The following is a 115,343-nucleotide window of genomic DNA, read 5'->3' on the forward strand; positions in this document are numbered from 1 at the left end:
TACCTAAGTTTAGCAGTAAATAAAAAATATCCCTCAAGGCTGAAGAAATAGTGTGAAAGAGTATCTGCTGTTCATAGACATAGAATCCTCGGGCCTGCCCAAGCAATGGGACGTGCCCTATTCCCAGGAAGGCAACTGGCCGTACACGGTGCAGGTGGCCTGGGTTGTCTATTCCAAAGACCAGCAGGAGGTAAAGCGAGAGAACCATTTCATCAGGCCCCTGGATTTTGAGATAAGCGCCGAGTCCTTGGAAATCCATTCGCTCACGCATGAGTTCCTGCACGACAACGGCAAAACCCGGAAAGAGGTGCTGCTACTGTTGCAGGAAGATCTGCAGCGGTATCAACCCTTGGTGGTGGGCCATTTCATGGAGTTTGATTACCATGTGCTCAACGCCGATTATTACCGCGCCGGCCTGCCCAGCCCGTTTGACGGCCTGGACACCTTCTGCACCATGCTGGCGTCTTCAGAGCTGATGCGGCTACCGCGTAAACGCTACCTGAGGCTAGGGGAGTTGTACGGCTATCTTTTTCATAAAACCCTGGAAGACCAGCATGACGCTGTAGTAGACGCAGATGCCACCGCCGCCTGCTTTTTTGAGCTGCGCAAACGGCAGATCATCACCGAGGCCACCATTGCCCAGCAGCGGCTGCATACGTACTCCACCCAACCGGCGGCGCCTGCCCGTTCTACTTTCAAATTACCGGGTTGGCTATTGGGGGCGCTGGGCCTTTTGTTACTTGTCTTACTTCTTTTTTACTGGCTATGAACGAGCGTCTCAAATTTCTGAAGAGCGTAAAGCCTTTCCACCTGCTGGGCGATGACGTATTGTTGGGTGTGCTAGACCTGCTGGAGGAAGTAACCTATCCCAAAGACACGCTCATTTATCATCAGGAAGCCACCAAGCTGAGGGGCGTAGACCTGATTGTGACCGGCGAATATGAGTCGTTTTTCTATGACAGCGCGCAAAACAAGCGGGTGCTGGAGTACCACGGGGCAGGCTATTGCTACGGCGGCATCTCCATGCTGCTCAACCGCAAGAAATCGCTGCGCACGGTCATCGCCAAGAAAGGCACGGTGGTGTACCATTTGCCCAAGAAGGATTTCAGGGCGCTGGCCAAGTCCAGTGAAGGGTTTCTGCACCATTTCACGCAGGAGTTTGGGATACGAATGCTCAATGAGGAGTTCGCGCATTTTGTGAAACGCCCCACCTCCTTTGACGAAAACTACATTGCCACCGACCAGTTCTATTCCCGGCGCATTGAAAGCATAGAGTACCGGGATATTGTGACCTGCGCCAGCACCGCGCCCATTTACCAGGCGGCCCGCATCATGGCGCAGCACAAGACCAGCTGCCTTTTTGTGAAGAACGAGGTTGGGCAGATTGCGGGCTATATCACAGACATCACGCTCCGCGATAACGTGGTGGCCGCCCAGGAAGACGTGCGCGGACAGGCCCGCGAAATCATGGACAACCCCATTGTCTCCATCAGGAAAGACGCCTATATCTATGAGGCCATCCTTTTGATGTTCCGGACCAAGACCCGCTACCTGCTCATTGAGGAAAACGGACAGTACGTGGGCATGATCAGCCGGAGTAAACTCTTGAGTGACCAGGCCCAGTCGCCGTTCGTGTTCATCCAGTCGGTGAAATTGGCGCGGTCTGTCAATGAATTGAAGGCCCGGTGGGAGCGGGTACCTGAAATTGTGATGCAATTGCTCTTGCGCGGCGCCAAATCTGAGATCATCAACCAGGTGATCACCACCGTGGCCGATACCATTGCCCAGAAGGTGATAGAAGAGGTGATTGCCATCATTGGTCCGCCGCCGGCCAAGTTCGTGTTCATGGTGCTGGGCAGCGAGGGCCGCAAGGAGCAGACCCTCAAAACCGACCAGGACAACGCCATTATCTATGAAGACAAAGCCAACGAGCAGCGCGAACTGGTGCGGGCCTATTTTCTGAAACTGTCTGACATGGTGTCTGAACGGTTAGATACCATTGGCTTCAGTTACTGCACCGGCGGCTACATGGCCAAGAACCCCAAATGGACGCACTCGCTCTCGCACTGGAAACGCAACTATGAAGGCTGGATGCAGGAACTGGTTCCCGAGACGGCCATCCAATTCTCCACCTTCTTTGACTGCCGCTACCTCTACGGCGACTTCGCCATCATGCAGGAGTTGGTGGGTTTTCTGGACCAGAAGCTGCAGGAACCCATGCCGCGGCTATTCTACTACATGGCCAAAAACGCCCTGCAGTACGAGCCGCCCCTTACCTTTTTCAACAACATCAAAACATTCACGGTGGGCACCCAAAAGGTCTTCGACCTTAAGAAAGCCATGACCCCCATTGTAGATATGGTGCGGGTGTACGCCCTGCAGAACCGCATCTTCAAAACCAACACCGGCGAACGCATCCAGGCCTTGAGAGACGCCGGGGTCTTCACCGAGGTGCAGAGCCAGGAACTCCTGCAGTCTTACTACTACCTCATGGGCCTTCGGCTACGCAAACAGGCCAGCCAGATCATGAACGACAAGGCTCAGCCGGATAATTACCTGGACCTTAACAGCCTCACCAAGATTGAACAGGTCACGCTTAAGGAAATTTTCAGAACCATCAATGATTTCCAGCTAGGCATTAAGGTACAGTTCACCAATAACCTGTTCGGGTAAACAAATGTGCTAAGGCTGTTTCGGGCCTGTTTTTCTAAAAACAAGCGTGAAACGGGGTTTAGCTTTTTCGATTAGAGAGGGGCCAAGTTTAGGTTGATTGACAAAGGTATTTTCTTGTATGGATCGGATTTACTTCCGTGACTTTCTATCGTTAGTCACGGAAGTAAATCCGATCCATAGTCCTCTCCTGTGTAAACACTCCTCTGCGCCCCCTCAAGGGGAGAGTCTGCGTTGAGTAGGAGGTATTGAGCTTTGGGGCTGTTTTTCAGAAAACAGCCCCAAAACGGATTTTAAGATTTCTCCTGGTTCAAGTTTTCAACTTGGACCTATAAAGGCCGGAAGTTTGCAACTTCCGTGCGGCGCCAGCCGCAACCCAGGCTTTCCGTTACTTTCCCTTCCCAGAGAACAATTGCTCCAGCATAGGGTCTGTGTAATCCTCAATAAACCCGATGATATTAGACAAGCCCGAGAATTCCTCTTTGCTGTGCATGGTGGTGATGACCAGGCAGTCCATGCCGGCGTTTTGGGCGGCTTCCACGCCTTTGGGCACGTCTTCAAACACCAGACATTTCTCTGGGGTAACGCCCAAGCCTTCGGCGGCTTTCAGAAAGGTCTCGGGGTGCGGTTTGCTTTTGGTCACCTCATCTGCAGACACCAGGGCATTGAAATAGGACCTTATATCCAGGTTATCTACCACAAAGTCAATGTTGAACATGATGGCCGCCGAGGCGATGGCCATCTGGATGTCATGGTCGGCGGCTTTGGTCAGGAACTGGTCCAGGCCATTGATGAGCCGCAGGTGGTCTATGTATTCGCGCTGGTAGATTTTCTCCTTCTCCAGAGAGAGCTTGTCTGCCTGCTCCGGGGTGAAATGGTCATCGCCGAATAGGCGGGCCAATACTTCAGAGTTCTTGCCGTACATCTGCTTCTTTACCTGGTCATAGGTGAGGGAGGCCTGCAGTTTCTGGGTGAGTATCTGGTGCCAGGCCTGGGTGTGGAATTCCATGTCATCAATCATGGTGCCGTTCATGTCAAACAGAAAGGCTTGGTAAGCGGGGGTATTCATATGCGTAAGATTTTTGGTCAAGGTACAGGATACAGGCGTCACTTAAAAAAAAACGGGCTCCAGAAGAGCCCGCCTTTCCCTTAATCCTTTTTTATTTTCTATGTACAGGCGGCAGACAGGGCTGCGCCAGGAGCGTCATTTATTTAGCCAGGGCTTTCTTACGCTCCAACACTTTCTGCACGGCAGATACAATGTGCGCATCATCCAGACCGTACTTTTTCATGAGTTGCTCCGGCGTGCCGCTCTCCCCGAAGGAGTCGTTCACGGCCACGTATTCCATGGGCAACGGCGTATTCTTGGCCAGCACCTGCGCAATGCTGTCGCCCAGGCCGCCCAGGCGGTTATGTTCCTCGGCAGAAACCACGCAACCCGTCTTGGCCACCGATTTCAGGATGGCTTCCTCGTCCAGGGGCTTAATGGTGTGAATGTTGATGATCTCCGCGGAGATGCCTAGCTCTGCCAGTTTCTCACCGGCTTTAATGGCTTCCCAGACCAGATGGCCCGTGGCGAAGATGCTCACGTCGGTGCCTTCATTGACCATCCAGGCCTTACCTATCTCAAACTCCTGCTCTGGGTCTGTGAACACCGGCAGCACCGGCCGCCCGAAACGCAGGTACACCGGGCCCCGGTGCTCGGCAATGGCAATGGTGGCAGCTTTGGTCTGGTTGTAGTCACAGGGGTTAATGACGGTCATGCCGGGCAGCATTTTCATCATGCCAATGTCTTCCAGAATCTGGTGGGTGGCGCCGTCTTCGCCCAGCGTAAGGCCGGCGTGCGAGGCGCAGATCTTCACGTTTTTGTCTGAGTAGGCAATAGACTGCCTGATCTGGTCATACACGCGGCCCGTGGCAAAATTAGCGAAGGTGCCCGTGAACGGAATCTTGCCCCCAATGGTCATGCCGGCGGCAATGCCCATCATGTTGGCCTCGGCAATGCCCACCTGCACAAAGCGCTCCGGGAATTCCTTGATGAAGTCGGCCATTTTAAGGGAGCCCACTAAATCGGCGCACAGCGCCACTACGTCCTTGTTACGGCGGCCGGCCTCCAGTAAGCCCGCGCCAAAGCCCGAGCGGGTATCTTTTGATTCTGTGTAGGTATATTTTTTCATGAATAAAATCTCAGAGATGGATAATGGGTTAGAGTTGCGTTTTAGGCCTGTTTTCAGAAAAAACGGGCTTAAAACGGAAGGGCTGCTAATAATCCTGGTGGTTAGAGATCAGTTGCAGTAAGGCCTGCTCCAGTTGCTCGTCATTGGGCGCCACGCCGTGCCATTTGTGCGAACCCATCATGAAGTCCACGCCGTGGCCCATGTTGGTTTGCATGAGAATCATGATGGGTTTGCCTTTGAAGGTTTTGGCCTTGGCCAGTTCCAGCACCCGTATGATGTCAACCAGGTCATTGCCGTTCATCTCCAGTACGTCCCAGCCAAAAGCTTCCCACTTGGCGCGCAGGTTGCCCAGGGCCAGTACCTTGTCTGTGGGGCCGTCAATCTGCTGGCCGTTCACGTCAATGGTAGAGATGAGGTTGTCTACTTTGTTGTGCGGCGCAAACAGGGCCGCTTCCCATATCTGGCCTTCCTGCAACTCGCCGTCGCCGTGCAAGGTGAAGACCAGGCCGTTGTCGGCGTTCAGTTTCTTGGTGAGGGCAGCGCCAATACCCACAGAAAGGCCCTGACCCAATGAGCCGGAGGCAATGCGCACGCCCGGCAAGTCTTCATGGGTGGTAGGGTGGCCCTGCAGGCGGGAATCCAGCTTCCGGAAGGTCTTGAGCTCCTTCACGTCAAAGTAACCAGACCGCGCCAGCACGCTGTACCACACCGGCGAGATGTGGCCATTGGACAAAAACAACAGGTCCTCGCCGGCCCCGTCCATGTCAAAGCTGGGGTTGTGGTTGAGGATGCGGAAATAGAGCGCCACAAAAAAATCGGTGCAGCCCAAAGAACCGCCCGGGTGACCCGACTGGCAGCCGTGCACCATGCGCACTATATCTCTCCGGACCTGCTTGGCCACCTGTTCCATTTCTTCCAGGGGCATTATCTCTTTTACTTCTGCTTGCATGTAGTTATTAGTTTGGCTCCCGGGGGAGAATGATGGTTCGGCTAATCTCTGACTTATAACCGCTCCCCTAATAAAGCGGGTGAGTATTACTTATTATAAGTGTCATGATTACAATTAAATATAATATATCTTTCTTTATCTACCTGCTGTAATAATAAGAAATATTTATGCCAACGTTGGCATAAGTTTTAAAAAAACATTGTTGGCTGGTTTAGAAAGACCAATAGGAGAATAATTGGCGCTTAAAACAGGAAGCCGTAGCTTAGCGGTATTATGGAGTTTCAAATATTGACCAAGGCCTTTGCAGACCTGACCCCGCAAGAGCTGTATGACGTGCTGCAGTTGCGGAGCGCGGTATTTGTGGTGGAGCAGAACTGCGTTTTCCTGGACCCGGACGGGCTGGATGCCGCCTGTCATCACGTGCTATTTTACCGGGACGGGATTCTGGAGGCGTATTCCCGGCTAGTGCCGGCTGGGGTATCTTACCCGGGTATCATGTCTATTGGGCGCATTATCACCAGCGCCGCCGTGCGGGGAACCGGGGTAGGCGAGAAACTGGTGCAACGCTCCATTGAGGAAGCGTTCCGAATTTTCGGGCCGGGGCCTATTAAGATTGGGGCGCAGCTATACGCCAAGAAGTTCTATGAGCGGTTCGGGTTTGAGCAGTCCAGTGAGGTATATGACGAGGACGGCATTGACCACATCAAGATGATTCGGCCGCAGCCGTAAACCAAAAGGCAATTTCATAAAAAGCCGTTTTGAGCCTGTTTTTCTGAAAACAGGCCCAAAACGGCTTTCCTTTTATGGGTGGGTTTTACCCGTAAGGCTCTTCGGCTACAGCCATTTGAAAGCCCGTTTCATCCAAGTAAGTTTCTGGGCATACGGTGGGTAGCGCAGCGGAATGTCTGGGTTGGAGGGTTTCTTCAGAACGCTTTTTTGGTGCGAGAACGCGTCAAAGCTGGCCTTGCCGTGGTAATTGCCGTTTCCGCTGGGGCCCACGCCCCCGAAGGGCAGATGCGGGTTGGCCAGATGGGAGACCGTGTCATTGATGCAGGCACCGCCCGAGGACGTTTGCGTGAGCACCTGTTCCTGGGCGTCTCGGTCTTTGGAGAAGAAATAGAGCGCCAGAGGCTTGGGCTGGGCGTTGACCATCTCTATGGCCTGGGCCAGCGAAGAATAGGTTAAGACCGGCAGCAAGGGCCCGAAGATCTCTTCCTGCATGATAGGGTCTTGCCAGGAAACGTTCTGCAGGAGGGTGGGAGCAATGTAAAAGGTACTCTCATCGGTTTCGCCGCCGGCGTAGATCTGGGTGCCGGTTAGCAAGCCTTTTAACCGCTGGAAGTGCCGTTGGTTAATGATGCGGGCAAAGTCGGGGCTCTGGGCGGGGGTGGGGCCGTAGAATTGAGTAATGGCCTGGGCCAGTTGTTCCAGCAGTTGGGGCGCTACGTTTTCCTGCACCAAGATGTAATCAGGGGCCACGCAGGTCTGGCCGGCATTGATGAATTTTCCCCAGACAATACGTTTGGCAGTGATGGCCAGGTCGGCGGTGGCGTCTACTAGGCAGGGGCTTTTGCCGCCCAGTTCCAGGGTAACGGGGGTGAGGTGTTTAGCGGCGGCCTGGGCCACAATCTTGCCCACTGCGGTGCTGCCGGTGAAGAACATCTTGTCAAAGGGCAGGTCCAGCAGCGCCTGGCTCACCTCGGGCCCGCCCTGCGCCACGGTAAGGTATTCCGGCGGGAAGTGCTCCTGCACCATGCGGGCAATGAGCTGGCTGGTGGCCGGCGTCATCTCAGAGGGCTTGAGAATAGCGCAGCAGCCGGCGGCTATGGCCCCAATCACCGGCGACAGCGTTAACTGGAAGGGGTAGTTCCAGGCGCCAATGACCAGGGCCACGCCATAGGGTTCTGCGTAAATGGCGTCTGTAGACGGGAAGTTCAGGAAGCTGGACTTCACCTTTTTGGGTGCCACCCACTGGCGCAGGTACTTCAAAATGAATTTGATCTCAGAGAGCAGAATGGCAATCTCAGTGGCGTAGGTCTCAAAGGCGGGCTTCCCGAAGTCCTCGGCCAGCGCCCTGGTAATGGCTTCTTCCTCTTTTTCAATGACGGTCTTCAAGAGCCGCAGCATCTGCTCCCTGAACGCCAGCGGACGGGTATGGCCGGCCCTGAAAAATTCTTTCTGGCGCGCAAAAGCGGCGGCAAGGTCCTGGGGTTGGGTCATGGGCAATGTCTTGGGTAAGTTTCTAAGGAAGTATACTCCATTTGTGGCTAAAAAGACAGCTTACCCGGTAGAAACGAAGATTCTATGCTGAAAATAACCGGTAATAAATTTTAGCAATACCAGAAATGCGTTTTTGCCCTACTTTTGCAAAAACGGCCCCAAAACGAGAAAAGGGTTTTAAAGTTTCGTGTTTTTTGAAGCTACTTTTTTAGTGAGTTTCGTAAAAAGGAGACCGCTTGTTTCGGGACCCCAGTACCATTTTAGACAGACTTAAACAGAACAGACATGGCACCACGCGGAAGTTTTGACGACGAATACGGTTATGACGAGGACGACCTTAAGAACAGCCATTTTGATGATGAGTTCTCCTTGGATGACGACGAGGATGATATCTTAGGAGTAAGAGGCGGCTTTGGCGCAGACGATGACGAGGAGGTGAACCTTCCGTATGAAGGGGAACTGTTCAATGAAATGCTGAGCAAACTGCACGGCACCCTGATCATGTACGGCGAAGACGACCCCCAGCTCATGGATCTGCAGGCCGAGCTCCTGCAGATAGACGCTGACAAGCTAGGCACTGCCACAGATGATATGTTCTATCTGGAGGAAGCCAGCCAGATTGCCAAAGTGCTCAAGAAACATATCAACGCCTCACCCAAGGTGAAAGAGATCCATGACAACTTCATGAAGGACATTGTGCGCTTTAGTGATGAATCTGCCGAAGGCCACCCCGGGGACTATTACCTGGAAGACGAAGACTAGCACTATCTGTTTCCTGCAAGGGAAGTCTTAATACATACCATAAAAAAAAAGAAGAGGCGCCTTTCTGGGCGCCTCTTCTTTTTTAGCAGATTATTGTGGGTTAGTTTTTAACTATCCGTACGGTGGTGTCCAAGTGTTCTCCGGCAATTTTTACCAGGTAGGTTCCTGCGGCCAAGGTAGAAAGATTCAGGGTCTGCACCGCGCCGCCCATTACCTGGGCGGTTTTGATCAGTCGGCCGTCCAGGGCATAAACCTTTACGGTTACCGGGCTAGAGGCCATGCTGGCCAGGTCAAGGTTCAGCACCCCGGTAGTGGGGTTAGGATATGCTTTCACGGTTACCCCTGCTGCGGTGGCTTTTATTTGTACGGCCACTACTTTGCTGTATTCAAACTTGCCGTCATAGTCTACCTGTTTCAGGCGGTAGTACACGGTGCTAGGTACTGTTTTTGCGTCCAGGAAACGGTAGTCAAGGCGTACGCTGCTGGTTCCGGCCCCGGTTACCTTGCCTATGGCAGTAAAGGTCTTGCCGTCTGCGCTGCGCTCCACCTGGAAATAGCTGTTGTCTTTCTCAGAGGCGGTGGCCCAGTTCAGCAGCACACCTTCTTTCAGGGCTTTGCCGGTGAAGCTAATCAAGGTGACAGGTAATGGGGTCACTACTTCCGCGTTACGGAAGGCATACTCGCCATTGGTGCCGGCTTGCAGAGAAGTAGCTTTTCCGCCGTTGTCTATGTCAAACAGGTCTACCAGGCCGTCAAAGTCAGAGTCATGGTAATAGGTGTTGCCCTTGGTTAAGAAGGCAGGGTAGCCGTTGGTTAACTTCAGCCAGTTGGGCGTACCAGTGGCATCCTGGTCTGAGTTGACATAGTACCCCTTGGCGTTGCTTTCTTCAAAAACCCGGGCACGCTCCATTAGGTCATCCATACTCACACCGTCATGGTTGTCATCAAATGCTTCTACATAATCCAGGGCGATGTCACCGTCACTGTTCCGGTCAAGGTAGTCTGGCGTTCCGTCTTTGTCTGTGTCTATTGGAATAATGGCTGTTCCGGAGGTAGTGGCATCATAGCCATCACTGAGGCCATCATAGTCACTGTCTGTCCCTAAGCCATTCACATAGGCCTTGGTAGATTGGGCTTCTCTGTTGTCTAAGATACCATCATTGTCTGAGTCTAGGTCGGTCTGGTCCGTGAAGCCATCGCCGTCGGTGTCTGGGTTAGGTAAGGTAGAGATACCGCTGTTACTAGACGTTTGCACAGCAATAGGCATCCCATTGGCGCTTACCGGTCCGGTAAAAATTCCTTGGGCAGCATCATATCCATCCTGAGTAGGAATCTTGCCCCCATTGGCCTCTACGGCATTAGGGATACCGTCACCGTCTTTGTCAATATCATACCCTCTTATCAAGCCATCCAGATCAAGGTCAAACACGTCATTGATGTCATCATGGTTCTTGTCTCTGAAGGCGCCGTACAAAGTGTGCACTAAATCTTTATCCAGGTAATTAGGGATGCCGTCACCATCATTATCCCCGAAAGGCGCATAGCCGGCATCTATGGCATCAGCGAGCACACCGTCATTGTTTGCGTCCAGGTCATCTTTATCGGCTATGCCGTCACCATCCCAGTCTCCTGAGATAGAGTAGGTAAGGGTGTTCTCAGAGATACCACCAATGGCATCTACCGTTTCAATGGTGAGGGTATAGCTGCCTGGTACCAAGGCGTATCTGTAATCTACCTCCAATACCCCATTTTTCTGTAACCTCACCCCGGCAGGCAAGGTGCCGTTGATTATTCTGGCGTTGTCAATGGCGCCATCTGGGTCTGAGATGCTAGCAATAACCTGCCCGGTTTGTAGCCTGAACATATGCTGGCCAGTAGTAACTACAGTAGAGGTAGCTTCTCGGTCAACGGCGGTGATGTACACCAGTGTGGTATTGTTGCCGTCTTTGGTATTGCCTCCGTTAGGGTCAAACTCATTGGTGGCATACTTGTAGCCAATGCTGTTTAAGACACCAAGGGCAGTTGGCTGCACCAATAAAGTCAGGTTCTTAGTTTCATTTACGCCCAGGGTTCCTATGGTCCATAACCCGTTGGCCGGGTCAATGGTGGTACCGTCATCAGCGCGTCCGCTACCGGGTACCAGGGAAAGACCTGGAGCCACACCGGCGGCCACTACCACACCGGTAGCCGCATCAGGGCCCAGGTTGGTGGTAGTTATTGTTACCAGGTATTGGCCACCCACATAATACGGTCCCTCGGCTATGGTGCTGCTCAGGGCAATGTCTCCCGAAGCGGAAACCTGAATGCTAGCAGCCTGGCTGTTGTTATTCGCTATGTTATCATATTGGCCAGAGGCTACTATTGCTGCGGTGGTGGTGAAGGTGGCAGCAGTCATAGGTCTGGCGGTAATCACCAGAATTTGAGCATTGGCTTCGCCTGCCAAAACATCTGAGCCCAAGGTCCAGCGGCCAGTGCCAGGGTCATAGGCGCCGGAAGAGGCCACTGCGTTAACAAAGGTCAAGCCAGCCGGAAGCTTATCTTCCACCACTACGCCTGTAGCGGCATCTGGGCCGTTGTTCTGCACCTTCACGGTGAAAGTGGCCGTCTGCCCATTGCTGTAGGTGGCAGCCGAAGCGGTGTTGGTAACCGCTAATTCTGCTACTGGCAGCACGTTCAACAACGCAATGGCCTTGTTATTCTCAGAGTTGGCATCATATTGGTCCATCGTTACCGCGTTACCGCCCAGATTAAGCCGCCCAGTAGTGTTAGGAATACCTTTCACTACCAAAGAAACAGATTCATTTACTCCTAAAGTACCTATGTTCCAGATGCCTGTCTCTGGATTATATCCCTTGCCCTGATCAAAATAGGTGAAGTTGAGGGTTCCGGTTTTTGTATCAGAGCCTACCAGGTTTGTAATTACGTCCGGGCCATGATTGGTAACTCTAAGGGTAAAGGTCGCTTCTGTAATGCCGCGGTAGAAGTTGCCGTTGGCATCACCGCCAGTGACTTGCATAACCACTCCCGCATCTGCCGCTTTGTGTACAATGATGGACGTATTAGAAGAGTTGTTATTTGATACGTTGTCAAATTGCTCTGGAGTACCCGTAACGGCGGCAGAAAACGCATACGTTTTATCGCCTGAGGTAGCAGGATCAGCAGTGGGTGAACCGGTGATAAATAATCTGGTAGAGGCACCTGCCGCAAGGGTTGGGATGTTCCATACTCCATTTGCATAAGTTCCTACCCTTGGATCAATGCTGCTCACAGAGAAGCCTGCTGGTATAGGAGTATTAATCTTGATATTGGTAGCGGCATCAGGACCAGAGTTGGTTACTACTATGGTTACAGGCACCGTGTTTCCGGTGTAGTATTCTGAACCTGGCGTTGAAACGGTAACGGCAATGTCTGCGGTGATGACTCCTGTTCCTGACTGTATAGTAGCAGAGGCACTGTTGTTTCCTAAGACGTTGTCTGCTTCTTTATGTGTCTGGGAAGCAGTGGTAGTGATAACGGCGCTTTGGTTAATGCTTGCTGTGATTTGTAAAGTGGTTGTAGCGCCACTGGCCAGCGTGCCCACGGTCCACAGACCAGTGGCAGCGTTATAATTCATGCCGCTGGTAGCGCTGATGAACGTTAAGGAAGCGGGAAGCTTGTCTGTTACCAATACATTGGTGGCTGTGCTAGGGCCATTGTTGGTGACATTTACCGTGTACGTTACGGTTTCTCCGGTGGTATAGGTAGCACCTGCAGATGGCGTAACGATTTGGGTTACTGCCACATCAGCCAAGGGTTGTACAGTGATGGTGCCTGAAGAGGAGTTATTGGTACTCTGGTTGTCAAACTCAGTGTGAGACTGCGTAGAGGTAATAGTATAGCTTCCTGTGTTGGCTGCTTTCGCGTACACCATAAGGGTTTGGGAACCTGCATTGGCAATGGTTCCAATGGTCCAGATGCCGGTGATTTTATCAAATGAACCTAAACTGACGCTAGAACCAGTGATTTCTAACCCCGCTGGCAGTTGGTTTGCCACTGTTACAGTAGAGGCATTGTTTGGTCCATTGTTCACCACTTTAATGGTATAAGTTACCACCTCATTCTGGCTCGGGGTATTAGTTGAAACTACATTGGTCACTGCCACATCCGCCGTAGGCGACACGGTGATGGTGTTAGAAGATGTGTTATTGCTGTTGTTTTCATCTAACTCAAACCCGGTACGGCTGGCTAAGGCAGCGGTGTTGGTAAAAGAGCCCAAGGCACTTGTTCTAGCCATTAAGGTTAAGGTCTTGGTTTCATTTAAGGCTAGGGCTCCAACCGTCCAGTTTCCGGTGGCAGCGTCATACCCGGCCGGCGCGGTTCCTTCTAAGGTTAGGCCAGTTGGTAGTTTGTCGGTTACGGTAACGCCGGTAGCGGCATTTGGCCCCAGGTTTTTGGCCGTGATGGTATAGGTGACAAGGTCCCCGTTGTTATAGGTTGTTTTGTCACTGGTGTTCTTTACTTCAATGTCAGCGGCGGCCTGTACAGTTATGGAAGCGGTTGCACTATTATTGGTAGTGACATTGTCTGCCTCTGTATGGGTTTGGCTGGCCGTAGTGGAAATAGTACCCAATACTAAGGGCTTGGCCGTAATGGTAAGGGTTTTAGAGGCGCCAACGGCCAAAGAACCCACGGTCCAGACACCGGTCGAGGAAACGTAGCTGGCTGCCTCTGAGGAGCTGACAAATTCCAGCTTGGTAAGGTCTAGCTTATCTGTTACCTGCACGTTGCTGGCTGCAATAGGGCCGTTGTTGGTGACCGTTACGGTATAGGTAAACGGCTTGCCTATAGTGTAGGGAGCCGTGGCGGCGGTATTGGTAACGGCCACGTCTGCGCTACAGTCATAGTCAAAGGCGGCAGTTTGGGTAGAAGAGCCAGTGTAGCCGTAAGTCCAGGTGTTTACGGTTTTCAGGTCACCTGCGGTAGTAGAGGCAGAGCCCCATCTGTGTACCCCACTGGAAGAAGAAACCCCGTAGAATTCGGTCTGGGGCGCCGGAAAAGAGGAAGTAGGAAGATTGGAGTCATCCCAGAATAGGAGGCCGTCATAATTAGAACCCACCAATGGCCTTACGTCCTGCACCCTGAAGCCGTCTGCATTCGCCTCGGCGTCCCATACCGGAAAGTGTACCGGAGAACTGTTGTTCCGGAAGAAGTAATTCAGCGTCGTGTTTTTTGCTACTACCTGGCCTAAGCCGTTCAGGCCGTTCCATTCTACCGTGCGGTTTCCTTTCGCGCCAGTAGACTCAAGCAGCACGTCTGCGCTCCCTGGCTGGTAGCCTGCTACTCCGTTTAGGTTAATTAAAACAATAAAGGTACTGCTCTCAGAGGTATTCAGGCTGAAGGTAGATTTGCCGCCGTTGGTAGAAGTGTTGCAACTGGAGGCAACACCTACTGTAAAGGTAGGGGCGTCAGCGCTGGGCCAGAGGGCAGGGTCTGGGTTATTCACAAAGTTGAACAACTCTGGGTAGTCCGTCTGGCTGGTTTGGCTTTTCCTTCTGTCTGCTATAGAACTGCCGGCGGCTGTGCTGGAACCGAAGCGGTTGGTGACAAACCTAAAGAAGTTCTGTGGAGCAATGCCAGCCAGCTCTATTTTCTTGACAAAGTATTTGTTCGCATGGTCTTCGCTGGGAATGAGTGGGTACATGTTGAAATCCTTGGAGAAGACGTTGGTAGTACCGCCCGCTGAAAAAGACCACAACTTGCTGCGCATACGGCCTTGTCTCTCATCGCCGGCGGCGTCAATCACCGTGAAGTCCCATAAATCATAGACAGAGAATCTCTGGCCGTCATCGGTCATGTTGGCCTCGCCTACCTGTGAGAACTCCACATAATAGTCATAGTCAACACCGGTGTTATTGGTAATGGTAAGGGGCGCGTAACCGCTGGTCACGGCCGCTTTTCCACCAAGAGCGGGTCTGTTAGGACCAGTCAAGGCCTGTGCTGGAGTCTGAATTACCCCGCTTTGGGCTATGGCATCTTTTCCGTTTCCTATAGTGTTGCTAAGCAACATGCCTCTGGTACTATTGGTGTTCCGGATAAGGGTAGTGGAGGTAGAATAGGTGTCATCATCTGTACCAGTAACCGCATTGATGCGGCGCAGGGTAATGATCAGGTCTGCCTGGTTGGCAGTTGTCTGCTCATGAATGGCCCTACGCACGCCATAGTAGAGGGTCTCACCCGCTTTCACCCGTATGTAGAGGCGATGGTCTTTTGAGTAGGTGGCTCCATTGCGGCTGAACCCGGCGGGTTTCAGGAAGCTGAGTGACGTGATAGCTACCCCTGAGGCGCTGGGGAAGTTGGCATCATGGGCCAGGTAACCGGCCTTGTCATTGGCAGGATCTGTGAGAGCCGCACTAGACTGATTGGGGGTCAACTGTTTAGAGCCTTCGGCAAAACTTACGGTTGCATAAAGCACTGCTAAACAAAAAAGGCAAAGAACGCGGTAAAAGTGAGCCATTGAGTGGGGACATTGGTTTTTAATGGCCTAAAATTAACAGGTGGTAATACCAAGAAGTAGGTATATTCGATGAACCGAACTTTTTGCTGGATGAAAATTCTTGGATAGGATTATACGTATAAATTATTTGTTTTGCGGATTCGTTTTTCTGGCCTTGCTGGTCTTTTTATTTCCGTTTCATGGAGTATAAGTCAGGAAATCAATTAAATACATATTATTTTTTATATATTTTGTAACCCAGGAGAGCAGGGGGCGGTGCCTGAATTTGTTACTTTTCCATCTCGGCCTTACTTTTCCTGAGTGATATAAATTTCCTTTTGTCCATGAAAACCCTCTATACCCTTTTGCTGCTGGGCCTGTCTAACCTGTTCATGACCTTTGCCTGGTATGGGCACCTGCATTTCAAGAAAATACCCATGCTGCAGAAAGTAGGGTTGGTGGGCGTTATACTCATCAGTTGGGGTCTGGCGTTCTTTGAGTATATTTTTCAAGTGCCGGCCAACAAGATAGGGTATCAGGGCAACGGTGGGCCTTTCTCATTGTTTGAACTCAAGACCATTCAGGAGGTGGTATCGCTGCTGGTGTTTACCCTGGTGACCGTGTTTGTCTTCAGAACCGAGAAACTAGCCTGGAACCACCTGGTGGGGTTTGCCTTTCTGGTGTTGGCGGTCTTCTTCGTTTTTAAGAAATGGTGAGAGGCGGCGAGTGTGCGATAGAATCGTTACCTTAGCCGATTCGTAAATTTAGAGTAGATGCAGACCGAAGAACTCTCATATCAGGAAAAGATCAGGGAACACCAGCTTAAAATTAAGCAGGTGTTCAGGGAGATGGGCAAAGTGGTGGTGGGACAGCAATACATGGTCAACCGCCTGCTCATAGGTCTTTTCACCAACGGGCATATCTTGCTGGAAGGGGTTCCTGGCCTGGCCAAGACGCTCACTATCAATACGCTGGCCAAGGTGCTGCACCTGAACTTCCAGCGCATTCAGTTTACCCCAGACCTGCTGCCCTCAGACCTGATCGGGACCATGATCTATAACCAGAGCTCGTCGGCGTTTGAGGTAAAGAAAGGACCTATTTTCGCTAACCTGATTCTGGCAGATGAGGTGAACCGCTCCCCGGCCAAGGTGCAGTCTGCGTTGCTGGAGGCCATGCAGGAAAAGCAGGTGACCATTGGCGAGAAAACCTACCGCCTGGATCTGCCCTTTCTGGTGCTGGCTACCCAAAACCCGGTGGAGCACGAGGGCACCTACCCGCTGCCCGAAGCCCAGGTAGACCGTTTCATGATGAAAGTCTACGTGGATTACCTTTCTAAAGCCGATGAGCTGGAAGTGATGCGCCGCATGTCTAACATGTCGTATAGCAGCACCGTCAATACCGTGCTCACCAAGCAAGACGTCTTTGACATCCGGAACGAGATCAACCAGGTGCAGATCTCAGAGACGCTGGAGCGCTACATCATTGAACTGGTCTTCGCCACCCGCCACCCGGCAGACTACGACCTCACCGATTTTGCCCAGTACCTGCAGTTCGGGGTGTCGCCGCGGGCCAGTATTGCCTTGAACCTGGCCGCCAAGGCGGTAGCTTTCTTTGATGAGCGGGACTATGTTCTTCCGGAAGACATCAAAGAGATTGCCGCCGATGTGCTGAGCCACCGCGTCATTCTCAACTATGAGGCTGAGGCCGATAACGTGCAAACCAAAGACTTTGTGGAAGCCATTCTGCGCAAGGTGCCTATCAGCTAAAATTAGGTATCAAGTAGCAGGTAGCAAGTATCAAGACCTAAGTAATAAGGTCATAGCCCAAAACAGAAGCGCAGATAGCTGCGCTTCTGTTTTGGGCCTGTTTTTTCAAAAACAGGCCCAAAACAGAAAAATGGTTTTTTGAACCATGAAAAGACAGGAGCCATGAAAACAAAGAGAAGGCAAGATTGATACGCTGATCTCCTGTGCTAGGAGGAGTGTACTTCAAAAGCAAGGGCTGCCTCAGAGGGAAAGCGTTTTTAGCCTGATATCCTGAAAGTAAGTGCAAAACGCCGGCGGGTCACCGTGATAAATGACAGAAATCATCTTGCCACACGCATTTGTGTTGTACCTTTGCCGAAAATAGAGATAAAGTGCTGCTGAAAGAGGTTATCTACCTGATGCAAAAGGATTTTGTGCTGGAATGGCGGCAGAAGTACGCCTTTAACGGTATGCTCCTGTATGTGGGTAGCACGGTGTTTATCTGTTACCTGAGTTTCAGCCTACGTTTCGGCGCGCTGGAGGTGCCGGTCTGGAACGCCCTGTACTGGATCATTCTGCTCTTCACCGCCGTGAACGCCATTGCCAAGGGCTTTGCGCAGGAGAGCCGCGGCCGGCTGCTCTATTACTACAGCGTGGTAAGTCCGCAGGGCGTGATTGTGGCCAAGATGCTCTACAATGCCGCGCTTATGCTGGTGCTGTCGTTGCTCTGTTTCGGGTTTTACGCCGTGGTGATTGGCAACCCGGTGCAGGACGTGGGCATGTTTCTGCTCACCATTGTGTTGGGGGCTATTGGGTTCGCCTCGTCGCTGACCATGATCTCGGGCATTGCGGCCAAGGCGGCCAATACGGGTACGCTTATGGCAGTCCTGAGTTTTCCGGTGATGGTGCCCATGCTGCTCATGCTCATGAAGATGTCTAAGAACGCCATTGACGGCCTGGACCCTTCCATGAGCCTGGACGAGGCCTTGGTGCTGCTGGCCATCAATATGATTGTAGGCATGGTGTCTTATATTCTGTTCCCGTATTTGTGGCGCAGTTAAGGCCTAAGAATAACTAAAAAGAAAAAGAATGAAGCTTGCCTGGTGGAAATGGTTAACAATTGTGTTGCTGCTGTATACGGTGGCCATGGGCATGTTGAGCGAGGTGCCGCGGTTGGCTATCCTGAACGAGACCATCCGGAACCTGTACTTCCACGTGCCCATGTGGTTTGGCATGATCCTGATCCTGCTCATCTCGGTGGTCTATTCCATTAAGTACCTGCGTAACCCCCTTTCCAGAAATGACATTATTGCCTATGAAGCCGCTAAAGTGGGCATCCTGTTTGGCGTGCTGGGCATTGTGACCGGCATGGAATGGGCACGTTTCACGTGGGGCGAGTTCTGGAGTAATGACCCCAAGCAGAACGCCTCGGCCATTGGCCTGTTGATTTACTTCGCCTACCTAATCCTGCGCGGTTCTTTCCAGGACCACCAGCAACGGGCCCGCATTAGCGCGGTGTACAATATCTTCGCGTTTGCGGCGCTTATCCCGCTTTTGTTTATTCTGCCCCGCCTCACAGATTCCCTGCACCCGGGCAACGGCGGAAACCCCGGTTTCAACTCCTATGACCTGGACAGCCGCCTGCGGGCCGTATTTTACCCCGCGGTACTGGGCTGGGCCCTGCTGGGCGTTTGGATGGTGCACCTGCGCACCCGTTTAGAAGTTTTAAAGCAACGATTCTATGAAAATGCATAAATGGCTCTTGATGCTGCTCTTAACCTGTGCGGCTCTGTTTTCGGCCCCGGCCATGGCCCAGAAGGCCCCGGAGGAAATGAACACCGTGGAATTCTCGTCCCAAACCCCCGCCGCCAGCGAGCCCGAAATGGCAGACGTGATGCGCCGCGACGGCAAGATCTACATTGTGGTGGCCGTGCTATTGACCGTGCTGCTGGGGTTGCTGCTCTACATGATCAGCCTGGATAAGAAAATTGGGAAGCTGGAGCGCGAGCTGAAGCAATAATTCTGTTTTAAGGCTGTTTTCCTTAAAACGGCCCTAAAACAGGAGGTTGCCCTCCGTGAAAAAGCACCGGCGCACGGATTTAATTTTAATGGATTGTTGTTAAAAGGGCGATGAAAAGTCTGCTCACGAATAGATAGCCATGAAAAGAATACACATTATCGGGATTTTAGTGATTGCGGTGGCCATTGCCATTATCATGTCCACGGCCTCAGACGCCAGCGTGTACGTGCCTTTCTCTGAGGCCCAGGCCCGCGCCAAAGAAGGTGATGACACCAAGGTGCACGTGGTGGGCAGATTGAAGAAAGATGCCAAAGGCCACATTGTGGGCATGAAATATGACCCGGTGCTGGACCCCAATTACTTCTCCTTCGTGCTGGTTGATACCAACCGGGTAGAGCAGCAGGTAGTTTACTATAGCCCCAAACCCCAGGACTTTGACCGTTCTGAGCAAGTGGTTATCACAGGCAACATGCAGGGCGAAGCCTTCGTGGCCGACAAGATTTTGCTCAAGTGCCCTTCCAAATACACCGAGAAAGAGGTGAAGGTAGAAACGGCAAGCCTTTAATTAAGTTAAGAGTTGAGAGTTAAAAGGTAAGAGTGCTATGTGCCCTGCCTCGATCCCAACTCTTTTATTACATAAACCCTAAGAGATAAAGTGACATCCTCCTCTTGCTGGACCACTTTCAACTCTTAACTTTTAACTCTTAACTATTTAAAATGGTTAATACTTTAGTAGGTGATGTGGGTCACTTCAGTGTGATTATCGCTTTTGTGGCGGCACTGGTCTCTTCGTTTTCTTTTTCTTTCGCGGCCAATGCCAATGCGCTCACCTCTGAGCAGGACGCCTGGAAGAAGCTAGCCCGCGGTGCCTTCTTTGTGCACGTGGTGGCGGTGTTCAGCATCATCTTCAGCCTTTTCAATATCATTTACGCGCACCGGTACGAATACCATTACGCCTGGAGCCACTCCTCTAACCATTTGCCGGTCCATTACATGATCTCCTGCTTTTGGGAAGGCCAGGAAGGCTCTTTCCTGCTCTGGATTTTCTGGCATGCCTTGCTGGGATTGGTGCTGATCAAATTTGCCGGTAAGAAATGGGAGAGCCCCGTAATGGCGGTTTTCTCGTTTGTGCAGTTGTTCTTAACCTCCATGATCCTGGGTGTGGTGATTGGTGACCTGAAGATCGGGTCTTCGCCCTTCATTCTCATGCGGGACTTCATGACCGATGCCCCGGTGTTCCAGATGGACCCTAACTACGTGCCTAAAGACGGTACCGGCCTGAACCCGCTCCTGCAGAACTACTGGATGGTGATTCACCCACCGGTGCTGTTCTTGGGCTTTGCCGCCACCCTGGTGCCGTTTGCCTTTGCCATTGCCGGCCTCTGGAAAAAAGACTTCTCTGCCTGGACCAAACCTGCCTTGCCCTGGGGCCTTTTCGCGGCGGTGGTTTTAGGGGTGGGTATTATGATGGGCGCTTACTGGGCCTATGAGACCCTTAACTTTGGAGGTTACTGGAACTGGGATCCGGTAGAAAATGCCGTTTACATTCCTTGGCTGGTGCTGGTGGGGGCTATCCATACGTTGCTGGCTTACCGCAAAAGCAAGACTGCGCTGCGGGCTACCTTTATTCTGTTTATCACCTCGTTCCTGCTGGTGCTGTACGCTACCTTCTTAACCCGAAGTGGTATTTTAGGGAACGCCTCCGTGCACTCCTTCACAGACCTTGGCTTGTCTGGTCAGCTGTTTACCTACCTGGCCGCCTTCGTGGTTCTGGCCATTGGCTTACTGGTGTACCGCTGGAAAAGCATTCCGGCCACCGATAAAGAAATTGCCACTTACTCCGGGGAGTTCTGGGTATTTGTGGGCGCCGCTGTGTTGTGCCTTGGGGCCTTCCAGGTGCTGGTGACCACGTCTATTCCTGTATACAACTCCTTCATGGGCTTTATTGGCGTGAAAACCAATGTAGCCCTGCCCGCCGACCAGATTGCGCACTATACCAAGTTCCAGATGTGGATGGGCATTGCCATTGCCATGCTTTCGGGTACCGGGCAATTGCTGTGGTGGCGCAAGCAGAACGGCACCGGAAAACTCTCTGAGGTCTTTACGGTTCCCCTTATTTTCACAGCCCTGTTCACAGCCCTTATCTTAATGATTGGTCAGCTGGGCCTGATTGAGAAGATCAAAACCCCGGTGTACATTGTGCTGTTAATTACGTCACTGTACGCGGTGTTCAGTAACCTGGCCATTCTGCTGGGTGTGCTCCGGAAGAACATTTCCATTGCCGGCGGTGCCGTGGCCCACATTGGGGTGGCCCTTATGCTGCTGGGTATCTTGTTCTCTTCTGGTTACTCCAACATCATCTCCAAGAACATGTCTGGCTTGGTGTACGCTAAGGAATTTGGCGATGAGATCAACCGTGACAACGTGCTTCTATGGCGCAACACCGGCACCGATATGGGTCCTTACAAGGTCACCTACAAAGGCCAGTACCTGGAAGTGAAAGACCTCCCGGATTACGTGAACAAGCAGCAACTCTTTAGAATAGCCGATGAGTTCAGGGCCATTGCCCGCGGACCGCTGAAAGACGGGGACAAGGTGCTTTACACCGCCGGAGATACCGTTGACATCTACCCGGAGAACACCTACTACGAGGTGGAATTCAAGAACCGCGAAACCGGCAAAGCCTTTACCTTATACCCACGGGCGCAGGTAAACCCACAAATGGGTCTGCTGGCCTCGCCGGACATTAAGATGTTCGCTAATAAAGACCTTTACACCCACGTTTCTACCATTCCAGACCCTAACGAGGAAAAGGAGTGGGGCGAGATGAAGGAGTACCAGGTGAAGATTGGGGACACTATTTTCGTGAACGACTACGTAGCGGTGCTCCATGGCATTGAACCCGCCAAAGACACACTGCTGCTGAATCTAAACGAGGGTGACATAGCCGTACAGGCCGACATGCAGGTATTGGGCGAAAAGCGCACCTACCACGCCCACCCTATCTACGCCATCCGGAATAGAAAAGAAGTAGGCCAGGTACCGGAAGAGATTGAAGACTTGGGTCTGCGTCTGTTCCTGCTCAACATCAACCCTGAGAAAGGCCTCATCACCATCGGGATCAACTCCACCCAGAAGGACTACATCATCCTGAAGGCCATGGAGAAGCCGTTCATCAACATCCTCTGGATTGGTACCCTGATCATGAGCCTCGGGTTTGTGATGGCCATTGTGCGCCACTACAAAGACGGCAAGCGCGGAAACAAAAACGGCCCCGCCGGCAAAGTAATCGTGAAACGCGAGAAACAGCTAGCGTAGCATTTGCTTGAGAATAAACAAAAGCCCTGAGGAAGAGATTTCCTCAGGGCTTTTCTGGTTTTGGGCTGTTTTGCGGGAAACAGGCTGAAAACGGTGTAACCTGAAAGCCTTTGGATAAACCAACCGGCGCGAGTCTCCAGACGTGCTCTCCTGTGTAAACACCCCACTTCGCCCCCCTCAAGGGGAGAGTCTGCAATAAATAGGCAGTGTTGCGTTTTGAGGCTGTTTTCCAGAAAACGTGCCTAAAACGCATAAACAGTTGTGCTGTTCGGGATTTGCAATCCCGAACGAGGGAAAAGCGGATTTGCAATCCGCCTGGGATTAAGATCGGGAACGCCGCCTCCGCCGGGGATTACAAATCCCCTTTCGGAACTTCCGGATTGCAAATCCGGAAGAGCTAATGGCTTATCGCGTCCATTCCCTCCCTTCCAGTCTTTACTCCGAGCGCCTCGCTTGTGGCCCTGCAATGGCTTTACTAAGAGCAGATAGCAAAGAGGCCGCAAGGGCAGTGCGAGGGGGAAAGACGGGGCCCCGCGGCCGTGAGCGCTCGGAGGGAAACCATGAAACAACCCAGCATAAGGACTCAGGCGACTGCGGCCAATCCAAGGCAAATGCCAACTGCGTACGCCCAGTTACTCAAAGGCGAAAGCAGAATTAAAATACCTCCCTTGCCAAAGAAACCTACTAACTTAGCCCTTCCCAACGAATCACTCCACTATGAAGGTAGGCATCATTGGCGCCGGGAACGTAGCTACGCATTTGGTCAAAGGCTTTTTAGCGGCAGGAATAGAAGTGCCAGTGGTCTATAGCCGCACGTTGGCCTCTGCTCAAGAACTAGCGAACTTAAGCCCTTCTACAAAAGCAACTGCTTCACTTAATTTCCAAGAACTTCCCCACGCGGATGTATATCTGATAGCGGTGCCAGACCAGGCGTTGCCAGAATTGGTGCCACAGTTCAAGTTCCCGGAAGGGGTGGTAGTGGCGCATACCTCGGGCACGCAGCCGCTGGAAATTTTGCAGGCCTTGTCAAAAGGGAGCGCAGGCGTTTTTTACCCGGTCCAGACCTTTAGTAAAGAGAAAGAAGTAGACTGGCGCCGCGTTCCTATTTGCGTGGAAGGGTCATCGCCGGAGGCGGAAGAAACGTTGTTAAAGTTGGGGCAGCGCCAAAGCGACCAGGTGGTAGTAATGGCGGGGCCGGCTCGGCGGCAGTTGCACCTGGCCGCGGTATTTGCCTGTAATTTCACCAATCATTTGTGGGGCATTGCCCAGGAAGTGCTGCAACAAGCGCACCTGCCTGCCAGTTTACTGGAGCCGCTGGTGGAAGAAACCATGCGCAAAGCCTTTCTTTTCCCGCCGTTCCAGGTGCAGACCGGACCCGCCCAACGCGGCGACACATCTACCCTAGAGGCGCACCTGAAGCTGCTGGAAAACCTGCCCCAGTACCAGGAACTCTACAAAACGTTAACGACCAGCATTCAGGCGGCGGCTAAGAAAAAATAACCTCTTCTAAGGGAATCACCGCTTAATAGCGTTCCGTGGGGTTTCCTCTTGTATAGTGGCAGCTTTGATTAGGGCGACTGTATGCCTACCTTTGCACCCATAAAAGTAGCTGAGCATGAAAGTCGTTAATATTACATATAAGTTCATGGATGGCAAACCAGATGAAACGCATCTGGGCGCCGAAGGGGAGTCTGTGCTGGACGTAGCCTTGAACAATGCCATTCAACTACAGCACAACTGCGGTGGAGTATGTGGGTGCAGTACCTGCCACGTGTACGTGGAAAGCGGCATGGATGACCTTCCTGAAATCACTGACAAAGAGGAAGACTACATTGACCGCGCCGTAAACCCGCGCATCAACTCCCGCCTGGCCTGCCAGTGTGTGGTACAAGGTGGCCAGGACCTGGTCATCACCATCCCCAAGCAAGATTTCTTAGGACATTAATAGTAGTTGTTAGTGAGTAGTTACTAGTTGTTAGGGGTAAGCCTTACGGCGTAGTACCACCTACCAACCAGCAACCCACTACTGACAACTAATAACTAAACACTAGCAACTACACAGATATGAGTAATTCATATGAACCCCCCATTAAGTGGGCCGACCACGAAGACATTGCCATGGCGCTATATGAAAAATTTGGCGACGAGTTTGGCGAGAGCAAGATTTACCGCATCAGGTTCACAGACCTGCTGGAGTGGATCTTGACCCTGCCTAACTTTGAAGGCACCCGGGAGCAGGCCACCGAAGGCCATCTGGAGCAGATCCAGGCGGCCTGGGTGTACGAGTGGCGCGATAACCAATAAAAGTCTTAGAGCCGTTTTGGGCCTGTTTTCCTGAAAACAGGCCCAAAACGGCTTTTGGGTTCTTACCCTGATGATGTCATAACCATGCAAGCTCTTCCAGATTTCAAGAACATTACCACCTTTATCTTTGATGTAGATGGCGTCCTGACCGACGGCACGCTGCTGGCTTTTTCTACCGGGGAGCAGGCGCGGGCCTTCAACATCAAGGACGGCTATGCCATTAAGCATGCGTTAAAGCAAGGGTACCGCGTGGCCATCATCTCCGGCCGGAATGAGGCGGGGGTACGCAAGCGGCTGGAGTCTCTGGATGTGAAAGACATTTACCTGGGCGTGGAGAACAAGCTGGATACGTTTCAGAATTACGCCTACTACTACGGCATTGACCCAGACACCGTGGTGTTTATGGGCGATGACATGCCCGACCTGGAGGTGATGCAGCATTGCGGCATCTCGGCGTGCCCCGCAGATGCGGCCATTGACATCTGTGACATCAGTCATTATGTGGCTTCCGCCGAAGGCGGGAAAGGCGCGGTGCGCGAGCTCATTGAAATGGTGATGAAATTACAAAAACGCTGGTAGGAGACAATAAAGCTTGTTTTCTATCGTTTTAAAAAATTGTAAATAAAGTTTGGTTTTTGTATAATAATCCTATATTTACAGAATCATTCATTATTTCAATTTTTAAATTTTTATGAAAACAGGAACTGTTAAATTCTTCAACGAATCCAAAGGCTACGGCTTTATCACCGAAGAAGCCACTAATGAGGATTTCTTTGTACACATCACAGGCCTCAATGGTGTCCAGATCCAGCAGCACGACAAAGTAGAGTTCGATACTAAAGAAGGTAAAAAAGGCATTAACGCGGTTAACGTGAAGAAAATCTAACACTTCTACGCGATCATACTCATTTTGTAAAGTCTTAAAAAAAGCCCCATTTCTGGGGCTTTTTTCTTGGGCGGGAATTTAAGCGTAACTTCCGTTCTCGTTTGGTAGTCCTGTGAAGAAATTCCTTTCCCTTATTCGGTTCCCTAACCTGGTGATCATGGTGCTGGCCCAGTTGCTGGTGCGCAAGTACTTGGTGTTTCCGGAGCGCACGCTGTGGCAGTCGTTGTCGTGGCCGTTTGCGGTGCTGTTGCTGGCCACGGTCTGCATAGCCGCGGCCGGCTATATCATCAATGACTACTATGACGTCAAGATTGACCGCATTAACAAGCCCGAGCGCATTGTGGTGGGCAAAAGCCTCACCCGCCGTAAGGCCATGATGATTCACCTGTACCTTTCTTCTTTGGGCGTAGTGCTGGGTGCCTTACTTGGCCTGAAGATTGGGTTGGTGCTGTTGGGCGTGGCTTTGCTGTTGTGGGGCTATTCGGCGCAGTTCAAGAAAAGGCCGTTCATTGGTAATTTCACCATTGCGCTGCTGGCGGCGGCTATAGTGCTGGTGGTGCCGTTGCAGGCAGGCCAGCCCTCCAAATCGGCGTGGGCGTACGCGGTGTTTGCGTTCCTAATCTCACTCATTAGGGAGATCATCAAAGACATGGAAGACGTGCAGGGCGATGCCTCCTTCCGGTGCAGGACCTTGCCCATTGTGCTGGGGCTGCCTAAAACCAAATGGGTGCTGTATTTTCTGGCCATGCTTTTCCTGCTGTTCACCGCTACCGTTATGTTCTACCGCCAGCAAGGCCCGCTGTTTGTGATGTACCTTTTCATTGGTGTCATGCTGCCCACCCTGGTGCTGCTTCGCCAGCTTTTCTACGCCGACCGCAAACGGGAATTTGCGCACCTGAGCTGGCTCTGCAAGGCAATTATGGTCACGGGTATTTGCTCTATGCTGGTACTGCATTAACTTCTGGAGCGCCTTTGGTGGCTAGAAGAAGGCCGGGCGTTTTTGAGGTGTTTTAGCCAAAACAGGCCCAAAACAGCCTGATTCTGTGTAACTTTGAGTATGGTGCCATTGGGTATATATAAGTGGGTAATACGGCTTTTTAGCCTGCTCCTGAGTTGCGCAGTCTACGCCCAAACGGGTGGTCTGCCACTGGGCGGGTGGCAAATTCATGTGCCCAATCACCGCGCCAAGGCCCTGGCTGAAACCCCTTCGTCGGTGTATGTGGCCACGGAAGACGGGTTTTTCAGGTATATAAAAGAAGAGAACACGCTGCAGACCTTGAGCCGCACAGATGGCTTTAGCGACGTGAACCTGAGGACCCTCAGATATGACACTGTCACTGCTACCTTGGTGGTGGCCTATGAGAACACCAACCTTGACCTGCTGCGGGACGGCAAAGTGATTAACGTATCTGATCTCTTCCGGAAGCCCCTTTCTGGCGTCAAGACCATTCACCATCTGTATACCCATAACAAGAAAGCCTATGTGGCTACGTCGTTTGGTTTGGTGGTAGTGGACCTGTTGAAAATTGAGATCAAAGATACTTATAGCAACCTCGGTCCGCAGGGCGAGCAGGTGCAGGTATTCGCCTCCACGGTCTTGAACGACAGCCTCTACATTGCCTCCAGCGCGGGCGTGATGGCCGCCAGCCTTTCAAACCCTAATCTGCTAGACTTCAGGAGCTGGCGCCGATTTGGTATGGCCCAAGGCTTGCCGGCCAACGCCGGAAACGAAGCGGTGAAAACCATTACGGCTTTTCAGGGGAGTGTGTACGCGGGAGTGAATGGCGCAGGGGTATACCGGTTCACCGGCTCTGCCTGGACCAAAGCGCCTTTCTCCACCTCAGATAACCAGTTCCAGTCCATAGAGACGGATGGCAAAAGACTGGTAACAGCTAGCCAAAAAGAGGTGCTGGAGATAAATGCTAACGTGCAGGCTTCCCTTAAAACCGATCCGCTGTTACAGAATTTACGCATGGCCCTTCCGGCCAGGGGCGGAGGGATCTGGGCGGCCAGCTATGAGAAAGGTTTGGTACGCGTTACGGCTGCCGGTTCCCAGGCATTCGTGCCCAACGGACCAGCCTCTGCAGATGCCTTTGCCGTATACGCCGAGCCGCAGGGTTTTACGGTGTTGGGCGGCGGCTACACCCAGTCGTATTTGCAGCGGGAGTCTGATGCCGGTTTCTACCAGTACCAGAACGGGCAATGGACCAGCTATAACCGCTTCAGCCGTGGGCCTTTTCCCGGCAATGCCAGAGACTTTGTTATGGCCATCCGGAATCCGGTGACCGGCAAATTCTACCTGGCCAGCTACGGGGCCGGGCTGCTGGAGTGGAACGGGCCGGAGCAGATCACCTTGTTCAACAATGCGAACAGCCCTTTGTTGAGTGCCATTGGCCCCGCAGACCGGGACTTTGTCAGGATCACAGGCCTGGCCTATGACCTGGAGGGAAACCTTTGGGTGGTGAACCGGAACCAGATGCCCAACGCTCCGGGCATTTTCCAACTCCGGCCAGACAATACCTGGAAAGCCCACCCTCTGCCTGGGTTTAGCCTGGGGAGTAGCTTAGACAAGATTCTGGTAGACGACCAAGGTTACAAATGGGTAACGGTGAGCACTAATGCCCCTTCGGCGGGCTTGGTGGTGTATGATGATGTGACGGGCAAATACGCTTATCTGGGCGGGGCCGGACAGGGTGGCTTGCCCGGGAACCAGGTGTTTGACCTGGCCCTGGACCAGCAAGGCGAGATCTGGGCCGGGACCAACAGTGGGGTGGCGGTTTTCACCAGTTCCTCAGATATTTTCACTGCTTCCTACGCGGGCGCCTACCTGCCTGTGTATGAACGGCGGCCTTTGTTGCAGGGTCAGGTGGTCAGGAGCATTGCCGTAGACGCCGGTAACCGCAAATGGATGGGCACCGATACTGGCCTGTGGCTTTTCAATGAAACCGGCGAAGAACTCATTTACCATTTCAATACCAAGAACAGCCCCTTGCCCTCAGACAAGATCAGGGATATTTCCATTAACCACGCCACCGGCGAAGTACTGATTGGCACCGAGGGCGGCATTGCTGTTTTTAGGGGCACTGCCACGCGAACAGAAACCGTGAACAAGAACTGCCTCCAGGTTTTCCCTAACCCGGTGCGGGCCGGCTTTACGGGCCTGATCAGTATTTCGGGGGTACCCAACAATGGCTGGGTGAAGATTACGGACACCGCCGGGTTTCTGGTAAGCGAGGGAAAGGCGGCCGGGGGAACCTATGCCTGGAACGGGCAGGACTACAACGGCCGCAAAGCCAGGCCGGGCGTGTACCTGGTCATGGCCTCCTCTGCAGACGGTTCCCAGACCTGTATGACCAAAATTGCCATCCAATAGCAGGAACCCTGAACGTATCCTGGGCAGGGGTGCCTTGCGTATGAGAAAAGCAGAAAGCAACTAAACCTATGCTGGTAAAAACCCGAGGGATTGTCCTGAACTTTATAAAATTCAGGGAGTCTTCCATTATTGTGCGCATTTACACCGAGGAGCTGGGGCTGCAGAGCTACATTGTGAACAGCGTTAGAAAAAAGGGGAGTGCCTCGCGCATTGCCCTGTTCCAGCCGTTCACGCTCCTGGACATGGTGGTATACCCCGGCAAAGGCGGTCTCACACGCATTTCTGAGTACAAGTGCAGCCATCAGTTCTCCACTATTCCTTATGATATAAGAAAGAGCAGCATTACTCTGTTTCTATCTGAGATTGTGGCCCGCACCGTGAAGGAAGAGGAGGAGAACCGGCCACTGTTTGAATTCCTGCACCATGCCATACAGGCATTTGACCAGATGGAAACCGGTTTTGAGAATTTCCACCTGGCGTTTCTGGTGCACCTGGCGGGGTATCTGGGCTTTGGTATTTCCTCAGCGGAGGATGTGATCAGTCAGGTGGCGTTTGAGACGGGCGGCTCGGCGATGCTGGGTAACAGCCTCATGCAACTGCAGCGCCTGGAGCCGTACCTGCAAGAGCTCTTGCGCGAATCTGAAGGAGCCCGCCTCCCCAACGGAAGGGTGCGGCGCGAGCTGCTGCAACTCTTGGTGCGGTACTTTCAACTACACGTAGACAACCTGGGCGAGATCAAGTCCTTGCCCGTGCTCACAGAGGTGCTGAGTGAGTGAGTGGCGTTTTAGGGCTATTTATGGGAAAACAGGCTTAAAACGGCCGGGGAGTGCCTACGGCTTAAACTTGAAAAATCTAGGGTTACCCGCTAAAAAGAAAAGGCCTCCTGTAGCAGGAGGCCTTTTCTTTTTATATCCAGGGAAAGAGGTCTAGTTGAAATCAATCAAATGGATGTCAAACATGATGGGAACGTTAGGTTGAATATTGCCTGACCCGGTTCTTCCGTACGCCAGATGCGAAGGAATCAGCAACAAAGCTTTCTCGCCTTTCCGCATAAGGGGAATACCTTCTTCCCAGCCCAGTATCACACGTCTCTGCCCAAGAGTGAACTTGAACGTCTGCGCCCGGTCATAGGAAGAGTCAAACTTATAGCTCTCCAGAACGGTTTTGCCCACGTAATTCACTTCTACCGTTTGGCCAGCCACTGGCTTGGCGCCCGTGCCCTCTTCTCTCTTTACATAGTAAAGGCCGGTAGAGGTACGCGTGTAGTCCGTGATTTTGTTGACCTCCAGGTACTGTTTGATCACATCATCTTCCCACTTGGCTTGGGCCACGGCATCAAAGGGATCTTCGTATCCGTCTTTGCAAGAGCCTAACGCCACTACACAGCACAGCGCCAGCATCCAATGCCACAGCCCTGCCTTTTTCACAAACTTTTGCATAGGAGGCTTCCCTTTTAAATTATTGACCCGGGCCAGCTGGACCACCTGGACCCATAGGTCCGCCGGCAGGAGCTGCTGGGGCATCTTTGATGTCTACCAATTCCACGTCGAAACGCAGGATTGAGTTAGCCGGTAACTCGGCGCCACGGGCCATAGAGCCGTAGCCAAGCGGAGAAGGAATCAACAAAGTACCTTTGGCGCCTTTGTTGAATTGCTTAATGCCTTCTTCCCAGCCTTTGATCACCTGGCCTTGGCCTAACGGGAATTCAATAGGGTTACCACCGTTAGACTTCTCAGAAGAGTCAAACTCTTTGCCGTTCAACAGGGTGCCTTTGTATTTCACGCTCACTACTTTGCCGTCTGTGGCGTTAGGACCGGTACCTGGCTGTGTGATAACGTAGTACACGCCAGCAGGAGTTTTCTGCACTTGCAGGTTCTCTTTCTTCACGTACTCCTGAATTTTCTTGTCATCCAGAGGACCTTGTTTGGCGGCGCGGGCTTCCATTTCTTTCTGCTGACGCTCCATCATCTTAGGGTAATCGGCCATGGCCTCTTGCTCTGTCTGCAGGTTAATGGCTTTCACGAAAAAGGTTAAGAAGCTGCCTTTCTGGATGAACGGAGGAAGCGGGCTCTTGAAGGTTTTAGCGAACAAAGTGTCTGCGTTGATTCTGAACACGGCGCTATCACCTTTGTCCAGCATCAGGAACGCTTCTTCAATGCTGCCTTTGTTAGGCGACTCTACCATTTTGATCTGGATAGGCATGGCATTGTCTTTGGTGCTGAACAACAAAGAGTCTTTGCTGTTACGGTACTCCATTTCAAAGCTCATTACCTTGTCTAACTTGGCTTTGTGGGCGGCAGAGTCAACTTTGGCGTCTTTGATCTCATATTTGCCGTCTTTGTTCTGGGTGTACAGTTTGTACTCCAACCCAGAAGGGGCTTTCACGAATTCATCTTTGCCCAGGTTTTTGCAAGAGAAAGAGAACACAGCTACTGCTACAGCAGGTAGCAGGTAAAGGGATTTTTTAAACATTGTTCTTAGGTTAAATAATGCGTCTTAAAGGGTTTAGTTTACTAGTTGTTCCGCGTAGAGCGGTAATAGACTCACAAAATGGTTAACAGTTTCGTTCAGGGGCTGGTAAGAAATACCGCCGGCCGCATTTTTATGGCCCCCCCCGCTAAAATGGGCCCGCGCGAACTCATTCACCGAAATATCACCCACCGACCGGAACGAGATCTTGACCGCCTCCGGACGGTCTATGAACAGGGCGGCAAACCGTACCCCTTCAATGGAGAGGGCAAAATTCACCAAGCCTTCGGTGTCACCGGTCTGGGAGTTGTATTGTTTGAGTTCATCTGAGGTAACGGCAATAAAGGCCGTGTTGTACTCGCGCACCACCGTAAGCTTGTCTTTGAGCACGTAGCCCAAAAACCGCAGGCGGGTCTCTGAGTAGCTGTCATAGATGTTGCGGTGCACTTTGCAGATGTCTATGCCGGTCTGCAGGAGGTCGGCAATGATCATGTGCACGTTGCGGGTGGTGCTGGCATGCCTGAAAGAGCCGGTGTCTGTGACAATGCCGGCGTACAGGCACTCGCCTATGTTCACGTCAATGAGGGCCTCGTCGCCCAGGTCTCTGATGACCTCAAACACCAGTTCGGCGGTGGCCGCGGCAGAGGTGTTTGAGAACATGATGTCTGCGAAGTGATCTGGCTGCAGGTGGTGGTCTATCAACACCTTAACCCCTTTGGCCGCCTCTATGTACTTGCCCAGTTCATTGATCCTGCCCAGGTGGTTAAAGTCCAGGCAGAAAATAACCTCGGCATCCTGAATAATCTGCTGGGCCAGGGCGTCTGTAGAAGGGCTGTAGATCAACACCCGGTCATTGCCGCTCATCCAGTTCAGGAAAGAGGGGTAATCTGAGGGGGTGATCACCTGTACATGGTGCCCTTTTTTAAGTAGGTAGCCTGCCAGACCTAAAGAAGAACCCAGGGCATCCGCATCTGGTTTATGATGCGTTGTGATCATGATCTTCTTGGGAGTCTGCAAGAGCTCCTTTAGCGCGTTGATTTGCTGCATTGTACACTCACGGTCCGCCTGAAAAAAAGCGGATATAAGGTGCAAAATTCTAAAGAATTCAGCTACAAACCAAATTAATTAACCCCGCCTGAAAAGGCCTTGGGTAATTTTGTCGGTTTACATGGGTTTTGCCCTAAAGTATGTTAATTTTGCACGCTCAAATACTATTTAAACCGAAAACGAAAAAGACAATGGCTGGAAACGTAACGTTCACCATGATTAAACCAGATGCCGTACTGGATAACCACATTGGCGGTATCACTAAAATGATGGAAGATGCTGGCTTTAGAGTAGTAGCCATGAAAAAAACGCGTCTGACTGAGGAGCGTGCCGGTAAATTCTACGAGGTGCACAAAGAGCGTCCATTCTACGGTGACTTGGTGAAATACATGAGCTCTGGCCCAATTGTAGCCATGATCCTGGAGAAAGACAACGCCGTTCTTGACTTCCGTACACTTATTGGCGCCACCAACCCGGCCCAGGCCGAGAACGGAACCATCCGGAAGCAATATGCCAAATCTGTAGAGGCTAACGCCGTGCACGGTTCAGACTCTGATGAGAACGCCCAGATTGAAGGCGATTTCTTCTTCTCAGCTGACGAGCGTTTCTAAGCTCTTTTTGAGGAATAAAGGCAAAACCGCCCGGCTGCACAGCCGGGCGGTTTTTTTGTGGCTACTGTTTTGAGGTTAAGTAGACACCAGATTTCTCATCTTCTTTTTGGCTTTTTAGCTGCCCAAGTATTCTTACCTACCTAACCTTTAAATGAATAGTTTTCCTTATTATTAGTAAAGTTTGTCTGTGAAAAGGCCATCCTGGGCGGACACTACAGAGTTATAAAAAGTAAAGTGAAATGTAAATATGAAACTAAGATTACTTCCTTTGCTTTGGCTCATTCTGGTTTGTTGCACCAAAGGAGTGGGGCAGAGGCCACCTAATGAAAGCTCTTATAAAGAGTTAGCTTCAGGCGGATCTACGAAAGTAAAAATAGCCCGCACCTATACCAGTGAACCTGGCATTCTTAAGATGCAGCCTTTCGTGTTAACCCAAGAACTTTCTTTTGATGAAAATGAAAGACTAATTAGTGAAAAAACCTTTACGTACTCTGAGACAGTGTTTGGGGTGGATACCTCCATGGTTATGCAGGAATTATTCTACGGGGAAGGAAAGCATCAGCTTTCTTTTATGAAAAAGACCTTTATCAATGTTTTAAATAAAGAAAGACATAAAAAGGAGATAGGGTATGAATATACCCCAGATGGAAAAGTTGCAAGGGTTCTGTTCTACCAACCAGACGGGACTATACAAGAATGGGAGACGGAGGAGGAGGCTCTCCTTGCAAGCCTGAAACAAGCAAGGGGGCAAAGCGTTGCCTCTGGTTTAGACAATAAAAGTATATCGGCCAATAGCATCAGTAGAAGTGATTGGGTTTACAGAGACAGAAGAAACAGTGGCCCTGCCAGAAGACCAGTAGTTGACCAAGCAACCCCAATGGCAACCACCATCCAACATGAAAGCATCGCGAATGGCTATATAACGCGAGAAGTTTCCAGCACAGGTAAAGTGGTGTCTGAACAAAGAGTGTTATTAAATGAGAAAAAGCAGGTGTCACATGTTATCACCTCGCATCATGACCTGAAGGGCAAGGCAACGACCGTGTCTATTACTAATCATGTTTATGACGCGGCTGGCCGGGAAATTGAACAAACCGTGTTAGACAAGGCCGGGAAATTAAATGTGAAATATGCGCATACATATGACGATCAAGGCCTCTTGATAGAAAGTTATTGGACAGGTAGAAAGGGGAAGGTGCTCAAAAGGATGAGGTATTCCTATGAGTTCTTTTAACCTGCATCAGTGAAAACAGAAAGCAAGTTCAAAAAGAGCAGCGCTTATTGCATCTTTTCGTTTTAAGCCTGTTTTGCTAAAAACATGCTTAAAACAGATTTAGTTGGGCCTTACCAAGGTACTGCCTTGGTCTAGGTTTAACGGGTTTCCTGCGGCCCCCCAGAACGGTCAAAGGCCATCATGAGAATATAGCCGGTCATGGCTCCCACCGCGGTGCCTAGAATCACCACCGAGCCTAATACCATGAGTAGGGGCAGCCGTACGCCAAAGTAGTCCTGGTTTTGGAGGACCCCGGCATAGTCAGGGTTAAGGAAGAGCGAGTGCAAAAGAATAAAAGCCGCATAAACCGCTGAGCCTAGCAGGCCCACCAAAAAGCCAATGGCCAGCCCGGGCAGGTAAGGGGTCTCCTTGTGGCGGGCATCATAGCTTCGTTTAAGGGTGCCAATGGCCAGCACCACGGCTATAAGAATGAAGATATTGCTGCCAAACCGAACCACCTCGCTGTCTTGCAGGCCCAGAAGGTTAATTACCAAAAAGTAGACGATCATCGCTACCGCGGAAAGGATGCCGTAACGGACACCTATGCTTTGGATGGAGGTAGTTGCCATAGATTTGATAGTTGGTTTGAATATGTAACAAAGCATCTGAATTAAGGTTTTCCTGCGGGGGGAAGGAAAATCAGACAGTAATTCATACGAAAAGAATTCAAATTCAGCCGTGGGACTTGGGGAAAGACAGCGGTCCTGGACAGAGTCTGTTGATGCGGAGTTCACGGTTGAAAGGGGGGGCTACCGGAACCTAAGTTAATAAGGTAAGGGCTTACCTAGCGTGAAACGAAGGGCAACTGTAAAGGGGGCGGTTTCTAGTTTTGGCTCGTTTTCAGGAAAATAGGCCCTAAACGGGTAGAGAAATTTTTTATCTTTGAGTTATATGCCTCAGTCCCCATTCCTGCGTCTTTTCGTGGCCTGCTTGTTCCTGCTGTCAATGGCAGGTACCATAGTGCAGGCCCAGCAAGGTACTGCGCCCCATGTGGTGTCGGTGACCATGTTCTATGACCAGAATAACGTGATCACCACGAAGCCCAAGGCGGCTTATATACGGGTGGCTTCCTTAGATACCGTGGCTTTGGTATTTAAGGGCATTGTCACGGACTACTATGACAACGGCCAGCCATACCGGCAGCTGAACTATGAGGCTACCGGCAAGGAAGGGGCGTTCCAGCTATTTCATCCGGGCAAAAAGCTAGAGGTGCAAGGGGTTTTCCTGGCCAACCAACCGGTAGGCCAATGGAAGTTCTATTACCCAGACAGCAAACCCATGCAGACGGTAGAATTCCTGCCTGACCAGGATTACAAAGTGCTGAAGTACTATAATTTTCTGGGGCAGCAGCTGGTAAAAGACGGCACGGGCCAGTGGGAGACCACCAGCAAGATTAAAGCTGGTGATATCTTCATGAACCTGCACCTGGAAGGCCAGTGGAAAAACGGCGTGAAGACCGGGCAGTGGGTGTTCCTGAAGACCGATGGCAAAAAGGTGTACGCCGAGGACTTTGAGAATGGGGTGTTCAAAAAGGGAATGCTGTACGGGCCCGGAGGGAAAACCGTCATCCAAACCTATACCGACCAGGAAAGCGAGAAATGGCCCTTCCTGATTGCCTTAACTGAGTTGGAGAAGCTGAATTTTGACGTGGCTGCTTTTGGTAGTAAAGAGCGGGCCATGCGCTATATCCTCAGGAAAGAACATTTACTGCCCCTGGATACCATCCGCGTGGCGGTTGCGCCCAAACCAGAAAAGGAACCGGTGTTTCCTGGTGGGCAGGCCGCCTTGATGCGGTACCTGTCCTCTAGTTTCAGGATGCCTAGAGAAGACGCCGCCAAACGGATAGACGGAGCCGTGGTGGTGTCCTTTATAGTAGGCATAGACGGGAAGCTGTCTGATATTAAGATTGTACGCTCCCTCACCCCCGCCATAGACAAAGAAGTGATGCGGGTAGTCAGGCAAAGCGCTGGCTGGAAACCGGCTTTGCTCAACGGGGAACCGGTTCCCTACACCATCACCCTTCCTTACCGAATAAGGGCTATGTGATGATAGGTACTATCTTTGCCATTTCGTTACCCATTCTTATGCTTCGATTTTTCTATAGTTTCTTCCTCCTGCTGCTTCCGTTTGTTACCCTGGGGCAGCAGCAATCCCTATCTGCGTACCAGCAGGAAATTGCCCGGCACCGCGCGCAGGAAGACAGCGTGTTCAAGCACTCTGAGAAATCTCCGCTCACCCCTGAAGATAAAGCCATCTTTGTTGGTCTGGCGTATTTCCCGGTGCAGGAGGTTTATAAGGTGAAAGCCCGGTTTGTACGCACCGCCCAGGAAGGGATATTTAAAATGCCCACCACAGGTACCCGCACCCCGGAGTATGTGAAATATGGCGAACTGCATTTTGCGTTCCAGGGCCAGCCGCTGCGCCTGAACGTGTACCAGAACCAGGAACTCATGAAACAGGTGCAGTACTCCAACTACCTGTTCATCCCGTTCACAGACGCCACCACCGGCCACGAAACCTACGCCACCGGCCGCTACCTGGACTTTTCTATTCCTGTGATGGGGCAGGATAGCGTCTGGGTAGATTTCAATAAAGCCTATAACCCGTCCTGCGCCTATTCAGCTGGCTATTCCTGTCCCATCCCGCCTAAGGAGAACAAGCTGCCTGTGCGGGTTGAGGCGGGGGTGAAGAATTATGAGAAACCTTTTGTGGTAGGTGTTATACGCACAGCCAATGAAACCCTGCCAGAGTATCCGGGGGGAATGGCTGCTTTGTATAAGTACTTGGCCAGTCAGTTCAGAATGCCGACCCAGGCTATCAAAAACAAAATAAGCGGAACCGTATTAGTTGAGTTTACTATCAAGAAAGACGGCTCTTTGGAAGATTTTGAAGTGCTTAAATCTTTGGATCCTGAAGTAGACCGGGAGCTCATCAGGATTTTAAAACGCATGCCTTACTGGATACCGTCCAGGCAAGATGGAAAAAGAGTCAACTTCAGATACAGGATGCCTTATACAGTTGTCGTGAAGTAAAAGGCGTCATATTCGGTGCGTTCCAATCCATCCTAAATGGGTAAGCAGTTACGGGAGAAGCATCCGTTTTTGGCTTTTTTTGGTGAAAACAGGCCAAAAATGGATGCTTCTTTATACTTCGACTTCGTCCTCAGGATGCTCGCCGAAAACGCGCAATACCCAACGGGGCAGGAAGAACGAGCCTAGAATCAAGTACAGATAATACGTCACCACGCGGTAGAGCAGGACAATCACCGTGGTGAACCGACCCAGGAACTGCCCGAAGAAGGTAGGGAAGGCCACCTCGGCAATACCAGCCCCGCCCGGCGTCACGGCTACCAATAACACAATCTTGTAGATCATGTTGCGGGAGAAGATGAGCACGTGGTCATGGAAAGAGATATCTGTAAAGGCGGCAATGAGGCAGTTGATAACAAAGTAGCGGGCCGTCCAGACAAAGGCCGTGCTGAGGGCGGCATTGGCCCAGTAGCCAAACGTGCTGCCTTTCAGTTGCTGCGACGCCCACACCAATTCATTTCCGTTTTTATAGGCCCCAGCCCTGAACCGGCGGGTCAACCTGAAAGAGGTGGCCCGCAGAAACAGGCGCTTTACCGCGGTAGGGTTGATCAAAAGGCCATAGGCCATGATAAAGGCATACAGGGCAATCAGGACGTAGCTGATAACAAAGGCAATCTCCAAGCTTTGCGTCACCGAGAACTCCATGGCCGATACCTGCGGGAAGATATCGCCGGCGGTGATCAAAAACACCAGGGGCACGGCCACAATAAAGTAGAGGTTATCCAGCATGGCCGTCACCATCACGTAGGCCAGAGACTTGCCCAGACTGATTCCTTCCTTGTTCAGAATAAAGGCCGCCACGGTAGAACCGCCCACCACAGAGGGCATCACGCAGGAAGCAAACTCCCAAAGCATGATCACGTCTACGCTCTTGCGCCAGCTCAGGAATTTCTCCGTGACGTAGCGTATGCGGTAGATATATCCAAAATCGCGCACCACCAGCACCAAAAACGTCATGAACAACCAGAACGGCTTGGCGTTGTAGAGCGGCGTGAGATCCATCTCGGCGCTGTCTCTGTAAAACATGTACCCAATCACGCCCAGGCCAATCACCACCGGAATGAGAATGCGTTGCGGGGTGAAGTAGGAAAGCAGTTTCTTACGATTCAGATCCATGGTCAGGGGCGGTCAAATGCTGGGTGTCAGAATACGGCACAATGCGGAAATTATTGAACCCATCGGCAATCTCCAGGCCAATCTCGTTGAGCTGGAGCAAGTCTAAAATGGCCAGAAAGTTGAAAATGAGGCCTATTTTGTCTGGAAACGCATCTATCAGATCTGAGAACTGCACGGTGCCCTGGGCGCTCACGCGGTGCTTGATGTAGTTGCGTTGCTGGTCAATGGTGTAAGGGTACGTGTAAACCGTGTGTTTGGGTCGGTTCTGCTCGTCCTCGTAGCGTTGCATGGCCTTATGGAAAGACTGCATGAGGTGGTAGAGGTTGAGGTCTTTGAGCTCGTACTCAAGTTGATGCAGGGCGGCAATCTTACTCAGTTCGGTATCTGTGTTGCCGCGCTGCTCCTGTTGCAGGCGCACGTCTTCCAACAGACTCAGGTCACCCAGCACCTCTTTGTAGCGCTTGTATTCCAGCAAATGCTGCACCAGTTCCTGGCGCGGGTCAATCTCGTTCCCCTCGGCGTCTTTCTCAAAACGGGGCAGCAGCATCTTGGCCTTAATGCGCATGAGCGTGGCGGCGGTGAGAATAAACTCGCTGGCCACTTCCATGTTCATGGTCTCGAGTTGCCGTATGTAGCCCACAAAGTCATTGGTGATCTGGAAGATGGGAATATCATGGATATCCAGCTCGTCGCGCTCAATAAAGAAGAGCAACAGATCAAACGGGCCTTCAAACAGTGATAACTTAATCTCGAAACTCACGGGCAGCGGTACGGCAATGGTTATGTTTCAAAATTACGCATAAGAAATGCCAACCGCCAACGTTTACACCGGAAGAACCTGTTTTTGAGCCGTTTTCTGGAAAACAGCCGTAAAACAGGGAAAGAAGCGGCATTCATGCCGAACTTTTGGCCCCGAACCGGCAAACAATTTAGAATCAGAAAAAATCAGTAATTTTACCTTTTGTTTGGGTGCAATACGTATAGTTAAACTTTTAGCGGAATACCCTGTTGCATTCATATCCACCTCACACGCACACCTATGATGATTGAACCCGGAGAACTGCTGGCCCAGATCAACTCGCCCGCCGATTTGCGCCAACTGCCTGAAGACCAGTTGCTGCAGGTGTGCCAGGAGTTGCGGCAATTCATTATTGACAACGTGTCAATTTACGGGGGGCACTTCGGGGCCAGCCTGGGCGTGGTGGAGATGACCGTGGCCCTGCATTACGTGTTCAACACCCCCTATGACCAACTGGTCTGGGACGTGGGGCACCAGGCCTACGGGCACAAGATCCTGACCGGCCGGCGCGACCAGTTCCACACCAACCGCAAGCTCAACGGTATCTCGGGTTTCCCTAAAAGAAAAGAAAGCGAGTATGACGCCTTTGGCGTAGGGCACTCCAGTACGTCTATCTCGGCGGCGCTGGGCATGGCCGTGGCCTCGCAGATCAAGAAAGAATATGACCGCCACCACATTGCCGTGATCGGGGATGGATCCATGACCGCGGGCATGGCCTTTGAGGCCCTGAACCACGGCGGCGCCACCGATGCCGACCTGCTGGTGGTCTTGAACGACAACTGCATGAGCATTGACCCCAACGTGGGCGCGCTCAAAGAATATTTAACCGACATTACTACCTCCCGCACCTACAACAAGGTGCGCGACGAGCTCTGGAACATCCTGGGTAAGATCAGTAAGTTCGGCCCTAACGCCCAGCAGATTGCCTCTAAGGTGGAAAGCGGCATCAAAGCCACGCTGCTCAAGCAAAGCAACCTGTTTGAAAGCCTCAAGTTCCGCTATTTCGGGCCCATTGACGGCCATGATGTGAATCATCTGGCCAGTGTGTTGCAGGACCTGAAGAAGATCCCGGGCCCTAAGATTCTGCACTGCGTCACCGTGAAAGGCAAAGGCTACGCCCTGGCTGAAAAAGAGCAGACCAAATGGCACGCGCCCGGCCTGTTTGACAAACTCACCGGTGAAATCTACAAAGTACACCACACCACCCCTCAGCCCCCCAAATACCAGGATGTCTTCGGGCATACCCTGCTGGAGATGGCCGAGGAGAACGAGAAAATCATGGGCGTAACCCCGGCCATGCCGAGCGGGTCTTCCATGAACATCATGATGGCCGCCATGCCAGACCGCGCGCTGGACGTGGGCATTGCCGAGCAGCACGCCGTTACGTTCTCTGCTGGCCTTGCCACGCAGGGCTTGGTTCCGTTCTGTAATATCTACTCCAGTTTCATGCAACGCGGGTATGACCAGGTGGTGCATGATGTCTGCTTGCAGAACCTGCACGTGGTTTTCTGCCTGGACCGCGCCGGTTTTGCCGGGGCCGATGGCCAGACTCACCACGGTTCCTATGACATTGCCTTTATGCGTTGCCTGCCCAACATGGTGGTGGCTTCGCCGATGAACGAGCAGGAGCTGCGTAACCTCATGTACACCGCCAGTTTAGATGGCGGCGGGCCTTTTACCATTCGGTACCCGCGCGGTGAAGGCGTGATGCCCGAGTGGCGCACCCCCCTTGAACGACTGGAAATCGGCAAAGGCCGCACCATTCAGGAAGGCGAGGAAGTAGCAATTCTAACATTTGGCCACATAGGAAACTATGCTGTGGATGTTTGCAAGAACCTGCGGCTAGACGGGCTCCGTCCGGGTCACTATGACATGCGCTACGCCAAGCCGCTGGATGAAAAGCTGCTGCACCACATTTTCAAGACCTATGACAAAGTAGTGACCGTGGAAGACGGCTGCCTGCAAGGCGGCTTCGGGAGCGCCATCCTGGAGTTCATGGCCGACCACCACTACCACGCGCAGGTGAGACGCCTGGGTATCCCGGACACCATTGTGGAACACGGCACCCAGATGGAACTGCACCGCCTCTGCGGCTTTGACCCAGACGGCATTGAGCGCACCGTACGCGAACTCATGGAAGTGCACGTACGGGTGTAACTTTTCCATAAGAAATATAAGTGAGCAGCCCTCACAGGTTTTCAACACCTGTGAGGGCTTTTCGTTTTAAGCCCATTTTCCGTAAAACAGGCTAAAAACAGCTTTTACAGCGTTTAATTCAAAAGTAACCTGAGTAGCCTTCTATGGCGCAGATTTACCTCCGTGACTTACTTATTAGTCAATCCCCATGGCTACAGGTTCCCGACTCTCCGCATGCGGATTACAAATCCGCTTACCAAAAGTTCGGGATTGCAAATCCCGAACAGCGAATAAAGTAGTTTTCAGGGAAATGGGCAAGAAACGGCTTCCTCCTGCGTTAGCCTTATGAGAACAGGAAGATCCGCTGTAGCGGCGAGTGCGCTGATAATTGCCTCGCTCTGAAACAAATTGACTACCTTCCAGCAAAAGAACGCTTCCGCTCATGCCTGCACCAACCTTACCCCTGAAAGAGAAAATCAAGATATACCTTGGGTGTTTCCTGCTCACGCTGGCCATTTATACTGTGATAGACATGTACGTGCCAATGAAAAAGCTGTGGGCCGGAGAGGTGATGTCTTTTCAGGAGTTGGTGACGCACATTCAATGGCATAAGAAGGCGCCTTTCATAGCCCTTATCACCTTTTTGATGGGGAGAAGCACCATAAAGAAAAGAACCAAGGCCCTAACTGAAGGCCCGGCGAGAGAGCATGAAGCGGTGGCGCAGTAGCGTCCAGCAGCGAAAGTGCCTTGGCTGTTTTGGGCCTGTTTTGCGTAAAACAGGTCATAATCAACCCATACCATGACCAATCCATCCCTTTCCTATACCCAGACCGGCTCTGGCCCTGCCCTTGTTTTTCTACACGGTTTCTGTGAAAGCAAAGACCTCTGGACCGACTTCACCAAACCCCTCGGTCACGAGTTCCGCGTTATCTGCTTAGACCTGCCCGGCCACGGCGAAAGCCCCGTGCCCCAGGATTTTTCCATGGAAAGCCAGGCCCGGCACGTGCATGAAACGCTCAAAAAGCTTGACATTGACAGCTGTCTGTTGGTAGGTCATTCCATGGGCGGCTACGTGGCGCTGGCTTTTGCCCAGGCGTTCCCGGAGATGATCTACGGCCTGTGCCTATTCCACTCCAGCGCCTTGCCAGACAGCCAGGAGAAAAAGGAAAGCCGGAACAAAACCATTGAGTTTGTGGAGAAGAACGGGGTGCAGAAACTCATGGACACGCTCATTGCCCCGTTGTTTGCTGAGAGCAACCAGAAAAGCTGTAAGGAAGCCATCAAGAAAATGCAGGACATCGGAAAAGCCACTAAGGAAGCTACCGTAGTGGGCTGCTTGCAGGCCATGCGCGACCGCCAGGATAGAACCGCGGTACTGCAGAAATCTCAGGTGCCGGTTCTGTTCATCGCCGGGAAAGAAGACCCGGCCGTGCCCCTGGAGGCTACCCTGCAGCAGTGCCACCTGCCCGAAGATAGCACCGTTCATTTCCTGGGCCACGTAGGCCACATGGGTATGTTTGAACGAACCACGCTAACCCGTGCTGCCTTGGTGCAATTCGCGGAGAGCTTATCGCCGGCCAACACGCAGAAATACCGGAGCACCAATTCTTTCTAAGGTAAGTAGCCACATTGCGTATAAAGTTGAAACCCGTTTCGGGGCTGTTTTTCATAAAACAGCCCCGAAACGGGTTTTCTTTTGCCCGGCCGCAGGTTTTAGGCTAGCCAGCTGTGACAAAACCGAACGGCTGTTTCGTTAACTCATGAATTTCCTCTATTTTCAAGGCTAGAGTTAACCTGTTCCCAACCTTACACCAAATTACACTCACTTCTCCGTGCAATCCAGATTCCGCAAACCGTTATACCCGCTGGTGTTACTGGGGCTTTTGAGCCTTCCGGCCGTGGCCCAGAAAAAAGAAAAGCAACCAGATGCCACGTCCGCCAAAGAGCGCCTGGCGGGTTATCAACAGCGCCTGCAACTCCAGAAAAACTCTTTGGTGGGCAACCTGCCCTTCCGGAACATTGGACCCACGGTCATGAGTGGCCGCGTGGTAGACGTAGAGGTGAACCCGGCAGACCCTACCAATTTCTACGTAGCTTACGCCTCCGGCGGATTATGGCACACCACCAACAACGGCATCTCCTTTGAGCCGCTCTTCAACCGCGAGACTGTCATCACGCTGGGTGACGTGTCCGTGGACTGGAAAAACAACGTGATCTGGGCCGGCACCGGCGAAGCCAACTCCAGCCGCTCTTCCTACTCGGGCGTGGGCGTGTACCGCAGCCAGGACGGCGGCAAGACTTGGCAGTACAAAGGCCTCCCCGAAAGTCACCACATAGGCCGTATAACCATTCACCCCACAGACCCCAACACCGCCTGGGTAGCGGTCTTGGGCCACCTGTACTCACCTAACAAAGAACGGGGTATCTACAAAACCACCGACGGCGGCGCCACCTGGAAGCATGTGCTTAAAGGCGGCAACGACAATACCGGCGCCGTGGATCTGGTCATTGACCCGGCAAACCCCAACAACCTATATGCCAGCCTCTGGCACCGGGAGCGCCGCGCCTGGAATTTTGTGGAAGGCGGCAATACCTCGGGTGTCTATAAAAGCACCAACGGCGGCGAGACTTGGCAGCAGGTCACCGGCGGCACCAGCGGTTTCCCTGCGGGGGAGGGCATAGGTCGCATTGGCCTGAGTATTTTCCCGCAGAACCCCAACATCATCTACGCCAGCGTAGATAACCAGGAGCTGCGCAAAGACGTGAAACCAGCCGTGGCGGCCAGCAACAAACTGCGCAAGGAGCAGTTCAAGGACTTCACGAAGGAAGACTTCCTGAAGATGGACGATGCCGCCTTGAACACGTTCCTGGAAGAGAACAACTTCCCGCGGCAGTACACGGCCAAGACCGTGAAAGAAATGGTGAACGCCGAGAAGATACGGCCAGTGGCCTTGTCAGACTTCTTGGTAGACGCCAACTCCATGATGATTGAGACCCCCGTGACCGGGGCGCAGGTGTACCGCTCAGACGACGGCGGCAAAAGCTGGAAGAAGGCGCATGCCGGTTATATTGATGACCTGTATTACACGTATGGTTACTATTTTGGGGTAATCAGGGTGTCTCCTTTAAACCCTGACCATGTCTATATTCTGGGCGTGCCTTTGCTTAAGTCTGAAGACGCGGGCAAAACCTGGAAAGAGATTGGCGGTGACAACGTGCACTCAGACCACCAGGATCTGTGGGTAAGCCCTACCCGTCCGGGTCACCTGGTAAACGGCAACGACGGCGGCATCAACATCACCTATGATGACGGCAAGAGCTGGTTCAAAGCCAATACCCCGGCCGTGGGGCAGTTCTATTCCGTGACCGTAGACATGGCCACGCCTTACAACGTGTACGGCGGCCTGCAGGACAATGGCGTGTGGGGCGGCCCCAGCACCTATACCGCCAGCTCCTCCTGGACTGATAACGGCCGTTACCCGTACCAGCGCCTGGGCGGTGGAGACGGCATGATGGTGCAGGTAGATTACCGTGATAACAATACCGTGTACACCGGCTCGCAGTACGGCGCGTATTACCGCCTGAACAAAGCCACCGGCCAGCGCCTTTCCATCCAACCCAAGCACCAGCTGGGCGAGCGCCCGCTCCGGTTTAACTGGGAAAGCCCCATTCTGCTATCGCGCCACAACCAGGACGTGCTGTACTTTGGCTCCAACAAATTCCACCGCTCCTTGAACAAAGGCGAGAACATGGAGGCCCTGTCCGGAGACCTGACCCAAGGCGGCCGCAAGGGCGATGTGGGCTACGGCACCTTGACTACCATTGAGGAATCTCCCAAACGGTTTGGCTTGCTCTACACCGGCTCAGATGACGGGCTCATTCACGTAAGCAAAGACGGCGGCTACTCCTGGACCAAAATCTCTGACAAGCTGCCCAAAGACATGTGGATCAGCAGCCTGGCGGCCTCTTCTGAGAGCGAAGGTACCGTGTACGCCACTTTGAACGGCTACCGCTGGGATGATTTCACGCCTTACCTGTATGTGTCACAAGACTACGGCAAAACCTGGAAGCAGATTGGTAAGGACCTGCCCAAAGAGCCCTTGAACGTGGTAAAGGAAGACCCTAAGAACCCGAATTTGCTGTATGTGGGCTCAGACAACGGCCTGTATGTGTCATTTGACAAAGGGCAGACGTTCCAGGCGATGGGTGGTGATGTCCTGCCGTCGGTGGCGGTGCATGACCTGGCGATCCATCCGCGCGAGAATGACCTGGTGGTAGGTACGCACGGGCGCTCTTTATACGTTGCCAATGTGGCGCATTTGCAGCAGCTCACCGCAGACGTGCAGAAGAAGCCGGTACAGGCGTTCCAGATCAGTGCGCCGCAGTTCTCAGACCGCTGGGGCCAGAAATTCGGCGCCTGGAATGAGCCTTTCACCCCTACCTTAACGGTTCCTTATTATGTGAATGCCGCCGGCACCACCACTATTAGAATAAAAACGGACAAAGGCCAGGTACTGAAAGAGCTGAAAGACCAGAGCGAGCGCGGCCTCAACTATGTGGGCTATGACTTGACGCTAGATGCCCTGAACCTGCCTGCCTATGAGCAAGCCTTGAACGAAGGCCGCAAAACCGGAGAACCCGTGAAAGTGACCCCATCGGCCAACCAGCAGCTCTATTTGCGCCCCGGTAAGTACGTGGTGGAGATAGAGGCCAATGGCAGCAAGACCCAGCAGGAATTCCAGTTGAGAGCGCCTGAGCGCCGAGCCAGAGAATAGTTTTAAACTTCTATCAATGCAGAGTTCCCGTTTTGGGGCTGTTTTCAGAAAAACAGCCCCAAAACGGGAACTCTTGGTTTATGCGCTAGTGGTGCTTAAAAGCAGGTATTATGCGCCTATAAATCTTCCTCTTCTTCCTGAGCGGTGGTTGCTCCCGCTTCCTGGGTGCCGAAATTCTCGGTGATCAGGTGCTGGGCATCGGCTTGGGTGAGCGGTTTGGAGAGGTGGCCGTCTACGTCAGAGAAATCTTTGAGCCGGTGCAGGTCATAGAAGCTGGCCGAGGAAGACAGTACAAACAGCTTTTTCGCCTTGCGCTCGGGCGGCAGGTGCTGGTATCGGTCCAGAAAGTCAAACCCGTCCATTACCGACATTTTAATATCCACCAGAATAAGGTCCAGGGGTAGGGGAGATTCCAGGTGTTGCGGGCTGGCCAGGTATGCCAGGGCCATCTGGCCATCGGTGACCACGTCTATCTGCTGCGCCATCTCTGCTTTGGTGAAGATGCGCTTGTTCATGTAATTGGTGATATCGTCGTCGTCAATCAACAAAACACGGTGTATCTGTTCCATGGTAAAGGCGAAGCTTTTTTGGTGAAGGTATAGTATACGCAGGACTTTCTGCCTCTATCTACTTTTATTTTGAAAGAATGCTCGCCCTTGGGCGGAACGGTAAATGATACTTTAACGCGCCACCCGCAGCCTGCTTTTGCCGGGCAAAGCGCCAGACGGCAGAATCGGCCGAAACCAGAGCCTGAACGCAAGCCCTGTCCTGTGTTTTTAAAGCTTCTTTTTTAGGCTTGTCTTATGGGTTAGCGCGTAAAAAGACTTATCTTCCTGACCTTAAATGAGACCCAGGCGCAGAACGTGCCAGATTATTACAATATGATGAAAGATATAATGAGGAGAAGCAAGCTTGGCCTTCCGGCCTTAGGTTTGTGGAGTGTGGTCCTGTTAGCTGGTTGCAGCTCAGACGCAGGCAAAAATGAAACCGGTGGCGTACAGGCTGCCCCCCATCCAGAGACCGTACAGGCCCCTGATACCACCAAAGCACCCGTAGATTCCGCCAAAACAGCCACGGTAGCCCCTAAAGCAGACTCAAGCGCGGCAACTGCCCCCGCGGCCACCAAATTCGTGGTAAGAGACGAGGCCGCCCAGAAACCGGGCGCCATTCTCCCCCATAAACGCATTATTGCCTACTACGGCAACCCGCTTTCCAAGCGCATGGGTGTCCTGGGCGAGTATGCCCCATCCAAAATGCTGTCCAAACTTGACGAAGAGGTGAAAGCCTGGAACGCGGCCGACCCCAATACTCCCGCACAGCCGGCTCTGCACGTGATTGTAGTAACCGCCCAGGGCAGTCCGGGCAAAGGCGGCAAGTACCGCCTGCGCATGAGTGACCACGTCGCCGATTCTGTCATCTCCTGGGCCGCCCGGCGGAATGCCATTGTGTTCCTGGATATCCAGATTGGGCAGAGCACCGTGCAGGAAGAGATTCCAAGGCTGGAGAAATGGCTGAAATTACCGCAGGTGCACCTGGGCATTGACCCTGAGTTTGCCATGAAAAACGGCGCCATCCCGGGCCGTAGGGTAGGTACCCTGGATGCCGCTGAGATCAACTACGCCACCTCCTTCCTGAACGAGATGGCCGTAAAGTATAACCTGCCTCCAAAGATTTTGGTGATACATCGCTTTACCCAACGCATGGTCACCAACTATAAAAACATCCAGCTTAGGCCTAACGTGCAGTTTGTCATGCACATGGATGGCTGGGGTGACCGCGTCCTGAAGAAAAGTACCTATAATGACTATATTAAAAAGGAGTTTGTGCAGTACACCGGCTTCAAGCTTTTCTACCACAATGACACCAAAAAGCCCGGCTGGAAACTTTACTCCCCAGAAGGCATTCTGGCGCTGAACCCTAAGCCTTTGTATATTCAGTATCAATAACCGCTGGAAAGGATAGCTGAAAAAGTAGAAGCGGTGCCAGCTGTGATAACTTTTAGTGTATATCTACAAAGCATATAACCAAAGCCTCCTCTTGCTGTAAGAGGAGGCTTTTTTGTTAATGTCCCTTTGAGGTAATGCCTTTCTTTGCTAATAAATCAATGTGTGCCAGGGAATTCTGTTTTCTGGTGATTTCTCTCAGAAATCACCAGGAGTGGCTGTAAAAAAGACTCTCCCCTCAAGGGGGAGTCTGCGTTGAATGGAGGATGTCCCGTTTAGAGCCCAGTTTCCTGAAAACAAGTCTAAAACGCCCTTCTACGTAGCTACTTTAAACCCTCGCTTTGGCAATACTTAAGGGTCCAACCTACATCTGGATGGCATTTTAATCCTGTCATACAGGGTAAATAATCCCTGAGCGCACTATAATTTGATAAACTAGGTGTTTTGGGCCTGTTTTGGCCAAAACACCTTGAAACGATTTAGGCTTGCTCACTATTACCAAGCAAATTATAATTGGCAAGAATCTGAAAGAATTGAACGTGGCCCTATAAAACAAGAAAGGCCACCTGCAGAGGTGGCCTTTCTACTATGAAATGATTGTTGTTACACCAGTTTGTGCGCTACCAGGTACTCGGCAATCTGAACGGCGTTGGTGGCGGCTCCTTTTCTAAGGTTATCGGCTACTACCCAAATATTGATGGTGTTGGGCTGGGTTTCATCGCGTCTGATGCGGCCTACCAGTACCTCGTCTTTGCCGTGGGCATCCATCGGCATAGGATATTTCAGGTTGGCGGTGTCATCTACCACCACTACGCCAGGGGTTTCCTGCAGCAGGCGGTACACTTCTTCCAGGGTGAAGTCTTTCTCAAACTCCACGTTTACAGACTCTGAGTGGCCACCCATCACCGGAATACGCACCGCCGTAGCGGTTACTTTGATGGAGTCGTCGCCCAGGATCTTCTTGGTCTCGTTCACCATCTTCATTTCCTCCTTGGTGTAGCCGTTTTCCTCAAACACGTCAATGTGCGGGATCACGTTCAGGTCAATGGGATAAGCGTAGGCTTTCTCACCTTCTATGCCGGCGCGCTCGTTCATGAGCTGGTCCACGGCTTTCTTGCCGGTACCGGTCACAGACTGGTACGTGCTTACCACTATGCGTTTAATCTTGAGCGCTTTATGCAAATGATTCAGGGCCACGACCATCTGTATGGTAGAACAGTTGGGGTTGGCAATGATCTTGTCTTCAGGGGTCAGTTCCGGGGCGTTGATCTCCGGTACCACCAGCTTTTTGCTGGGGTCCATGCGCCAGGCCGAGGAGTTGTCTACCACGGTAGTGCCCGCGGCGGCAAACTTAGGGGCCATTTCCTTGCTCACGCTTCCGCCGGCAGAGAAAATGGCGATCTGGGGTTTCTGGGCAATGGCGTCGTCCATGCCAATGACGGTGTACTCCTTGCCCTTAAAGGTCATCTTCTGGCCTACAGACCGCTCAGAGGCTACCAATAATAATTCGTCTACCGGGAAGTTACGCTCCGCCAGGACCTTCAGCATTTCGCCACCCACTAGGCCGGTGGCGCCTACTACAGCTACTTTCATGTAAGGGTGTGTAAATTGATTTAAAAATTCCGAAGGAAGAACAGTAAAAGATGGCTTCCTCTAGAGATAAAAGCTAGTTGCGTTTTGGGCTTGTTTTCTGGAAATCAGGCGCAAAACGCTCATAGCCAGCCGCAAAATACGCCAACTTTTCCAGATAATTAAAGTACAGGTTCAAGATGCGGCAATTCTTTCTGGTAATTCTACTCTGGCAGGTGGCTTTTTGTGGGGCCAGGGCCCAACTTCAGGAGTCGTTCTCAGACGGTGACTTCACTCAGAACCCCACCTGGGTAGGGGACGCAGACTATTTCCAGGTCAATGCCGCCCGCCAGTTGCAAAGCCGCGGGCCTGCCGTAACCGGCACTACCATCCATTTAGCTACCGCCAACACTTTGGCCGTCGGAACCCAGTGGGAGTTCTACGCCCAATTGGCCTTCGCCACCTCCTCAGGTAATTACGCCGAAGTGCACCTAACGGCAGACGCCCCTGACCTGAAAGGCGCCCTGCGCGGCTACTTTGTGCGCATGGGTGGCACCGAAGACGAAGTAAGTCTCTACCGAAAAGACGGCACCACCGCTACCCGCATCATCAACGGGCCCGACAAAACCATCGCCGCCTCTGACAATAAACTATGGGTACGGGTGACCCGCACCGCCACCTTTGACTGGATTCTGGAGATAGACGTGACCGGCACCCGGCAGAATTACATAAGCATTGGCACGGTGCAGGAGGCGCGCTATACCACTTCTGCCTTTGCGGGTGTGTTGTTCCGGTACTCCCAAGCCAATGCCCAGCGCTTCTACCTGGATGACTTCACCATTAAAGACATTGGAGCCCCCAGCCTGGTGAGCGCCACCGTGACTGGTGCCCGCACCATAGACCTTGTATTCTCAGAACCTGTCTTATCTACGGAGGCCTCCAATCCTGCCAATTACAAACTAAACGGGAACAAGGTACCCTTTACCGCCGATTGGAGTGCCGCTAAACCGGAGCAGGTACGATTGCAGTTTAGCCAGGATTTTGAAACGGGCACCAACCGCATAGAAGTGCAGCGCGCCACCGATGCGGCCGGAAATGTGGCCCAGAACCTTTCCGCGAGTTTTATCTATGCTCCGGTGGCCCAACCCGGTGACGTCTGGGTCACGGAAATCTACGCCGATTTTAACCCCTTGCAGGATTTACCCGCTGCTGAATTTATTGAACTCTACAACCGCAGTGAAAAGACCTTTAACCTCCAGGGCTGGACCTACTCAGATGCCACCGCTTCCATGGGCGTGTTTCCCGCGTACCTGTTGCGACCCGGTGCCTACGTGATTGTCTGCGCGGCGGCAGACACGGCGCTGTATAAATCATTTGGCCCGGTGCTGGGGCTGGCCTCATTCCCGTCACTTAATGATGCCGGAGATGACGTGGAGCTTTTCAACGCCACCGGCCAATTGATAGATTTTGTGCGCTACACCACCGCCTGGTACCAAAACGTCACGAAGAAAGACGGAGGTTGGTCTCTGGAACGCCTGAGCGTGGAAAGCAGCTGCACCGGGGCCTCGCAGTGGAAGGCCTCAGAGGACCCGCGGGGCGGAACGCCGGGCACCGTCAATTCGGTGCAACGCGAAGACCGTGAGCCGCCCGTGTTGCAGCAACTAGTGGCCACCGCCCCAGACAAGATCCTGCTCCGATTTAATGAGGCGCTGGACAGCACCAATGCCGTAATTCTTAGCCATTATACCATTGGGTTGGGTTTGGGCGTCCGTCACGTGCAGGTATTGGGGCCTTACCTTACGGAGGTGGAAGTAACATTATCCTCAGCCTTGAAAGAAAATGAGCGGTATGCGGTGACCGTACAAGGCATAAGAGATTGTGCTGGTAACGTGGCGGGTAGCCAGCAACAGACGGTTTTGTTGCCGGCGGCTCCACAGAAAGGTGATGTGGTCATCAATGAGATTCTGTTTAACCCGCGTACCGACGGGGTGGACTTTGTGGAAGTAGTGAACCGGTCACCGCGGTACCTTAACCTGCAAGGCTGGAAACTGGCCAACCGCGCCGACGGTCAGATAGCCAACCGAAAGGTGATCACCAATCAATCCTTCCTGCTGGCCCCCGGAGAGTACCTGGTGTTTACCTCAGACGCAGAAAAGCTGCAACGCGAGTACCCTGCGGGAAGAAGGGAAAAGTTTCTGCAACTGCCCACTATGCCTGCGTACCCAGATGCGGCCGGAGATGTGGTCTTGCTCTTGCCTAATGAGGAAGTCATGGATGAGGTGGCCTATGAAAACAGCCAGCACTTTAAGCTGCTCTCAGATGCCGAGGGTATCTCCCTGGAACGGATTAACCTGGCGGGTCCGTCGGTGGCGGCCAATTTCCATTCTGCGGCCACGGTAGTGCAGGCCACGCCCGGGTATGTGAATTCCCAGAGCCAGGAAGGCAAGGCATCCAGCGGGAAACTGACCCTGAACCCCAAAACCATCACGCCCGACGGCGATGGGGTAAGTGATGTCCTGTTGTTAGAGTTCCGGCTGCCGCAGCCGGGTTTTGTGGCTACGGTCACTATTTTTGACGCCCAGGGCCGCCACATCCGTAGGCTTTCGGCCAATACCCTGCTGGGTGCGGAAAGCGTGCTGCAGTGGGACGGCCTCACTGATGCGGGCAGCAAGGCGGCCGTGGGGTATTACGTAGTGCTGGTTGAGCTTTTCAATCTGCAGGGGCACCGCGAAGTGCTCAAGGAAACCGCCGTGGTGGGTGGGCGTTTTTGACCTGTTTTCCGGAAAACGGGCCCCAAACGTAATTTCACTAAATGCCTCTTTGATTAGCCGGTACATTTTAAGAATATTTGCGGTTTCATCCGCCGCCAGCCCGGCCTAACCTTGAGACGTTGGAGATTGTGTACCTGTGCCTGTTCGCCTTTCTGGCGGGCCTGATTGATTCTGTAGTAGGAGGTGGCGGGCTTATTCAGTTGCCGGCGCTGTTTGTGTTCTTGCCGCACGTGCAGGTCCCCATGGTGTTTGGTACGGGTAAGCTTTCCAGCATTGCGGGAACGTCTGTATCTATGTGGCGCTACGCCAGAAACGTGGAGATAAACTGGCATGCGCTCCTGCCGGCTGCTATCACCGCCTTTGTCTTCTCTTTTCTGGGCGCCCGCGCGTTGAGCCACTTTGACACCGCCCTCTTGCGCCCGCTTATTCTGGTGCTGCTTATCTCAGTGGCCGTGTACACCTTCATCCGGAAAGACTTCGGGGCCATTCATGCGCCTCGCCTGGCAGCCAACAAGGAAATCTGGTACGGGGTAGGAGTGGGCATGGTGATTGGGTTCTATGATGGGTTCTTTGGGCCCGGTACAGGCTCTTTTCTCATCTTCATCTTTGTGGGCATCTTCGGGTTCAATTTCCTGACGGCCTCTGCCTCTGCCAAAGTGGTGAACGTGGCTACTAACCTGTCGGCGCTGCTGTACTTTGGCTACAAGGGGTATATTCTCTACCATATTGGCATTCCCATGGCCGTTAGTAGTGTGTTGGGCTCCGTGGTGGGCACGCGTATTGCGCTGGTGAAAGGCTCTGGCTTTGTGCGGAAGCTTTTCCTGGTGGTGGTGACAGGTATTATCCTCAAGTTCGCCTATGATACTTTTAAGTAAAGGCTGATTTCTCTTTTTCTATAGGGTATTCTTAAAAATAACTACTTATTACTAAGTAATGTACTACCTGTACCTTTGAATATTGTTGATTAATGGGGAAGTTCGCAGCCTGTGAAGTATAAGACAGACAATAATTTATTTAACAAAGACAGGTTGCAAATGAAAAAAAATACTTTTAAAGTTTCCTTTTTTGCTCTTTTTCTGCTGGTTTCTTGCCTAACGGGATCGGCGGCCCATGCCCAGGAAGAGGTAGGTGATTTTATACGGGCAGGAAAAGCAGACGCGAACAAATTAATAAGGGCGTATGCTGAGCCCGCCAGCAAGGCTTTTGGGCACGGGCTAAACGGAGGTTGGTTTAATTCGGGGCAGGCCCTGAAACTGGGCCGGTTTGATATACGGGTCTTTGCCACCGCTTCCTTCGCCCCTGATGAAGACAAAACGTTTGACCTGGCTACCTTGGGTTTGAGCTCCAACGTGAAATTTGATGGAAGCAGGTCTACCATTGCCCCCACCATTTTTGGGGAAGCTGCAGATGGGCCAGAGCTCAGGCTTTTCGCCACAAATCCTACTACCAAGCAACAGGAAGAAATAGCCCGGTTCAACTCCCCGCAAGGCTCTGGCTATGATCTGTTACCGGTGCCCATGGCGCAGGTGAGCCTGGGTCTGGTAGCCAATACAGAGGTAGCCGTTAGGTTTTCGCCTAAGGTGAAATACGATGATTTTGAGGGAGAACTCTGGGGTGTGGGTGCCAAGCATGGGCTCAAGCAATGGATACCTGTCATTAATGAGGTAGAAGGATTTGATATTGCCCTCACTGGCGGGTATACCAACCTGAAAAGCTCCTACACAGGCATAGACGTGCAGGTAGCCGAGGAAGACCGTTCCTATGCTACCTCTCAGCAATTAGACCCTTCTTACTACAGCGGACAAGCCGTTAAGCTCACTACCAAAGCTTGGACCACCAGTCTGATTGCCTCTAAAACCCTGGGCATACTCAACGTCTACGCCGGGGTACGGTACAGTAACGTAGAGACAGATTTAAATCTGGAAGGCAGATACCCGGTTTTGGCCTATAAGACCACGCTGCCTAACAACAAATACATTGAAGACATCACTAACCCCATCATGCTGAACATGCAGGACAGCCAATGGGGAGCTACTGGGGGGCTGCGGTTGAAATTAGCTGTTCTTTCTCTCTACGGGGAATACACAATTGCCAAATACCCCACTGCCACCGCCGGCATTGGTATAGGTTTTTATTAATAGCACCTTTTTCAAAAGAAGCTCATGGCAATGGAGTAAATCTTCTCTCTGTTTGCTCCACTGTATGATAGTGTACTTAAAAGGGTAAGCATTTTCCTTACGCGTTCTATAAATAGCCGGCCTCTCTAGAGAGGCCGGCTATTTTTTTGCCCAACAAAGAAAGCCCACTGGAAGCTAGGGTAGAAGTTATTTGAAGAATTGGAATTAGGGTGGCCGGAATATCTAGGAAAAACTTAATATATAAGTTTTGGTAATCATCTATACTTTACTACTTTGGATACTTAATCCTAAACCTATACAAACAAACAAATGAAGAAAACTTTACTCTTAAGCTTCGTTCTGATGCTGGCACTTGTAACGCAAGTGTGGGCTCAGGAACGGACTGTAACAGGACGAGTGACGGATGCATCAACCGGCGAGGGAATGCCCGGGGTGACAGTCCAACTCAAAGGTACCACCATTGCCGCTCCAACGGATGTAAACGGTGGTTACTCTATTAATGTGCCGGCTTCGGGCGGTATTTTGATTTTTACCTTTATAGGGTATACCCCTCAGGAAATTGGGGTAGGAAGCCGTACTAGCATTAATGTAAGATTGGTAACAGACCAACAGGCGTTAAGCGAAGTAGTGGTAGTGGGCTATGGTACCCAACTGAAGAGAGATGTGACCAGCTCCATTTCCCAGGTGAAAGGCGAGGAAATTGCCAACCTGGCTACTCCTAGCTTTGACCAGCAATTGTCTGGCCGTGCGGCAGGGGTAGTGGTTCAGCAGCCTTCCGGTATCCTGGGCGCTCCTCCAACCATCAGAATCAGAGGGGTGAACTCTATCTCAGGAAACAACTCTCCGTTGATCGTGATTGACGGGGTGCCTGCTTCTTCTGGTAACGTGGGTGCTTTTACCAGCGTGAACGCCCTGGCAGACATCAACCCTAATGACATTGAGTCTTATGAGATTCTGAAAGACGGTGCCGCTACCGCTATCTATGGCTCACGCGCTTCTAATGGGGTTATTCTTATTACTACCAAACAAGGAAAGCAAGGCCAAGCTAAATTCAACTATGACGGCTGGGCCGGATATTCTCAGGCTACAGAGTTGCATGACTTGTTGAACGCTGAGCAATTTGTTGAAATCCAGAATGAGAAATACAGAAACGCAGGGGCTACTTCTTTGCCAGCGGTATTTGATGGTACCAACACTAACTGGAATGACTATGTATATAGAACAGCCTTCCAGCAAAGCCACACCATTTCTGCCAGTGCAGGTACAGAAAGAACCAAATACTATGTGTCTTTAGGTTACAGCGACCAGGAAGGTATTGCTATCGCGAACAGCTTGTCACGTTATTCATTGAGAGCCAACCTGAACCAGAAAGTAACCAACAGACTTACCTGGGATGTACAGGCTGGTCTTACCCATCAGGAAAACTTAGGCCCATTGGTGGGCACTAACAGCTTGTCTGGTAATACATTTGCGGTTATCCGTATGTTGCCTAACGTAGCGGTTTACAACCCCAATGACCCAACCGGGTACAATGTAGACGCAACTACCCGTAGTTCACTAGGTAGAGGTGCAAATACTATCACTATCGCCAATGGTATTCCAAACCAGATGTTTGTGTTGGAGAACAACCTCAGAAAAGGAAAGTCCTACCGTTTTGTAGGGAATACTTCTTTGAGCGCAAACATTGTTGATAACCTTACCTTTAAGACGTTAATTGGTACAGACTTCAGTATAGTAGAGGATTTTAACTACACTGACCCACGCCATGGTGACGGTCTTTCTTCCGGAGGCACCTTGTCTCAGGCCTATAGCCCGTTCTATACCTGGAACTGGCAGAACATTTTGTCTTACAACAAGTCTTTCAATGATGCTCACAATTTTGATGCAACATTGGTAGCTGAATATACCAAGAGCCGCTCTTCTTTCATCCAGGCTTCAGGAACTACTTTGTCAGACAGATTCTTCAACCAGAACATTCAGTCCGGAACCTTGACTACCCAGCAGATCTTTGGTGACCTGGAAGAAAACGGTTTAGCTTCTTACTTAGCCCGTGTAAACTATAACTTCAGAGGTAAGTACTACTTAGGAGCTTCTATCAGAGCAGATGGTCTTTCTAAATTATCTCCTGAAAACCGCTGGGGTTATTTCCCTGGGGTTTCGGCGGCCTGGAGAATCTCTGAAGAAGACTTCTTCAAAGGAACTGGTATTGTAAACTACGTGAGTGATGTTAGAATTAGAGGTAGCTACGCTGAAGTAGGGAACAGCGGTATTGTGAGTGGTAATTATGGTTACCTGGGTAGCTATGGTTCTGTACAATACGGTGGTGAAAGTGGCATTGCCTTCAGCAACACTGGTAACCCACTATTAAGATGGGAAACGCAGAAGATCACTGACGTTGGTTTAGACCTGGGCTTTTTGAATGGCCGCGTGAACTTTGAGTTTGCCTACTGGAAAAAAGACAATGATGACATTGTTTTAGGTGCTCCAACTCCTCCTTCACTGGGCGTGCCTAACAACCTTATCTACAGAAATATTGGTAGAATGGTGAATGATGGTTTAGAGTTCTCTTTAAGCGGAAATGTGATTGAAGGTGACAAGTTTACCTGGAACTCAAGTGTGAACTTCTCTACCCAGAACAATGAGGTGAAAGAGTTGGTAGAGGGACAAGACATTATTGGCGCATATAACATCATCAGAGTAGGGGAGTCATTCAACTCTATCTATGGGTACCAATACGAAGGGGTGAACATGGCCAATGGTAATCCTATCTACAGAAAAGCTGATGGTTCTTTTGTGCAGGGTGACATTAACAGCAACTCTTACAAAGTGTACAATCCAAATGCTCCAACAGATGTTTCTAAAACCTCTTCTTTGAGCGCCGGTGATAAAGTGATTTTGGGAAGCGCCTTGCCATCCTGGTTTGGTGGTTTTGACAATAACTTTAAGTACGCTGGTTTTGATATGAATGTGTTCTTCCGGTTCTCTGGCGGTAACTACATCATGAACCGTACCCGTCAGGACCTGTTGACTATGTTGTTTGAGAACAACGGTACTGAGATCTTGGGCAGATGGCAAAGTGTGGAGAAGCCTGGTGATGGTCAGACTCCAAGAATCAGACAAGGTAGATCTGGCATCATCAACACTGAGAACGAAGCTTCTTCCAGATTTGTGGAAAGCGGTGATTTCCTGAAGTTGAGCAATATTACCCTGGGGTATACAGTTCCTAAAACCTTCACTGAGAAATACAAGATTGAGAGAGTAAGAGTATTTGCCCAGCTCCAGAATGCATTGACCATCTCTGGTTATAAAGGCTTAGACCCTGAAATGTCTTCTTCTATTGGTGTTGATTACAATACCAACCCTCAGCAGAGAGTGTTCTCTTTTGGTGTAAACCTTGGGTTTTAATTTTTTAAGATTTAAATTTTTCAAAATGAAAAATCAGTTTATAAAGAATGTGGTGAAAGTAGCGTTAGTAGCTCCTTTATTTTCACTGTCATTCATGATGACCTCATGTGAGGAAGAAGTGATGGAGCTCAATGCTCCTGACAGGGTAACTGAATTAGGCGCTTTTGAATCAGCGGCCAGAATTCAGTTGGCCATGAATGGGGTGTATGATGCGGCCCAAAGTGGTTTCTATTTAGGTGGCGCCGTAAGAGGATATCCTTTTGGGGCAGCAAATGTAGAGCAGGGTGATACACGGGGGGAAGATATGCTGAACATGGAAGCATTCTACCAGATCACCTATGAGAACCTTTATAATGCCTCTACTGCCAACAACCAGTACATGTGGGAAACCCTGTACGCGCTTATCAACAAAGCAAACGTTACCATAGAGGGAGTGCAAGGTGCCGCCACTGCCGGTGTAATCACCAAGCAGGTGGCAGATGAGTACGTGGCAGAATGCCTTTTCCTGAGAGCGTTGGCACACCATGAGTTGATAACCCATTTTGCGCGTCCATATAACCACACGGCTGATGCTTCTCACCTTGGGGTTCCTGTGAGAATTACGGCTGTTAACACCCCGGCCCGTGTAGATGAAGCGAAAACCCAGGGACGTAACTCTGTAAAGCAGGTATATGATCAAATCTTAATGGATTTAAATACTGCAGAAACTACTTTGCCAGCCACCAGAGCCACTTTCCAGATTACTAAAGTGACTAAAGGAGCTGCCATTGCCCTTAAAACCAGAGTATTATTGCATAAACGTGATTATACTGGTGTAATCACGGAGGCTACCAAAATTGTGTCAGGAGATGTGCCGCCATTTACCAGCCCAATTGGCGGATATAGATTGACCGCAGAGCCTACAGGGCCATTTGGAGCAGGAAACAAGAATAACACGGAGTCTATCTTCTCTATGCTTAATTCTGCTACTGACAACTCTTCTACCAACGGTGCCTTACCGCAAATGTATGGTTCGGCGCCTAACCGTGCCCTGGTTGCAATTAGCCCAGTTATCTGGAATCAAAGCTTTTGGCCGGTGGCTGACAAAAGAAGAACTTTGTTGACAGATGTAAGCACCAATAATTTTAGGTATACCACCAAATACAATGGTGATAAAGTAACATGGGGCGATAATACACCTATCATTAGATATGCTGAAGTATTGTTAAACATGTCTGAGGCTATTGCCCGTACCGCTGGTGCCACGCCTAAAGCTATTGCCCTGTTGAACGCTGTAAGAGGTAGGTCTACTACAGAAGTGTTTACTGCAGGTACTCCACAGGAATTAATTCAGGCTATTGTGAATGAGCGCAGAATTGAGTTCCTGGCTGAAGGGCTAAGATGGAAAGATATTCACCGTCTGGCAGTAGAAGGATTATATGTATACAAAGGTATTCCTGCTAAAGTAACTAAAGGAAACACTTTGCCTTCTGACTATGTGGCGGCAAGCGGGACTGTAAGAGCCGGTGCATTTGCTGTGGCAGCCCTGCCGTATGATGATTTTAGATTCGTATGGCCGCTTCCAGCCTCAGAGACATCTGCTAATCCGGTTTTAGCAAAGCAGCAAAACCCTAACTACTAGGGTTCTGCTACAGTAAGACATAAAAAAAAGCCTGCTTTACAAAGCAGGCTTTTTTTTATGTCTTACTGTAGCACTTTAAGGGGATATTTCTTCCTGTTTTAAGCCTGTTTTTAGAAAAACAGGCTTAAAACAGTTTTTCGTAATGGTTTGGAAATATCTAAAAAGGGAATCTTAAAATAAGGAAATGTCACTAGCTGTAAGATATAAGTTTCAATTGCTTCCCTTATTAGGCTTTCATTAAAATGGAATTGAATCCTCCAATGCCTGTGAGGCAAGATCTAGAACTTAATGGTATTGTTAAAATTCTACTAAGTAACAATGATAAAGTGCAGGTAACAACAAAGTTTTAAGTAGTAATGATTTGTTAATGTCTTTGCATTAAGTTAATTTGGTAATAAGAAAAACCTACTTAACAAACAACCAAACCACATGAAGAAAGCTTTACTTTTCAGCTTCGTTCTGATGCTGGCACTTGTTACGCAAGTGTGGGCGCAGACACGGACTGTAACAGGACGAGTGACGGATGCATCAACCGGCGAGGGAATGCCCGGGGTGACAGTCCAGCTCAAAGGAACCAGCACCGCCGCTCCAACGGATGTAAACGGTGCCTATTCGATCAATGTCCCCAATGCGGGCGGAACTTTAGTTTTCTCTTTCCTGGGTTATTCTAACCAGGAAATTAATATTGGAAGTAAATCTGTAGTAGACGTTAAACTGGGGCAGAATACTGAAACTATCAATGAGGTAGTGGTGGTAGGTTATGGCACCAAGACCAGAGAAGATTTATCTTCCTCGGTTGCCGTGGTAGGTGCCAAAGAGATTGAGTCTAAGCCGGTTCCTTCTGTTGACCAATTGTTGCAAGGTAGAGCGGCAGGGGTACAGGTTACCGCAGCAAACGGTAAGCCTGGCGCTAACGCCTACATCCGGATCAGGGGAACAGGTTCTATCAATGCCGGTAACCAGCCTTTGTTGGTGGTGAACAACGTGCAGATCCCTGATAACATGAGAGATCAGTTCTTTAACTCTATTAACGCCAATGATATTGAAAGCATATCTGTACTGAAAGATGCTGCGGCAGCGTCCATTTATGGAGCCAGAGGTTCAAATGGGGTAGTGGTGATCACCACTAAGAGTGGCGCTAAGTCTGAAGGAACGCTTACCTATCGTTTTCAAACAGGGGTTAATAGAAAGACACCTGATAATTTTGATATGATGAATTCTGCTCAGAAGTTACAGTATGAGTATGATTTAGGCTTTACCAATCCTTACATAAACACTTACTTCGCGGCAAACAGAGGCACTTATCCGGTTGGTACCACTATCACTAGTTTAACTCCGGCCCAACGTGAAACTGTTTGGGGCGTAATTGCTGCCCAGGACCATGATTGGCAGGATGATATTCTCCAAGACGGCAAAATTCAACAGCATGAATTGTCTTTTGGAGGAAGCACCGGGAAGACCAGCTACTATTTCTCTTTGCAGAAATTTGATCAGGAGGGTATTGTGATCGGGAACGAGTTTAACCGTTATTCCAGCACCTTAAATATCAGTACTGAAATTAAACCTTGGCTAACTGTAGGCAACTCATTAAACATTGGGCATACCAAGTCTAATGAAACCAGGGACAGGAACAACGTTCAAAACCCTTTCCGGGCCATGTATGTGTACAATCCATATGAGCCGGTTTTCAACGCCAATGGTACCTACAACCCTACCCATCAGGGGGTAAACATTATTCAATACATGCAAACAGAGCCTGAATTGCAGAAGAACCTTACCGGCCTGAATGCATTTAACGTAGATGTTCATCCTATTGATGGCTTGCATTTAACGTCAAGAATTGGTCTTACTTTAAGAGACTATACAAGAGAATCGTTTTCTCAACCAGGTGGCGCGCTTGATCCTATTGTAGGAGACCCGGCCGCTCCTGGCTCTAAGACTGATAATGGATCCAAAGAATTCTATTATAGCTGGACAAACCAGGCCAGATATGATTTCTCGCTTGCCCAAGACCATAATATTGGGGTAATGGCGCTTCAGGAATTCCAGAAAAGTGATTTCAGTAGCTATTCTTTGCAGAAGAAAGGTTTCGCCAGTGCTGATTTAACTACGCAGGATAATGGAGCCTCTAACCTGGGCAATAATACTACCTCTAAATCTATCTGGACATTGTATTCTCTGGCAGGTAGCGCGGAATATAATTTCCAAAGAAGGTATTTCCTGACTGGTAGTATCAGGAGAGACGGCTCTTCCAGATTTGGTGAAAACAATAAATACGGTACTTTCTGGTCAACCAGTGCCTCTTGGTTAATGTCTCAGGAAAGCTTTTTGCAAGGGTATGATTGGTTGACCCTTTTGAAATTGAGAGCGTCTATAGGAACCGTTGGTAACTTTAGCGGTATCTCTAACTACCAGTCTTTAGGGTTGTATTCCTTTGGAAGATACGGTGGGGCCTTAACCAGCTTCCCTAGTCAGATTGCCAACCCAGACTTAACATGGGAGTCAAAGCTGAAAAGAAACGTGGGTTTGGACATGGAGTTCTTCAAATCCAGAGTGGCGCTTAGCTTAGATTATTATAATGAATACACAGATGACCTGCTCTTAGACCAGCCAGTATCCAGAACTACCGGATTTGCCTCAGTAACCAGAAACATTGGAGCAATTTCAAATAAAGGTTTAGAAGCATCCTTGAATGTAGACATTCTTCGCACTGCAGACTTTACCTGGTCTTTCAATGGTAATATTACCTATAACAGAAACAGAGTAGAGGAGTTGAATGAAGGGCAGGAGGAGATTGTGGATGCCAATACTGGTATTAACGTTTACAGACCAGGCCATGCTTACAGTACCTTCAAATTAGTACGTTGGGCAGGAGTAGATCCAGCAACAGGTGAGGCGCAGTTTTACAATAAAAATGGTGAAATCACTAAAACGTATTTAGCTTCTGATGCGGTAGTTCTTGATGGCAAAAGCAGCAATCCAGACTACTATGGTGGTTTTGGAACCAGCCTGAAATATAAAGGCGTTGACCTTTCTGCCCAGGTAAACTATACCGTAGGCGGATATACCTATAATGGTATAATGGCCACCTTGGTTTCCTGGGGACCATCACGTGCGCAGAACTTAAGCACAGATGCCTTTAACTACTGGAGACAGCCAGGCGATAATACATTTTTGCCAAAGGCCTCTGCTTCTAATACCACCAGAACCACAGACCAGTATTTGCAAGATGCTTCTTTCCTGCGCCTACGCAACGTGACCTTAGGGTACACTGTGCCTGCAAGCCTGATTAATAAGATAAAGGTTAAGAGTCTTAGAGTATATGTACAAGGGCAAAACCTATTGACCTATATTCCTAATTACTTTGGTGATCCAGAAGTGGGAACCGGTAGCGCGGAATCAGGTTTATTTATCCCTGGCCAGTATAGCCTTTACAGCTACCCTACAACCCGTCAATTTACATTTGGCTTAGATCTTAGCTTTTAATTAGAAGAATTAACCACCTTGAAAATGAGAAGAAAATATATATTCATGCTGGCGGTAGGGCTTTTGTCCTTTGCCAGTTGCGATAGCGAGTTAGACCAGGAGCCTTTTAATTCCTTAAGTACGGGGCAGTCCTTCAGAACGCAGGCAGACTTTGAGAATGCGTTGAGAGGTGCTTACGCAGGCTTAAGGGGCGCTACCTATTACGGGGGGCAAGATGCGGGTTCTATGATTATCACCCCAGACATTATTTCTGACAATTTAATTATTAATTCACAGGGGAGGCTTTCCCAACAAACGACTTACCAATTAAATTATACGTCTAATAGTACCTGGAACATTTGGAATAACGCCTATACGACCATTCTCAGGACTAATTATATTCTGGAGAATATTAATAACCTAACTGACGGGCCTGCAAAGAATAACATTCGGGCTGAAGCCTTGGCTTTAAGGGCACTTGCTCATTTTGACTTGCTGCGAGTTTATGCGAAACGTTACATTGGTGCGTCAGATGCAGATTTAGGGGTGCCGTATGTAACCTCAACAGATCCAGCGCAACAGCCTGGCAGAACTCCTTTAAAGCAGGCCTATAGTTTAGTGGAGGCTGACTTCCTGGCTTCTGAGACGGATATAAATGCTGCTAATGGAGTAGGCCGTTTGAATAAAGCAGCGGTGCAGGGCTTGCTTGGCCGGGTATATTTATACATGGGTGAATGGCAAAAGTCAGTAGATAAGTCTACTGCAGCTATCACAAATGTTCCGGCAGCCAATGCCTTAGCCACCAGAGCAGAATTCCCTCTCATCTGGACAGATGCTACTGAGAAAGATGTTCTTTTCAAAGTGAGAATTCTGGATACAGATGCCACTCCAGCGGTTACGGTAGGTGTAGGTTATCAGCAAACAGTTACCGGAAACGTTAGAGCCGAATATAGCCCTACGTGTGAACTGGTAAAGCAATACCAATCTACAGACGTGAGAACCAATACTTATATAGGTGAATCTACTTATGGCGGCTTAACAGCCAAGTATGTGAAGAAGCATGTTGGTAGAGCTACTGGGGCCTTGAACGTGGTAGACGTAAAGGTTATTAGACTGTCTGAAGTTTATTTAAACAGGGCTGAAGCACTTTACAATTTAGGAGCAGCAAGACAAGTAGAAGCTCTGGCTGATTTGAATACCATTAGAAGCAGACGGTACGAGCCCTTTGTTCCAGGTGCTGAAACAGGGCAAGCCTTGCTTGACGCAATTTTAAAGGAAAGAAGATTAGAACTTGCCTTTGAAGGACACCGCTTCTTTGATCTGAAAAGATTAAATCAGCCTATTGTACGGTCTGCCACTGAAGGGGATGCAGCCAACTGTGGAGGTGTGCCAGCCCCGGCAAATGCCAGGCTGCTTGACGCCGGAAACTTCAGATTCCAGTTGCCTATCCCACAAGCAGAAATAGATGCTAATAAAAACATCATTCAAAACCCAGGATATTAATTACAAAAAAAGGGAGCAGTATTACTGCTCCCTTTTTTTGTAATTAGATAAATATTTCTTCTATAGAATATTTAGCCACCAAAGATTATAAGAAAAGCTTTCTGTTTATTTAATATAAATATTCTGCAGTTAACAGAGAATTATTAAGTTTTTACTCTTTGATTAATAACGTATAGGTTGATTAATAGAAAGTATTCTGTCAAATAAATGGACATGTATTAAAGTAGCATTTTGGTGAGGAATTCACTGCAAATGCATAAAAATAGCTTTCTTTATAGGAGAAGGCTTTTTTTATGCTTCATTAGTATAGTGCAATGTTCATGTTAAAACACAATTAACGAAACCGGAATGGTGATTTTAAAAATTTGGATAAGGCTCTGAATGGGTAGCTCAGTATTTCATGTAGGATATAGTCTGCAGTTAGGATTATAGATATTAAATAAAAAAGGCTTTCTCTGTTAATTATTTGTTAATGTCTTTCTAATGCCTAAATTTGGTTATCAAGAAAAATCATTTCTACAAACAAACAACCAAACCACATGAAGAAAGCTTTACTTTTCAGCTTCGTTCTGATGCTGGCACTTGTTACGCAAGTGTGGGCGCAGACACGGACTGTAACAGGACGAGTGACGGATGCATCAACCGGCGAGGGAATGCCCGGGGTGACAGTCCAGCTCAAAGGAACCACCACTGCCGCTCCAACGGATGTAAACGGTGCCTATTCGATCAATGTCCCCAGCGCGGGCGGAACTCTGGTATTTTCCTTTATTGGCTATACTAACCAGGAAGTGGCTATCGGTAGCCAGTCAACCGTTAATGTGCGCTTAGCCACAGATGCCCGTCAGCTTTCTGAGGTGGTAGTAACTGGTTACGGTGCTGTGCAGGACAAACGTGAAATCACAGGTGCAATTGCTACTGTAAAAGGTTCTGAAATTGAGAACCTGCCTATGCAGACGTTTGATAAAGCATTGCAAGGTCGCGCTGCAGGTGTGCAAGTAGTTTCTAATGGTGGTCAGCCAGGTGGTGGTATCACTGTAAACATTAGAGGTACAGCTACTATTAATGGTACAACTCAGCCACTTTATATCATTGACGGCGTTCAGGTGAGCCCCGGTGGATTGTCTGGACAGACATCTGCTAACGTTCTTTCCTCTATCAACCCATCTGATATTGAGTCTATTGAAATCTTAAAAGATGCTGCTGCAGCTTCTATTTATGGTGCACAAGCCGGTAACGGGGTAGTAATTGTTACTACCAAGCGTGGTAAGGCAGGTGCTACCCAAGTAAAGGTGTCTGCTCAATTTGGTGTTTCAGAAGCCTATAACCCTTATGAAATCCTGAATGCTGAAGAGTGGTTTGGTCTTCGGGCAGAAGCACTGGGCAATCAGTACCAAAGAACAGGAACAGCTGGCGGTTATGCTGCTGGTGTAGCTAGAGCTGGTGCTCTTTATTATCCAAATGGTGTGCCTGCAGCCGGACAGTTCCCTTCTTATAACTGGGTGGAAGCAATCCAACAAAAAGGAAAAGTTCAGGAATATGGCCTGCAATTGAATGGTGGAGATGAAAGAACCAGATTCTTTGTATCTGGGTCTTTCAACAATACAGAAGGAACTGTGCTTAATTCATCCTTCAAAAGAGGTACGGTTAGAGCCAACTTAGATCATAAGCTTAATAACAAGTTCTCTATTGAGTCTACCATTGGTTTAACAGCTTCTCAAGCTCTAGGGCCATCTACCAACGCTGGTTTCTTCTCTAATGGAGCCTTTACTGGTGGTTTGTTTACGGCACCTATCAACCCTATCTATAAAGAAGACGGTACTTTTAACACTTCTTTAGTGGGTACTTCTTTGAACATTGTACAAAACATTGTGCGTGAAGACCGTCAAGGTGACATTGTGCAGACCGTGAGTAACATGGCCTTCAATTATGACATCATTCCTGGTCTGCGCGCAAGATTACTTGCCGGTATTGACTTCTCTGATGTGAAAGACCGCAACTATCGTCCAGGTGACATTCCAGTAGGAGCAAGTGTGGGCGGAAGTGCCTTGGAAACTGACAGAAGAAATACTAACTGGACAGGCCAGGCTACCTTGAACTATAACAAACGTATTGCTGAAGTTCACAATGTGGGTGCATTAGTAGGTTTTGAGTACAGAAGTGTAGATCAAACCACTATCAGCGCCGGCGGACAAGGTTTTGCGAGCCCCTTGCTTAAGTTAGTAGGTAGCGCTGCTACCCCAACTACTGCCTCTTCTTCTTTTGGTGGTTATAAGCAAGCTGGTTTCTTTGGAAACTTTAAGTATGACTACAAAACAAAATACTTGGCCAGCGTTACTTTGCGCTATGATGGGTCTTCAAGATTTGGTTCTGATAACAAATATGGCTTGTTCTATGGTTTGTCAGGAGGATGGAGAGTTACTGGTGAAGAGTTCATGCAAAATGTGACCTTCTTGAACGATTTGAAATTGAGAGCTAGTTATGGTGTGGTTGGTGTGCAGCCTACCTCTGACTTTGGCGCGCTTGGTCTGTTTGGTGGTGGAGGGCAATATGCCAATGACCCAGGCTTGAGACCAACTCAATTAGAGAACCCTAACTTGAAATGGGAACAGTCTGCTCAAATCAACTTAGGCCTTGACTTCTCTATGTTCCGTAACAGACTCTCTGGTGCCGTTGATGTGTTCCGTAAAAAGAATACCGACCTGATTTTGGGCAGACAGTTACCTACAGATTCAGGGTTCGGTACCATTCTTGAGAACGCAGGTTCAGCACAATCTGAAGGTATTGAGCTTCAACTAAACACCGTCAACATTGATAAAGGTGGCTTTAGATGGGGTACTAGCTTCAACATCAGTATGCAGAGAACAGAGCTTCTTGCATTGAATGAAGGAAGAACTATCTTGAACAATAACCAATATGAGGTAGGTAGAGCACTAAACCTGATTTACACCTACCAGTGGGCCGGAGTAAACCCTGCAGACGGAAGACCAATGTGGTATGACAAAAACGGGAACATCACTTATTCCCCTAAAACTGCTGATTTAAGAGTAGTTGGAGATCAAAACCCTGCTTTCTATGGTGGTTTCTCAAATAACTTCTCTTTCAAAGGTTTGACCTTGGATATGTTGTTCCAGTACCAATATGGCAACGAGTCTTATCTACAAGCAGGTCAAGTTCTTGAGTGGGCTGGATCTGGAACAGATAACCAGGTTAGATCACAGTTACAGAGATGGACTACTCCTGGTCAGGTAACAAGCGTTCCCCGTCCTTATGAAGGTGGTTCAGAGCCAGGTGGATATGACCACACTAACTTGTCTTCAAGATTTGTGGAAACTGCCTCTTATGTACGTTTAAAGCAAGTTTCTTTGAACTACAAATTGCCTACCAGCTTAACAGAGAATGTGAAAGTGCGTGGCGCAAGTGTTTTTGTTCAGGCGCTTAACCTGGCCACATTCACTAATTACAGAGGGGATGATCCAGAAAATGCTGGAAACAACCTGAATGCATATCCAAACCCAAGAACTATCACGGGTGGTATTACATTGGATTTTTAATTAAGACTTTATCATGAAGAAGAAAATAATAGCACTTTCCATATTTGCGGGACTTTCTCTGCAAGCATGTGAAGATTTAGTGGTGGTAGAACCAAAGACTTCTTTAGCTGCTGGAACTGCCTTGTCCACTATTGGGAGTTATAAAGCCGTGCTAACCTCTGCCTATGACAGAATCCAGTCCTTTAACTACTGGGGCAGGGATATGGCTTTGCTAGGTGATGCATTAGCTGATAACATCTACACTGAAACCTCACAGGCTTCTGGTCGCTACACGGGTGCGAACCGTAACACCAGAGGTTCGCACTATAATATTTATGGAACAGCGTATGGTACCATTAATGATCTGAATACCATCATCGCTAATATTGACAAGCTGACGGTTGCCTCTAGTGAAGAAACTACAAAGGCCCAGATAAAAGCTCAGGCTTTGGCGTTGAGAGCAATGGTTTATTTTGATCTAGCCCGTATTTATGGGTATGAGCCAAATAAAATCCCTACCTCAGGCCAAGGTGCTGGCTTTAATAAAAGCGTAGTTCTAAGATTAGTGCCTACCGCTACTCCGCAGGAGGCCAGCTTACAAGAGCGTGCTACCGTTACAGAGGTGTATACCCAAATTGAGACTGACTTAAAAGCTGCTATTCCAGTATTAGACGCTGCAGCAAGTACTGCCGCCAGATACAAGATGAATAAAGGTGCGGCTTATGCTCTATTAGGTAAGGTATACCTGTATTGGGAAAAGTATGCTGATGCTGAAGCTCAGTTTAAACTGGCATTAAGCAACACAAACGCTACGCTTTCTTCAAATATCGTATCCGCCTTTAACACAGTTCCTAATCCAGAATCATTGTTTGAACTACAATTTGTTCAATCAACTGAGATGGCGGGTGTGCTTGGGGTAAATGACTCTCCATATTCTTACACTACGCCAAACGGAATAAACGCTCCTTTATCTGGAAGCGCGAACGTAGCGACCTACGGTGGGCAGCTTCCGTCTGTAGAGTTATTGGCTTTGTTTGGATTAGATGCTACTCTTTCTAACCAGGCAACAGTAACAGATGTAAGAAAGAGTTTCTTCTATAGAAGTGGTTCTACTACTTCTGGTACAGTTCAATATACTTGGGCAAGAAAGTACAATGCAGCTAATGGCGCCTACACTGATAATATCAAAATTATCAGATATGCAGATGTGCTCTTAATGCAGGCAGAGGCTCAGGTAATGCAAGATAAACTGGCAGAAGCAATAGTTTTACTTAACACTTTGAAAACCAGCAGAAACTCAGCTGCGGTAATACCGGCAACAAAAGCTGAACTGTTCCAATACATCAAGGATGAGAGAAGACGTGAATTATTCTACGAAGGCCACAGATGGTTTGACTTGAAGCGTTGGGGAGAAGGAATTTCCAAGCCGGCATTAACGGCAGTAGGTACTATTCCTAGTACAGATTATAGACTCTTGGCTGCCATTCCAACAGCAGAGGTAACCCTTAATCCTAAACTTCCTCAAAACCCAGGGTATTAATTCAATAGAAATAATGATGAAAAAGATATTAAACTACGCCTTCTTATTATTGGCAGGCACTTTTCTGTTGGCAAGCTGCCTTCCAGAGGAGAATGAAGAAGCACTGAAGTACCAAGGATCTACCTATGTGGAGTTTAAAAACCAGACTCTGGGGATTCTTGCTTCTACGCTTAGAGCAAGGGGTGTTGTGACTTCCACTGCACAGACTGACTCTTCCAGAGTAATTGCGGCCAAACAGTATAGCACAACTTCTGGTACCACCACTACCACCACTGCCGCACGTACGGTAGATAGCGTTTTGGTGCAGTTGGTAGGGCCTCACAGAAGTACTCCTACAGAAGTGACTTTTGAGGTTATAGCTGGTAGCACTGCTGTGCAGGGAACAGATTTTACTTTAGATGCTGCTAATACGGGCAATAAAGTTGTTATTCCTGCTAACTCTTCCTTTGGCTATATTCTCCTTAAACCAATTGTTGGGGGAAGCGCCGCTGGAACAACCAAACGGGTAGGCTTTAAACTCCTTGATGCCGGTGAGGTGAAAGCATCTCCAAACTATGACACGTTTTACGTTTCCATTTTCCAACCATAGCAGATAAAATTGCTTGTAAATAAAAAAGCCACCCTTAATGGGTGGCTTTTTTATTTACAAGCAATTTTACAAGTGGCTGATCCTTCGGTTGTAGCTGGCCTTTACCTTTGGCAAGATGTAGAGAAGAACTTTATAAATACCCAACTGCTGTTAATGAACCGCGGTTTGAATGTTTATTAAACTTTAAAATCGCCTGTAGTTACTACATGAAGATTGGTGCAAAGGCGCGCGACGCCTGCCTTATACGTATCTAAATTTTTTTTGGCTGAAATATTTAAGTCTTTCTAATTTATAAGTTTGTTAATGTCCTGTTGTTGAGTAATTTTGGTTATCAAGAAAAATTATCTCTACAAACAAACCACAAAAACCACATGAAGAAAGCTTTACTATTCAGCTTCGCTTTGATGCTTACGCTTCTCACCCAGGCGTGGGCTCAAAACCGGACTGTAACAGGACGAGTGACTGACACCGCAACAGGAGAGGGAATGCCTGGTGTGACAGTTCTACTCAAAGGTAGCAGTACAGCCGCTCCAACGGATGTAAACGGTGCCTATTCGATCAACGTCCCCAGCGCGGGCGGAACTTTGGTGTTCTCCTTTATAGGCTACACCAATCAGGAAGTGGCTATTGGTAGCCAATCAACCGTGAATGTACGCATGGTCACAGATGCCCGTCAGATCTCTGAGATTGTAGTGACTGGTTACGGTGTTCAGGAAAAGCGCGAGGTAACTGGTGCAATTGCACAGGTTAGCGGAGCTTCTATCCAAAATCAGCCTATTCCTTCATTGGATAAAGCATTGCAAGGTAGAGCCGCAGGGGTTGTGGTTCAATCAAGTAATGGTATCCCTGGGGGAGCTATCAATGTGCAGATCCGGGGTATAGGTTCAGTTAATGCTAACACTTCGCCTCTTTACATTGTGGATGGGGTTCAGATAAACACGGCTACTGCTCGGGTTGCTTATACCTCTTCTAACCCATTGTCTGCCATCAATACAAATGATATTGAGTCAATTGAAGTAATCAAAGATGCGGCAACTGCTGCAGTTTATGGTTCTCAGGCGGCAAACGGGGTAGTGATTATCACTACAAAAAAAGGTAAGGCTGGAAGAACCAACTTTACAGCTAACTACTATACTGGCTTTGCTAAAGAATTAAGCAAGTTTGATGTGCTTAATACTCAGCAATATTTTGCGTTAAGAACCGAAGCCTATAGAAATGCAAATTCTCCTGCAGTGGCCAGAGCAAACGTGATCTCAGAGATGGGGCTTCCATCTACTATCACTGACGCGCAAATTGCTGCTTTGCCTACTTATAACTGGCAAGATGAAGCGTTTAGAAGAGGCGTGGTGAATAATTATGAATTATCTGCCAGAGGAGGTAATGACAAAACTACCTTCTACCTTTCAGGAGCTTACCAAGAGCAAAGCGCTATCCTTACGTCTGCTGATTTCAAGAGAGCCAGCATGAGATTGAACCTGAACCATGCAGCTTCAGACAAGCTTAGCTTTGAAACTACTATCAACTTAAGTAACGTTGACCAAGCAGCTCCTTTCTCAACTTCTGGTTCATCTTTAGGTAACCCAGCTTTCTCTGCGAGTTTGATTCTTCCTCAGAACAAGGTTAGAAACGAAAACGGAACTTATTTTGGCTTACCAGGCAGTGGCCAGGTATTTGGTGGTGTTCTAAACCAGAATATTGTAGCAGTTAATGAGTATTCAACTGGTAACCAGCAGACTAACTCTGTTATTGGTTCATTTGCAGCTACTTATAAAATCTTGCCAGGTTTGTCTTTCAGATCTAGCTACAGCTTAGATTATAGCAACATCAACGCAGACTTTTACTATGACCCAAGAACCAATGATGGTTATGCCAACAGCGGTAGCGGATTTAAGGCAAGTGACTGGAATACTAACATCCAGACTGTGCAGTTGTTAAACTTTGGTAGAACATTCGCTGATCTGCACAAAGTAGAGGCCCAGGTTGGATTTGAGTACAGAACAGATCAAAGAAGATCTTTCTCTGCTAACGCTCAAGGATTTGCAACTCCGGAATTCAGAACCTTGGGTACAGCAAGTACTCCAGTTTCTATTGGTGAAGGCTTTACAGGATATAAGAGAGCTGGTGGATTTGGATCCATTAACTACGTATTCAACGGAAAGTACACGTTGAGAGGTATATTATCTTATAACGGTTCTTCCCGCTTTGGTAAGTCTACGCAATATGGCTTCTTCCCTGGGGTTGCGGCTGCCTGGAATATCTCTGATGAGAATTTCCTGAAAGGAACTGATTGGTTAAATACCCTGAAGTTAAGAGCAAGCTGGGGACAAAATGGTCGTGATGGTATTGGTGACTTTACCTCTCGTTCACTTTATGCCGGAGCTGGCGTTTATACCGGTGCTCCTGCTATTGCTCCAGCTGGCTTAGCTAACACAGACTTGAAGTGGGAAGTGCGTACCATGCTTGATATGGGTATTGACTTTGCCTTCTTCGGAAATAGAGTTTCAGGTACATTGGGAGGTTTCATTGAGAAAAACGATGACCTGCTATTCCAGCAACCACTTCAATCATCAACCGGCTTTAGCTCTGTTTGGAATAACGTAGGTGCATTGGAGCAAAAAGGTTTAGAAATTGAGTTAAACACTGTAAACCTTGATTTTGGTGGATTCCAGTGGAGAACTAACTTCAACTATACCTACATCCACAATGAAATTACCCGTCTGTATAATGACCTGAACCGTTTACCAGATAACTCACTTATTGTAGGGGAAGATATTGGAGTAATTTGGTCATATGAGTATGCTGGTGTTAACCCTGCTACAGGAAGACCAATGTGGTATGATGGAAATGGAAACCCTACATATGTAGTTTCTGCTGCCAATGATGGTAGAATCATTGGGTCTACCCGTCCGAAGCATACAGGTGGTTTAGACAACGCCTTTACTTATAAAGGCTTTGATTTGAACTTCTTATTCCAGTATCAATATGGAAGAAGACAACTTGACTCACAGCATAACTTCCTGTTAGAAAATGGTAACCGTGCGTTGAATGGTTTGACAGAAGTATACAACGAAAGATGGACTACTCCTGGTCAAATTACTTCTGTTCCAAGACCTTACCATGGCGGTGCTGAGTCTCAAGGTAACAACCACGTAATTGGGTCAACCCGCAATTACCTTAAAACAGATTACATCAGATTGAAAACTGTTCAGGTAGGATACAACCTGTCAAATGCTCTTCTAACTAGAAGCCGGTTCCTTACCAGCGCCAGAGTTTATGTTCAAGGTACTAACCTTTATACCTACTCAGATTTCCCAGGATATGATCCAGAGTTTTATGGAACTGCCCTTGGTATCATCCCGCAGTCTAAGAACGTTACATTTGGTGTTCAACTAGGATTTTAATCAACTTAAAAATGAGAAATAGTTTTTTATATAGAATAAGTACAGTGGCATTAGCTGCTGGAATAACGTTCTCAACCTTTTCCTGCGATGATTTGCTGGAAATAGAGCCAGAGACGTCTATTGATGGCTCAACGGCCCTTACGTCAAAATCTGCTATTGATGCAGCCATTACAGCCGCCTATACTCCTTTGAAATCTACTGCCTTGTATGGTAATAGATTGATAACATTGGCAGACGCACTTTCTGATAATGGACGGGCAACCAACAAGTCAGGCCGTTTAGTAAATGAGGCACAGAATACAAGAGGATCTCATTTTACCCATTGGGCAACCTCCTATAACGCTATCCAACGCATCAATTTAGTTTTAGAAGCGGTACCAGCCCTACAGGATGTAGCCGTTACCCAGGCCGCCAAAGATGCTTACGTTGGAGAACTTAAGTTCTTAAGAGCCCTTTACCACTTTGACCTGGTAAGATCATATGCTTATATACCTGGAGCAGTTGTTACTCAGAAAAATTTCGGGGGTGTTCCGGTTGTTTTGCAAACATTCAAATCTGGTCCTGAGGCAGTAGCATTTTTACCGACAAGAGCTAGTTTAGATGAAACGTATGCCGCTATCTACGCGGACTTAGATGAGGCTGTAGCTAAACTTGGCAACATTACAAATGTAGGCAGGGCGTCAAAATTGGCAGCTCAGGCTTTATACTCTAGAGTAGCTTTGTATAAAAAAGACTACCCTAAAGTAATTGAAATGTCTAATGCGGTAATTACTGCCAGAGGCAATACGTTAACAACTTCTGCCAACTATCTAGCTGGTTGGACGGCTGCTACACACCCAGAAACTATTTTCCATGTTGCCTTTCAGACAACTGCTGAGAATATTGGTGTGAATGAATCTTTGCAGACGTCTTTCACCACATTGGTAACCAGAGGTAATACCGCGCAGACAGGTGGTTTTGGTGATTTAGTACCAACCCCAACTTTGTTAACTGACTTAGGAGTTACAGTTACCGGAAACGGTACTGCCACTGCTGCCATCACGGCTCGTTCATCAGATGTGCGTAACCTTCTTTTTGAGGTGGGCACAACTGGTAGAGGTAACCCATGGGTGGAAACCACAAAGTTCATTGGCAAAAACGGAACCATCAACCTAGACAACGTTCCCGTACTTCGTATCTCTGAGATGTATTTGAATAGAGCTGAAGCTTATGCGAATACAACTGGGGGAGATGTTAACGCGCTAGCTGATGTGAACACAATCAGAACTAACAGAGGATTGGCAGCAAGCGTGGCAGTTGATCAGGCCCTGAAGAATGAGATTTTATTGCAACGCCGTTTAGAATTTGCATTTGAAGGCCACAGATTCTTTGATCTGAAGCGCTTAGGATTAGATATAGCAAAACCAGCTTTAGGTACAACGGTTGCCTTTACTGAAGATGTTATTCTTCCTGCAATTCCGAATAGTGAAGTTTTGGGTAACCCAAATCTGAAACAAAACAGTGGCTATTAATTGATATTTAAGATGAAGAAACTAATATATTTATTTGCTTTTGCAGTCATTTTCCTAAACTCTTGTATTGAGAATGATGATATTCTCTGGGAAAAGAGTATGGTTGAATTTGATGCTGCCACTTACAATGCTAACTCAACTGTAGCAGGCGTTACCAAAGATTATCCCTTGTTATCGCGTAGACCACAGTACGGAAGAAGCGTTTTAACTTCTGCTACAACCAGCTTTGCTGCTGATACCGTGATCACCAGAACCTGGGGAGCTACTAATGGTGTTTTCAGACTGCGCGTGAATTTGGTAGGTGCCCATAGAAGTGAAGCACAAACTATTTCTTATGTAGTAGTTGCAGATGAAACAACTGCTATTGCTGGCACCCATTACGGAACCCTTTCAGGTAAAGTAACTATCCCTGCTTACTCTAGCTTTGGCTTAGTAGAGATTCCTATCCTGAACCCAGGTGCTCCAGCAGCAGGTGCTCCAACCTCTGTTCGCTTAGTACTTGAGTTAAGAGGGAACGAAGTCTTGACCCCAAGTCCAAAATATGACCGGATTGGAATCAACATAAACCAATAGTAATTATTGACCAATTAAAAAAAGCCCCAGATGTATCTGGGGCTTTTTTGTTTTTAAGCTATCAGTATAGAGACAAACGAGGATATATGGACACGTAGCTTGGTTGCCCCAAAAAGAAATATAGGTTACCTTAGGTTTTAGTTTTGGTTTAATACCTGCCTTTTAGTTCTGTACACCCACTTCAAATTAACAACGAGTAATGAGGTTAACCCCTTCTCTTATAGGCACACTAGTTGTCTTTGTAATTTCCCAGTTCAACGTATCGGCTCAGACCAAGCCCGAACTCACGGTGGAGAAAATCATGCAGGATCCAGCTCAGTGGATAGGCACCTCCCCCAGCAATGTGTATTGGTCAGATGACAGCAAGCAGGTGTACTTTCAGTGGAACCCTGAGAAAGCAAAACGTGATTCCCTATATACCGTGCAGGCCAATGGCACCAACATTAAGAAAGTAGGGGAGGCATACAGACGCAAGGGGCCAGCGCCTGGTGGAACCTATAATCTGCAACGCACAAAAAGAGTGTACGAGCGGGAGGGGGATATTTTCTTGCTGGATGGGAAAACCGGCCAGATATGGCAAATCACTAAAACGGTGGAGCGGGAGTCAGCACCGGCGTTTACCTCAAGTGGACGGGATATCACTTACCTGAAAGATAACAATCTCTATGCCTGGAACATTGACAACGGGCAGACCCGGCAGTTAACCGATTTCAGGAAAGGCCGCAAACCCACAGACCCAGACCAGGTGAAGGATAAACAGGAACGGTTCCTGCGCGACCAGCAACTAGAATTGCTGCAGATTATCCAGAAGCGCGAAGAGGACCGTAGGCAGCAGCGCCTGGCCCAAAAAGAATGGGCCAAGTCCAGGCCCAAAGAGATTTACATAGAAGACAAGTTTGTGGACAATATCGTCCTCAGCCCAGATGAGCGCTACATCACCTATAGACTGGTCACCAGGCCGGCAGCAAGTAAGATGGCGCAGGTCCCTAATTATGTGACCGCCTCTGGCTATACCGAAGAAATTCCCACCAGAACCAAAGTAGGAGCCACCCAGCCAACCTATGAAATGGGGGTGTATGATAGTAAAGCAGATACCACTTACCTTGTTTCCTTCAAGTCTTTGGGTGCAGGCAATAAAACAATTCCTGCCACGCAAGGTTCGGCCGCATTGGCCTCAGAGGCCAGGAAGGTAATGGCCTTTGGGCCGTACTTTTCCGCAGATGGCAAGAGAGCCGTGTTGGTGGCTAAATCACAAGACAACAAAGACCGCTGGATCATGAATTTTGATCCGGCCAAAGGTAACGTGCGGGTTCTGGATCACCTGCATGATGAGGCGTGGGTCAATGGCTTCGGACCAGGGTTAATTGGCTGGATGCCAGATAACGAGAAGGTGTGGTTTGTGTCTGAGGAAAGCGGGTACGCCCAACTCTACACAGTAAGCGCTTCTACCGGGCAAAAGACGGCCTTGACCTCCGGCAAATTTGAAGTGCAGGGGGTGCAACTATCAAAGGACAAGAAAACCTGGTACCTCACTACCAACCAAATGCACCCCGGCGAGCAGCATTTTTACCGGATGCCGCTGGCAGGCGGAAAGATGGAGCAGATCACCAGAATGACCGGAGCCCATGAGGTAACCATGTCCCCGGATGAAAAGAAGCTGGCCATCAGGTACTCCTACTCCAACAAGCCCTGGGAACTGTACCTGATGGATAATAAGCCAGGCGCCAAGCCCGTGCAGGTGACGAAATCTACTACCGCAGAGTTTAACGCTTACCCGTGGCGCGAGCCGGAGGTAATTACTTACAAAGCCTCTGACGGTGCCGAGGTACATGCCCGCCTCTACAAACCGGCTACTGCCACCGCTTCTGGTCCGGCGGTCATCTTTGTACATGGCGCCGGGTATCTACAGAACGCCCACAAGTGGTGGAGCACCTATTTCAGGGAGTACATGTTCCATAATCTTTTGGTAGACAAAGGGTACACGGTCCTGGATATTGACTACCGCGGCAGTGCGGGCTACGGGCGTGACTGGCGTACCGGCATTTACCGGCACATGGGCGGGAAAGATCTGAGTGACCACGTAGACGGTGCCAAAATGCTGGTAGAAAAGCACGGGGTAGATCCTAAACGCATTGGTATCTATGGCGGCTCTTACGGCGGGTTCATCACGCTCATGGCCATGTTTACCCAGCCAGACGTTTTCGCGGCCGGGGCTGCCTTGCGCTCTGTCACAGACTGGTCCCATTACAACCACGGTTACACCTCCAATATTCTCAATGAACCGCAGGCAGACAGCCTGGCCTATGCCCGTAGCTCTCCCATTTATTTTGCAGAGGGCCTGAAAGGCGCCTTGCTTATGTGCCACGGAATGGTAGATACCAACGTGCATTTCCAGGACATTGTGCGCCTGTCACAGCGCCTGATTGAACTCAAGAAAGAAAATTGGGAATTGGCGGTGTATCCGGTAGAAGACCACGGCTTTATAGAGCCCACTAGCTGGACCGATGAGTACAAACGGATTCTCAAACTCTTTGAGACTAACCTGAAAAAGTAATAGTAGCAGAACCCGCTTAAAGCCTAACCAGGCGCTGATCCTATTTTAGGCACGTTTTCCGGAAAACAGGCCTAAAACAGGAAAGCAGATTCCAATAATTAACTGGCAAACGACTATAAAGCCATAGCCCCAAAACGCCTCCGCCGAATCAGAAGATTCGGCGGAGGCGTTTTGGGGCTATGGCTTTAGAAAACAGGTCAAAACCGTCGGGTAAGCGCCACGCCTTGGGTAAATTCTCCCGCCAGGGTTTCGGTTACCGGAACCAGGTTCCAGCCCAGTTGGTCTTTGCGCTTATGTAGTTCCGGGACTAAGATGCCAATGCCGGCTCCTATGGTAAACCCTAGTAGGTTATCACTCAAGAAATGCTTCCCTGCCTTCAGTCTTAAGTAGCCCACCGTGGCCGGTACCGCTGCCGCGGCTCCCCAGACCACTGGTTTCCAGGGAGAATCCGGGTGAAGGTCATGGAATACCTTCGCGGCGAAAAACGTGGCACTGGCAGTGGCTGAGGTATGGCCGGCATAAAAGGAATTAGTGGCGTACTTGTGCAGCCGTTCCTCCAGCGGGGCCTGCGTGGCATAGACATTGGGTCGCTTCCGGTTGGTGAGCCCGGCCGTAAGGGCATAAAGGCCACCCGCCAGAGACACCGTCTCGGCGTACAAAAAGTAAATATCACCCGCTTGTGGCAAGGCTTCTTTGTCGGCCAGCAAAAGCAGGGGCAAGGCAAACGAAGTGTAGAAGGGGATATCACTCAGTTCCTGGGCGCTTTTGCTATAATAGCCTGCTCCGAAACGGTCAAAGGCATTTACCTGGCTTTTATCCAGACCGCGCAAGTCATTCTCCGTTAGCTTGGGCTTATCCAGGATCATCATGGACCCCGTTACGGCCATGGCTATTCCGCCCGCCGTGATGGCCCCATCTTTTATCACGTTGGTATGATAGAGGCGGGAGCCACTCTGGCCAAGCCCCGTAGAAGGGTCTACCCAGCAGATAATAACCTGCAAAGAGAGAAGGACTTGAAGGAGACGCACGGGTTAAGGCTTAAAATTTATACTGCAGGGTTACGCCATCCAGGTTTTCGCCAAGCACAGGAATCACGCTAGGGGAGACGGAAAGGCCACTGTTGTTGCCCTTCTTATGCAATTGGGGCACCACAATTCCTACCACAGCCCCTACGCCATAGCCAATGAGGTTATCACTGAGAAAATGCTTTCCTGCTTCCAGGCGCAGATATCCTACTGCCGCCGGTACCAGGGCCGCTCCAGCCCACACAAAGGGGCGAGCCGGAGAGTCCGGGTTGAAGTCATGGAAAATCTTGGCCGTGAAGAAAGTTATAGTAGACACTGCCGCAGTATGGCCGGCGTAAAAAGAGTTATGGGCGTTGGCCCGGGTTTTCTCGCTGGTAGGCACTGCTCCTGATTTATCATAGACCAGCGGCCGAACCCGTGGGTTGGCAGCAGACCCCATGGTAAAGAGCGTACCCGTAATGGCCATGGTCTCTACATACAACACCATCACCTGGCCGGTTTTAGCCTTTATCTCTGGGTCAAAGAGCAGTAACGCGGGGGCGGCCAGTGAGCTGTACAGCATGACATCGCTTACTTTTTTGGCGCTTTCACTATGGTTGCCAGCGGCAAATCGGTCAAAGGAATTGACATTGCTTTTCTGTACGGCCTCGGCCTGCTCAGGGGTAAAGGCAGATTTCTGCTGCATGAGGTACAAGCCTAATCCACTTAATCCCATGCCGGCGGCCGTGATGGGCGCGTCTACTTTGAAAGAAGTCTTATAAGGGGAGGCTGACTGGCCAACCACCTGAGAAACAGTAAACAGGGAAATAACTAAAGAATAGAAGAATTTCTTCATAAATAAAGGTGAGATTCTAAATGGGTAGTAAAGTTTTTTGTGAAACGGGAGGAGGGGTAAAAAGTTTCTGCCCAAGCCAACCAGGCATTTTTTGTTATTATGTTCCGCTGGCGTTTTAAACCTGTTTTCCCGAAAACGTGCCCATAACAGACTGCTGCTTCGCGTTTGCACGCACCCATCTTCAGACCCGCCGCCCACCTGTTTTACAAGTAAACTTTTGCATCTCCATCAATTACGTTAATTTTGTCTCTTGCGGCCGAGGCTGCCATTACATTGTACCTAACTTTTAGATAATGCCTTATCTTTTTACATCTGAGTCGGTATCCGAAGGGCACCCGGATAAAGTAGCCGACCAAATCTCTGATGCCCTGTTAGATGAGTTCCTTAAGCAGGACCCTCAATCTAAAGTGGCTTGTGAAACCTTGGTAACCACCGGTTTGGTGGTATTAAGCGGTGAAGTGAAAACGCAGGCTTACGTAGACGTGCAGAAGGTTGCCCGTGAAGTAATTGCCCGTATTGGTTATACCAAATCTGAATATAAGTTTGATGCCGAGGCCTGCGGAATTATCTCTGCCATTCATGAGCAGTCAGATGATATTAACCAAGGAGTAGAGCGTGCCAAGCCAGAAGACCAGGGCGCAGGCGACCAGGGCATGATGTTTGGCTACGCCACCAATGAGACCGATAGCTACATGCCCCTGGCATTGGAGATCTCGCACCTTCTCTTGAAAGAATTGGCTGCTGTCCGGAAGGAAGGGAAAGAAATGACCTACCTGCGTCCAGACGCCAAATCTCAGGTAACCATCCGTTACTCAGATACCCACGTTCCGGAGAAGATTGACACCATTGTTATCTCTACCCAGCATGATGAGTTTGAAAGCTCAGATGCCAATGACAAGGCCGCCTCTAAGCAGGCCGAAGAGAAAATGGTGGCCAAGATCAAAGAAGATGTGTTGAACATTCTCCTGCCAAGGGTGAAAAGCAAGCTGCCACAGCGCACCGCTGATCTGTTCGCAGATGATATTACCTACCACATTAACCCTACCGGGAAATTCGTGATTGGCGGACCGCACGGGGACACCGGCTTGACCGGCCGTAAGATCATTGTAGATACCTACGGTGGCAAAGGCGCCCACGGCGGCGGGGCATTCTCCGGAAAAGACTCTTCTAAAGTAGACCGTTCTGCGGCCTATGCTGCGCGGCACATTGCCAAGAACCTGGTAGCTGCCGGCGTAGCCGACCAGGTACTGGTGCAGGTAGCCTATGCTATTGGCGTGGCAGAGCCGGTAGGCCTCTACGTTACCACCTACGGAACCACTAAGGTGACCGGAGCCAACGGGGAGACCATGACTGACGGTGAGATTGCCGATAAGGTGAACGAGCTGTTTGAGATGAGGCCTTATGATATTGTAAAGCGCTTTGGTCTCCAGAACCCTATCTTCTCTGAAACTGCCGCATACGGCCATATGGGCCGGGAGGCAGGCGTGAAAAAAGTGCAATACAAAGTAAACGGCCAGGTAGAGGAGCGCGAGTTTGAAACCTTTACCTGGGAGAAGTTAGATTACGTGGATAGAATCAAAGCTTCCTTCAATCTGTAATCTTACCAATTCCCAGTAAATAAAAAGAGCCTCCATGGAGGCTCTTTTTATTTACTGGGATCTTGAACTGGCCCTTAGTAAGTAGCCAGTTTGTCTTTATGTTTGATCAATTGCTTCTTCATGTCTTCTACCGCCTTGTCTGTGGCCGTCTCAAAAGAGTTGGCTTCTTCTTTACAGAACAGGGTGGCTCCAGGCACAAATAACTTAATCTCCACTAATTTATTGTCATGCGCTTCTGGTTTCTGCACACGCAGGATCACTTCGCCGCTTATAATCCGGTCAAAAAAGGTATCTAACTTGTCTAGTTTTCTTTGCAGGAAATCTAACAGGCTTTGGTCTGCGGTGAAATGTACAGATTGAATTTGCAGTTTCATAGTTTACTTCTTTAGGGTGATACGAATTAAGCTTTGGGATGAGCTTTCTCAAAGACGGCTTTGAGTTTCTCAATAGAATTATGAGTATAGACCTGGGTTGCCGCCAGACTGGCGTGCCCAAGCAAATCTTTAATGGCCCCCAAGTCTGCCCCACGGTTCAATAGATGCGTGGCAAAGGAATGGCGAAGCACGTGCGGGCTATTCTTCTGGGCGGTAGACACGGTGCTCATATACTTCTTTACCACGCGGTATACGTACTTTGGGTAGAGGGGAGCCTCTTTATCCGTAACGAAGAGAAATGGAGAATTGTTATCTGGGAAGGTAGCTTGCCGCTCCTTTATATAGCCAGAAAGCGTGTTCACCAAAGAGGGGTTCAAGGGTAAAATGCGCTCCTTATTGCCTTTCCCTAAAACCTTTAAGGTGCTGGAGGAAAGGTTGATGTCTGTCAGTTTGAGGTTGGTGAGTTCGGCCAAACGCATGCCAGTGCCATACAAAAGCTCCAGGATCAACTTCTCACGGTGCCCTTTAAAATCTTCTGAAAAAGAACCTTGGTCCAGGACCTGCGTGAAGGCATCTTCAGGTATGAAGGAGGGAAGCTTTTTGGCAAGTTTGGGCGCTTTAATGCGTACGGTAGGATTAGATTCTACTTCGCCGCGGCGCATTAAAAACCGGAAATAGGAGCGGAGGGAGGCAATCTTGCGGTGAATGGTACGGCTATCCAGATCCTTTTGGACTAAGGCTACCACCCAGGAGCGGATAATGGCATGATCAGCCGCCTTGATATCTTCTACCTCATACACCTCCTGCAAATAGTCTTTAAACTGCTGCAGATCGGTCTGGTAAGAGATGATGGTATGCGGGCTGAACCGCTTTTCGTACTGAAGGTATTTAAAAAATAATTCCATAAATTAAGGAAGCCGGCCTTTGTCAGACCTTTCCCCTAATTTATGGAATTACCACGTAGGTTGTATCAGTAAAGCCTAGTAGTTATCAGTTGCGAACAATTGTTGCTTGTAAACGGCTCTCTCCTTTTGCTTTCTCTTGGTAACAGAAGGCTTCTGGAAGAACGTTCTAGCGCGCAATTGCTTCAACACACCTGTTCTCTCAAATTTCTTTTTGAATCTCTTTAAGGCTTTGTCTACTGACTCGTTATCCTTTACGTTAATGATGATCATATAATAGATTGATTTTAAAGTCAATTGTTTTTAAGGATTGCAAAGATATTCACAAATCCACTGACAGTCAAGCGCTGTTGCTCAATTATTTTAATACTGCTCTTGAAATAACAAGTTTCTGAATTTCTGAAGTTCCTTCGCCTATGGTGCAAAGCTTGGAATCACGGTAATATTTCTCCGCCGGGTAGTCTTTGGTATAGCCATAACCGCCAAAAATCTGTACCCCTTCATTGGCCGCACGCACACATACTTCTGAGGCATACAGCTTCGCCATAGCAGATTCTTTGTTTACGTTCTCGCCCCGGTTCTTCATAGCGGCGGCTCGATAGGTTAAGAGGGCTGCGGCCTCAATCTCCGTGGCCATATCTGCCAGTTTAAAAGCAATGCCTTGGAACTCAGAGATGGGCTTGTTGAATTGATGACGCTCTTTTGAATACGCCAACGCCGCTTCATAAGCGCCTTGCGCAATGCCCAGGCTAAGGGCTGCAATGGAGATACGGCCTCCGTCTAGCACCTTCATGGACTGGATAAAGCCTTCGCCCACTTCCCCTAGAACGTTTGCGTGAGGTACTCTGCAGTCTTCAAAGATCAATTCAGTGGTTTCTGAGGCCCGCATGCCTAACTTGTCTTCTTTTCTGCCCGCTGAGAACCCGGCCGTTGGTTTTTCAATGACAAAAGCGGTCATGCCTCTTGAGTCTCCTACTTCACCCGTTCTGGCAATCACAACCGCTATGTTGCTGGATTTACCGTGCGTGATGAAGTTCTTGGCTCCGTTCAGTACCCAGTCATCTCCGTCTCTTACGGCCACCGTGCGCATGTTACCCGCGTCCGATCCTGTGTTAGGCTCGGTCAGGCCCCAGGCACCAATCCATTCGGCCGTGGCAAGCTTAGGCAACCATTTCTTTTTCTGCTCCTCACTGCCAAACTGCAGAATGTGGCCGGTGCACAAGGAGTTATGGGCCGCCATAGATAATCCAATGGAGCCGTCAATTTTAGATAGTTCAGCAATGGCTGTCACATACTCCAGATACCCGAAGCCTGAACCGCCATATTCTTGCGGAACCAATACCCCCATCAGACCCAGTTCTCCCAGTTGCTTGAAAACATGCACCGGGAATTCCTGGGACTCATCCCATTTCATCATGTCTGGTTTGATGGACTTTGCGCCAAAGTCACGGATCATATCAGCAATCATCTGCTGGTTTTCATTGTAGCTAAGCTGCATAGACAAAGTTGATTTTAAAGTCAATTAGGTCTTAAAATTAGATAAAATAACTTCACCAACCTAACGCATGTTAGGTTGGTGAAGTTATTAACTATTAGATTTAGAACTCTATATATAATTGAAAGGTTATACCAAACGCCTTGAAATAGCGTTGATAGAGGTTAACAGTCTTCGCTAATTTGGCGTACCCATTACTTTTAGTTTACTTTGTGGTTGGCCCTAACTGTTTTGTGGTTAGCAAATACAACTGTATATCTGCAGATTATTAATCTACTATGCCTCTATTTACCAGCATAAAGCTTTCACCAAAGTATTTTCTTTATGTTTTGCTGTTTTGGTTGAGCTCCTGTAATGTCTACAGGCAGAACATCATGTTCAGAACCGAAGGTGATGTAAATGCTGATTTGTTACGTGGGTCCATAGCCGAAGCAGGAAGAAACTACAAGATTCAGCCAAATGACATTTTAAATATCCGGATCTATACGAATAAGGGGGAGATTTTGGTGGACCCTAATAACTTCCTTCTCATGGAACTCTCCCAAAGTAGAGGGGGCTCAAGAGGGGGAGTTGGACAACAACAAATAGGGCAACAGGAGGAGCCGCAACAGTACACCGTATTGCCTAATGGCGAGGTGAAAGTGCCGATGATAGGTTTCGTTAATGTACAGGGATATACTCTTGCTCAGGCAGATAGTGCATTCCAGAGTAGATTCGAAACTTATTATAAAGATACTTATGTTTACTCTCAGGTAATTAGCCGCAGAGTGGTAGTCTTAGGCGCTACAGGAGGACGAGTAGTCCCTTTATCGCATGAGAATATAAATGTAGTGGAGGTTCTGGCATTGGCAGGAGGTATGCCAGATAATGGTAAAGCCCAAAATATTAGGCTTATCAGAGATGTTGCCTCTGGTAAGCCTATCGTACATGTCATTGATTTATCTACAATTGCCGGTTTGCAAAAAGCTAGTCTTAAGGTGCAGCCTAATGATGTGATTTATGTGGAGCCGGTAAGAAGAGTGTTCAATGAGTCACTGCGTGATGTCTTAACAGTTTTGGGAGCCGTCTCTAATGTGCTTACCTCCTATATTGTTATCAAGAATATAATTAATTAGTTTAATAGAAGTTCATGAGTGTAAAAACAGTCAATGATCTGGATGAACTGGATCATCGTATGGGTATTGGGGATGAGGATGAGGATGACGGCGGAGCAGGGATTGATTTTGTTACCTTATTACACGTTGTTCGGAGAAGTATTCCTTGGATAATACTTCTTGTTCTTCTTGGAACCTCTGGTTCTTACCTTTATTTAAGATATACCAAAAAAGTTTATGAGTCTTCTTCCACTATCAAATTAGATGAGCAGTCTGAGGCAGGTGTCCTTGGAATGGATAAAAGCGCTGGCTTAAAAGTAGAATCTGGAATTGGTAAGTTGCAGGGTGAGGTTGATCTTATCAAATCTAATATTGTATATGAACGCCTGAAGGAAAGAATGCCTTTGAAGGTAAGCTACTTTCTGAAGGCACGTGTTTTAGATGCTGAACTATACAAAGAGAGTCCATTTTCGGTTACTTTTGATACCACCAGCTTTGACCTGTTTGACCAAAAGATTTTTGTTGAATTTAAATCTCCCAGCCAATATAACATATATGTAGGGGAGGAAGGATCTCCTTCTTCCAATGCGGTCGGGAACCAGATAAGCCTTGCGGGAAGTAAGGTTACTGTTGAAGTTTCTTCAAACTTTTCTAATACTCATATAGGTGAGACCTACTATTTTATAATCCACAGCAATCAGCGGTTAAAGAATTACATTGATGAAAATCTAACCACTGCCATTCTAAATCCAGAGTCAAAAACCATCCAAATCTCTTTTAAAGATTTTAACAGGTTCAAGGCGCGTGATATTGTTGAGAATATTGATGCGGTCTATTTGCAGCAGAAACTGGAGCGAAGCAATCAAGCCAGTAGACAGACGCTCACTTTTTTAAACGATCAATTAAAGGAGACGGAAGACAGCCTTAGAAAAGCTGAGAATGAAATTGAACGGTTTGTAAGGCAAAATAAGTCTTATGACATTAAAGGCAGTCTTCAGGAAGCCCTAACCCAGGTACAGGAGTTAGAGAAAGAAAAAATGGAACTGAGGTTCCAGGTTTCACTCCTGAACACCATACAATCAAAGGTTAAGAAGAATGAAGACCTTGGTTTAATTGTTTCAGGACTTCAAGGCCAGGAGAACCAAGACCCACAGTTAGCCGAACAGTTAACGGAACTTAGTGATCTGCAAGCCAGACAAAGGACTGCCAGAATGACCAGCAGGGGGAATACCGTAGCTGATAACCTTCTAGAGGAGCAAATTAATTTTGCCCAGAATAAGCTGAATGCAGTTGTCAATGGGAGCAAAAACCTTGCGCAGGCAAAGCTTGATAATATCAACCGTAACCAATCTTTACTTACGGGTAAAATATTGCAGGCGCCTGGCCAAGAAACCGAACGAGCAAGGTTAGAGCGTATCTTTGGCCTTTACGAAGGCTTCTTTACCCAAATTTTAAACAAGAGAGTAGAGTATGGCATTGCTATGGCAGGTACTACTCCAGATTTCCAGGTGTTATCACCAGCTAGCTTGCCCAGTGAGTCTAGCCCTATTTCCCCTAACAGGCTTCTAGTATATGCTATTGGTATTGCTGGTGGATTATTTCTGGGTATTGGCTTAATTGCTACCCGGTATCTAATGCATGATACAGTGACTAACATTAGAGAGTTGGAACGGAATACTTCTGTGCCAGTTCTTGGGGTGGTACCTTCCTATGACAAGCAGAAGATGCCTTTCTCCAAGTTGGTGGTCAATCAGAACCCTAAGTCGGCGCTGAGTGAATCAATCAGGTCAATCAGGACTAACCTGGAGTTCATGAGTGCCTCCAAGAAAAAAAGAATCATCTCGGTTACATCTACCATAAGCGGGGAAGGAAAAACCTTTGTGGCTGTGAACTTAGGTGGTATCATCGCCATGTCTGGTATGAAAGTGGTGATTCTGGACCTTGACATGCGGAAACCTAAGGTGCATATTGCCTTAGATGGGGACAATAGCAAAGGCATGAGCACCATCTTGATTGATAAGCATTCCATAGCCGAATGTGTGCAACCTACCGCTATAACAGATTTAGACTTTATCTCAGCGGGGCCTACTCCGCCTAACCCCTCTGAATTGATCATGTCAGGTAGATTTGATGAAGTATTAAATGAGCTCCACCAGACTTATGATATGATTTTGGTGGATAGCCCGCCAGTTGGATTGGTAACGGATGGGGTGCTGATTATGCGGAAAGCAGATATTCCTCTCTATATAATCAGGGCTGGTTATTCCAAGAAAACCTTTTTGAAAGGCATTGACAAATTGGTAAGAACCAATCATCTAAATAATACTGCCGCTATTTTAAATGATGCCAGCAGTATGAATGGCTATGGTTACGGCTATGGCTACGGGTATGGATATGGCTATGGGCAAGGCTATTATGATGAAGAGGTAAAGCCAACTTTTGGGTCAAAATTAAAATCGATCTTTAAATAAAGCCTCATGTGGAGTCGACTTAAGGGTCTGTGGAGCGATAAGAACAAGGCAACTCTTTCTTATCAGGACCTGGTGTCTGATATGCACTCTCATCTGCTTCCGGGTTTAGATGATGGGGCCACCACGCTGGAAGAATCTATGCAACTTCTGGAAGCTTTGTATTCCCTGGGCTTCCGTAAACTTTGTATGACTCCCCACATCATGGGGGACTTTTACAAGAATACTCCTGTTGCCATAAAGGCTAAACTGAAAGAGCTTCAGGAGGTGGTGTCTGCCAGAGGAATAGAGATGGAGCTTTCCTGCGCCGCAGAATATTACCTGGATGAATGGTTCCTGGAGAAAATAGAACAGGGGGAAGAGTTGCTGTCTTTTGGCGGAGACCGGAAGTTTCTGTTGGTAGAGACCTCCTACATGAATGAGCCGGCACATCTGCGGCAGATTATTTTTGCCATACAAACGGCGGGCTATACGCCGGTATTGGCCCACCCAGAGCGGTATACCTATTTTTACGGGAGGCTGGAGAGGCTTTTGGAACTCAGGGAGACCGGTATCCTTTTCCAGATTAATATCAATTCTATAGCGGGTTATTATTCTAAGCCTGCCAAAGAAATGGCCAGGCAGTTAATCGAAAGGAAAGCGGTTGAGTTTTTGGGCACCGACACACACGCCATGAAACATATTCAGGTGCTTCAGCGAGCGGTGACAGAGCCATTGTTTCAGGAGGCCTTAAGACTACCACTTCTAAACGCTACCCTCTAAATCATATCTATTGAAAAAGGTATTAGTGACCGGTGGGAGTGGGCTTCTGGGCCATTTTCTGGTGCAGCGTCTGTTAGTGGATGGCTTAGAGGTGGTCGCTTTGCGGAGGCAGACGTCCTCCAACTTAGATCACCCCAACCTCACTTGGGTTGAAGGCGATATTTTAGACCCGTCGTTGCTGCAAACTCTTGTCCAACATGTGGAGGAAGTATACCATTGCGCCGGTTTTGTATCCTATGCCCCCCAGGATGAAAACCTGCTGCAGCAAATAAATGTGGAGGGAACCGCCAACATTGTGAATGCCTGTCTGCAGAACGGTCAGGTGCGTTTATGCCATGTGAGCTCTATTGCGGCCATCAACAGAAAAGCCAGTGATAAAGTAATCCATGAAGACGTACAGTGGGACCCCATGGCAGAAAGGTCAGCGTATGCGTTTTCTAAGTTTTATGCTGAGATGGAAGTATGGAGAGGCATATCAGAAGGCCTGCAGGCGGTCATCGTGAACCCCTCGGTTATTCTGGGCCCCGGAGATCTGGACAGGAGCAGCACACAGTTGTATAAATATGTTCTGGACCAGCGACCCTTTTACACCGCAGGTTATGTTAACTTTGTTGATGTACGCGATGTGGTGGAAGCCATGGTGAGACTCATGCAGGGAAACCAATGGGGCCAGCGCTTTATTGTAAATGGCCACCAAACCTCCTATCAATCCTTTTTTGAAGCGGTAGCAAGGTTAATGGGGAAAACCCCTCCCAAATTTAAGGTCCCAGGCTGGGTAGCTGAAATTGTTTGGCGGGCTGAAGCGGTAAGAGGAAGGTTAACCGGTATCAAGCCCTTAATTACCAAAGAAACAGCCCGTATCGCAAAGGAAGCTCACTTTTTTGCGAATGATAAAGTGAAAGCAGCAACAGGCATGACGTTTCGTCCTTTGGAGGAAACCCTGCGTTGGAGTTGCGGGCAGCTTTTGCGGAGTGAATCTTTGTAAGATTCTTTTGTTGGTTTAGTGTGAAGGGTACTTTTTACCCATGTTGAGATTTACTAGTAGATGGACGATAATTTTGAAGAGTTTTCCAGTGAGGATTTAGACCTGGTACACAGGTTTGAGACCATGCAGGAAACGAATAATACACAGTTCTTTGACCTCTCAGACTATGAGAGCATTATAGACTATTACGCCAATAGTTTTAATTACAGCCAGGCTTTGAAGGCCTGTGATGCCGGTATTGCCCAATACCCTTTCTCCACTGAACTCCTGATAGACAAAGCCCAGGTGCTGGCCATGCTGGGTGCCTTTGATGAGGCCTTGGTCTTGGTGGAAGAAGTAGCCCAGATAGATCCTGCCAATGAGGACATCCCGGTTACCAAAGGCATTATCTTCAACCAGAAGGGAGACTTTGCCCAAGCCATTGATTTCTTTAAGCAGGCGGCAGAGCAATCTGAGGTGAAGGATGATATTTACTTCAACATCGGGCTTTCTTACCAGAGCTGGGGCAAGTTCAAGGCGGCCATGAAGTACTACAAGCGTAGTCTGCGGTTGAACATAGAAAATGAGCTGGCCTTGCAGGAATTACTGTATTGTCTGGAAGTGACCGGTGAAGGAGAGGGCGTGATCGCCTTTTTCCAGGAATTTGTAGATGAGGATCCTTATTCGGCCATGGCCTGGTTTAACTTAGGGTTAGCGCAAAGTAGGCTGGGGAACTATGAGAAAGCCGTAGCTTCCTATGAGTATGCCACTTTGATCCAGCCTGACCTGGCTCCGGCTTTCGTGAACCTGGCCAATAACTATGTTTATCTGGGAGAGTTCACCAAAGCCATCGAGGCTTTTCAGGGAGCATTGGAGCACACAGAGCCCAATGCAGATATTCTTTGCAACATTGGCGAGTGCTATGAAAAGCTTTCGCAGTGGGATTTGGCTCATAAGTATTACGTAAAGGCCATTGACCTTTCTCCTGAGATGGACGAGGCCTGGTTTGGTATTGGCGTGATCCTTGACCTGCAAGGTAAATGGCTGGAAGCAGTCCATTATTATCGGAAGGCTATTTCCTTTTACGCCGACAATGTAGACTATTGGTTGGCCCTGGCGGCGGCGGAGTATCAGTTGGGCAATGTCATCTCTAGCGTGGAAGCCTATGAGCAGGCCAGCAACCTGTCCCCTGAAAACAAAGATATCTGGCTGAACTGGTCCATTATCCTGTATGAGCAAGGCAATTTTGAGGGCGCTATTGACCTTCTAATAAATGCCTTAGAGCTTCAGCCAGACGAAGCCGAACTGCAGTACAGGCTCTGTGCCTACAGTTTAGCCGCAGGAAAGTATAAGCAGGCATACAATTATCTGGAAAATGCTTTAATTTTGGACTTCGATAAGCATAGACTTCTCTTTGAGTTCTTTCCAGAGCTGGAATCGCAGCGGGCCCTGGCCCGTCTCATTGACCAGTATCGCAAATAAACCCCTAAACATGAATTACGAACTTTCCCACCTTCCAGAACGCACCTCTAAACCCAGAGAGAGCGGATTTACCATGGCCATGGACAAAGGCCTGAGTTTACGAGAAGCCGAAAACTTTGCCGAGGTTGCCGGAGAGTATGTAGATATTGTGAAGCTGGGCTGGGCTACGTCATTCGTGACGCCTAATTTGGATAAGAAACTGGCCATTTTCAGAGAAGCCGGTCTGCCTTTCTATTTTGGGGGTACCTTGTTTGAAGCCTTTATCATTAGAGGCCAGTTTGATGACTACCGCCGTCTGCTGGATAAATATAAGCTAGAGTTTGCCGAAGTGTCTGATGGCTCCCTTGAAATGGACCATGACCTCAAGTGCCAATACATCCGGACTTTGTCTGAGCAGGTAACGGTCCTGTCTGAGGTAGGCTCCAAAGACGCGGAGAAGATTATCCCTCCCTATAAATGGATTAGCCTGATGCAGGCCGAATTGGATGCTGGCGCCTGGAAGGTGATCGGGGAGTCCAGAGAGGCCGGTAACGTGGGCCTGTTCCGTTCCACCGGTGAGGTGAGAAGCGGTCTGGTGGAGGAGATCCTCACTAAGATCCCGTTTGAGAAAATTATCTGGGAGGCCCCACAGAAAGCGCAGCAGGTCTTCTTTATCAAATTACTGGGGGCCAACGTGAACTTGGGTAATATCTCGCCTAATGAAATTATCCCGCTGGAAACTATCCGTTTGGGCCTGAGAGGCGATACGTTCACCCACTTCCTGGCCAAGGAAATGTTAGATAAACTGGTTTAACCCAATAGCTTTTTCATAATGGAGTTACTCCGGCAGTTCATTGATTTGTTTTTACACCTGGACCAGCACCTCAGTCAGATTATCTCTGATTATGGCACCTGGACCTACGTGATCCTTTTCCTGATCATCTTTGTGGAAACCGGGGTGGTGGTCATGCCTTTTCTGCCAGGAGACTCGCTTCTCTTTGCCGCCGGGGCCTTTGCCGCGACCGGGGTGCTGAACGTGTGGTGGCTGGTGCTGCTGCTGTTCATTGCGGCTTTTCTGGGCGATACGCTTAACTATTTGATAGGCGATTATTTTGGGCCCAAGGTGTTCAAACGAGATTACCGCTTCCTGAAGCGGGAGTACCTGTACAAGACCCAGGCCTTCTATGAGAAGCACGGGGGCAAAACCATCATCTTCGCCCGGTTTATCCCTATCATCCGTACGTTCGCGCCGTTTGTGGCTGGGGTAGGGACCATGAAATACAGTAAATTCCTGTCTTACAACGTAATTGGTGGCTTTTTGTGGGTGGCTGGTTTCGTGCTGGCCGGCTTTGTCTTCGGGAACATTCCGGCAGTAAAAAAGAATTTTACGCTGGTGATCTTCGGGATCATCCTTATCTCCATCATCCCGCCGGTGATTGAGTTAGTAAAACATAAATTTAGCCCCAAACAGCAATAGGGTCGTTCGCACCCTTCTCTCCAGATATGCATAATGACTACGGGCTAATAGGCTATAAGCTTACCCACTCTTTCTCTCAGAAATATTTCACTGATAAATTCATCTCTGAGGGGATCAAGGACAGCCAGTACCATTTGTTTGAGCTGGATTGTATTGCCGAACTACCGGCGCTCCTGAAACGGTACCCCAACCTGAAGGGGTTAAACGTGACTATTCCTTACAAGGAAGCCATTATCCCCTATCTGGATGAGCTGGAGCCTACCGCAGCCAAGATAGGCGCCATCAACGTGGTGAAGTTTGAGAACGGCAAACTCATTGGCCACAACTCAGACTACCAGGGGTTTATGCAGTCCCTCCAAAATTTCTACCATTGTTACTCCCAGTCGCAGGCCCTGGTGCTGGGCACGGGCGGTGCAGCCAAGGCTGTCATGGCCGCTTTGGAGTACATGAACATCGCCTACAAGGTGGTGTCCAGGGAGAAAAGGCCCGGCATGCTGACCTACCAGGAGCTTTCTCCCAGCGTGATGTCGGCTGTATCACTGATCATCAATGCCTCGCCGGTGGGTACCTATCCCAAGGTAGACGAGGCCCCGGCCATTCCGTATGAGCTGCTGTCTGGCCACCACTATCTGTATGACCTGGTCTACAACCCTTCTCAAACCCTTTTCCTGCAGCGCGGCCAGCAGATGGGCGCCAAAACCATAAACGGCTACGAGATGCTTTGCCTTCAGGCCGAGGTGGCTTGGCAAATCTGGCACAGCTAGGCTGTTTATAGCCCGTTTTTAGCAAAAGAAGCCTAAACCAGCTTCGTCCTTCCTACTTATATCTGAGTAAAATTCATCTAGTGCCCTGAAAAAACCGGGAAAATATTCTTTTCCCTGATTTGCCGTGCAACCTTTGGCGCTCTGCCGGGCTCTTACCAGTGGAAGCTACCTTTACCAGAACCTCCGTTGAAGATTTTCAAATCCAGAGATTCCTCCGAGGCTGACCTCATCAAAGAGGCCGTGGCCGGCAAGCGGAACGCCCAGCAACTGCTGTACCAACGGTACGCGGGCAAGATGCTGGCGGTAAGCAAGAGGTATGCCCGCACGGATTTTGAGGCCGAAGATATACTGCAGGATGCTTTTGTGAAGGTGTTTCTGTACCTGAAGACCTTTAAAGGCGAATGCCCCCTGGAGTTCTGGATCAAGCGGATTGTCATCAACACGGCCATCAAACACCAGCACAGCAACCGGCACCTCATGGTCACCGACCAGGAAGAAGAGTGGGATGTAGCCTCTGAGCATGATTCTCTGGATGGCCAGTTCGCTTATGAGGAGCTGTTACAATTGGTGCGGGACCTTCCGCCGCGGTACCAGGCGGTGTTTAACCTATATGCTATTGAGGGTTTCTCCCACAAGGAAATAGGGGAGATGCTGGACATCACTGAAAGTACTTCTAAGTCACAATATTCCCGGGCCCGGGCCAGTCTAAGACAGGCCTTGCTACGGTTAAAAGAGCAGTACCATGAAAAAATCACCGGCTGAGCAGAAGCAAGGTCAGTCTGTGGAGGAGGTGTTCCGAAACGGATTGGCAGACGCGGAGTCTACCCCGCCTCCGCGCATCTGGGAGAACCTGGATACTATATTGGAGAACCAGGAACTGCACCATTACCGGAAGCAGGCAAAATGGTACCGTTCCATTGCCGCCGCCGCCTTGCTGCTGTTGATCTCCTTTTCTATTTTCCTCTGGAAGAATGGCGCCACCCCAGCCACGCAGCCGCAGGAATCGCTGGCTTCTACCGCTATCACCAATAACGCTCCCGCTCAACCAGAAAGCAACCAGCCAGCTCCAACCGCAAAGAAACCGGTAGAAAAGCTCGCGGCTGTTTCAGGCACGTTTTCCGGAAAACAGGGCCAAAACAGAAATTTGAATAGCAAGCCTTTGGGCGCTGGCCGAATCTATGAGAGAAAGCCAGGGACTGAAACAACAAACGCCATCGCTCACTCAGGTTCCAACCAAGCCAGAATTAGCCAGAAGCTACAGGAAGCACCTAACAACTTTGTAACCCCAACCGCTGCTGGTACATTAGCTTCCGCAGAGGCTAAGGGTTCTGTAGAAGAACTTTCCGCTTTAGCGGGGCGGGTTGGTGAAATAAACGCCTTGGCAGTAACCGCAGATTCTGTTCAGCCTGCCCGGGCCAAGACCATCTTGCTGCAGAAGCAGGCAGAGACATCTGCGGTAGCCGTGGTGACTCCTGCGGAGAAAGAGGAAAAGAACCCCACTGGTACCGTGCAGCGCTGGAGCCTGGCCGTGGCGTATAGTCCGCAGTATGCGTACGCCCCCGTAAAGCTGGGGCAGGCCAGCAATGCGCCTATGGCCTCCTTCTCGCAACCCGAGATGGCCAATGAGTACCAGGAGGCAGTAAACGAATACAATAACAGCTACAGCCCTACCTATTCTTACAGCACCATGGTAGGGGCCAGCTATCAGATCAATGAAAAGTGGCAGCTAGAGAGCGGGTTCCTGTATACCCAGAACGAAGCCAAGACCAGCTCCTCTTTTTTGGTATCTGGCGGCGCAGGGAGCAGGAACCAGTCATTTGACGGTCTAGCGCTAGCTACCAGCGCCAAGAATGTGCCGCTGGTAGCCAATGCTCTCCATTCAGACGCTTCTCCCACTTCTATGTCTGTGAGCCGCACCACGCAGTACAATACCCGGTACAAGTACCAGCAGTTGGGGCTGCCGCTGCGGGTGGCTTACCGGCATAACTTAAAAAAGTTTTTTGGCTATCTGGCTGGAGGCGTGCACGTAAACCTATTATTGCAGAACAGCATTACGCCAGAGACAATGCAGGTAGAAGCGTTGCGTTTTAGTTTCAAGGATAAAGATTCGCCGTATAAAGCCTGGCAGTTTGCCACGTCTACCTCCCTGGGGTTGGGGTATGAGGTGTCAAAAAACATGAGCCTAATAGTGGCGCCAGAACTTAATTATTCCCTTACGCCTTTGCTACGGGAAGAACAGCAGCAGACAGACGCATACCAGCTAGGCGTGAGCATTGGCGGAAGATGGCGTCTGGGTAAATAAGTAGGAAGTAACTTTTTGCCTGCAATAGGGGTCTAAGGAATATTAATGGTCTCCTTTATTCTGCAGGAGTTTATTATTTTAGTGATTACCAGTATGAATACCACTTACTCATTCCATAAAGTAGCCAGAACGTGGGCTATGATCTTTTCGGTGCCCCTGTACATTGGCGGTACTTCCCTTTGGCTTAAAGAAGAAATCAAAGACGTGGTAAATGAGAAAGAGGCGCAAATGCTTTCCTCTATTAAAGAGGAAATGAAAAAGTCGCTGGCCCACAAAAAACAAAAGCAACAAACCTTTCTGCTCCCGTAAGCAAACCCTACTCGGGTACACCCAGAAAAACTGAGATATCCCTTATGCAACATTGGAAAGCGGCTCTCCTGCTGAGCGCGGGGCTGGCCTCTTTAGTCTCCTGCAAGCCTGAGGAAGTGCTCAGTGAATGTTTTCCGGCGGTAGTTTTGGACCAGGGCTGCGGCACCGTCCTGGCTATTCTAGACCCCAGAGCCGCCCAGGTAGTAGACACCCAACCCAGCCATGATACCGTCTACGTCAATACCTTTGACCTGCACCCCATTTATCAGGTAGCCGGAAAAAAAACTGTACATCACCATCGAAGCCGCCAACGCCAATGAAGTACCGGAGTGCCCCGGCTTCACTCCTAAGATCTACCCGCATATCAAGATATCCAGTGTGCAGGAAACCGCCTGTCAATGAGGCAGTGCCCTTGGGTAGCGATAAAAAATAACCTGATTTCCTTATTCTAGGAGTAAAGGCGTTTTAGGCCCATTTTCCTGAAAACAGGCGTAAAACGCTACCTAATTTAGCGCAATGCTAAACTCTATTGCTTTTACTGGTGTTATAATACGTTATCTTTGATTGTATTTCGCACCACATGAAATTTCAACTCACCTCAGAATTCCAACCCACCGGAGATCAGCCCCGGGCCATAAAACAACTCACCCAGGGAGTACGCAGCGGCGAGCACGCGCAGGTATTGCTAGGCGCCACCGGTACCGGTAAAACGTTTACCGTGGCCAACCTCATCCAGGAAGTCCAGAAACCCACGCTGGTGCTGTGCCATAACAAAACCCTGGCCGCTCAGCTCTACGGCGAGTTCAAGCAATTCTTCCCTAACAACGCGGTAGAATACTTCATCTCCTACTATGACTACTATCAGCCCGAGGCCTACATCGCCTCCTCTGATGTGTTCATTGAGAAGGACCTGGCCATTAACGAAGAGATTGAAAAGCTTCGGCTCCATGCCACTTCGGCGCTGCTTTCTGGCAGAAGAGATGTGATCGTGGTGGCTTCCGTGTCCTGTATCTACGGTATCGGTAACCCCGAAGAATTCGGGAAGAACGTGATTCCGCTGGCGCTGGGCATGAAAGTAAGCCGCAACAACCTCCTGTACCAATTCGTGTCCATTCTCTACAGCCGCACCGAGGTAGAGTTCACACGTGGAACGTTCCGGGTGAAAGGCGATACCGTGGACATTTATCCGGCGTACGCCGATTTCGCCTACCGCATCTATTTCTGGGGCGATGAGATTGAGTCCATCCAGCGCATAGACCCGGAGAGTGGCCGCAAGCTGGCCGATGAGGAAAGCATCTCCCTGTTCCCGGCCAACCTGTTCGTGACTGGCAAAGACACGCTGCACCAGGCCATTAATGAGATTCAGTTTGACATGGTGGCCCAGCACGAGTACTTCCTCAAGGAGGGCCGTGACAACGAGGCCAAACGCATTAAGGAGCGTACCGAGTTTGACCTGGAGATGATCCGGGAGCTGGGCTACTGCTCGGGTATTGAGAACTACTCCCGCTACTTTGACCGCCGGGAACCCGGGGCGCGTCCCTTCTGCCTGCTTGACTATTTTCCAGATGATTTCCTGATGGTGATTGACGAGAGCCACGCAACCCTGCCACAAGTTCGCGCCATGTGGGGCGGTGACCGCTCACGCAAGACCGCGCTGGTAGAATACGGTTTCCGGCTGCCGGCCGCCATGGACAACCGCCCGCTCACGTTCAATGAGTTTGAGAGCGTCATGCACCAGGTCATCTTCGTGAGCGCCACGCCCGGCGACTACGAGATCCAGAAATCGGAAGGCGTGGTAGTGGAGCAGATCATCCGCCCGACGGGCTTATTGGACCCCGAGATTGAGGTGCGGCCCAGCCAGAACCAGATTGATGACCTGCTGGACGAAGTGGACAACCGCATTAAGAGAGGTGACCGCATTCTAGTGACTACCCTTACCAAACGCATGGCCGAGGAACTCACCAAGTACATGGAGCGCCTCAACATCAAGGTAAAATACATTCACTCAGAGGTGAAGACCCTGGACCGCGTGGAGATTCTGCGGGAGCTGCGCCTGGGCGTCATTGACGTGCTCATTGGCGTAAACCTGCTTCGCGAAGGTCTGGATTTACCCGAGGTAAGTCTGGTTGCTATTCTGGATGCTGACAAAGAAGGCTTCCTGCGTGACCAGCGTTCCTTGATTCAGACCATTGGTCGGGCCGCGCGGAACGAGAACGGCAAGGTGATCATGTACGCCGACCGGATGACCGGGTCCATGCAGCGCTCCATTGACGAGACCAACCGCCGCCGCGCCGTTCAAATGGAGTATAACACGGAGCACGGTATCACGCCCAAGACCATCTACAAATCCAAGGAAGCCATTATGGACCAGACCTCCGTGGCCGACTCCAACAAGCGCGAGCCCAAAGCCTACGCCGGTCCGGATGAAAGCCTCATGTCCATTGCCGCAGACCCAGTAGTACAGTACATGAAGCGCGATGAGCTGGAGAAGGTGATCAAGAAAACCGAGAAGCAGATGGAGGCCGCTGCCAAGGAACTGGACTTCCTGCAGGCCGCCAAATACCGTGATGAACTGGCAGAGCTCCGCAAGCTGCTCAAAGCCAAACGGGACTAATACTTCCTGATTTGTGGTAAATCCCTATTTTACGCCTGTTTCAAGAAAACCAGGCGTAAAAGGGAAATAGCAGCTCCTACGAGTGTCTCTGCCAACAGCTATTAGTAACCTTAAAATACCCCTTAAACATGAAAGCCGTTCTGCATTTGGTTGCAGAGCGGCTTTTATGTTTTAATTAAACCAGGTTAAATCAATTTATCCGGTGTGATAGGCAGTTCCCTGATCCGTTTGCCGCTGGCGTTGAAGATGGCGTTGGCAATGGCTGGGGCTACCCCGATGGTGGCAATCTCGCCGATGCCTTTGGTGCCGTTGGGGTTGTTGATCATATCAGGCTTGTTTACGAAGAGCGCTTCAATGTTTGGCGCATCAGCGTGCACGGGCAAATGGTAATCGGCGAAGTCCTTGGTCACGTAGCGCCCGAAGCGGTGGTCCATGACGGCGCCTTCGGTGAGGGCCATGCCTATGCCGCCTACGGCGCCGCCAATCATCTGGTTGCCGGCGGTTTTGGGGTTGATGACGGTGCCGGCATCGGCGCAGGAAACCAGTTTGGTCACGCGAATCTGCCCGGTCATGGGGTGTACCTGCACCTCGGCAAAGTGCACCGAGAATGAGTACATGGAATACCGGGTTCGGGCATCGTCGGGCTTAGATTCCTCGGTTACCTCAATTTCCGGCAGGTTCTGTTGCTTTAGAATATCTGCGTAACTCAGGCGGGAAGAAGGGGCGCTTTTCAGGGAGACATAGCCGTCTTTGAACATCAGGGTCTCCAGCGTGGCGCCTTTGAAGGCAGTGTCTTTGTTGCCGGCCGCCATGCCCATGAGTTTCTGCTTGAGGGCCATACAGGCGGCGTGTACCGCCGAACCCACGCTGGCCACCGTAGCCGATCCGCCCTGGCTGGGCGAAGGCGGGTACAAAGAACTACCCAGTTCAAACACAATCTTCTCGGGGGCAATCCCCAGGTTCTGGGCCGCAATCTGTACCATGGCCGTGCCGGTTCCTGGGCCAATATCGGTGGTAGCGCTTTGCAGGACCAGCGTACCGTTATTATACAGCACGGCCTTTACCTTGGCCCGGCCGCGGTTCGCCCCGAAGGTGCCCACGCCCATGCCGTAGCCCACCAGCCACTCGCCGTTTTTCAGGGAGCCCGGTTTCAGTTGCCGTTTGCTCCAACCAATGCGCTCTGCGCCCATCTGCATGGCCTCCGTGAGGTACTTGGTAGACCAGGGCAGGTTTTTCTCTGGGTCTTTGTCGGTGTGGTTTTTCAGGCGGAACTCCAGCGGGTCCATGCCAATCACGTGGGCCATCTCGTCCATGGCAGATTCCAGCGCAAACGCCCCGGTTGCTTCGCCGGGACCGCGCATCCAGATGGGCGTGCTGATGTCCAGGGGCAGGATGCGGTAGCGGGTGGTCACGTTGGGGCTGGTGTACATCATGCGCGTCTGCTGCAGGGTACTCTCGGTGAACTCCTCATAAGAAGACGTCTGCCCAATGGCCTCATGCGTGATGGCGGTGATTTTGCCGTCTTTGGTGGCGCTCATGCCCACTTTCTGCCAGGCGTGCGGCCGATACCCCACCATGGTGAACATCTGCTCGCGGGTGAGCATGAGTTTCACGGGGCGGTTTACTTTCTTGGCGGCCATAATGGCGGCCGTCTCGTGGGGCCAGGTGTGCAACCCGTTCCCGAAGGCGCCGCCCACAAACGTGGCAATCACCTTCACGTTCTCCACGGGTATGCCCCAGTCTTTAGCAAAGGCATTCTGAGTGCCAATGACCGCCTGCGTCTTGTCATAGACAGTAAGCTTGTTGTCGGCTTCCCAATGCGCAATGATGGCCTGCAGTTCCATGGGGTGGTGCACCTCCGTGGGAATCACGTACTCGCCCTCGACTTTGAGCGCCTCGGTTTTGTAGGCGTCTTCCTTGCCCCGGGTGTAATCTCCCAGCGGGTGCTTGGGGTTGCGCTGGGCGGCCGTGGGCAGAAAAGCCTTGGAGGTGTTTTTATTGAAATCGGTGGCGTGCTTCTCTTCAGTGTACTGTGCTTTTACCAGTTTGGCCGCGTACATGGCGCGCTCCAGGGTGTCTGCTATCACCACGGCAATAGGCTGGTCGTTGAAATCTACCTCGTCATTGAAGAACACGCGGTGCGGCTGGCCCACGGGTTTGGGCTCAGAGGGATGCGCGGCCTGCACGTAGCCGGGTACTTTGGGCGCATTCTGGAAATGCAAAACGGCCAGTACGCCGGGGGAATTCTCGGCGCGTTTGGTGTCAATACTTTTAATGCGGCCTTTGGCAATAGTGCTGCCCACCAGGACGGCGTGCGCCATGTTGGGCAACGCATATTCCGCGGAGTATTTGGCGGCGCCGGTAACTTTGAAGCGGCCATCTACCCGGTCCATGGGCTTGCCCACGTTATCTTGGAAGAAATAATCTTTCATATAGGAGAGGAGTGGGGTTAAACGGCGCCTGCCGCGTTTTTCAGGGCCTGCACCAGAACGTTAGGGCCTAGTTTCAGTTTGAATTGGTTGTGCTCAAAGGCCTTCGCTCCGCGCATGGCTATCTCAGCGGCTTGCCGGAAAGAAGCTTCCGTGGCCGGTTTGCCAGCCAGGAACTGCTCGGCCTCCGTTAGGCGCCAGGGCTTGTGGGCCACCCCGCCCATGGCTAGTCTAGCAGATTTAATGGTGCCTCCGGCCAGGTCCAGGGCCGCAGCCACGGAGACCAAAGCAAACGCATAGGAATTGCGGTCCCGCACTTTCAGGTAATGCACGTATTTTTGGTACGGGTTCTCCGAGATATCTACGGCCGTGATCAACTCGCCTTTCTGCAGGTTGGTGTCAATGTGCGGGGTATCGCCGGGCAGCCTGTGGAACTCCGCAAAGGGGATTTTTCTATCGCCTTTTGGCCCAGAGACCAGCACGGTAGCATCCAGTGCCACCAAGGCAATGTTCATGTCACTGGGGTTCACGGCAATACATTTATCACTGTGCCCGAAGATGGCGTGCATGCGGTTGTAGCCTTGCAGGGCGCTGCAGCCAGAGCCGGGTTCACGTTTGTTGCAGGGTGTGGCCAGGTCATAAAAGTAAGAACAGCGCACCCGTTGCATGATATTTCCACCTACAGTGGCCATGTTCCTAAGCTGCGCCGAGGCCCCTGCGTTGAGGGCCTGCGCCAGCAGCGGGTGTTTCTCCAGTATCAGTTTATCCTCGGCCACGGCGCTGTTCAGGGCAAGTGCCCCAATGCGAGTGTTGCCGTTTTCTTTCTCAATTTTGCGAAGTGGAAGCTTGTTGATGTCTACCAGTTTCTCAGGGTTCATGACCCCGCGTTTCATGAGGTCCAACAGGTTGGTGCCTCCGGCGATGAACATAGCGGTCTGGTCTTTGGCAACCGTATCAATGGCGGCCTGCGGCTTGCCGGGCTTTACGTATTGGAACGGGATCATACTTTCTGCCCTCCGTTTTTAACTTCCTTGATGGCGTTGACAATGTTGGGGTAAGCCCCGCACCGACAGATATTTCCGCTCATGTACTCGCGAATCTCGTCGTCTGAACCGGCATGGCCTTCCTTGATACAGGCCACTGCGCTCATGATCTGCCCTGGGGTGCAATACCCGCACTGAAAGCCGTCATGCTTGATGAACGCCTCCTGCATGGGGTGTAATTTTTCGCCGTTGGCGAGGCCCTCAATGGTGGTGATTTTCTTGCCGTCCTGCATCACGGCCAGGGTCAGGCAGGAGTTCACCCGCTGCCCGTCTACGTGCACGGTGCAGGCGCCGCACTGACCGTAGTCGCAGCCTTTTTTGGTGCCGGTGAGGTGCAGTTGTTCGCGCAGCAAATCCAGTAGGGTGGTACGAGGTTCCACGGAAAGCTTTTGTTTTTTGCCGTTGATGTCCAGGGTTACGTTCACCTTCTCAAAGGCATCGGCTATTTTTTCCTCCAGCTTCAGGTCGGCGGCTTTCACGGCAATGCCCGGGGTCAAGGCAAAGGCGGTGAGTACCGAGGACTGCTTGAGAAAGGACCGCCGGGCCTCAGAAATGCGCTGCCCGCCCGCGGCCGACGGCTGGTGTTGGTCAAGGTCTTTGTCTTGGGGCATATAGTAAGTAATTATGGGCTGATTGAAGATGTAGTATACGTAGGTACATGCTTAGAAACCATCTAAATTAGGAAGTGTTTGGCAACTAAGGTTCTAAGTCTTTTATTTTTGGCCTGTTTTGGCCAAAACAGCCTCAAAACAGAAAATGCTTGGGTAAGTATCTGTTTCCAAGATGCCCGCGCCGTATCTTTGCCCCTTATCCGTAGCGTACTTTCCATGGCCTTTTCTTCTACAGATTCCGTTTTTACCTTTCGCCCCGGCACCGTGGCTGATGCCCCTTTGCTCGCTGATCTGGGCTGGCGCACCTTTGACGAAACCTTTGCCACCTACAACAAACCTGAGGACATGGAAGCCTTTCACCCCACCATGTACGCCCCCGAGCTTCAGGCCGCCGAGCTGGCCGAGGCTGAGACGGAGTTTCTGATAGTGGAGGTAAATGGCGAGGCCGTGGCCTATGTGAAATGGAACACCGCCCCGGCTCCCGCCGAGATTCCTGGGCAAAAGCCCTTCCAGATTAGCCGCCTGTATTTACTGCAAGCCTGGACCGGCCGCGGATTGGGGGATAAACTGATGCAACTGAGTTTAGAAAAGGCCAAAGAGAACGGGCACGACGTGGTATGGCTCACGGTGTGGGAAAGCAACGAGCGGGCCATCCGGTTCTACCAGAAATACGGGTTCAAGGAAGCCGGGGAACTGACCTTCGTGCTGGGCCAGGATGTGCAGCGGGATTTGTATATGATGCGGGAGGTGTAAACCAATCTTCCTTACACCACCAATAACCCCCGTTCCCGCAACTCCAGCCACGTATCGGTAATCAGGAACTCCTGGAAGGTGAACATTTGCCCAGCTGGGTAATCCTCAGCCATGTCTTTCAACAAGTACTTAGTGCCGTAGTCTTCAGACAAGCGGGTGAGCCAGGTAAAGAGCCATTGTCCTACCTCCGGCGAGGTTTTGATTTCGTACTCCTCCGTTTTCTCGGTGAAAACGAGCACGGCATTCTGGAAGGTGCGGCCTTTCTTGGTTTTGGTCTGGATATCCAGTTCCGGGGCATGGCCCAACCAGAAAACGCGTAGGTTTTGCTTTTCCGCATCAGGTTTGCCTAAAGTTTCCACGGCCTGGGCAATCAAAGTACGGGGCAACGAGACACGGGGAACCTTGAAGTCAAACCAGAAGGAAAGCGGCTCCTCCAGCCCAATACCGTGCATAAAATTATAGAGCGCCTTCGCCAGGCCGGGGCCGTACAGTTCATGGTCGGCACCTTGCGGGTCATCGTGCCAAAGGTCATTATCGGCGAACAGGCCGGGTTCCGGGCCTACTTTCACCACGCCGTATTTCTCAGGGTTTTTGCCTACGGGGCTGTGCGCCGTCATGGAGAACCGGTGCCAGTAGCCAGACTGGATCACGTTCTGCTCAAACAGCTGCCGCACAATCTCCAGGGAGTCAATGGTTTCCTGCGCGGTCTGCGTAGGGAAGCCGTACATCAAATAGGCGTGCACCATAATGCCGGCGGCGGTAAAGTCGCGGGTCACGCGGGCTACCTGAGCAATGCTCACGCCTTTCTCCATCTTCGCCAGCAAGCGGTCTGAGGCCACTTCCAAACCTCCCGACACGGCAATACAGCCACTGGCTGCCAGCAGACGGCACAAGTCTGCGCTAAAGGTTTTCTCAAACCGGATGTTTCCCCACCAGGTAATCTTTACTCCCCGGCGCAATAGTTCAATGGCCAAATCACGCAGGGCCAGGGGCGGGGCGGCCTCATCCACGAAGTGGAAACCGGTTTGCCCCGTCTGCGCAATTATCTGCTCAATGCGGTCTACCAGCAGGGTAGAAGGCGCCGTCTCGTAGCGCGAAATATAATCCAGGGTGATGTCACAGAAAGAGCAGCGCTTCCAGTAGCAGCCGTGGGCAATGGTAAGTTTGTTCCAGCGGCCATCTGACCAGAGGCGGTGCATGGGGTTGAGCACCTCTACCACGCTCAGGTAGTCGTGCAGCCGTAAATCGCTGTAATCGGGCGTTCCTACCTCGGTATGCGGGATATCGGCGTCCTGGGCACCGTTGAGGAATCGCACCTGACCGTCCTGCAACAGGAACGTGCGTTGCAGTTGCTCCTGGTCCCGCTGCCCCTGGAAATGTTCCAGCAGTTTGAGCCACGGGCCTTCGCCATCATCCAGGGTGATATAATCTATATACTTGAAAACCCGCGGCTCGCGCAAGGTCCTGAGTTCAGTGTTGGGGTAACCGCCGCCCATCAGGGTTTTGATGTTCGGGTACTTCTGCTTGATAAGCTGGGCCAGACGCAGCGCCCCGTACAAGTTGCCGGGGAACGGCACCGAGAAACCTACCACCTCGGGCTGAACTTCCTGCAGGCGCTCGTCCAGAAGATCCAGCAGCATTTGGTCTACCAGGTTGGGTGTGGTCTGCAGCTCGTTTTCCAGCGGGTCAAAAGACGTGGCGCTCATGGCCAGTTTATCGGCGTAGCGGCTAAAGCCGAAGTGGGGGCAAACAGTTTCCTTGATTAAGTCCGCGAGGTCCTCCAGGTAAAGGGTGGCCAGGTACTGGGCGCGGTCTGTGATGCCCATGGTCCCGAAGGCTTCTTCCAGGTCAGCGAGCTGCAGAAACCGGCTGGCCTCCGGCAGAAAGGAACCCATGGCAATAGGGTGGGCCAGGGTACTGTCGCGACCCTGCAGGAATTTGATGACCGGCTCAATGGTGTCCAGATACGACCTCCGCAGCCGCAGCATGCGCTGGCTGTTATCGGAAAGTTCATAGCTACCGTCCAGAATGGTTTGGAATACCTGGGTCAGGCCGTTGCGGGAGAACAGCCGCAGCACCAGCTCCAGACCAAAATCTGCCTGCGTCACGTCAAACCCGCGGCCTGTTAAAAAGCCTTTGATATAGGCAGTGGCGGGGTAAGGCGTATTGAGCTGCGTGAGCGGCGGGGTAATGAGCAGGATTTTAGGAGCGGCAGTCAAAGGAATCAATTTTGGGCAAAGATACTACAAAGCGGGCTGAGTCTGGAGTTCTGAGGTATGCCTTTCAAAAAGCCGTTTTAGGGCCATTTTCCGGAAAACAGGTCCAAAACGCAACGCAGGATAAGTGAGGAAGAAACAGCATTAGCAGGGTTTAGGTTCGATGCGGGAAAGTGGGTAGGAAATCTACTGGCTCAACTTCTTCCATGGCGCGAGCGTCCGCTGAGGTCCGCTTGCCTTTTGAATATGCTACTCTCTCTGTCCTTTAAAAGCTCTTTTCTCTCTTTGTCCTCCTGGAAGGATCTTGGTAGCGAACGGTAATGACATGGATGGCTCGCTACTGTCGTTCGCCCGCAAGGTCCTTTCAGGAGGACAAAAAATAATAAGGGTATGTAAGGTAATTAGTAGCTATGCGTGCGGACTCCAGCGGACGCTTTCTTCATTTGAGTTGGTAATGCTTTAGACAGGGGAAACTGGTCCGTTAAAACGCAGCGCATCCCTTGGGGTTATAACCTCTTGCGGCAAGAAGGGTTTAAGTGCCAAGCGGGAAAGTCCGTTTTAGGATAGTTTTCCAGAAAACAGGCCTGAAACGGAAGAAGCGGTTAGCTTTGCATTCTCACCAACTACTTGCCTATGTTTCTGATAGAACTAACCTACAAAGGACCCTTTGAAGAAGTAGCCCCGTTTCTGGCCGAGCACCTGGCCTTTGTGGAGAAAGGCTACGCCAGCGGTCATTTTCTGGCGTCCGGAAGAAAAGAGCCGCGCACCGGCGGCCTCATCTTCTGCCAGGCAGCCAGCAAAGCCGAGGTGGAAGAACTCATGCAGGAAGACCCCTTCGTGTACCAGGATCTCGCCGACCTCAGGATAATAGAGTTTGTCGCGTCACGCGCGGAAGCAGGGTTGGAGGCGTTCTTAGAAACGTAAGGTCCGTTTTAGGCCTGTTTTCCTGAAAACGGCCCCAGAATGGAAACCTGGTTTCTTTTAAAGTCACGGCCGGCCTTAACCTGCTGGTTTTAAACAAGTAAAAGGTAAAACCGGTTTTACCCCAAAAAGGGTAAAGAGAAAAGAATTGCCCAGGCAAATACAGCACAGGCAATTGGAGAACGTTATCCAGAAGTAAACCTTAGCAAACCTCATGGAATCTTACCAGCAGCCCGTTCAAGATGTCTTACAGGACCTAACCACTTCGGCCCAGGGGCTCACTTCTGCAGAGGCGCAGCAACGGCTACAGACCCATGGGTACAATGAACTCAAAGAAGCCGACCGGGACCCCGTCTGGAAACTGATTCTGGAGACCTTCAAAGACCCCATGGTGATTGTGCTCCTCCTGGCGGCTGTGGTGCAGTTGGCGCTGGGCGAAGTCATAGAAGCGGTCATCATCTTCGCGGTGCTGGTGCTGAACGCCGTGGTGGGCGTGGTGCAGACCAAAAAAGCCGAAGGCGCTCTGGACGCGCTCCGGCAGATGTCGGCGCCTTCTGCCAAGGTATTGCGCGATGGAGTGAAGCAGACCCTGGCGGCCCGCGAGCTGGTACCCGGCGACGTGGTGGCCCTGGAGGCCGGCGATTTTGTGGCCGCCGACGGACGGATTTTGGAAAGTAGTTCCCTGCGTGTGAATGAAGGCATGCTCACCGGTGAGTCTGAACCGGTAGAAAAACACACAGAACCCATCCCCGGGGAATCCGCCCTGGGCGACCGCAAGAACATGGTCTACAGCGGGGCGCTGGTGGTGTATGGCCGGGGCAATTTTGTGGTGACGGCTACCGCCGAAAAAACCGAGATAGGCAAAATAGCTGGTTTACTGGCTTCAGCGGAAGCCAAACAAACCCCGCTTCAGCGTAAGCTGGCCGCGTTCAGCAAGAAGCTGGGCTGGGTCATTCTGGCGCTCTGTATCCTTATCTTCGGGGTAGAGGCCTTCAGGGTCTGGACCGGCGTAGAAACCGAAGACATGACCGGGGCGCTGCTCAAGGCCTTTATGTTTGCAGTGGCCGTGGCGGTGGCGGCCATTCCAGAGGCGCTTTCTTCTATTGTGACCATTGTGCTGGCCGTAGGTACCCACAAGATGGCCCGCCGCCACGCCATCATCCGGAAACTGCCCGCCGTGGAGACCCTGGGTTCTACCAGCGTTATCTGCACAGACAAAACCGGCACGCTCACCCAGAACAAGATGACCGTGGTAGATTCCTATGTGCCCGGCCGCTCAGAGGAACAGTATACCGAAGACCCGGAGCAATGGTCGGTGTCTGAGCGGTGGCTCATGCAGGTGGCCGTGCTCTGCAATGACGCCCACATCAACCAGGACGGCGCCGAACTGGGTGACCCCACTGAGGTGGCCCTCATTGCCTACAGTAACTCAAAAAAACAGCCCTACGCCAAACTGAGAAGAGAATTTCCCCGGCAGGCCGAGCTCCCTTTTGACTCAGACCGCAAGCTCATGTCTACGGTGCATACCATTGACGAGCAGCGCATGCTTTTGACCAAAGGCGGACCGGATGTGGTGCTGGCCAGGTGCAGCCATGTACTGGTAGACGGCGAGGAAAAACCCGTTACGCCTGAGTTACTGGAGGGAATACGCCAGCAGATTGAGGAATTCTCTGACCGGGCGCTGCGCGTGCTGGCCTTCGGGTATAAGCCACTGTTTACCTCTGGCACCATTACCTTTGAAGACGAGAAAGATCTGGTGCTGGTAGGGCTCAAAGCCATGATAGACCCGCCCCGCGAAGAAGTCTTTGACTCTATTGAGGAAGCCCGAAAAGCAGGAATCAAGTCAGTCATGATTACGGGTGACCACAAAACCACCGCCCAGGCCATTGCTCGCCAGATTGGCCTCATGGAGGAGCAGGACATTGCCCTCACCGGCCAGGAACTGGATGATCTCTCTGAAGAAGAACTGGACCAGAAGCTGGAAAGGATCTCGGTATACGCCCGGGTATCGCCGGAAAATAAAATACGCATTGTACGCGCCTGGCAACGAAAAGGCAAGGTGACGGCCATGACCGGCGACGGGGTGAACGATGCCCCCGCCCTTAAACAGGCCGACATTGGCGTGGCCATGGGCAGCGGCACCGACGTGGCCAAGGACGCCTCGGCTATGATTCTCACGGATGATAATTTCGTGTCTATTGTGAGCGCCGTGGCCGTGGGCCGAACCGTGTTTGACAACATCAAGAAAGCCATCGCCTACCTGTTTGCCGGGAACCTGGGCGCCATCATTGCCATTCTGTTCGCGCTGGCCCTGGACTGGGTCAACCCGTTCAACCCCATTCAGTTGCTGTTTATCAACCTTTTGAATGACTCCTTGCCGGCTATTGCGCTGGGCATGGAGAAAGCCGAACCCAACGTGATGCGCCGTAAACCGCGTGATATCAATGAGGGTATTTTTGCCGGCGGCATGATGAAATCTGTAATTGCGCGGGGCGTCTTGATTGGTGCCGCGGTGATTGTCTCGCAGTGGCTGGGCTTACAGCAGTCCCCGGAGATGAGCATTGCCATGGCCTTTACCACCTTGATTCTGGCCCGAACGCTACAGACCTTTGCCGCCCGTTCTAATACACAAACCGCAATAGGTGCGGGTTTCTTTGAGAACAAATATGTGTTGGGGGCGGTGTTGCTGTGCTTCGGGTTGTATGGCCTCACGGTGCTGCCGGGCGTGCGCGAAATCTTCTCTATTCCGGCTGACTTTGGTTGGGACGAATGGAAGGTAGCTGCCGGGTTAGCCGCCGCCGCCGTTACCCTGATGGAAGTCTGGAAACTTACCCCCTGGGCCTCTGATAAAAAGTAGCGGGTGGGGTAAGGGCCTTCACCCTTAAAAGTCAGAGACGCTGGTGCTAATACATCTCCATGATCTTGAGTTGCCACTTACTGTTGAGGGTGTAGGTGCCTTTTCTAAGCGCGTGCAAACCAATGCCGGCGCCATATAAGGTGATGGCCGCGCCCATGGTCTGCAGGCCGTCTTTGCGGTCATCAGCATTGGCAAAGAAATTAATGGCGCCCACCAGGGTGAAGACGGCGCCTGCAGTTTTGAGAAAACTGCCCCCAAAGTTGGCCACCTTACGCCCGCCGGTGTGGTTTCTGAGCCTGACCTTTTCCACCGTTTTCAAAGGAACTTCCATACCCTGCACATAAAAAGAGTTCCCCCGGAAGCCTTGCACCGCGCCTGATCGCATCTGTTTTTCGCCTACCAACTGAAAGGTAATGTTCTCGCCTGTATAGATTCTGTACCGGACCGCCGTCCCAACTTTGGTAAGCAGAAGGTAGCGGTGACTGGGTTCCTGGGTAGAGGCAGCTACCGTATCTGTGGTCTGGGCCGGGCAGGTGCCGATGACCCCAAGAAATAAGAAGAGAAGAATCAGAAAATAACGGGTCATGCCAGGGCCTAAGGTTTGCCAACAAGTGCTGGGCCCGTAAACTTATGGATAAAATTGAAAGCATGCAGAATGCTGAGGAACTGGGAAAACAAAAGGCCACCTTTATCGCAGGTGGCCTTTTTGTTTTCTGATAGGAGAATGGAGTTAGTCCTTTAGCTCGGTAGCGGTAAAGCCGGCACCCTGCACCGCTTTGATCACGGCTTCAGAGGTGGCATCTCCTTCAATGGTCAGGATTTTGTCTGGGTTGTTGGTGTCTACCTCCCATTTATAGATACCCGGCGTTTTGTCCAGCACAGGGGTAACGGTACTGATACAGCCACCGCACTTAATATTGGTTTTGAATTTCTGAGTACTCATATCAATTAAGATTTAGGTTTTAAAATTAAGAAGGACTGCTCAAAAGCAATCAGCAATTGAACAATCAATTAAAGCTTCAACGTGCGCAGGCGCAAACTGTTGGTGACCACAGACACAGAGCTAAGGGCCATGGCCGCGCCGGCAATCATGGGGTCCAGCAGGAAGCCCCAGATAGGGTAGAGCAAGCCCGCCGCCACGGGTATACCTATCACGTTATAGATAAACGCCCAGAACAGGTTCTGGTGGATAGTGCGTACAGTGGCCTTGCTCAGTTTTATGGCCTTGGGAATGGCCCGCAGGTCTGAGTGCATAAGCGTGATTTTGGCTACGTCCATGGCAATGTCGGTGCCGCGGCCCATGGCAATGCCCACGTCTGCCAGGGCCAGCGCCTGCGAGTCATTGATACCGTCGCCTACCATGCCCACCACGTGGCCCTGTCGCTGGAGCTCCTGCACAAAGTCGCCTTTGTCCTGGGGCATCACCTCGGCTTTGTAGTGTTGTAGCCCCACCTGTTTGGCCACGGCCGCGGCGGTCTGGGCATTGTCGCCGGTGAGCATGTAGACTTGTAGCCCCAGGTCCTGCAGGTCTTTCACGGCTTGCGCCGAGGTGTCTTTAATGGCATCGGCAATGGCAATGAGCGCCACCACCTGGCCCTGAGTTCCGGCAAAAACCACGGTCTTGGCCTCGGTTTTGAGTTTCTGAGCCGTTTTTTCCAAATCTGCCCTAAACTGGAGGTTGTTCTCCTGCATGAGTTTCTCGTTGCCCAGCCAGAAGGTGTGGCCCTGGTACTCCGCCTGCACGCCCCGGCCGGTAATGCTTTCAAAATGCTCCAGCGCCGCCGGTTGCACGCCTTGCTCTAAAAGGTACTTAGACACAGCCTCGGCCAGCGGGTGCTCACTTTGGTTTTCAATGGCGAGTAACACGCCGGCCAACTCCGCCTGGGCCGCTGCAGGGACCGTCCATTGCAGCTCGGTGACTTCGGGTTTGCCCTTGGTGATGGTGCCGGTTTTGTCCAGCACGATGGCCGTGAGTTTGTGCGCCAGTTCCAAGCTCTCGGCGTCTTTGATCAGAATCCCCTGTTCAGCCCCGCGGCCTACGCCCACCATAATAGCTGTGGGCGTGGCTAGCCCCAGGGCGCAGGGGCAGGCGATAATGAGCACCGTAATGAGGGCCAGCAAGCCGTGGGTCATGTTGTTGTCGCCGCCCAGGAAGTACCAACCCGCAAAACTCAGCAAGGCAATGACAATGACCACGGGCACGAAGATGCCGGCGATTTTATCCGTGAGTTTCTGCACGGGGGCTTTGGAGCCCTGCGCTTCCTGCACCAGTTTAATGATCTGGGCCAGAAGCGTCTGGGCGCCCACTTTCTCCGCGGAGATCTGCAGGCTGCCTTTCTGGTTGATGGTGCCTGTGAAGACCTGGTCGTCTTTGGTTTTCTGCACCGGAATCGGCTCGCCGCTAATCATGCTCTCGTCCAGATAAGAAGAACCGCTGATCACGCGGCCATCTACCGGGATCTTTTCGCCAGGGCGGATAATCAGAACATCACCCACCAGCACCTGTTCAATAGGCAGTTCTATTTCCTGCCCGTTGCGCAGCGCTTTTACTGACTTTGGTTGCAGTCCCATCAGTTTCTTAATGGCTCCCGAGGTTCTGGACTTGGCTCTTTCCTCCAGCAGTTTACCCAGCAAGATAAAGGCAATAATCACCGTGGCGGCCTCAAAATACACGTGCGGCTCCAGGCCTCTGGATAGGAAAAATTGGGGGTAAACGGTGTTGAAGACACTGAACAGAAACGCAATGCCGGTGCTCAGGGCCACCAGGGTGTCCATGTTGGCTTTGCCGTGACGGGCCTGCTTTACGGCGTTCACAAAGAAGCTGCGGCCAAACCAGAACACCACCGGAATGGTAAGCGCCAGCATAATCCAATTGCCGTAGGGCAGGTGATGAAAGAACATGCCAATGACGACCACCGGAATGGATAGGGCCACCGCCCAGATGGTTTTATGCTTGATGGCCGCATAGGCTTCCTGCTCGCGGGCCTCTTTGGCCTCGGGGGTGGCTTCCTCTTTCTGAATGAGCATGTCATAGCCCACGCTCTGTAGGGCTTGCTGCAGCTTGGCCAGGTCGGTGCCCGGGGCATACTCCACCAGCACCGTTTTGCCGGCGAAGTTCACGGCCGCGCTCTGCACGCCTGGCTGGGCCTGGAGCATAGACTCCACGCTTCCAGCGCAGGCCGCGCAGGTCATGCCCTCTACCGGGAAGGTGTCTTTGATGGCCTTTTTAGTTTTCTGTATCGTTTCCATTTTCAGGAGGATGTATCGGTTTCAGGGTACAATACAAAGATACGGCCCACAAGGGCGGCGGCGTTACAGCTTTGTATCTTTGTTTTACAAAATTCTATGCCAACCGCTGCGCGAGGAAGTGCGCGTCCCGACCGGCGCCCAACAGTAACGCGGAGCTTCGGCTGCGCTGCCACTGTAACCCCAGGTAAAACAACCCAGCCACCGGACTGATGCCCTCCTGGTGCAAGGGTTGGCCACCTGGGTCCAATGCGTTCTTGACCTGCAACCAGCTATAATCAGATTGGAAACCCGTGCACCAAACTATGCTGGAAAAGGCGGTATTGCTCCCATCCTGAAACAGCGCCTCTGGTACGTTAAACCTGGAAAGCTCTGGCCGCAGCGTTATGGATTTTTTCTGAAGGGCCTGCTCCAGTTCCCGCCCGTAGATCACATCCGTCTGCCGGAGCATCTTCTTGCCCAGAAAAGAATGGGGCGGTGCGAAGATGGCCCCGGTTTTAGTAGCCCACCAAAACACGCTTTTACCCAACTTCCGGAGCGAGGAGAACCTTGGGGGTTTCCTGACGGATAGATTTACCTCATGTGTTTGGCTGAGTTCCACGGTAATCTGCGCCCCCGAGTTTCCCGCGCCCACCACCAGCACCTTCCCGGGGGGCAGTTGCCCCGGTTCCTGGTAAGCGGAGGAATGCAGCTGCAGAATTCCGGAGGCTGGGGCCGGGGAGAAGGTTGGCACGAAAGGCGTCTGGAAAGGTCCGGTGGCAATAATCACCTGCCTGGCCTGGAAAACCTGCTGCTGCGTCTGCACCTGAAAAATGCCTCCGTTTTTGGTAAGGGCGCTAACCGTTTGGTTTAATAGCACGGGTAACTGAAAGTGCCGGGCGTATTCTTGCAGGTAGGTGGCAATCTGGTCTTTGGTGGGGTAAGTGCCGTTGGGCGAGGAAAGCGGCCAGCCCGGCAAATGGCAGTACGCCGCCGGTGTGAACAGCCTCAATGACCTGTACCGCTCTGCCCAGGACTGGCCCACGGCTTTATTCTTGTCCAAGAGCAGGAACCGTTTGTCTTGCTGCTGGAGATAATATCCCATGGCCAAACCGGCCTGACCGGCACCAATGACCAGGGCATCATAGACAGGGCTTTCAGTAGAAGAAAGGTGGGTGGGTTGCATCACACTTTAGGATTAGTACCTGCAAAAGTAGAAGGCCCCATTGCGCTGGTATTCATAGAATTTTAGGGAAGGTGTGTAAGATTTTGGCCACGCTTTCAGGTTCCCGGGTGAAAAGTAAAAGCCTCCTTTTCTGCGGGACAGAAAAGGAGGCTTTGGTATGGTTTGGGGCTGTCTTGGAAAAAAACAGGCTTAAAACGCTTATTCAGATTCTGAGGCGGCGGCCAGAATGGCGCTGAGGCTATCAGTTTTAGGAATGAGGTCCTTACACACTTCTACGCAATGGCGGCAGGTTTCGGCGCAGGCCTGGCAATGGTCATGGGCGTGGCGTTCACACTCTACGGCGCAGGCCTCGCAGATCTCAACGCATTGGCGCACCACTAGACGGGCATGCTCTGAGCCTTTAGACAAAAACGAGGCGGTGAGGCTGCAGTAATCGGCGCAGTCCAGGCTCAGGTGAATGCAGCGGGCCATCTTTTTGACATCGTCTTCCTGCAGGCAGGCGGTGGCACAGTGGTCGCAGGCGGCAATACAGGCCAGCAACGCATCAATCGCGGGTTTATACTCAGTACGCATAAGGCATGAAGGTTTGGTCCGTACTTCTATACGCGCGTTTGTAAAAAGGAGGTTAGCCGTTTTGGGGGTGTTTTCCGGAAAACGGGCGTAAAACGGAATCAATGGTAGGCCCCGGCATCGGCGCAGGCGTGGCCGTCGGGACCGCGTTCCACCTGCAGGGTCACGTGGTTCAGGTGGAACTCCTCGTGGAGGTGCGTTCGGATCTGGGCCAGTTGGTCTTCCTTGTACTGCTCGTCTACCACTAGGTGGGCGGTAAGGGCGTTCTCGGTGCTGCTCATGGCCCACACGTGCAGATCATGGATTTCGGCCACGCCGGAGATGCTTTTCAGGTAGTTTCTGATAGCCTCCAGATCAACGCCCTGGGGTACGGCATCCAGGGTAAGGTGCAAAGACTCCATTAAGAGGCTCCAGGTACTCCAGACAATAATAGCCATAATAACCAGACTGATGACGGCATCTATCCAGAACCAATTGGTGTAGAAAATAACTATCCCGGCCGCCACTACGCCCAGGCTCACTAGCGCATCGGCGGCCATGTGCAGGTAGGCGCCTTTCACGTTAATGTCATGTTCTTTGTCCCGGAAGAAAAGCAGAGCGGTGCCGGCGTTGATAAAAATGCCAATGCCGGAGACAATGGAGATGGCGGTCCCGTTCAGGGCCGGGGGTGCGCCCAGACGCTCTATGGCCTCCCAGCCAATGGCGCCCACGGCCAGCAGCAACAGCACCGCGTTCAGCAAAGAGACCAATGTGGTACTTTTCCC

Annotated in this window: 88 protein-coding genes (1 of these 88 cut by a window edge); 59 read left to right on the plus strand and 29 right to left on the minus strand. The window is 50.5% G+C overall.

Annotated features, from left to right (window positions below):
* Window positions 1–52: 52 nt before the first annotated feature.
* Both TH63_RS00445 and TH63_RS00450 read left to right on the plus strand, forming a co-directional pair.
* Window positions 53–769, plus strand: coding sequence for a 3'-5' exonuclease (locus TH63_RS00445; RefSeq protein ID WP_053093711.1), 717 nt, complete (start codon window positions 53–55; stop codon window positions 767–769).
* Window positions 766–2,673, plus strand: a complete 1,908-nt coding sequence (locus TH63_RS00450) for a DUF294 nucleotidyltransferase-like domain-containing protein (RefSeq protein ID WP_048919188.1) — start codon at window positions 766–768, stop codon at window positions 2,671–2,673. Before TH63_RS00445 ends, TH63_RS00450 begins: the two co-directional genes overlap by 4 nt.
* A 385-nt stretch (window positions 2,674–3,058) precedes the next feature.
* On the opposite strand, the gene TH63_RS00455 is transcribed toward TH63_RS00450, so the two are convergent.
* From TH63_RS00455 to TH63_RS00465, 3 genes are all read right to left on the minus strand, one after another.
* A complete protein-coding gene (locus TH63_RS00455) occupies window positions 3,059–3,739 on the minus strand; it encodes an HAD family hydrolase (RefSeq protein WP_048919189.1) in 681 nt (226 codons plus the stop codon).
* 139 nt (window positions 3,740–3,878) lie between these two features.
* Window positions 3,879–4,847, minus strand: a complete 969-nt coding sequence (locus TH63_RS00460) for a transketolase family protein (protein WP_048919190.1) — start codon at window positions 4,845–4,847, stop codon at window positions 3,879–3,881.
* Between the two features lie 85 nt (window positions 4,848–4,932).
* Window positions 4,933–5,796, minus strand: coding sequence for a transketolase (locus tag TH63_RS00465; protein ID WP_048919191.1), 864 nt, complete (start codon window positions 5,794–5,796; stop codon window positions 4,933–4,935).
* A 273-nt stretch (window positions 5,797–6,069) separates the two neighbouring features.
* Here TH63_RS00465 and TH63_RS00470 point away from each other — a divergent pair, with 273 nt between their 5' ends.
* Complete coding sequence (locus TH63_RS00470) at window positions 6,070–6,525, plus strand: GNAT family N-acetyltransferase (RefSeq protein WP_048919192.1); 456 nt, start codon at window positions 6,070–6,072, stop codon at window positions 6,523–6,525.
* Between the two features lie 105 nt (window positions 6,526–6,630).
* Here the strand turns inward: TH63_RS00470 and TH63_RS00475 are convergent, their stop codons facing one another.
* Complete coding sequence (locus tag TH63_RS00475; RefSeq protein ID WP_048919193.1) at window positions 6,631–8,016, minus strand: aldehyde dehydrogenase; 1,386 nt, start codon at window positions 8,014–8,016, stop codon at window positions 6,631–6,633.
* A 285-nt stretch (window positions 8,017–8,301) separates the two neighbouring features.
* Here TH63_RS00475 and TH63_RS00480 point away from each other — a divergent pair, with 285 nt between their 5' ends.
* Window positions 8,302–8,778: a hypothetical protein gene (locus tag TH63_RS00480; protein WP_048919194.1), complete on the plus strand. Its 477-nt coding sequence runs from the start codon at window positions 8,302–8,304 to the stop codon at window positions 8,776–8,778.
* Between the two features lie 100 nt (window positions 8,779–8,878).
* Here TH63_RS00480 and TH63_RS00485 read toward each other — a convergent pair whose 3' ends face one another.
* Window positions 8,879–15,229 carry a T9SS type A sorting domain-containing protein gene (locus TH63_RS00485; protein ID WP_048919195.1) on the minus strand — a complete coding sequence of 2,117 codons (6,351 nt, stop codon included), beginning with the start codon at window positions 15,227–15,229 and terminating at the stop codon, window positions 8,879–8,881.
* Window positions 15,230–15,594: 365 nt separating this feature from the next.
* Between TH63_RS00485 and TH63_RS00490 the strand changes: the two genes are divergently transcribed.
* The 15 genes from TH63_RS00490 to recO all read left to right on the plus strand — a co-directional run bounded on the left by TH63_RS00490 (window position 15,595) and on the right by recO (window position 29,672).
* Window positions 15,595–15,966: a DMT family protein gene (locus TH63_RS00490; RefSeq protein WP_048919196.1), complete on the plus strand. Its 372-nt coding sequence runs from the start codon at window positions 15,595–15,597 to the stop codon at window positions 15,964–15,966.
* Window positions 15,967–16,023: 57 nt separating this feature from the next.
* The gene (locus TH63_RS00495) at window positions 16,024–17,016 is read left to right on the plus strand and encodes an AAA family ATPase (protein WP_048919197.1); all 993 of its coding nucleotides are present in this window, start codon (window positions 16,024–16,026) and stop codon (window positions 17,014–17,016) included.
* Window positions 17,017–17,414: 398 nt separating this feature from the next.
* The gene (locus TH63_RS00500) at window positions 17,415–18,056 is read left to right on the plus strand and encodes a heme exporter protein CcmB (RefSeq protein ID WP_048922487.1); all 642 of its coding nucleotides are present in this window, start codon (window positions 17,415–17,417) and stop codon (window positions 18,054–18,056) included.
* Between the two features lie 28 nt (window positions 18,057–18,084).
* A complete protein-coding gene (gene ccsA, locus TH63_RS00505; RefSeq protein ID WP_048919198.1) occupies window positions 18,085–18,750 on the plus strand; it encodes a cytochrome c biogenesis protein CcsA in 666 nt (221 codons plus the stop codon).
* Window positions 18,737–19,015, plus strand: coding sequence for a CcmD family protein (locus TH63_RS00510; protein WP_156180263.1), 279 nt, complete (start codon window positions 18,737–18,739; stop codon window positions 19,013–19,015). The genes ccsA (TH63_RS00505) and TH63_RS00510 overlap by 14 nt, the downstream gene beginning before the upstream one ends.
* Before the next feature lie 139 nt (window positions 19,016–19,154).
* Window positions 19,155–19,580, plus strand: a complete 426-nt coding sequence (locus TH63_RS00515; protein ID WP_048919199.1) for a cytochrome c maturation protein CcmE domain-containing protein — start codon at window positions 19,155–19,157, stop codon at window positions 19,578–19,580.
* 152 nt (window positions 19,581–19,732) lie between these two features.
* Window positions 19,733–22,333: a cytochrome c biogenesis protein CcsA gene (gene ccsA, locus TH63_RS00520; protein WP_048919200.1), complete on the plus strand. Its 2,601-nt coding sequence runs from the start codon at window positions 19,733–19,735 to the stop codon at window positions 22,331–22,333.
* A gap of 717 nt (window positions 22,334–23,050) precedes the next feature.
* On the plus strand, window positions 23,051–23,833 hold the full coding sequence (locus TH63_RS00525) for a Rossmann-like and DUF2520 domain-containing protein (RefSeq protein WP_048919201.1): 783 nt from the start codon (window positions 23,051–23,053) through the stop codon (window positions 23,831–23,833).
* Window positions 23,834–23,948: 115 nt separating this feature from the next.
* Window positions 23,949–24,278: a 2Fe-2S iron-sulfur cluster-binding protein gene (locus TH63_RS00530; RefSeq protein WP_082161508.1), complete on the plus strand. Its 330-nt coding sequence runs from the start codon at window positions 23,949–23,951 to the stop codon at window positions 24,276–24,278.
* A gap of 119 nt (window positions 24,279–24,397) precedes the next feature.
* Window positions 24,398–24,637 (plus strand): Fe-S cluster assembly protein IscX, encoded by a 240-nt coding sequence (gene iscX / locus TH63_RS00535; protein WP_048919202.1) that lies wholly within the window; start codon window positions 24,398–24,400, stop codon window positions 24,635–24,637.
* A gap of 84 nt (window positions 24,638–24,721) precedes the next feature.
* Window positions 24,722–25,216 (plus strand): KdsC family phosphatase, encoded by a 495-nt coding sequence (locus TH63_RS00540; RefSeq protein WP_048919203.1) that lies wholly within the window; start codon window positions 24,722–24,724, stop codon window positions 25,214–25,216.
* Window positions 25,217–25,328: 112 nt separating this feature from the next.
* Entirely contained in the window at window positions 25,329–25,523 is a 195-nt protein-coding gene (locus tag TH63_RS00545; RefSeq protein ID WP_048919204.1) for a cold-shock protein, read from the plus strand.
* Between the two features lie 112 nt (window positions 25,524–25,635).
* Complete coding sequence (locus TH63_RS00550) at window positions 25,636–26,481, plus strand: geranylgeranylglycerol-phosphate geranylgeranyltransferase (protein WP_048919205.1); 846 nt, start codon at window positions 25,636–25,638, stop codon at window positions 26,479–26,481.
* Window positions 26,482–26,580: 99 nt separating this feature from the next.
* Complete coding sequence (porZ, locus tag TH63_RS00555) at window positions 26,581–28,896, plus strand: type IX secretion system anionic LPS delivery protein PorZ (RefSeq protein WP_048919206.1); 2,316 nt, start codon at window positions 26,581–26,583, stop codon at window positions 28,894–28,896.
* Window positions 28,897–28,964: 68 nt separating this feature from the next.
* Window positions 28,965–29,672, plus strand: coding sequence for a DNA repair protein RecO (gene recO / locus TH63_RS00560; protein ID WP_048919207.1), 708 nt, complete (start codon window positions 28,965–28,967; stop codon window positions 29,670–29,672).
* A gap of 150 nt (window positions 29,673–29,822) precedes the next feature.
* Here the strand turns inward: recO and TH63_RS19740 are convergent, their stop codons facing one another.
* Genes TH63_RS19740 through TH63_RS00575 form a run of 3 tightly spaced genes read right to left on the minus strand, consistent with a single transcriptional unit; the run spans window position 29,823 to window position 32,412 of the window.
* The gene (locus tag TH63_RS19740) at window positions 29,823–30,335 is read right to left on the minus strand and encodes an FKBP-type peptidyl-prolyl cis-trans isomerase (RefSeq protein ID WP_197088609.1); all 513 of its coding nucleotides are present in this window, start codon (window positions 30,333–30,335) and stop codon (window positions 29,823–29,825) included.
* Window positions 30,336–30,354: 19 nt separating this feature from the next.
* The gene (locus TH63_RS00570; RefSeq protein WP_048919208.1) at window positions 30,355–31,368 is read right to left on the minus strand and encodes an FKBP-type peptidyl-prolyl cis-trans isomerase; all 1,014 of its coding nucleotides are present in this window, start codon (window positions 31,366–31,368) and stop codon (window positions 30,355–30,357) included.
* Between the two features lie 33 nt (window positions 31,369–31,401).
* Window positions 31,402–32,412, minus strand: coding sequence for a DHH family phosphoesterase (locus tag TH63_RS00575; protein ID WP_048919209.1), 1,011 nt, complete (start codon window positions 32,410–32,412; stop codon window positions 31,402–31,404).
* A 191-nt stretch (window positions 32,413–32,603) separates the two neighbouring features.
* On the opposite strand from TH63_RS00575, the gene TH63_RS00580 reads away from it, so the two are divergent.
* Both TH63_RS00580 and TH63_RS00585 read left to right on the plus strand, forming a co-directional pair.
* A complete protein-coding gene (locus TH63_RS00580; RefSeq protein ID WP_048919210.1) occupies window positions 32,604–33,023 on the plus strand; it encodes a nucleoside-diphosphate kinase in 420 nt (139 codons plus the stop codon).
* 247 nt (window positions 33,024–33,270) lie between these two features.
* Window positions 33,271–34,257 (plus strand): hypothetical protein, encoded by a 987-nt coding sequence (locus tag TH63_RS00585; RefSeq protein WP_156180265.1) that lies wholly within the window; start codon window positions 33,271–33,273, stop codon window positions 34,255–34,257.
* Window positions 34,258–34,394: 137 nt separating this feature from the next.
* Here TH63_RS00585 and TH63_RS00590 read toward each other — a convergent pair whose 3' ends face one another.
* Window positions 34,395–34,865 (minus strand): DUF4199 family protein, encoded by a 471-nt coding sequence (locus TH63_RS00590; protein ID WP_197088610.1) that lies wholly within the window; start codon window positions 34,863–34,865, stop codon window positions 34,395–34,397.
* 322 nt (window positions 34,866–35,187) lie between these two features.
* Here TH63_RS00590 and TH63_RS00595 point away from each other — a divergent pair, with 322 nt between their 5' ends.
* Window positions 35,188–36,342, plus strand: coding sequence for an energy transducer TonB (locus TH63_RS00595; RefSeq protein ID WP_082161510.1), 1,155 nt, complete (start codon window positions 35,188–35,190; stop codon window positions 36,340–36,342).
* 38 nt (window positions 36,343–36,380) lie between these two features.
* A complete protein-coding gene (locus TH63_RS00600) occupies window positions 36,381–37,328 on the plus strand; it encodes a TonB family protein (protein WP_197088611.1) in 948 nt (315 codons plus the stop codon).
* A 111-nt stretch (window positions 37,329–37,439) separates the two neighbouring features.
* Here the strand turns inward: TH63_RS00600 and TH63_RS00605 are convergent, their stop codons facing one another.
* Window positions 37,440–38,501: a lysylphosphatidylglycerol synthase transmembrane domain-containing protein gene (locus TH63_RS00605; RefSeq protein ID WP_048919215.1), complete on the minus strand. Its 1,062-nt coding sequence runs from the start codon at window positions 38,499–38,501 to the stop codon at window positions 37,440–37,442.
* Window positions 38,485–39,261: a segregation and condensation protein A gene (locus tag TH63_RS00610; protein ID WP_197088612.1), complete on the minus strand. Its 777-nt coding sequence runs from the start codon at window positions 39,259–39,261 to the stop codon at window positions 38,485–38,487. Before TH63_RS00610 ends, TH63_RS00605 begins: the two co-directional genes overlap by 17 nt.
* Window positions 39,262–39,540: 279 nt before the next feature.
* On the opposite strand from TH63_RS00610, the gene dxs reads away from it, so the two are divergent.
* From dxs to TH63_RS00630, 4 genes are all read left to right on the plus strand, one after another.
* Window positions 39,541–41,457, plus strand: coding sequence for a 1-deoxy-D-xylulose-5-phosphate synthase (dxs, locus tag TH63_RS00615; protein WP_048919216.1), 1,917 nt, complete (start codon window positions 39,541–39,543; stop codon window positions 41,455–41,457).
* Between the two features lie 421 nt (window positions 41,458–41,878).
* Window positions 41,879–42,163, plus strand: a complete 285-nt coding sequence (locus tag TH63_RS00620) for a hypothetical protein (RefSeq protein WP_048919217.1) — start codon at window positions 41,879–41,881, stop codon at window positions 42,161–42,163.
* Window positions 42,164–42,235: 72 nt separating this feature from the next.
* Window positions 42,236–43,051, plus strand: a complete 816-nt coding sequence (locus tag TH63_RS00625; protein WP_048919218.1) for an alpha/beta fold hydrolase — start codon at window positions 42,236–42,238, stop codon at window positions 43,049–43,051.
* Window positions 43,052–43,268: 217 nt separating this feature from the next.
* The gene (locus tag TH63_RS00630) at window positions 43,269–46,211 is read left to right on the plus strand and encodes a WD40/YVTN/BNR-like repeat-containing protein (protein ID WP_053093713.1); all 2,943 of its coding nucleotides are present in this window, start codon (window positions 43,269–43,271) and stop codon (window positions 46,209–46,211) included.
* A gap of 116 nt (window positions 46,212–46,327) precedes the next feature.
* On the opposite strand, the gene TH63_RS00635 is transcribed toward TH63_RS00630, so the two are convergent.
* Complete coding sequence (locus TH63_RS00635; protein WP_048919219.1) at window positions 46,328–46,780, minus strand: response regulator; 453 nt, start codon at window positions 46,778–46,780, stop codon at window positions 46,328–46,330.
* A 312-nt stretch (window positions 46,781–47,092) separates the two neighbouring features.
* On the opposite strand from TH63_RS00635, the gene TH63_RS00640 reads away from it, so the two are divergent.
* Window positions 47,093–48,157, plus strand: coding sequence for a hypothetical protein (locus tag TH63_RS00640; protein ID WP_231583519.1), 1,065 nt, complete (start codon window positions 47,093–47,095; stop codon window positions 48,155–48,157).
* A gap of 600 nt (window positions 48,158–48,757) precedes the next feature.
* Here TH63_RS00640 and TH63_RS00645 read toward each other — a convergent pair.
* Window positions 48,758–49,747 carry an aspartate-semialdehyde dehydrogenase gene (locus tag TH63_RS00645; protein WP_048919220.1) on the minus strand — a complete coding sequence of 330 codons (990 nt, stop codon included), beginning with the start codon at window positions 49,745–49,747 and terminating at the stop codon, window positions 48,758–48,760.
* A gap of 176 nt (window positions 49,748–49,923) precedes the next feature.
* Between TH63_RS00645 and TH63_RS00650 the strand changes: the two genes are divergently transcribed.
* From TH63_RS00650 to TH63_RS00715, 14 genes are all read left to right on the plus strand, one after another.
* Window positions 49,924–52,494, plus strand: a complete 2,571-nt coding sequence (locus tag TH63_RS00650) for a lamin tail domain-containing protein (protein ID WP_048919221.1) — start codon at window positions 49,924–49,926, stop codon at window positions 52,492–52,494.
* A 77-nt stretch (window positions 52,495–52,571) separates the two neighbouring features.
* The gene (locus TH63_RS00655) at window positions 52,572–53,369 is read left to right on the plus strand and encodes a sulfite exporter TauE/SafE family protein (protein ID WP_231583520.1); all 798 of its coding nucleotides are present in this window, start codon (window positions 52,572–52,574) and stop codon (window positions 53,367–53,369) included.
* A 159-nt stretch (window positions 53,370–53,528) separates the two neighbouring features.
* Window positions 53,529–54,632, plus strand: coding sequence for a DUF6588 family protein (locus TH63_RS00660; RefSeq protein ID WP_156180269.1), 1,104 nt, complete (start codon window positions 53,529–53,531; stop codon window positions 54,630–54,632).
* Window positions 54,633–54,974: 342 nt separating this feature from the next.
* On the plus strand, window positions 54,975–58,037 hold the full coding sequence (locus tag TH63_RS00665; RefSeq protein WP_231583521.1) for a SusC/RagA family TonB-linked outer membrane protein: 3,063 nt from the start codon (window positions 54,975–54,977) through the stop codon (window positions 58,035–58,037).
* Window positions 58,027–59,658 (plus strand): RagB/SusD family nutrient uptake outer membrane protein, encoded by a 1,632-nt coding sequence (locus TH63_RS00670; RefSeq protein WP_231583522.1) that lies wholly within the window; start codon window positions 58,027–58,029, stop codon window positions 59,656–59,658. The genes TH63_RS00665 and TH63_RS00670 overlap by 11 nt, the downstream gene beginning before the upstream one ends.
* A 429-nt stretch (window positions 59,659–60,087) precedes the next feature.
* Complete coding sequence (locus TH63_RS00675) at window positions 60,088–63,144, plus strand: SusC/RagA family TonB-linked outer membrane protein (RefSeq protein WP_076606376.1); 3,057 nt, start codon at window positions 60,088–60,090, stop codon at window positions 63,142–63,144.
* Between the two features lie 24 nt (window positions 63,145–63,168).
* Window positions 63,169–64,626, plus strand: coding sequence for a RagB/SusD family nutrient uptake outer membrane protein (locus TH63_RS00680; RefSeq protein WP_048919225.1), 1,458 nt, complete (start codon window positions 63,169–63,171; stop codon window positions 64,624–64,626).
* Between the two features lie 539 nt (window positions 64,627–65,165).
* Complete coding sequence (locus TH63_RS00685; RefSeq protein WP_048919226.1) at window positions 65,166–68,177, plus strand: SusC/RagA family TonB-linked outer membrane protein; 3,012 nt, start codon at window positions 65,166–65,168, stop codon at window positions 68,175–68,177.
* Between the two features lie 13 nt (window positions 68,178–68,190).
* A complete protein-coding gene (locus TH63_RS00690) occupies window positions 68,191–69,696 on the plus strand; it encodes a RagB/SusD family nutrient uptake outer membrane protein (RefSeq protein ID WP_048919227.1) in 1,506 nt (501 codons plus the stop codon).
* Between the two features lie 13 nt (window positions 69,697–69,709).
* Entirely contained in the window at window positions 69,710–70,285 is a 576-nt protein-coding gene (locus tag TH63_RS00695; RefSeq protein ID WP_048919228.1) for a hypothetical protein, read from the plus strand.
* Window positions 70,286–70,656: 371 nt separating this feature from the next.
* Window positions 70,657–73,686, plus strand: a complete 3,030-nt coding sequence (locus TH63_RS00700; protein ID WP_076606562.1) for a SusC/RagA family TonB-linked outer membrane protein — start codon at window positions 70,657–70,659, stop codon at window positions 73,684–73,686.
* A gap of 11 nt (window positions 73,687–73,697) precedes the next feature.
* Window positions 73,698–75,197: a RagB/SusD family nutrient uptake outer membrane protein gene (locus TH63_RS00705; RefSeq protein ID WP_048919230.1), complete on the plus strand. Its 1,500-nt coding sequence runs from the start codon at window positions 73,698–73,700 to the stop codon at window positions 75,195–75,197.
* 12 nt (window positions 75,198–75,209) lie between these two features.
* Entirely contained in the window at window positions 75,210–75,770 is a 561-nt protein-coding gene (locus TH63_RS00710) for a DUF4843 domain-containing protein (protein ID WP_156180271.1), read from the plus strand.
* A gap of 199 nt (window positions 75,771–75,969) precedes the next feature.
* A complete protein-coding gene (locus tag TH63_RS00715) occupies window positions 75,970–78,324 on the plus strand; it encodes a S9 family peptidase (protein ID WP_048919232.1) in 2,355 nt (784 codons plus the stop codon).
* A 197-nt stretch (window positions 78,325–78,521) separates the two neighbouring features.
* Here TH63_RS00715 and TH63_RS00720 read toward each other — a convergent pair whose 3' ends face one another.
* Both TH63_RS00720 and TH63_RS00725 read right to left on the minus strand, forming a co-directional pair.
* Window positions 78,522–79,352 (minus strand): phosphatase PAP2 family protein, encoded by an 831-nt coding sequence (locus TH63_RS00720; RefSeq protein WP_156180273.1) that lies wholly within the window; start codon window positions 79,350–79,352, stop codon window positions 78,522–78,524.
* Window positions 79,353–79,362: 10 nt separating this feature from the next.
* Entirely contained in the window at window positions 79,363–80,184 is an 822-nt protein-coding gene (locus tag TH63_RS00725) for a phosphatase PAP2 family protein (protein WP_048919234.1), read from the minus strand.
* 293 nt (window positions 80,185–80,477) lie between these two features.
* Between TH63_RS00725 and metK the strand changes: the two genes are divergently transcribed.
* Window positions 80,478–81,782, plus strand: coding sequence for a methionine adenosyltransferase (gene metK / locus TH63_RS00730; RefSeq protein ID WP_048919235.1), 1,305 nt, complete (start codon window positions 80,478–80,480; stop codon window positions 81,780–81,782).
* Window positions 81,783–81,856: 74 nt separating this feature from the next.
* Here metK and hpf read toward each other — a convergent pair whose 3' ends face one another.
* The 4 genes from hpf to TH63_RS00750 all read right to left on the minus strand — a co-directional run bounded on the left by hpf (window position 81,857) and on the right by TH63_RS00750 (window position 84,556).
* On the minus strand, window positions 81,857–82,156 hold the full coding sequence (gene hpf / locus TH63_RS00735; protein ID WP_048919236.1) for a ribosome hibernation-promoting factor, HPF/YfiA family: 300 nt from the start codon (window positions 82,154–82,156) through the stop codon (window positions 81,857–81,859).
* Window positions 82,157–82,182: 26 nt separating this feature from the next.
* Window positions 82,183–83,061 carry a tyrosine-type recombinase/integrase gene (locus TH63_RS00740; protein ID WP_048919237.1) on the minus strand — a complete coding sequence of 293 codons (879 nt, stop codon included), beginning with the start codon at window positions 83,059–83,061 and terminating at the stop codon, window positions 82,183–82,185.
* 75 nt (window positions 83,062–83,136) lie between these two features.
* Window positions 83,137–83,331, minus strand: coding sequence for a 30S ribosomal protein S21 (gene rpsU, locus TH63_RS00745; protein WP_048919238.1), 195 nt, complete (start codon window positions 83,329–83,331; stop codon window positions 83,137–83,139).
* Window positions 83,332–83,416: 85 nt separating this feature from the next.
* Complete coding sequence (locus TH63_RS00750) at window positions 83,417–84,556, minus strand: acyl-CoA dehydrogenase (RefSeq protein WP_048919239.1); 1,140 nt, start codon at window positions 84,554–84,556, stop codon at window positions 83,417–83,419.
* A 275-nt stretch (window positions 84,557–84,831) separates the two neighbouring features.
* On the opposite strand from TH63_RS00750, the gene TH63_RS00755 reads away from it, so the two are divergent.
* From TH63_RS00755 to uvrB, 13 genes are all read left to right on the plus strand, one after another.
* Window positions 84,832–85,668 carry a polysaccharide biosynthesis/export family protein gene (locus TH63_RS00755; RefSeq protein WP_082161511.1) on the plus strand — a complete coding sequence of 279 codons (837 nt, stop codon included), beginning with the start codon at window positions 84,832–84,834 and terminating at the stop codon, window positions 85,666–85,668.
* Between the two features lie 14 nt (window positions 85,669–85,682).
* Complete coding sequence (locus TH63_RS00760; protein ID WP_048919241.1) at window positions 85,683–88,118, plus strand: GumC family protein; 2,436 nt, start codon at window positions 85,683–85,685, stop codon at window positions 88,116–88,118.
* A gap of 6 nt (window positions 88,119–88,124) precedes the next feature.
* On the plus strand, window positions 88,125–88,877 hold the full coding sequence (locus tag TH63_RS00765) for a tyrosine-protein phosphatase (RefSeq protein WP_048919242.1): 753 nt from the start codon (window positions 88,125–88,127) through the stop codon (window positions 88,875–88,877).
* A gap of 10 nt (window positions 88,878–88,887) precedes the next feature.
* Entirely contained in the window at window positions 88,888–89,862 is a 975-nt protein-coding gene (locus tag TH63_RS00770; RefSeq protein WP_048919243.1) for an NAD-dependent epimerase/dehydratase family protein, read from the plus strand.
* A gap of 60 nt (window positions 89,863–89,922) precedes the next feature.
* Entirely contained in the window at window positions 89,923–91,323 is a 1,401-nt protein-coding gene (locus TH63_RS00775; protein ID WP_048919244.1) for a tetratricopeptide repeat protein, read from the plus strand.
* 10 nt (window positions 91,324–91,333) lie between these two features.
* Window positions 91,334–92,116, plus strand: a complete 783-nt coding sequence (locus TH63_RS00780; RefSeq protein WP_048919245.1) for a phosphosulfolactate synthase — start codon at window positions 91,334–91,336, stop codon at window positions 92,114–92,116.
* 18 nt (window positions 92,117–92,134) lie between these two features.
* The gene (locus TH63_RS00785; protein WP_048919246.1) at window positions 92,135–92,779 is read left to right on the plus strand and encodes a DedA family protein; all 645 of its coding nucleotides are present in this window, start codon (window positions 92,135–92,137) and stop codon (window positions 92,777–92,779) included.
* A gap of 26 nt (window positions 92,780–92,805) precedes the next feature.
* On the plus strand, window positions 92,806–93,543 hold the full coding sequence (locus tag TH63_RS00790) for a shikimate dehydrogenase family protein (protein ID WP_048919247.1): 738 nt from the start codon (window positions 92,806–92,808) through the stop codon (window positions 93,541–93,543).
* A gap of 186 nt (window positions 93,544–93,729) precedes the next feature.
* Window positions 93,730–94,305, plus strand: coding sequence for an RNA polymerase sigma factor (locus tag TH63_RS00795; RefSeq protein WP_082161512.1), 576 nt, complete (start codon window positions 93,730–93,732; stop codon window positions 94,303–94,305).
* On the plus strand, window positions 94,286–95,845 hold the full coding sequence (locus tag TH63_RS00800; protein ID WP_048919248.1) for an outer membrane beta-barrel protein: 1,560 nt from the start codon (window positions 94,286–94,288) through the stop codon (window positions 95,843–95,845). The genes TH63_RS00795 and TH63_RS00800 overlap by 20 nt, the downstream gene beginning before the upstream one ends.
* A gap of 93 nt (window positions 95,846–95,938) precedes the next feature.
* Entirely contained in the window at window positions 95,939–96,154 is a 216-nt protein-coding gene (locus TH63_RS00805; protein ID WP_156180275.1) for a hypothetical protein, read from the plus strand.
* Window positions 96,155–96,198: 44 nt separating this feature from the next.
* Window positions 96,199–96,474 carry a hypothetical protein gene (locus tag TH63_RS00810; RefSeq protein WP_048919250.1) on the plus strand — a complete coding sequence of 92 codons (276 nt, stop codon included), beginning with the start codon at window positions 96,199–96,201 and terminating at the stop codon, window positions 96,472–96,474.
* 260 nt (window positions 96,475–96,734) lie between these two features.
* A complete protein-coding gene (gene uvrB / locus TH63_RS00815; protein WP_048919251.1) occupies window positions 96,735–98,768 on the plus strand; it encodes an excinuclease ABC subunit UvrB in 2,034 nt (677 codons plus the stop codon).
* A gap of 185 nt (window positions 98,769–98,953) precedes the next feature.
* Here uvrB and TH63_RS00820 read toward each other — a convergent pair whose 3' ends face one another.
* The 3 genes from TH63_RS00820 to TH63_RS00830 are packed head-to-tail and all read right to left on the minus strand — an operon-like array spanning window position 98,954 to window position 102,851.
* Window positions 98,954–101,200: a xanthine dehydrogenase family protein molybdopterin-binding subunit gene (locus TH63_RS00820; RefSeq protein WP_048919252.1), complete on the minus strand. Its 2,247-nt coding sequence runs from the start codon at window positions 101,198–101,200 to the stop codon at window positions 98,954–98,956.
* A 17-nt stretch (window positions 101,201–101,217) separates the two neighbouring features.
* Window positions 101,218–102,201 carry an FAD binding domain-containing protein gene (locus tag TH63_RS00825; RefSeq protein WP_048919253.1) on the minus strand — a complete coding sequence of 328 codons (984 nt, stop codon included), beginning with the start codon at window positions 102,199–102,201 and terminating at the stop codon, window positions 101,218–101,220.
* Window positions 102,198–102,851, minus strand: a complete 654-nt coding sequence (locus TH63_RS00830) for a (2Fe-2S)-binding protein (RefSeq protein WP_048919254.1) — start codon at window positions 102,849–102,851, stop codon at window positions 102,198–102,200. The genes TH63_RS00825 and TH63_RS00830 overlap by 4 nt, the downstream gene beginning before the upstream one ends.
* Before the next feature lie 216 nt (window positions 102,852–103,067).
* Here TH63_RS00830 and TH63_RS00835 point away from each other — a divergent pair, with 216 nt between their 5' ends.
* The gene (locus TH63_RS00835) at window positions 103,068–103,604 is read left to right on the plus strand and encodes a GNAT family N-acetyltransferase (RefSeq protein WP_048922497.1); all 537 of its coding nucleotides are present in this window, start codon (window positions 103,068–103,070) and stop codon (window positions 103,602–103,604) included.
* Between the two features lie 11 nt (window positions 103,605–103,615).
* On the opposite strand, the gene TH63_RS00840 is transcribed toward TH63_RS00835, so the two are convergent.
* On the minus strand, window positions 103,616–105,823 hold the full coding sequence (locus TH63_RS00840; protein ID WP_048922498.1) for a B12-binding domain-containing radical SAM protein: 2,208 nt from the start codon (window positions 105,821–105,823) through the stop codon (window positions 103,616–103,618).
* A 630-nt stretch (window positions 105,824–106,453) separates the two neighbouring features.
* On the opposite strand from TH63_RS00840, the gene TH63_RS00845 reads away from it, so the two are divergent.
* Both TH63_RS00845 and TH63_RS00850 read left to right on the plus strand, forming a co-directional pair.
* Window positions 106,454–106,744, plus strand: coding sequence for a YciI family protein (locus TH63_RS00845; protein ID WP_048919255.1), 291 nt, complete (start codon window positions 106,454–106,456; stop codon window positions 106,742–106,744).
* Between the two features lie 211 nt (window positions 106,745–106,955).
* Window positions 106,956–109,598, plus strand: coding sequence for a cation-translocating P-type ATPase (locus tag TH63_RS00850; protein WP_048919256.1), 2,643 nt, complete (start codon window positions 106,956–106,958; stop codon window positions 109,596–109,598).
* Window positions 109,599–109,644: 46 nt separating this feature from the next.
* Here TH63_RS00850 and TH63_RS00855 read toward each other — a convergent pair whose 3' ends face one another.
* The 6 genes from TH63_RS00855 to TH63_RS00880 form a co-directional block, all read right to left on the minus strand.
* Window positions 109,645–110,184: a hypothetical protein gene (locus TH63_RS00855; RefSeq protein ID WP_048919257.1), complete on the minus strand. Its 540-nt coding sequence runs from the start codon at window positions 110,182–110,184 to the stop codon at window positions 109,645–109,647.
* Between the two features lie 144 nt (window positions 110,185–110,328).
* Window positions 110,329–110,541: a heavy-metal-associated domain-containing protein gene (locus TH63_RS00860; protein ID WP_048919258.1), complete on the minus strand. Its 213-nt coding sequence runs from the start codon at window positions 110,539–110,541 to the stop codon at window positions 110,329–110,331.
* A 68-nt stretch (window positions 110,542–110,609) separates the two neighbouring features.
* The gene (locus tag TH63_RS00865; protein ID WP_048919259.1) at window positions 110,610–112,847 is read right to left on the minus strand and encodes a heavy metal translocating P-type ATPase; all 2,238 of its coding nucleotides are present in this window, start codon (window positions 112,845–112,847) and stop codon (window positions 110,610–110,612) included.
* 94 nt (window positions 112,848–112,941) lie between these two features.
* A complete protein-coding gene (locus TH63_RS00870) occupies window positions 112,942–114,009 on the minus strand; it encodes a flavin-containing monooxygenase (RefSeq protein ID WP_048919260.1) in 1,068 nt (355 codons plus the stop codon).
* 198 nt (window positions 114,010–114,207) lie between these two features.
* Complete coding sequence (locus tag TH63_RS00875) at window positions 114,208–114,582, minus strand: four-helix bundle copper-binding protein (protein ID WP_048922499.1); 375 nt, start codon at window positions 114,580–114,582, stop codon at window positions 114,208–114,210.
* A 98-nt stretch (window positions 114,583–114,680) separates the two neighbouring features.
* Window positions 114,681–115,343: the 3' portion of a cation diffusion facilitator family transporter gene (locus TH63_RS00880; protein WP_048922500.1), read on the minus strand. The gene runs 276 nt beyond the window's last position; the window shows 663 of its 939 coding nt (coding positions 277–939); its start codon lies off the right edge, out of view; its stop codon occupies window positions 114,681–114,683.

It is taken from the genome of Rufibacter radiotolerans (assembly GCF_001078055.1).
In the GTDB taxonomy this organism is placed as follows: domain Bacteria; phylum Bacteroidota; class Bacteroidia; order Cytophagales; family Hymenobacteraceae; genus Nibribacter; species Nibribacter radiotolerans.

Excerpts from the sequence above, each read along its gene's own strand:
- TH63_RS00450 (WP_048919188.1), top strand. The coding sequence starts at position 766 with ATGAACGAGCGTCTCAAATTTCTGAAGAGCGTAAAGCCTTTCCACCTG.
- TH63_RS00455 (WP_048919189.1), bottom strand. The coding sequence starts at position 3,739 with ATGAATACCCCCGCTTACCAAGCCTTTCTGTTTGACATGAACGGCACC.
- TH63_RS00460 (WP_048919190.1), bottom strand. The coding sequence starts at position 4,847 with ATGAAAAAATATACCTACACAGAATCAAAAGATACCCGCTCGGGCTTT.
- TH63_RS00465 (WP_048919191.1), bottom strand. The coding sequence starts at position 5,796 with ATGCAAGCAGAAGTAAAAGAGATAATGCCCCTGGAAGAAATGGAACAG.
- TH63_RS00470 (WP_048919192.1), top strand. The coding sequence starts at position 6,070 with ATGGAGTTTCAAATATTGACCAAGGCCTTTGCAGACCTGACCCCGCAA.
- TH63_RS00475 (WP_048919193.1), bottom strand. The coding sequence starts at position 8,016 with ATGACCCAACCCCAGGACCTTGCCGCCGCTTTTGCGCGCCAGAAAGAA.
- TH63_RS00480 (WP_048919194.1), top strand. The coding sequence starts at position 8,302 with ATGGCACCACGCGGAAGTTTTGACGACGAATACGGTTATGACGAGGAC.
- TH63_RS00490 (WP_048919196.1), top strand. The coding sequence starts at position 15,595 with ATGAAAACCCTCTATACCCTTTTGCTGCTGGGCCTGTCTAACCTGTTC.
- TH63_RS00495 (WP_048919197.1), top strand. The coding sequence starts at position 16,024 with ATGCAGACCGAAGAACTCTCATATCAGGAAAAGATCAGGGAACACCAG.
- TH63_RS00500 (WP_048922487.1), top strand. The coding sequence starts at position 17,415 with ATGCAAAAGGATTTTGTGCTGGAATGGCGGCAGAAGTACGCCTTTAAC.
- ccsA (WP_048919198.1), top strand. The coding sequence starts at position 18,085 with ATGAAGCTTGCCTGGTGGAAATGGTTAACAATTGTGTTGCTGCTGTAT.
- TH63_RS00510 (WP_156180263.1), top strand. The coding sequence starts at position 18,737 with ATGAAAATGCATAAATGGCTCTTGATGCTGCTCTTAACCTGTGCGGCT.
- TH63_RS00515 (WP_048919199.1), top strand. The coding sequence starts at position 19,155 with ATGAAAAGAATACACATTATCGGGATTTTAGTGATTGCGGTGGCCATT.
- ccsA (WP_048919200.1), top strand. The coding sequence starts at position 19,733 with ATGGTTAATACTTTAGTAGGTGATGTGGGTCACTTCAGTGTGATTATC.
- TH63_RS00525 (WP_048919201.1), top strand. The coding sequence starts at position 23,051 with ATGAAGGTAGGCATCATTGGCGCCGGGAACGTAGCTACGCATTTGGTC.
- TH63_RS00530 (WP_082161508.1), top strand. The coding sequence starts at position 23,949 with ATGAAAGTCGTTAATATTACATATAAGTTCATGGATGGCAAACCAGAT.
- iscX (WP_048919202.1), top strand. The coding sequence starts at position 24,398 with ATGAGTAATTCATATGAACCCCCCATTAAGTGGGCCGACCACGAAGAC.
- TH63_RS00540 (WP_048919203.1), top strand. The coding sequence starts at position 24,722 with ATGCAAGCTCTTCCAGATTTCAAGAACATTACCACCTTTATCTTTGAT.
- TH63_RS00545 (WP_048919204.1), top strand. The coding sequence starts at position 25,329 with ATGAAAACAGGAACTGTTAAATTCTTCAACGAATCCAAAGGCTACGGC.
- porZ (WP_048919206.1), top strand. The coding sequence starts at position 26,581 with ATGGTGCCATTGGGTATATATAAGTGGGTAATACGGCTTTTTAGCCTG.
- recO (WP_048919207.1), top strand. The coding sequence starts at position 28,965 with ATGCTGGTAAAAACCCGAGGGATTGTCCTGAACTTTATAAAATTCAGG.
- TH63_RS19740 (WP_197088609.1), bottom strand. The coding sequence starts at position 30,335 with ATGCAAAAGTTTGTGAAAAAGGCAGGGCTGTGGCATTGGATGCTGGCG.
- TH63_RS00570 (WP_048919208.1), bottom strand. The coding sequence starts at position 31,368 with ATGTTTAAAAAATCCCTTTACCTGCTACCTGCTGTAGCAGTAGCTGTG.
- TH63_RS00575 (WP_048919209.1), bottom strand. The coding sequence starts at position 32,412 with ATGCAGCAAATCAACGCGCTAAAGGAGCTCTTGCAGACTCCCAAGAAG.
- TH63_RS00580 (WP_048919210.1), top strand. The coding sequence starts at position 32,604 with ATGGCTGGAAACGTAACGTTCACCATGATTAAACCAGATGCCGTACTG.
- TH63_RS00585 (WP_156180265.1), top strand. The coding sequence starts at position 33,271 with ATGAAACTAAGATTACTTCCTTTGCTTTGGCTCATTCTGGTTTGTTGC.
- TH63_RS00590 (WP_197088610.1), bottom strand. The coding sequence starts at position 34,865 with ATGGCAACTACCTCCATCCAAAGCATAGGTGTCCGTTACGGCATCCTT.
- TH63_RS00595 (WP_082161510.1), top strand. The coding sequence starts at position 35,188 with ATGCCTCAGTCCCCATTCCTGCGTCTTTTCGTGGCCTGCTTGTTCCTG.
- TH63_RS00600 (WP_197088611.1), top strand. The coding sequence starts at position 36,381 with ATGCTTCGATTTTTCTATAGTTTCTTCCTCCTGCTGCTTCCGTTTGTT.
- TH63_RS00605 (WP_048919215.1), bottom strand. The coding sequence starts at position 38,501 with ATGGATCTGAATCGTAAGAAACTGCTTTCCTACTTCACCCCGCAACGC.
- dxs (WP_048919216.1), top strand. The coding sequence starts at position 39,541 with ATGATGATTGAACCCGGAGAACTGCTGGCCCAGATCAACTCGCCCGCC.
- TH63_RS00620 (WP_048919217.1), top strand. The coding sequence starts at position 41,879 with ATGCCTGCACCAACCTTACCCCTGAAAGAGAAAATCAAGATATACCTT.
- TH63_RS00625 (WP_048919218.1), top strand. The coding sequence starts at position 42,236 with ATGACCAATCCATCCCTTTCCTATACCCAGACCGGCTCTGGCCCTGCC.
- TH63_RS00635 (WP_048919219.1), bottom strand. The coding sequence starts at position 46,780 with ATGGAACAGATACACCGTGTTTTGTTGATTGACGACGACGATATCACC.
- TH63_RS00640 (WP_231583519.1), top strand. The coding sequence starts at position 47,093 with ATGATGAAAGATATAATGAGGAGAAGCAAGCTTGGCCTTCCGGCCTTA.
- TH63_RS00645 (WP_048919220.1), bottom strand. The coding sequence starts at position 49,747 with ATGAAAGTAGCTGTAGTAGGCGCCACCGGCCTAGTGGGTGGCGAAATG.
- TH63_RS00650 (WP_048919221.1), top strand. The coding sequence starts at position 49,924 with ATGCGGCAATTCTTTCTGGTAATTCTACTCTGGCAGGTGGCTTTTTGT.
- TH63_RS00660 (WP_156180269.1), top strand. The coding sequence starts at position 53,529 with ATGAAAAAAAATACTTTTAAAGTTTCCTTTTTTGCTCTTTTTCTGCTG.
- TH63_RS00665 (WP_231583521.1), top strand. The coding sequence starts at position 54,975 with ATGCTGGCACTTGTAACGCAAGTGTGGGCTCAGGAACGGACTGTAACA.
- TH63_RS00675 (WP_076606376.1), top strand. The coding sequence starts at position 60,088 with ATGAAGAAAGCTTTACTTTTCAGCTTCGTTCTGATGCTGGCACTTGTT.
- TH63_RS00680 (WP_048919225.1), top strand. The coding sequence starts at position 63,169 with ATGAGAAGAAAATATATATTCATGCTGGCGGTAGGGCTTTTGTCCTTT.
- TH63_RS00685 (WP_048919226.1), top strand. The coding sequence starts at position 65,166 with ATGAAGAAAGCTTTACTTTTCAGCTTCGTTCTGATGCTGGCACTTGTT.
- TH63_RS00690 (WP_048919227.1), top strand. The coding sequence starts at position 68,191 with ATGAAGAAGAAAATAATAGCACTTTCCATATTTGCGGGACTTTCTCTG.
- TH63_RS00695 (WP_048919228.1), top strand. The coding sequence starts at position 69,710 with ATGATGAAAAAGATATTAAACTACGCCTTCTTATTATTGGCAGGCACT.
- TH63_RS00700 (WP_076606562.1), top strand. The coding sequence starts at position 70,657 with ATGAAGAAAGCTTTACTATTCAGCTTCGCTTTGATGCTTACGCTTCTC.
- TH63_RS00705 (WP_048919230.1), top strand. The coding sequence starts at position 73,698 with ATGAGAAATAGTTTTTTATATAGAATAAGTACAGTGGCATTAGCTGCT.
- TH63_RS00710 (WP_156180271.1), top strand. The coding sequence starts at position 75,210 with ATGAAGAAACTAATATATTTATTTGCTTTTGCAGTCATTTTCCTAAAC.
- TH63_RS00715 (WP_048919232.1), top strand. The coding sequence starts at position 75,970 with ATGAGGTTAACCCCTTCTCTTATAGGCACACTAGTTGTCTTTGTAATT.
- TH63_RS00725 (WP_048919234.1), bottom strand. The coding sequence starts at position 80,184 with ATGAAGAAATTCTTCTATTCTTTAGTTATTTCCCTGTTTACTGTTTCT.
- metK (WP_048919235.1), top strand. The coding sequence starts at position 80,478 with ATGCCTTATCTTTTTACATCTGAGTCGGTATCCGAAGGGCACCCGGAT.
- hpf (WP_048919236.1), bottom strand. The coding sequence starts at position 82,156 with ATGAAACTGCAAATTCAATCTGTACATTTCACCGCAGACCAAAGCCTG.
- TH63_RS00740 (WP_048919237.1), bottom strand. The coding sequence starts at position 83,061 with ATGGAATTATTTTTTAAATACCTTCAGTACGAAAAGCGGTTCAGCCCG.
- rpsU (WP_048919238.1), bottom strand. The coding sequence starts at position 83,331 with ATGATCATCATTAACGTAAAGGATAACGAGTCAGTAGACAAAGCCTTA.
- TH63_RS00750 (WP_048919239.1), bottom strand. The coding sequence starts at position 84,556 with ATGCAGCTTAGCTACAATGAAAACCAGCAGATGATTGCTGATATGATC.
- TH63_RS00755 (WP_082161511.1), top strand. The coding sequence starts at position 84,832 with ATGCCTCTATTTACCAGCATAAAGCTTTCACCAAAGTATTTTCTTTAT.
- TH63_RS00760 (WP_048919241.1), top strand. The coding sequence starts at position 85,683 with ATGAGTGTAAAAACAGTCAATGATCTGGATGAACTGGATCATCGTATG.
- TH63_RS00765 (WP_048919242.1), top strand. The coding sequence starts at position 88,125 with ATGTGGAGTCGACTTAAGGGTCTGTGGAGCGATAAGAACAAGGCAACT.
- TH63_RS00775 (WP_048919244.1), top strand. The coding sequence starts at position 89,923 with ATGGACGATAATTTTGAAGAGTTTTCCAGTGAGGATTTAGACCTGGTA.
- TH63_RS00780 (WP_048919245.1), top strand. The coding sequence starts at position 91,334 with ATGAATTACGAACTTTCCCACCTTCCAGAACGCACCTCTAAACCCAGA.
- TH63_RS00785 (WP_048919246.1), top strand. The coding sequence starts at position 92,135 with ATGGAGTTACTCCGGCAGTTCATTGATTTGTTTTTACACCTGGACCAG.
- TH63_RS00790 (WP_048919247.1), top strand. The coding sequence starts at position 92,806 with ATGCATAATGACTACGGGCTAATAGGCTATAAGCTTACCCACTCTTTC.
- TH63_RS00800 (WP_048919248.1), top strand. The coding sequence starts at position 94,286 with ATGAAAAAATCACCGGCTGAGCAGAAGCAAGGTCAGTCTGTGGAGGAG.
- TH63_RS00805 (WP_156180275.1), top strand. The coding sequence starts at position 95,939 with ATGAATACCACTTACTCATTCCATAAAGTAGCCAGAACGTGGGCTATG.
- TH63_RS00810 (WP_048919250.1), top strand. The coding sequence starts at position 96,199 with ATGCAACATTGGAAAGCGGCTCTCCTGCTGAGCGCGGGGCTGGCCTCT.
- uvrB (WP_048919251.1), top strand. The coding sequence starts at position 96,735 with ATGAAATTTCAACTCACCTCAGAATTCCAACCCACCGGAGATCAGCCC.
- TH63_RS00820 (WP_048919252.1), bottom strand. The coding sequence starts at position 101,200 with ATGAAAGATTATTTCTTCCAAGATAACGTGGGCAAGCCCATGGACCGG.
- TH63_RS00825 (WP_048919253.1), bottom strand. The coding sequence starts at position 102,201 with ATGATCCCGTTCCAATACGTAAAGCCCGGCAAGCCGCAGGCCGCCATT.
- TH63_RS00830 (WP_048919254.1), bottom strand. The coding sequence starts at position 102,851 with ATGCCCCAAGACAAAGACCTTGACCAACACCAGCCGTCGGCCGCGGGC.
- TH63_RS00835 (WP_048922497.1), top strand. The coding sequence starts at position 103,068 with ATGGCCTTTTCTTCTACAGATTCCGTTTTTACCTTTCGCCCCGGCACC.
- TH63_RS00845 (WP_048919255.1), top strand. The coding sequence starts at position 106,454 with ATGTTTCTGATAGAACTAACCTACAAAGGACCCTTTGAAGAAGTAGCC.
- TH63_RS00850 (WP_048919256.1), top strand. The coding sequence starts at position 106,956 with ATGGAATCTTACCAGCAGCCCGTTCAAGATGTCTTACAGGACCTAACC.
- TH63_RS00855 (WP_048919257.1), bottom strand. The coding sequence starts at position 110,184 with ATGACCCGTTATTTTCTGATTCTTCTCTTCTTATTTCTTGGGGTCATC.
- TH63_RS00860 (WP_048919258.1), bottom strand. The coding sequence starts at position 110,541 with ATGAGTACTCAGAAATTCAAAACCAATATTAAGTGCGGTGGCTGTATC.
- TH63_RS00865 (WP_048919259.1), bottom strand. The coding sequence starts at position 112,847 with ATGGAAACGATACAGAAAACTAAAAAGGCCATCAAAGACACCTTCCCG.
- TH63_RS00870 (WP_048919260.1), bottom strand. The coding sequence starts at position 114,009 with ATGCAACCCACCCACCTTTCTTCTACTGAAAGCCCTGTCTATGATGCC.
- TH63_RS00875 (WP_048922499.1), bottom strand. The coding sequence starts at position 114,582 with ATGCGTACTGAGTATAAACCCGCGATTGATGCGTTGCTGGCCTGTATT.